The following is an 84,872-nucleotide window of genomic DNA, read 5'->3' on the forward strand; positions in this document are numbered from 1 at the left end:
CAGATCGAGCTGTTCACCAAGCCCGACGAGTACCCGACCGATGTCTACGTGCTGCCCAAGCACCTGGACGAGAAGGTCGCCCGGCTCCACCTCGACTCCCTCGGCGTCAAGCTGACCACGCTCCGCCAGGAGCAGGCCGACTACATCGGCGTCAAGGTCGAGGGCCCGTACAAGGCGGACCACTACCGCTACTGACGGCGATTCAGGTCGGACGGCCGGTGCGGCGGTCGCATTTCGCATCCCCGCCGCACCGCGACGGGCCGGTCAGGACCGGCCCGTCGGTTTTCGGCCCCAGCCCGGCGCTTCGCTCCCTTGCTTCGGGCGCGTACGTGGGCGTTGGCTGATCACCATGGAATACACGCAGCTTGGACGTACAGGACTCAAGGTCAGCCGACTCGTGCTGGGCACCATGAACTTCGGGCCGCAGACCGAGGAGGCCGACAGCCACGCCATCATGGACGCCGCACTGGACGCCGGCGTCAACTTCATGGACACCGCCAACGTCTACGGCCAGAGCGCGGGCAAGGGGCGCACCGAGGAGATCCTCGGGGCCTGGTTCGCACAGGGCGGCGGGCGGCGTGAGAAGACCGTGCTCGCCACCAAGGTGTACGGCGACATGCTGCCCGACGGCGCCCCCGACTGGCCGAACTACGGCCGGCTCTCGGCCCTCCATATCCGCCGGGCCGTGGAGGCCTCACTGAAGCGGTTGCAGACGGACCACATCGACATCTACCAGTTTCACCACGTCGACCGGCTCACGCCTTTCGACGAGATCTGGCAGGCCGTCGACGTCCTCGTCCAGCAGGGCAAGATCCTTTACGCCGGTTCCTCCAATTTCCCGGGCTACAAGATCGCGCAGGCCAACGAGACCGCGGCGCGGCGCGGCTCCACGCTCGGCCTGGTCAGCGAGCAGTGCCTGTACAACCTCGCCGAGCGGCGGGCGGAGATGGACGTGATTCCGGCCGCGCAGGAGTACGGGGTCGGGGTCATCGCCTGGTCCCCGCTGTACGGCGGCATGCTCGGCGGCGTACTCAAGAAGGAGCACAAGGGCGGGCGCAGGACCGGGGGTCACGGCGCGCGCCTGCTCAACGACCCGGCCGTACGCGCGCGGGTGCAGTCGTACGAGGACCTTCTCGACAAGCACGGCATCGAGCCGGGCGAGGCCGCGCTGGCCTGGCTGCTGACCCGCCCCGGGATCACCGGCCCGATCGTCGGGCCGCGTACTCGGGAGCAGCTCGACTCCGCGCTGCGGGCCATCGACCTCGACCTGCCGGAGGACGTACGGGTCGGCCTCGACGAGATCTTCCCGGGCCCGGGTCCCTCGCCGGAGGCGTTCGCCTGGTGATCCGGCCGGCCGCCGCGATCGCGTCGTGCGGGGGCGGCGGCCACCCGCCCCGACGAGGATTTTCGGGTAACCCGTAACCCGGCGAACGGCCGGCTGTTGGTAGCGGTGGGGGGCCCGCTGTCCGAGTGCGGTCCCCCGTGCCGAGGGCGCCCCGACACGTCGGGTCGCGGCTGGACAGCGGGAGGTCGGGAAGCCGTGGCGGAATCCGCGTGCAGGGGGTTTACGTCCGGGGGCAGGCACGCCGGGCCGACCGCGGGGAAGGGCGCTGTGGGCGGGGCGCCGGCGCGGGCGCGTACCGCGCAGGAGAGCGCGCCGAAGCGTCAGCCGGCGCGTGAGTCCGCGGCGCGCACCTACGCGCGCGCCCTTCCCGTCGTACCGGTCCGGGCCCGGGGGCTCACCATCGAGGGCGCCGACGGCCGCCGCTACCTGGACTGCGTCTCGGGCGCGGGCGCACTCGCCCTGGGACACAACCACCCAGTCGTGCTGGAGGCCATCCGCAAAGTCCTCGACTCCGGTGCTCCTTTGCAGGTCATGGACCTCACCACCCCCGTCGAGGACGCCTTCGTCACCGAGTTGCTGCACACCCTGCCGCCCGGATTCGCCGACCACGCGCGCGTGCGGTTCTGCGGTCCGTCCGGCACGGACCCGGTCGCCACCGCCGTCGGACTGGTCCGCGCCGCCACCGGGCGGGACCGGGTGATCACCTTCACCGGTACCCACCACCGGGCGACCGCCGAGGCGTTCGCGGGCCCCGGCGACGCCTGCGACACCCGCGGCGCGCGCCTGCCCTACCCGCAGGACCGGCACTGCCCGTTCGGCGTCGGGGGAGAACGCGGGGCCGAACTCGCCGCCCACTGGGCGGAGTCCGTGCTCGACGACCGCCGCTCGGGGGAGCAGTCGCCCGCCGGGATGATCCTCGAACCGGTCCACTGCGAAGGAGGGGTGCTTCCCGCGCCGGACGCCTGGATGCGGCGCATGCGCCGGAGCACGGCGGAACGCTCCGTTCTGCTGATCGCCGACGAGACCGAGACGGGCGTCGGGCGGACCGGTGCCTTCTGGGCGGTCGAACACAGCGGTGTCATGCCCGACGTGCTGGTCCTGTCCAAGGCGATCGGCGGCAGCCTGCCGCTGGCCGCGGTGGTGCACCGCGACGACCTGCACACGGGGGAGCCAGGCGCCCGCACCTTCCGCGGCAACCAACTCGCCCTGGCCGCGGGCGCGGCGACCCTCGCCCACGTACGCGAGCACCGCCTCTCCGAGCACGCCGCCGTACTGGGGAGCCGGATGCTGACCCGACTGCGGGGCCTGGCCGAGGAGTTCCGGTGCGTCGGTGACGTGCGGGGGCGGGGCCTGATGCTCGGCGTCGAACTGGTCGCACCGGACGGTGCGCGTGAGATCCCGTCCAACGGCGCGGACACAGGCCCCGCGTCGGGCACCGCCGCCGAAGCCGCCGCCGCCGTCCAGCGGGAGTGCCTGCGCCGCGGGCTGATCGTGGACCTCGCGGGCCCGTCCGGAAACGTCGTACGCCTACTGCCACCGCTGATCGTCACCGAGGAGCAGACGTCGGCGGTCCTGGAGCGCCTCGCCGACGCGGTGGCGGCGGTGGACCGAAGCCATGGCGACCACGCCCCACCGCACGGGGCGCGCGCCGCGCGCTGAGATCCGCCGCCCAGGCCACAGCACGTCACGAGGGACCCGCCTTGCACACCACCCCCACACCCCGACCGACAACCACCGCGATCACCGGATCACCTTCGGCCACCCCTGCAGCTCCGGCACCGCCGTCGGCCGCTGCCGCCCATCCGGGCTCGGTTCCGGTTGCCGCCGCGCGTCCGGGCTCGTTCTCGGCTGCCGCTGCCAATCCGAGCTTGGGCCCGGATGCCGCCGCCCATCCGGGCTCGGTTCCGGCCGCCGCTGCCTGTCCGGGGCCCGTTCCGGCCGCCGCCGACCCCGTGCCCGTAACGGCCCTCGCCACCCTCCCCGCGACCGCGCCCCCGCTCACCGCCGATGCCCTGGACCACGCTGACCCGTACACCGGGGCCCAGGCGGCGACCGTGGAGAACCTGCTGCGCTGCTGGGCGCGCGAGACCGACGCGACCGCCCCCGGCAGCGGTGTCCTCCATGTGCCGCTTCCGGCCAGCGGCACTGCCCTGGCCGTTCCCGTCCATTACTGGTCGCCGACGGGGCGGCACCGATTCGGCCTCCCGCGCCTGGCCGGCGCCCTCGCCTCGGCGCCACCTGCCGACGCCGTCACGGTCGCCGCGCTGCTCGTACGGGAGACGGCCGGCGACCCGGGCCCCGACGGGGCCGACCTCGTGGCGCGTGTCGCCGACTCCGTCCGCCGTACCGCCGTCTTCCTCCGCGACCGCCGGGAGGACCGCCCCTCCGACGGCCCCGACGGCGGTCCCGACCTCTTCCTCGCCGCCGAGCAGGCGCTGCTCCTCGGGCATCCACTGCACCCCACACCCAAGAGCCGAGAAGGGCTCACGGAGGCGGAGGCACAGCGGTACTCACCCGAAGTGCGCGGCTCCTTCCCCCTGCACTGGGTGGCGGTCGCCCCCTCCGTCCTCGCCACCGACTCGGCCTGGACCGAGCGAGGTCGCCCGGTCACCGCGCCCCGGCTCACCGCACGCCTCGCCGGGGACGGGCCGGCGCCGCCGGACGGCTACGCGCTCCTTCCCCTGCATCCCTGGCAGTACCGCGCGGTAGTGCACCGGCCGGAGACCGCGGCCCTGCTGGACGCGGGACTGCTCAGGGACCTCGGCGCGCGGGGCGCCCCCTGGCATGCCACCTCCTCCCTGCGAACCGTTTACCGAACCGGCGCCCCCGCCATGCTCAAGCTCTCGCTGGCCCTGCACATCACCAACTCCCGCCGGGAGAACCTCCGCAAGGAACTCCACCGCGGAGTCGAGGTCCACCGCCTGCTGCGCACCGGGGTGTCCCGCCAGTGGCAGGCCGTCCATCCGGACTTCGACATCGTCCGGGACCCGGCCTGGCTCGCCGTCGACGGACCGGACGGGGAGCCGGTGCGAGGGCTCGACGTCGTCATCCGGCACAACCCCTTCCGGCCCACGGACGACGTCTCCTGCGTCGCCGGTCTCGTCGCGCCCCGGCCGTACGGGCAGGCGGACGACTCCGGCCAACCCACCGCCCGCGTCCCGCGCTCCCGGCTGGCCGAGGTCGTCACCCGACTCGCCGGGCGGACCGGCCGCCTACGCCAAGCCGTCGCCGCCGAGTGGTTCCTGCGCTACCTCCATCACGTCGTACGCCCCGTCCTGTGGCTGGACGCCCACGCCGGGATCGCCCTGGAGGCGCATCAGCAGAACACGCTCCTCCTGCTGGACACCGACGGCTGGCCCGCCGGCGGCCGCTACCGCGACAACCAGGGCTACTACTTCCGCGAGTCCCGGCGAGCGGAACTCGACGCCCGGTTGCCCGGCATCGGCGGGCACAGTGACACGTTCGTCTCCGACGAGGTCACCGACGAGCGATTCGCCTACTACCTCGCCATCAACAACGTGTTCGGCCTCATCGGCGCCTTCGGTTCCCAGCACCTCGCCGACGAACGGCTGCTGCTCGCGGCCTTCCGCCGTTTCCTGCGCGATCTCGCGTCGGGCCCCGCCCCGCTGCACAGCCCGCTGCCCGCACAGCTCCTCGACTCGCCCGTGCTGCGCTGCAAGGCCAACCTGCTGACCCGGCTGCGCGGCCTGGACGAACTCGTCGGCCCGGTGGACACCCAGTCCGCCTACGTCACCATCGCCAACCCGCTGCGCGCCTGAGCACACCGCCGGACCCTTCACCGGCCCCCCGGCCCCTTTCCCCGACCCTCCTTCCGCCTCCCGAAAGAGCGACACCGTGGCTTCCACCGATGCGAGCGCCGACGACACCCTTGACCTGCACCTCCCCGAGGAGTTCGTCGCCCTCTTCGGGCAGGGGAAACAGGGGGACGACCCAGCCGGGCCGGAGACGAGGCGGGCCGGCGACGACCTGCTCGACCGTGTCGCCGACTGGGGTCCGGCCGTCACCCCCGCGGGCGTGTTCCACCTGGTGCCCGTCCGTGCCGACCGGGACGTCCCGATCATCACCCGCTGGATGAACGACCCCGCCGTCGCCGCGTTCTGGGAACTGACCGGACCGCAGAGCGTGACCGAGGAGCACGTACGGGCACAGCTCACCGGTGACGGGCGCAGCGTCCCATGCGTCGGCATGCTGGACGGGGTGCCGATGAGCTACTGGGAGGTCTACCGGGCCGACCTCGACCCGCTGGCCCGGCACTGTCCCGTCCGGCCGCACGACACCGGTCTCCACCTCCTGATCGGCGATGGCACCGACCGCGGGCACGGCATCGGGACCACACTGATCAGGACCGTCACCGACCTCGTGCTCGCCAGGCGGCCCGCCTGCACGCGTGTGCTCGCCGAACCCGACGTCCGCAACACGGCCTCCGTCGCCGCGTTCCTCGGCGCCGGGTTCCGGTTCGCCGCCGAGGTCGATCTGCCCGCCAAGCGGGCCGCCCTCATGATCCGAGACCGGACGCCGCGCGAGCTGCCGTAGCGTCGTGTGACCCAGTCCCCGACGGCCTGATCCGACGGCCTGCCCCGACGGCCTGCCCCGACGGCCTGCCCCGACGGCCTGCCCCGACGGCCTGATCAGTGCCGCCCCCACTCGCCGACCGGCGCCCCCACCGCCCAGGAGCCCACCCTTGCCCCGGCCCTCCCCGCAATCCCTCCCGCCCCTGCCGTCCCTCGCTCACGCCTCGCCCGTCCGTTTGTCAGTGCCGGGCCGTAGGGTGGTCGCGCTATGACGAAGCCCTCACTCCCCGAACTCCTGCACGCCGCCGTCACCGCCGTCGGCGGCACGGAGCGTCCCGGCCAGGTGGCCATGGCCGAAGCCGTCGAGGAAGCCATCGACGGCGGCTCCCATCTGCTGGTCCAGGCCGGCACCGGCACCGGCAAGTCGCTGGGGTACCTGGTGCCCGCGCTGGCGCACGGGGAGCGGGTCGTCGTGGCGACCGCGACCCTGGCCCTGCAGCGCCAGCTGGTGGAGCGTGACCTGCCGCGGACGGTCGACGCGCTCCATCCGCAGCTGCGTCGCCGGCCGGAGTTCGCGATGCTCAAGGGCAGGTCGAACTACCTGTGCCTGCACCGGCTCCACGAGGGAGTCCCGCAGGACGAGGAAGAGGGCCTCTTCGACCAGTTCGAGGCCGCCGCCCCCACCAGCAAGCTGGGCCAGGACCTGCTGCGGATGCGTGACTGGGCGGACGAGACCGAGACCGGTGACCGCGACGACCTCACGCCGGGCGTCTCCGACCGTGCCTGGTCGCAGGTGTCGGTTTCCTCCCGCGAGTGCCTGGGCGCCTCGAAGTGCGCGTACGGAGCCGAGTGCTTCGCCGAGATGGCCCGGGAGCGCGCCAAGCTCTCCGAGGTCGTCGTCACCAATCACGCCCTTCTCGCCATCGACGCCATCGAGGGCGCTCCGGTCCTGCCGCAGCACGAGGTGCTGATCGTCGACGAGGCGCACGAGCTGGTCTCCCGGGTCACCGGGGTCGCCACCGGCGAACTCACCCCCGGCCAGGTCAACCGGGCGGTGCGGCGGGCCGCGAAGCTCGTCAACGAGAAGGCCGCCGACCAGCTCCAGACCGCGGCCGAGGGCTTCGAGCGGCTGATGGAGCTGGCGCTGCCGGGACGCCTGGAGGAGGTCCCGGAGGATCTCGGCTACGCACTCATGGCACTGCGCGACGCCTGCCGTACGGTCATCTCCGCCATCGGCGCGACCCGCGACAAGTCGGTGCAGGACGAGGACGCCGTCCGCAAGCAGGCGCTGGCCTCCGTGGAGTCCGTGCACGACGTGGCGGAGCGGATCACGAACGGCTCCGAGTGGGACGTCGTCTGGTACGAGCGACACGAGCCCCGCGGCGGAGCCGCATATCGGCACAGTGGCGCCTCACTGCGGGTCGCTCCCATGTCCGTCGCGGGCCTGCTGCGCGAGAAGCTCTTCACGGACCGCTCGGTCGTCCTGACCTCCGCGACCCTCAAGCTGGGCGGCGACTTCAACGGCGTCGGGGCCTCCCTGGGCCTCGCCCCCGAGGGCACCGAGGGCGACGACGTGCCCCAGTGGAAGGGCGTCGACGTGGGATCGCCGTTCGACTACCGCAAGCAGGGCATCCTGTACGTCGCCAAGCATCTTGCGCGCCCCGCGCGGGACGGCGACCGCGGCGACATGCTCGACGAGCTCACGGAGCTGATCCAGGCGGCCGGCGGCCGCACGCTGGGGCTGTTCTCCTCGATGCGGGCGGCCCAGCTGGCCGCCGAGGAACTGCGCTCCCGCATCCCGGAGTACCCGATCCTGCTCCAGGGCGAGGAAACGCTCGGCGAGCTGATCAAGAACTTCGCCGCCGACCCGAGGACCTGCCTCTTCGGCACGCTGTCGCTCTGGCAGGGCGTCGACGTCCCCGGGCCGAGCTGCCAGCTGGTCGTCATGGACAAGATCCCGTTCCCGCGCCCGGACGACCCTCTGATGAGCGCCCGCCAGAAGGCGGTGGAGGAGGCCGGCGGCAATGGCTTCATGGCGGTCGCCGCCACGCACGCCGCGCTACTGATGGCCCAGGGCGCGGGGCGCCTCGTACGGGCGTCGGGCGACCGCGGCGTGGTCGCCGTACTGGACCAGCGACTGGCGACGGCCCGGTACGGGAGCTATCTGAAGGCGTCACTGCCCGACTTCTGGTTCACCACTGACCGCAACCAGGTCCGCAAGTCGCTGGCCGCGATCGACGCGAAGGCGCGGCAGACGGAAGAGACGGAAACGGAAGAGACGGAAGGCGACTGACCCCGGGGTAGGTTCCCGCGGTCGTCGGGCTGGGTGCAACGCCGGACACCGACGCCGGACGCCCGGCCCGGCACAGCGCGGGGCCCCGGAACCGGCGCAGAGGTTCCGGGGCCCGGTCGGGTCGGCGGGTCGCTGTCGTGGCGTACCCGCCCGCCGTGGCGCTCAGACGCGGCGCAGTACGGCCACCACCTTGCCGAGGATGGTGGCGTCGTCACCGGGGATCGGCTCGTACGCCGAGTTGTGCGGGAGGAGCCAGACGTGGCCGTCCTCGCGCTTGAAGCGCTTGACGGTGGCCTCGCCCTCGAGCATCGCGGCCACGATGTCGCCGTTCTCGGCGACCGGCTGGCGGCGGACCGTGACCCAGTCGCCGTCGCAGATGGCGGCCTCGATCATCGAGTCGCCGACGACCTTCAGGACGAACAGCTCGCCGTCACCGACCAGCTGCCGCGGCAGGGGGAAGACGTCCTCGACGGACTCCTCGGCGAGGATCGGGCCACCGGCGGCGATGCGCCCGACGAGCGGGACGTACGACGCGGCCGGCTTGCCCGCGGTGTCCGTGGGCTGCACGGAGGCGGCCTGGTCGGAGCCGCGCACCTCATAGGCGCGCGGACGGTGCGGGTCGCGGCGCAGGAAGCCCTTGCGCTCCAGTGCCATCAGCTGGTGCGCGACGGAGGAGGTGCTGGAGAGGCCGACGGCCTGGCCGATCTCCCGCATCGACGGCGGGTAGCCGCGCCGTTGCACCGAGTCGCGGATGACCTCGATCACCCGGCGTTGGCGGTCGGTGAGTCCCGAGCTGTCGGCCCGGATGCCAGGAGGTCGGCCTGGCAGGGAGCGCTTGTGCCCCTCGGGATTCGTGGCGTCGCTCATCGCGTGCACCGGCTCAGGTCGGCCCTGGGGGCGGTCCTGGGCAGTGATGGTGGCACTGTCGGCGGTGGTGGTCACGTCGGCCCCTCTCGATGGTCTCCCTGCTGCACAACGGTAGTAGCTTTCGAAAGGTTGCGCCAAACACACGTTCGAGTGAAAAATCGCGAATCGCTCGCCCGGATCGTGCTTCTGGGTGTATGGCTAACGCGGCGCCTGGCGGACAAAAGGGCCCATTGCTGTACTCTTCACCGCCGTGGTGACAACCTCGGGGAGGTCGCTCCAGTCTGCCATCCGACATCCCGTTCGATGGCGCGGGTCCCCTCATCTGTGCGGTAGTCCCACGCCCCCTCCTCGCGGTGCCCACGGTATCTCCGCATGCGCCCGGGGGATACGGCCGTGCGCACGCGCGTCCGCCGCGCCACCTCGGTCGTACGACGCCTGCACGTACCGGAGCGACACGCGTGCAGGGCGTGTATGTATGAGCCAATCCCCACATCTAGTGGTTGGATTGCGGTAGCAGCCCACAAGTTGTGGTCCCCCGGGTCTTCGAGTCCGCTGCGATCGCCTATGCTGGGGGCTGCTTCGAGGGGCCTGAAGGGCCTTTCGAGGCTATTGAGTCTGCTGTGAGGAGGGTTCGGAGTTCATGCACTGCCCCTTCTGCAGGCACCCCGACAGCCGCGTCGTCGACAGTCGTACGACCGACGACGGCACGTCGATCCGCAGGCGCCGCCAGTGCCCTGACTGCTCCCGTCGTTTCACGACCGTGGAGACGTGCTCGCTCATGGTGGTGAAGCGGTCCGGGGTCACCGAACCGTTCAGCCGTACCAAGATCATCAACGGTGTGCGCAAGGCCTGCCAGGGCCGGCCCGTCACCGAGGACGCGCTCGCCCAGCTCGGCCAGCGGGTCGAGGAGGCGGTGCGGGCCACCGGAAGCGCCGAGCTGACCACCCACGACGTGGGGCTGGCCATACTCGGCCCGCTGCAGGAACTCGACCTCGTCGCCTATCTGCGATTCGCCTCCGTCTACCGGGCGTTCGACTCGCTCGAGGACTTCGAGGCCGCGATCGCGGAGCTCAGGGAGGCGACGGGGCGTCCCGGCGGAGACGGCGACGATGCCGGCGCGGGGAGCCAGGAGAACGACCGCGGGTCCACGGGGGCGGCACAGGTCCCCGAGCCCGCAGGCGCCGCCGACTGACCGGCGGGCCGGACCCGGACTTCGGCGCCCGGGCCCGGCCGGACGGCGGCGAGTGACAAAGACCTGTTGCGGGCGGTGCGAGAGATGCCCGCAACACAAGACAGAACACCGTGCCACGGGAACAATCGGGGCACTTCAGGGCGTTTTCGCCCGTACAGGGAGGCGGCATGACAGAGACGGCGAGCGGTCCGGCACGGAGTTCCCGCGCCAAGGGCACCAAGGCGGGCAAGGGACTCCGCGTCGAGCGCGTCCACACCACTCCCGGCGTCCACCCCTACGACGAGGTGGCCTGGGAGCGTCGTGACGTCGTCATGACCAACTGGCGCGACGGCTCGGTCAACTTCGAGCAGCGTGGCGTCGAGTTCCCCGAGTTCTGGTCGGTGAACGCGGTCAACATCGTCACCAGCAAGTACTTCCGGGGTGCCGTCGGCACCCCGCAGCGTGAAGTGAGCCTGAAGCAGCTCATCGACCGCATCGTGAAGACGTACCGGAAGGCCGGCGAGGACCACAAGTACTTCGCCTCGCCCGCCGACGCCGAGATCTTCGAGCACGAGCTGGCCTACGCCCTCCTGCACCAGGTCTTCAGCTTCAACAGCCCGGTCTGGTTCAACGTCGGCACGCCCCAGCCGCAGCAGGTCTCCGCCTGCTTCATCCTGTCCGTCGACGACTCCATGGAGTCGATCCTCGACTGGTACAAGGAAGAGGGCATGATCTTCAAGGGCGGCTCGGGCGCCGGCCTGAACCTGTCCCGGATCCGCTCCTCCAAGGAACTGCTCTCCTCCGGCGGCAACGCCTCCGGCCCGGTCTCCTTCATGCGCGGCGCCGACGCCTCCGCCGGCACCATCAAGTCGGGCGGCGCCACCCGCCGCGCCGCCAAGATGGTCATCCTCGACGTCGACCACCCCGACATCGAGGACTTCATCCAGACCAAGGTCTCGGAGGAGGAGAAGATCCGCGCCCTGCGCGACGCGGGCTTCGACATGGACCTGGGCGGCGACGACATCACGTCCGTCCAGTACCAGAACGCCAACAACTCGGTCCGCGTGAACGACACGTTCATGAAGGCCGTCCAGGACGGCGGCAAGTTCGGCCTGACGTCCCGCATGACCGGTGAGGTCATCGAGGAGGTCGAGGCCAAGGCGCTGTTCCGCAAGATGGCCGAGGCCGCGTGGGCGTGCGCCGACCCGGGCATCCAGTACGACGACACCATCAACCACTGGCACACCTGCCCGGAGTCCGGCCGGATCAACGGCTCGAACCCCTGCAGCGAGTACATGCACCTGGACAACACGTCCTGCAACCTCGCCTCGCTGAACCTGATGAAGTTCCTGAAGGACGACGGCAAGGGCAACCAGTCCTTCGACGCCGAGCGCTTCGCCAAGGTCGTCGAGCTCGTCATCACCGCGATGGACATCTCCATCTGCTTCGCGGACTTCCCGACCCAGAAGATCGGCGAGAACACCCGCGCCTTCCGCCAGCTCGGCATCGGCTACGCCAACCTCGGCGCCCTGCTGATGGCGACCGGCCACGCCTACGACTCCGACGGCGGCCGCGCCCTGGCCGGCGCCATCACCTCCCTGATGACCGGCACGTCGTACCGGCGCTCCGCCGAACTCGCCGCGATCGTCGGCCCCTACGACGGCTACGCCCGCAACGCGCAGCCGCACCTTCGGGTCATGAAGCAGCACTCCGACGAGAACGCCAAGGCCGTCCGCATGGACGACCTGGACACGCCGGTCTGGGCCGCCGCCACCGAGGCCTGGCAGGACGTGCTGCGCCTCGGCGAGAAGAACGGCTTCCGCAACTCCCAGGCGTCCGTCATCGCCCCGACCGGCACCATCGGTCTCGCGATGTCCTGCGACACCACCGGCCTCGAGCCCGACCTCGCCCTGGTCAAGTTCAAGAAGCTGGTCGGCGGCGGCTCGATGCAGATCGTCAACGGCACCGTCCCGCAGGCCCTGCGCCGCCTGGGTTACCAGGAGGAGCAGATCGAGGCCATCGTCGCCCACATCGCCGAGCACGGCAATGTGATCGACGCCCCCGGCCTCAAGCACGAGCACTACGAGGTCTTCGACTGCGCCATGGGCGAGCGCTCCATCTCCGCGATGGGCCACGTCCGCATGATGGCCGCGATCCAGCCGTGGATCTCCGGCGCCCTCTCCAAGACGGTCAACCTGCCGGAGTCGGCGACCGTCGAGGACGTCGAGGAGGTCTACTTCGAGGCGTGGAAGATGGGCGTCAAGGCGCTCGCCATCTACCGCGACAACTGCAAGGTCGGCCAGCCCCTCTCCGCCAAGACCAAGGAGAAGGAGAAGGCGGAGGTCACCGAGAAGGCCGAGGCGACCATCCGCGAGACGGTCGAGAAGGTCGTCGAGTACCGTCCGGTCCGCAAGCGCCTCCCGAAGGGTCGTCCCGGCATCACCACCTCCTTCACGGTCGGCGGCGCCGAGGGCTACATGACGGCCAACTCCTACCCGGACGACGGTCTCGGCGAGGTCTTCCTGAAGATGTCCAAGCAGGGCTCGACCCTCGCGGGCATGATGGACGCCTTCTCCATCGCGGTCTCCGTCGGCCTCCAGTACGGCGTGCCGCTGGAGACGTACGTCTCGAAGTTCACCAACATGCGCTTCGAGCCGGCCGGTATGACGGACGACCCGGACGTGCGGATGGCGCAGTCGATCGTCGACTACATCTTCCGCCGCCTGGCGCTGGACTTCCTGCCCTTCGAGACGCGCTCCGCGCTCGGCATCCACTCCGCCGAAGAGCGTCAGCGTCACCTGGAGACGGGTTCGTACGAGCCGTCCGACGACGAGCTGGACGTCGAGGGCCTGGCCCAGTCGGCGCCGCGCGCCCAGGAACTGAAGGCCGTCGCCACGCCGAAGGCCGAGGTCGAGGCGGCCACGCCCGCTCCGCAGCAGGCGCACACCAGCGCCGAGCTGGTGGAGATGCAGCTGGGCATCCAGGCCGACGCACCGCTGTGCTTCTCCTGCGGCACGAAGATGCAGCGCGCCGGTTCCTGCTACATCTGCGAGGGCTGCGGCTCGACCAGCGGTTGCAGCTGACACGTAGGTCCACATGAGTAAGGGGCGCCCGCCAATGGCGGGCGCCCCTTACTCACGTACGGGCCCCTACTCGACGCGCGAGGTCAGGGGCGGCGGGCCCTCCCCATCACGCGTGCGAACGTCGCGGGATCGCCCTCGAAGCCGTGCACCCCGGCCCGGAACTCCCAGGCCCCCGTCTCGTCCCGGACGAACTCCGCGACCGTCGCCGCGGTCGCGTCCAGCACACCGCTGAAGTCGTCCGTGGCGAGGTCGGTGTAGCCCTCCCTGATACGCAGGCCCGGGCCGGACACGTCGGCGAAGGTCCGGTCCTCGGTGCGCTGCTGGATCGCGACGCCCACCACCACGCGCGTGTACCGGGCGTCGAGCCGCTCCAGCTCCAGCATCATGACCTCGTCGAAACCGAAGCCCTTGCCGTCTTGGCTGTCCCGGTTGAGATAGATGGTGCCGTCGGGGGAGCGGCTGTCGAAGTGCACCACGTAGGAGGGGTCGCCGTACGGATCCGCCGCCGTGTAGGTCCCCGCGACGACGTCCAGGTCGGCGGGCGGTTCACCCGCCGGACTCGGGTCCCACCGCAGCGCGACCTCGACCTTGCCGATTCCCTTGCTGAGGCCGTTCACGAACTTCCCCTTCCCAGGTCCCCCGCCCTGCCCGGCCACCTCAAGTGCCGAGCGGTGACGGCCGGTTGTCCATCCTGCCACGCACAGCGAGGCTATTGCGGGCAAGCGGTCCTCCGGAGAGTGACCGGTGCCACGTTCCCTGGCCTTACCATGGCGCGGTGCTGGTCAAGTGGATTCGCTGCACCGTGGTGGACCGCCGCGGTTTCGAGCGGGGGCAGCGAAAGTGGGCGGGGCTTCCGGGGGAGCCGGGTTTTCGGGGGCAGGGGGGTGGCTGGAGCCGGGGACGGCAGGACGTGGCGCACGTCTTCGCCTTCTGGGAGAGCCGTGCCTTCTACGACTCCTTCATGGCCCGCTCGCACGACCGGCTCGCCGCTGCCCAGGCGGGTACCTTCAAGGACGCCCAGGTCAGGCTGTTCGACTACCGGTTCGATGTGAAGACCGGGTTCGAACCGCGCTTCACGGACGCCGACCTGCTGCGGGTGGCGCTCTGCCGTGTCCACGAGGAGCGGGCCGAGCACTATGTCCTCATGCAGGAGAAGGTCTGGAACCCCGCGATGGCCGGCTCGCCCGGCATGGTCCGCGGGCTGTTCGGAGAGGCGCCGGGGAACGAGTACCTGGTGCTGTCCATGTGGCGGTCGGCCGCCGAGCACGGCAAGTACCGCACCGAGCGGGTGGAGCGGCTCGCGCTGCGCGCCCAGACCGAGGCCGACATCGCGGCCCTGACGGGGGACATCGTGCAACTGGAACCCACGTGGACGGTTTGAGATCCGGACCGACTCCCCCGGTGCCGACGTACGCCGACCGGGATGTGGGGACTGTGTGACGTACGCCGTATGGGGCCCGTTGGAGTGCTTGCTTCGGCCCGTCCCGATCTAGGGTTCTGGCATGGCACGACCACGGCGCATCGTTCTTGTCCGGCACGGCGAGTCGACGGGCAACGTCGATGACTCCGTGTACGAGCGCGAACCCGACCACGCGCTGGCCCTCACCGCGCAGGGCCGGGCGCAGGCCGAGGAGACGGGCAAGGGGCTGCGCGAGGTGTTCGGCGGCGAGCGGGTCAGTGTGTACGTCTCCCCGTACCGCCGGACGCACGAGACGCTGCGCGCCTTCAACCTCGACCCGGGACTCATACGGATACGGGAGGAGCCGCGGCTCCGCGAGCAGGACTGGGGCAACTGGCAGGACCGGGACGACGTGCGTCTGCAGAAGGCCTACCGGGACGCCTACGGCCACTTCTTCTACCGCTTCGCCCAGGGCGAGTCCGGAGCCGACGTGTACGACCGGGTCGGCGGCTTCCTGGAGAGCCTGTTCCGCAGCTTCGAGGACCCCGATCATCCGCCGAACGTGCTCCTGGTGACCCACGGTCTGGCCATGCGGCTGTTCTGCATGCGGTGGTTCCACTGGACGGTCGCGGAATTCGAGTCGCTGTCGAATCCCGGGAACGGCGAGATGCGGATGCTCGTTCTCGGTGAGGACGGCAAGTACACCCTTGACCGCCCCTTCGAACGCTGGCGAGATCCGGAACCGTACGGGATCACCGGATAGAGTGGCAGTGCGATGACCGCTCATTCATCTCCAGACGGGCGCCTGGACCGGGCCCTGTCCAGCCTGCGCGGACTGTCGGTGGGGGACGCGCTGGGCTCACAGTTCTTCGTGCCCGCGAACTACCCACTGCTGAAACTCCGCGAGCTGCCCCCCGGCACCTGGCAGTGGACGGACGACACGGAAATGGCCTGCTCCGTGGTCTCCGTCCTGGCCACGCACCACCGCATCGACCAGGACGCGCTGGCGCTCTCCTTCGCCCGGCACCACGATTTCGACCGCGGCTACGGCCCCGCGGTCAACCGCCTCCTGCGACTGGTCCGGGAAGGCGGCGACTGGCGCGAACTCGCCGCCGCGCTGTTCAACGGCCAGGGGTCCTGGGGCAACGGCGCCGCCATGCGTATCGCGCCGCTGGGCGCCTGGTACGCGGACGACCCCGAGCAGGCGACCCATCAGGCAGAGATCTCGGCCTACCCCACGCACCAGCACCGCGAGGCGGTGGTCGGCGCCATGGCGGTCGCCGCGGCCGCCGCACTGGCCGCGGACCCCGCCGGCCCGCCCGCCCCGCACGCGCTCCTCGACGGGGTCGTCGCCCTGGTACCGAAGAGCGCGGTCGGCGCCGGACTCCGCCGCGCCCGGGACATGCTCGACTACGGCGACGCGGCCACGGTCGCGGCGGTGCTGGGCTGCGGCAGACGTACGACCGCCCACGACACGGTTCCCTTCGCCCTCTGGTCCGCGGCACGCGCCCTCGGCGACTACGAGCGCGCTTTCTGGACGACCGCCCAGGTCGGCGGGGACGTGGACACGACCTGCGCCATCGTGGGCGGAGTGGTCGCCGCCGGCAAGGCGGGAGCGCCGCCGGCCGAGTGGGCCGGGCGGGTCGAGGCGCTGCCCGGGTGGATGGTGACGTCGGCCCAGCCGGCCTGAGACGGGCGGCCGGCACAGGGGTGACGGAATCCGCTTCAACTCTCCGTGTGTGCCGGGAACTCTCCGTGACCGGCCGTCCGTTGTCGTGACATCCGCTGTGCGAGGCATGAGCCCCGCACAGCCCGGAGTGTCACGAGGGGGTGGGTCATGGAGGTATGGCTGTTGCCGGTCTCCGCGCTGCTGTCCCTCGTGCTGCTCGCCCGGTCGAGCGCACCGTCAGCCGATTCCCGGCCCGGCCGAGCCGGACAGGGCCTCCAGATCGCTCTTGCGCACCCGGACCACCAGCCACGCCGTGGCCAGGGCGAGTACGGCCATGGCGGCAGCCGGAATGAAGGCCGCAGAGATGCCCTGCGCCAGCACTTCGTGCCCCCACGGCGCCGGCAGCCGGTGCGTCTGGGCGAACTCCGCCTTCTGTTCCGCGGAGCCGTTGGTGAGGAAGTCCGCCCCCTGCTTCTCCGCCTCGTCCTTGGTCGCCGTGCCGAACACCGTCGTCAGGATCGCGAGGCCGATCGATCCGCCCACCTGCTGCATCGCGTTGAGCAGGCCGGACGCCGCGCCCGCCTCGTGCTGGGCGACCCCGGAGACCGCGGTCAGCGTCAGCGTCACGAAGTTCAGGCCCATGCCGAACCCGAAGATCAGCATCGGTCCGAGGACTCCGCCGACGTAGGAGCTGTCGGAGCTGATGAGGGCCTGCCAGCCGAGCCCGACCGCGGCGAGTGCAGAGCCCACGACCATGAACGGCTTCGGGCCGAACACGGGCAGGAACCGCTGCGACAGCCCCGCCCCGAGCGCGATCACCACCGTGACCGGGAGGAAGGCCAGACCGGCCTGGATGGGGGTGTAGCCCAGCACGTTCTGAACGAACAGCACGATGTAGAAGAACATGCCGAACATCGCCGCGGCCAGGCTCAGCATGATCACGTACGTGCCGGCGCGGTTGCGGTCGGCGAACATCCTCAGCGGGGTGATCGGCTCCTTGGCCCGCGACTCGATGAACGCGAAGGACAGCAGCAGGACCACCGCGGCCGCGAAGGAACCGATGGTCAGGTCGTCCCGCCAGCCCTCGTCCGCGGCCCGGATGAAGCCGTAGACGAGAGACGCCATGCCCGCCGTCGAGGTCACCGCCCCGGCGATGTCGAAGCGTCCCGAGTGCCGCTCGGACTCGCTGATGTACAGCGGGGTGAGCACGGCGATCAGTACACCGATCGGCACGTTGACGAAGAGCACCCAGCGCCAGTCGAGCCACTCGGTGAGCATGCCGCCCGCCAGCAGGCCTATGGCGCCGCCGCCCGCGGACACGGCCGCGAAGACGCCGAAGGCCCGGTTGCGTTCCGGTCCTTCGGGGAAGGTGGTGGTTATGAGGGCCAGCGACGTTGGCGACGCGATGGCCCCTCCCACACCTTGCAGGACACGCGCCGCCAGCAGTTGCCAGGGTTCCTGGGCGAAGCCACCGAGCAGCGAGGCGAAGGTGAACAGCAGGATGCCGGTCATGAAGACCCGGCGACGGCCGAGGATGTCACCGGCTCGGCCGCCGAGCAGGAGCAGACCGCCGAAGGTGAGCGTGTAGGCGCTGACGACCCAGGTGAGGTCGGTGGTGCTGAAGCTGAGCGCTTCTTGAATGTGCGGGAGAGCGATGTTCACAATCGTCGCGTCGAGTACCACCATGAGTTGGCAGGCCGCGATGACCGTGAGCGCGATGCCGGGACGCCCCTCCCGGCGGGCCGCTCCCGGCTTCTGGTCTTTGATCAGGGAAGAGGTTGTCACTATGTGTCCCCCACGACTGACTTAGTGAACGCTTGCGTTCACTGTTGCTTCAACGTTAGTAACTCCCCGACAGTGAACGCAAGCGTTCACTTGTTGTGCCGCCGTGCGCGTCGTCCCCCGTTGTGTCCGCGCGGCAGCTCCCTGACCCCGAAAACCACTTTCCCCGCTCCTGGAGACCCTCGACATGGTTGCTTCGCACTGGGCGGCCGCCTCCGCCCGGACGCCCTCCCGCAGGCGTGGCGCGGTTCTCGAACGCGCGATCCTCGACGCCGCGCTGGACCAGCTCGGCACCGTCGGATGGAACGGCCTGACGATGGAGGGTGTGGCCGCCGGAGCCCAGACCGGCAAGGCTGCGGTCTATCGCCGCTGGCCGTCCAAGGAGGACCTCGTCGCGGACGCGCTCAGGTCCGGGCTGCCGCGTTTCGACACGGTGCCCGACCTCGGGAGCGTGCGCGAGGACCTCCTGGCGCTGTGCCGGAGGGCGCGCGACGCGATGTTCTCCCGCCCTGGTTTTGCCTTGCGATCGGTGATTCACGAATGCGACAGCATGCAGGCGGAGCGTTTCCACGCGGTGATCCTCAAGGGGGTGGTCGAGCCGACTCTCATGATGCTCCGCGAGGTCATCAGCCGCGGAATAGAGCGGGGAGAGGTCCGGAGCGACGCGGCGAACGGATACGTCTTCGATGCCATCCCGGCAATGATGATGTACCGCTCGAAGATTTGTGGAAGTGAATGGACGGACCAGGAGATCGAGGAAATGATCGACCAGCTGATGGTTCCGCTGCTGCGGCCCGACGGCGTCTGACTCCCGGCCGCACGCGCTCTGGTCCCGTTTGGGGAACCGGGGTGTCGCCGGAGGTTCGGGGCGGCGTAGGCTAATCACGCCATGCCGTACGAACCACCTACTCACACCGTCGAGCGCTCTCTCCGCGCCACGACCGGAGCGAAGATCATTGCCGGTGTCGACGAGGTGGGGCGCGGTGCGTGGGCCGGGCCGGTCACCGTCTGCGCCGCGATCACCGGACTGCGTCGGCCCCCGGCCGGCCTCACCGACTCCAAGCTGCTCACCATCAAGCGACGCACGGAACTCGCCGCGGAGCTGCGGACCTGGGTGACCTCCTACACCCTGGGGCACGCCTCTCCGGAGGAGATCGACGCACTGGGGATGACCGCGGCGCTGCGACTCGCGGCGGTGCGCGCCCTGGAGACCCTGCCGATCCGCCCCGACGCCGTCATCCTCGACGGCAAGCACGACTACCTCGGGACGCCTTGGAAGGTCCGTACGGTGATCAAGGGCGACCAGTCCTGCGTGGCCGTCGCGGCCGCATCGGTGCTCGCCAAGGTCCAGCGCGACAAAATGATGGCCGAACTGGGTATCGACCATGCAGACTTCGGTTTCGCGGACAACGCCGGGTATCCGTCGCCCGTGCACAAGGCCGCACTGGAGGAACGGGGACCCACCCCGCACCACCGGTTGTCGTGGGCGTATCTTGATGCGCTGCCCCAGTGGCGGCACCTCAAGAAGGTCCGCAGTTGGGTGGACGGAAGCGTTCCGGAAATCGAGGGCCAGCTCGGATTCGATTTCTGACGGTTCCGCTCGCAGGCATGTGCCACCCGCCGACGCGAGCCGCACCAACGTTTGATAAATATCAGCTCATGCCTCTCATTCCCGAGGAGCCTCAGATTCACGAGCAGGCCCAGGGTCCCCGCGCCACTCCGGCCAGCGGCCGTACCGCGCCGACCCCTCGCCCCGTACCCGGCCCCCGCCCTGCGGCTCCGCCGCGCCCCGGCCGTCCCGGTCCCGTGCGGCCGGCGCCGCCGGCGCAACGCGCGTCGCGTGACACGGCCGCGACCGAACCCGGCCCGTCGGGTCCGGCTGCTCCGGCAGCCGCCCCGGCCGCCCCGGCCGCCCCGCAGATCCAGTTGATCCCGGCCTCTCCCGAAGGCGCGCTCGACGCCGCCGAGGAGGCCGTGGACCTGCTGCTGGACTCGGGTCGCGCCCCCGGTGACGTGCTGGTGATCACCACCGGCGAACCACACCCGTGGGCCGCCCACGAACTGTCCTTCGGCGATGCCGCCTACTGGGCTCAGCACGACGCGGGCGACGACGTCTTCTACGCGGACGCCGCCGTCGCGGATCGTGCCGCGCCGAGGGCCGTGGTCGTGGTCGCGCTCAGTGGCGGCCCCGAAGCCGCCGCTGTCACCGCCCTGTCCGTGGCCCATTCCCGGGCCGGCGCTCTGCTGATCGTCTGCGGTGACCCGCAGCGGATCAACTCGGTGCTGGGCGCGGGCGTCTGAGCCAGTTCCGCCGTGCGCGGCGGACGCCGGTGTGACACGGGGGCCGCCGAGTCGGCCCCCGTACGGTGGCGGCTTGGGCGTGCCCGGGCGGGCTACGTCCGCTGGGCGACGTACGGGTGTCGCCAGGTGCTCTCACAGACCTGGACGTCGCGCAGCGACCCCGGTTCGGACGGCGCCCGTGGCGCTCAGCGAGCCGCCGCGCGGCGCAGCACGTCCGACGCCACGCCGCCGGTGCGCGGTGGCGGTGGCGACGTCTCCGACGTGGCGAACGGCTCCGGCGCGGACGCCGCGTTGGGCCGGCGCCCCCCACGGCCCTCGCCGAGGACCTGCCAGCCGTCACGGGTCAGCGTGATGTACGCGCCGCAGCGCAGCCCGTGCAACGTGCACGCGTCCCGCAGCCCCCACATCCACGCGCCGTCCTCCTCCGTCCAACGCGCATCGCCCTCGCGGCAGTAGAGCAGCACAGCGGTGCGCACCGGAGTGCGGCGCCGCAGGTCGTGCGGGATGACCCGGCGAAGCTGGGCGAGCAGCGCGTTGCGGAACATCCATCCGTCGGCCAGGGTCCGTTGGCTGGTGAACGAGGCGCTCGCACGCAGTCGTTCGTCCGGATCGAGCACGGCCACGATCGCGGTCGCCGGCCTGGGGCGGTGCCGCGAGTGCAGTCCGCCGACGATCTCCCGTGGATTGCGCAGCAGCGGGATCCCGGCGGCGGCCCACTCCGCCGGTTCGAGCATGCGAGTGGCGGAAGCGGCGGACGGCGACAATGAAGCCGCCGAGGACGGAGCGAATCCGAAGGTCACGTTCCTCCCTTCGGCTGCGCGCCCGCACTGCGGGCGGGGTCGGATTCGGGGGAGCGCGCACCGCAGTGAAGCCCTGCCGGATCACGGACGAGCCGTGCGGGGAGCGGACTTCAATTCTTCCTGTCGAACTTGGTTGCGGCAACGAGCAATTGGGACCGACGACCGTTATCGGATGATGCGCGTCCTATATCCCTACCCAGAGCGCACCCGGGTGACGCACGGGGCGCCCCACCCGCAGCCGCGCGGAGCTTGGGTCCGACGACGTGCGCCGCGGCGGGCGATCAGCCTTGCACGGCCAGGACCAGTGGCAACACCCCCCGGGCGCCGGCGCGGCGGAGCAGCCGGGCCGCCACCGCGAGGGTCCAGCCGGTCTCGGTGCGGTCGTCCACGAGCAGAACCGGACCCTCAAGTCCGGTGAGCGTGGTGGCGAGGGCGGACGGCACCGTCAGCGTGCCGTCGAGTGCCTTGAGTCGCTGCGCGCTGTTGCTGCGGGACGCCCTGGGCGCCTCGCCCGTGTACTCGACCGAACCGAGCAGCGGCAGCCGGCCGACCTCGGCGATGCGCGCGCCGAGAGAGTGGATCAGCTGGGGCCGGGTGCGCGAGGCGATGGTCACCACCCCGACGGGACGTGGCCGGCCGTCGGCCGCGCCCGAGGCCCAGCCGCCGGGCCCCTTCGCCCAGTCGACGAGCACGGCGACGACGGCTTTCGCGACATCGTCCGGCACGGGGCCGTCCGGAGCCTGGGCCGAGAGCATCGGTCGCAACCGGTTGCCCCAGCCGATGTCGGACAGCCGGCCCAACGCCCGGCCAGGCTCGGCCTGTTCCCCGGCCGGAATGCGCCCCTTCAGTTCGACGCCGATGGCCGGAAGCCCGGTCGGCCACATGCGGCGGGGCTCCACTTCGACGCCGGCCCGGCCCAGATCGACCCGCGCGGCGTCGAGGGCGTCGGTGGAGGTGTCCGCGGTGAAGCGCGGGCCCGCACAATTGTCGCAGTGGCCGCAGGGCTTGGCCCCCTCGTCGTCCAGCTGGCGTTGCAGGAACTCCATCCGGCAGTCCGTCGTCGAGGCGTAGTCGCGCATCGCCTGCTGCTCGGCCTTCCGCTGCCGCGCGACCCAGTCGTACCGCTCCGCGTCGTACGTCCACGGCTGCCCGGTCGCGATCCAGCCGCCCTTGACGCGCTTGACCGCGCCGTCCACGTCGAGGACCTTGAGCATGGTCTCCAGGCGGGAGCGGCGCAGCTCCACGAGGGGCTCCAGAGCGGGCAGGGACAGGGGACGCTCCGCGCCCGCGAGGATGTCGAGCGTGCGGCGCACCAAGTCCTCCGACGGGAAGGCCAGCGAGGCGAAGTACTCCCAGATCGCCTCGTCCTCCTTCCCCGGCAGAAGGAGCACCTCGGCATGCTCGACACCGCGTCCGGCACGGCCGACCTGCTGGTAGTACGCGATGGGAGAGGAGGGCGAACCCAGGTGCACCACGAAACCGAGGTCGGGCTTGTCGAATCCCATGCCGAGCGCCGAAGTGGCGACCAGTGCCTTGACCCGGTTGGCGAGCAGGTCGTCCTCGGCCTGCTGCCGGTCCGCGTTCTCGGTCTTGCCGGTGTAGGAGGCGACGGTGTGGCCGCGCTGCCGCAGGAAGGCGGTGACCTCCTCGGCGGCGGCCACGGTGAGCGTGTAGATGATCCCGGAGCCCGGGAGCCGGTGGAGGTGGTCGGCGAGCCAGGCCAACCGGTGCGCGGCGTCGGACAGCCGCAGCACGCCCAGGCTGAGGCTCTCCCGGTCCAGCGGGCCGCGCAGCACCAGCGCGTCCGACGCACCGCCGGTGCCGAGCTGCTCCGCCACGTCGGCGGTCACGCGCGCGTTGGCGGTGGCCGTGGTCGCCAGGACGGGCACACCAGGTGGGAGATCGGCGAGCATCGTGCGCAGCCGCCGGTAGTCCGGGCGGAAGTCGTGACCCCAGTCGGAGATGCAGTGGGCCTCGTCCACCACGAGCAGCCCGGTCGCGGCGGAGAGCTTGGGCAGGACCTGATCGCGGAAGTCCGGGTTGTTGAGCCGCTCGGGACTCACCAGCAGTACGTCGACCTCGCCCGCGGCGATCTCGTCCTGGACCGCGTCCCACTCCTCGGTGTTGGAGGAGTTGATGGTCCGGGCGCGGATGCCGGCCCGTGCGGCGGCCTCGACCTGGTTGCGCATCAGCGCGAGCAGCGGGGAGACGATCACCGTGGGCCCGGCTCCCCGGTCACGGAGCAGCGCGGTCGCCACGAAGTAGACCGCGGACTTGCCCCATCCCGTGCGCTGGACGACCAGGGCCCGGCGCCGGTCGGCGACCAGCGCCTCGATCGCCCGCCACTGGTCCTCCCGCAGCCGGGCCGCGCCGGAGGCGTCCCCGACGAGGCGGGCGAGGACCGTGTCGGCGGCTGTCCGGAGATCCGCGTTGCTCGTGTGCTCCATGCGTTCCATACAACAGGACGGGACTGACAGCCGGGCGGTGGGGCGGGACGGCGCGGTCGCCGGGCGCCGCCAGGTGACGTGTTCCTGATGGGAGTTATCCACAGGGCAAAGCGGAACTTCTCCATCCGCGAGATCGTCGGGCCATGACGAACCACAGCGAAACGACTGGATCCTCAGAGAACGGCGACATCCCGGGCCCCGTGAAGCCCGGCCGGACGGCCCGCACCCGGTACGACGGCCCCGGCGACGAGCACCAGGTCACCCTGCGCACCCCCGCCGAGTTGGCCGACGCCCTGCCGTACCTGCTCGGGTACCGCCCCGAGGACAGCATCGTCCTGGTCGCCCTGCGCGACAGGGACGGGCGGGGCCGTTTCGGCGGCCGGGCCCGGCTCGGCATTCCCGCGAACGCGGACGACTGGACAGGCGCCGCCGGACAGCTGGTCCACGGCCTGGTGACCGGCAGCGAGCGCCGAGGCGTGAGGCCCGAGCAGATGGTCGCCTACCTCTGCCAGGAACCGGCGCAGGGCGAGACCGGCCGGGAGGTGATGGAGCGGCTGCGGCCGCTGGCCCAGAAGCTGCGCGTCGAGTGCGGTGCCCTCGACGTACCGGTCGTCGAGGCGCTGTGCATCTCGGCGGGCCGCTTCTGGTCGTACTGCTGCGACGAGGAAGCCTGCTGCCCGGCGGAGGGGGTGCCCATGGGGCTGCCGGGCACGTCCGTGCTGGCCGCGGCGGCCACCTACGCCGGTATCCAGGTACGCGGTTCGCTGAGCGAGCTGCGGGCCAGGTTGCTGCCCCGGGAGAACGCCGCGGCCCTCGAACAGGAGGCGGCCCTGGACGCGGCCGCCGTGACAGTGGTCTCCAGGATCCTCGATGAAGCCGGGCGTTCGGACGTGGCCGAGGAGACGCTGGATCTGGCGCGGCGGGTCATGCGACGCCTCACCGACGCCCCGCCCGTGTCCGGCATGCCCGCCGAGGATCTGCGCGACGACCAACTGCTCGGGCACGACGAGGCGGCGGCCCTGATCCTCGGCCTCCAGGACCGTACGACCCGTGACCGTGCGGCGGAGTGGATGGAGGGTGACGAGGCGGGACCCGCGTTGCGTCTCTGGCGGGCCCTGGCCCGTCGCTGCGTCCGCTCCTACGGCGAACACGCGGCCGCGCCCCTCACGCTCGCGGGATGGGTCGCATGGTCCGCCGGTGATGAACTGGAGGCCCGGGAGGCTCTGGCCATGGCACTCGGCGCAGATCCCGACTACCTCTTCGCCCGGCTCCTGCACCAGGCGTGCAACGAGGGCCTCGATCCCGAGTCGGTCCGCCGCTGCCTGCGAGCGGAGCGCGGGGGCCGTGGAGGCAGGGGAGACGGCGCCGCGGACGGGGGAGAGCAGCCCGGCGGGCCCGCGAAACGCCGGCCGGACGAGCCCTCGTCCGCTCCGCAGGCGCCGCCCGGCCGCCGGCGCCGCACGCGCTCCGCCGTCCCGGCCGATGGGGTCCGTCGCCGTGCGAGGGCGCAGGGCCGTGAGCCGGGCGGGAGGATCGGGCGTCCCCGCACTCCGGCGGGTGGCGAACGCCCGGGCGGCGCACGGACGGTCCGAACGCGGTCGCGCGCCTCGGGGACAGAGGCCACGGGCCGGAAGGCGACCTGCGCGGAAGGGGCAAGTGCGGGAGAGCACGGGACTGAAGGGGGCGAAGACCGAGCCTGAAAGCGGGGTCCCTCGGGTCAGAGGTGACTGCCGGGGAAAGGCCGGACGTCGGTCAGCGACGGGGCGCCATACGGCACCGAGCTCTGCTGCTTTCTGCCGTCGTGGCCGGTCGGCAGGTACCGGAGGACAGGGGTGGGGGAGGCGGTCCGCGGCCCCGCACGCTCATCTGCCGGGCATCCCCGCCGCAAGCGTGACCCGAAGGACACCCGCTCCGTTCACCTGAGTGGCGGAACGCCCGAACCGGTCGGGTCACCGCACCGCAGCCGTCCGGTCGGACCCCACACGGCGCCGTTCCGCCAGAGGCGCACCGAGCGAAGAGGAAGCCCTCCCATGCACCAGCCGACCCCGCCCTTCGCCGCCCCGGACACCTCTGCCGCCGGACGGAGGACCACGCTGCCGCCCCTTGCCGTCTCCTTGGCGCATGCCGGGAAGCGCGGCTCGGGGCAGGGACAGAACCTCGGCCCGCCGACGGTCCGCCCCCGGCCGGGGGCGCCCCTCTCGTCGGCGTGGTCGGGTGCGGAGCCGGTGACTCCTCGGAGTGCGCCGTCCGCGACGCCGCCCCACAGATCCGGGGACCTGCCGCCCGCTCACAGGACCATGATCGGCGTGGCCCTCCCCGGCCTCGTGATCTCCACGGAACAGGGGCAGCTGACCGGCCTGGGGCTGGAGGGGTTCTACCGCGCGGGCCGACGCCTGCTCTCCCGGTGCCGCCTTCGCGTGGCCGGGCGTGAGCCCCTCCCGTCGCAGGCCCGGATGGCAAGCGCCCACCGTGCCCGGTTCGTGGGGACGATTCGGACGTCGTCCGCGCCTGGGCCGGACCCGGACGTCATGATCGAGCGGACCCGGGACGCCGACGGTACGGAGCGGATCACGCTGCGCAGTTGGGCAGCCCACCCACTGCGGCTGCCGGTCGAGGTGGCCCTCGGCACGGACCTGGCCGACCTGGGATCGATCGCCGCCGGCCGCGCGGGCCCCGCCCTGTCGGCCAGTGTCCACGACTCCGGCCTGCGGTGGTCCGGCGCCGCGGGCAGTGCGTCGGTCACGGCCGTCCCGCCGCCCGCCGACGCACTGGCCTCCGCCGGACTGCTGCGGTGGGAGTTGCTGCTGCCTCCGGGCGGCAGCACGAGCCTCGAACTGCGTGTACGACCGGACGGCGCGGGCCCGCTCCGGGCGGTGGGCCGCACGGCGGCCGACCCGCTGGCCTCCGCGCACGCCACCGGCGACGACCCCGCAGTCCCCGCCCTCCTGAAGACCAGCATCGAGGACCTCAGAGCCCTGCTGCTGCGCGATCCCGCGCATCCCGCCGACGTCCATCTCGCGGCGGGCGTCCCCTGGCGCTGCGGCCTGGCCCCCGCCGAGGCTCTCGCCGCCGCCCGGATGACACTTCCTCTCGGCACCCGGCTGGCCGCCGGTACGCTGCGCGCCCTCGCCCGCACCCAGCACCGCGGCCCCGGTCCGCGGTCCGGCCTGATCCCCGGACCCAGACGTGACACCGGTCCGCACCTGCCGCCGGGCTGCACCGGCACCGAGGCGACCCTGCTCTTTCCCGTGCTCCTCGCGGAAGCCCGCCGCTGGGGGCTTCGCGAACACGAGACGCAGGAGCTGATGCCGACGGTCGAGCGGTGTCTGGCCTGGCTGCGCACCACCGCCGGAGACGGAACGTACGTACCCGATCCGCACCCGGACGGCCCCGTCCGATGCGAGACCCAGGCTCACGCCCACCGCGCCGCGCTGCTCGGCGCCGAGCTGCTCGATGACTTCGGCAGGCCGGGCGGTGACGGACTGCGGCAGTGGGCCCGGCGGCTGCGGACGGCGTTCCAGCGGGACTTCTGGATCGACGACCGGGCAGGCGGACGGCCCGCGGCGGCACGGGCCCCGGACGGACGCCTCGTGCCGCACCTGAGCGCGGCAGCGGCTCACCTCCTCGACACCGGGCTGCTCGGTGGGGGCGCCCCGGCTCCGGGCCTGCTCGACCCGGCGCAGACCGGTCGACTCGCCCGGCTGCTGGGCAATCCGGCCATGGACTCGGGCTGGGGTCTGCGCGGACTGGCGGAGAAGGAAGCGGGATACAACCCGTTCGGACATCGCGCCGGGGCGGTACGGGTCCAGGAGACGGCGATCGCGGTGGCGGGTCTGGCCGCTGCCGGTCACGAGAAGGAGGCGGGCTCGCTGCTGCGCGGCGTAGTGGCCGCGGCGGGCACCTTCGGCCACCGCCTGCCGGAGATGTACGCGGGCGAGCAACACACCGACGCGGGCGCGCCCCTGCCGCACCCGGCGGCCTGCCGTCCCGCCGCCACCGCGGCTGCCGCCGGGGTGCTGCTGCTGACCACGCTCGCGGGCATCCGCCCCGACGCCCCGGCCAAGACCGTCACCCTGCGTCCCGTACGCGACGCGCCTCTGGGGGAGCTCGGACTCACGGGGCTGCGGGTCGCCGGAGCGCCGTTCTCGGTCCGGGTCAGCCGACTCGGTCTGGCCATGGTCGAAGAGGCCGCCGACGGGCTGCAACTAGGAGCCTGACCTGGCAGTACGTGGCCTCGCACGGCATCCGGGGAACGGACGGTGAGACGCGGGCCCCAGCGAAGTGGACCAGCCGACGAAGCGGTGACGAAGGGAGTGTTTATCGTCAGGAAGACGACTATGATCGCCGCATGCCCTACGACCCGTCAGCCTTTCCGCCCTTCGCCGTCACTGTGGACCTGGTCGTGCTGACCGTTCGCCGCCACTCCCTGTGCGCGCTGGCGGTGCGCAGGGGCGAGCCGCCGTTTCAGGGTCGCTGGGCCCTGCCCGGCGGTTTCGTACGGGCCGACGAGGATCTGGCGCAGGCGGCGGCGCGGGAGCTGGCCGAGGAGACGGGACTGTGCGTCCACGATCCGGTCGCACCCACCCAGGACAACGGTGCCCACCTTGAGCAGCTCGCGACGTACGGCGATCCCGAGCGCGACCCCCGGATGCGCGTGGTCAGCGTCGCCCATCTCGCGCTCGCTCCCGACCTGCCCGCACCAAGAGCGGGCGGCGACGCCAGCAACGCGCGCTGGGCGCCGGTCGAGGAACTGCTGGAGCAGGCTGGTTACGGCCATGACGGCGAGCCGGTGGCGCCGCTCGCCTTCGACCACGCCCAGATCCTGGCGGACGGGGTGGAGCGAGCCCGCTCCAAGATCGAGTACTCGTCGCTGGCCACCGCGTTCTGTCCGCCCGAGTTCACCGTCGGCGAGCTGCGGCGCGTCTACGAGGCGGTGTGGAGCGTGGCGCTCGACCCGCGCAACTTCCACCGCAAGGTGACGGGCACGCCGGGCTTCCTCGTCCCCACCGGCGGCACGACCACCCGCCAGGGCGGCCGTCCCGCTCAGCTCTTCCGGGCCGGCGGCGCGACTCTCCTCAACCCCCCGATGCTGCGCCCCGAGGTGTGACGGCGAGCCCGGGCAGGACCCCGGAGCGAACGGCGAACAAGGGATCGAGGGGGCCCGTCACCTCGTGTCCGGCAGGCCTTGACATGCCGGAAAATCCGGATATGGCACGCTATCTTGCTACGGGTGATCCAGGCCTTCGGACTGACCAGCAATCCCCGCAAGGAGCTTCCGCCCGCCGTCGACGACGTCTCCTTCGAGGCGCGCGCGGGCCACGTCACCGCACTGCTCGGAGCAGCGGGCGCCGGCAAGACGACGGCGCTCAGACTCATGCTCGAACTCCAGCACGGCCGTGGTCTCACCTACTTCAGAGGCCGGCCCCTGCACCGCATCGCCCACCCCTCACGCGAGGTCGGAGTCTTGCTGGGAGATGTGCCGGGGCACCCGGCCCGCACGGTTCGCGGTCATCTCCGCATGCTGTGCGCGGCGGCCGGGGTTCCCGTCCGGCGGGCCGACGAAGTCCTGGAGTCGGCCGAACTCGTGGGCCTGCGCGGCGAGCGCCTCGGCACCCTTTCCCGCGGTATGGACCGACGCCTCGGACTGGCCTGTGCTTTGCTTCCCGATCCGCACACCCTGGTGCTCGACGACCCCGCGGGAGCGCTGTCCGCGCATGAGGCCCGTCGCCTCCACGACACGCTGCGTGCCCATGCCGCCCAGGGCGGCACCGTCCTGTTCAGTACGGCGGATCCCAAGGAGGCCGCGCGTACCGCCGATCACGTCGTCACGCTCGAAAAGGGCAGAGTCGTCGCCGATCAGGAGGTGGCGGACTTCTCCCGTACCCGCCTGCGCCCCCGCGTCGCGGTCCGCAGCCCGCACGCCGCCCGACTCGCCGCCCTGCTGACCAAAGAGGCGCGCGCGGCCCGCCGTTCCGTCGAGGTCGTACGCGAAGGCGGCAACCGCCTCGCGGTGTACGGCAGTACGTGTGCCGACATCGGTGAAACCGCATTCCGTCACGGGATCCTCGTACACCAACTGGCCGACGAGATCGGTGACATGGGCCCCGGGGCGGGCGTGGTGCCCGCGGCCCGGCAGCAGGGTGCCGAAGACAGCCGGGCGTCCGACAAGGGGAACCCGACCGCCCCTCGCCTGACCCTCGCCGACCCGCCGCCCCCGGCCGCGACCGCGACCGCCTCCGGCGGAGCCGGCCCGAACCGCTCCCGCTCCCCCTCAGACGACGACAGCTCGCAGCCCGGGGGACCACAACCGTCCCCCGCCGGGCCCGCAGACGCTCGTACTCCCGACGACGGACCCGTGGCTGACGGTGCTGCTGCGTCAGATGGTGCGCCCGTGCCTGGGCATGGTTCTGCTCCGGACGCTGCCCCTGTGACCAGAGACGCCTCTGCTTCCGGGGACGCCCCCGCGCCCGGAGCCACACCCGCGCCCGCGCTCCGGAGCGCGCCCGCACCGCCCGGCGACGCTCCCAGCCCCGCCAGCCCCGCCAGCCCCTCCGGGGCCGACTCCGCCCACATCCCACCCGCCCTCGCCGCCCCCCGGCGCACACCGCGCCCGTACACCGCCCTCACCCCCGCCGCAGCGGACACCCGGAAGGCGGCGTCCTCGCTTCCGCCTCCCATCTCCGTCCGCTCCGCCCCCAGCCCCCTCAGCCCACTCCGCTACGAACTCCGCCGTGCGGTCGGCATCAGCACCGGGTTCGTCACCGGCGCCGTCGTACTCGTCGTGTCCGCCGTCACCGCCGTGGTCCTGGCGCGCGTCGGGCATACCCCGCAGCCACGTCTCCTGGCCGCGTGGCCACGGGAACTGCCGCTGCCGCCCGCGGCGCTCGGGGCGGGGCTGCTCGGTGCGCTCTCCTTCGGTGACGAGTTCCGTCATCCCGCTTTGGCGGCGGACCGCGGCACCGTGCCCCGCCGTATGGGGCTGCTGGCCGCCAAACTCCTCGTATCCGCGGCCACCGCGCTGGTGCTGGCCGCCCTGACGGTCGGTTGCGACGCCGAAGTGCTTCATCTGTTCTACGGACAGGAGGTCGCGAGGGTTCCCGCCGACTGGCCCGCGCTGACCGCTGGTTGGCTCGGGCTCGTCGTCGGATGCGCCTGGTCCGGTGTGCTTGCCGCGGGCGTCTTCCGCTCCACCACGGCCGGGCTCGCCGCGGTGGTCGCCGTCCCCGTCCTCGTCGTACCGCTCGTACAAAGGGTCTGGGCGGGCCCGTCCGTGCGGACCGCCGCCGGTTTCCCGATGAGGGTGCGCGAGGTCCTCCTGACGCAGTGGCCGTTCGGTGGTGAGCGGTATCTGGCCGAGGTGCTGCGCATGATCGTCCAACCCGTCGGCAGCGCGCTGACGTTGTCGCTGACCGCTCTGCTCTGCGCATACCTGCTCATGACCCTGCGCAGCAGGGCCCGATGACCTCCGCCTCACCCTTCCGTTCCGACCGTGTGCGCAACTCCCCGGGGAAAGCCCATTTCTTTCCGATAAGGCGTCAATTGCGACGGGGTGAGCGATCACCCTTTCGTGTGCTTTTCACCAAAGACCTCAAGGGAGTTGAGGACGGCGCCGACAAAGGATGCGTGAGTACCCTTGCGCACACCATGATGACCGCCGCCCGCTCCGCCGACTCCGGCCTCGCGAACCCGGGCGAACTCGACCGCTACCCCTACGCCGAGGCGCCCGCCGTCGACCGCGTCGGGGTGCCTGCCTGGGAAGGGGTGGAGCCCGAGCTGGGCCGCGTGGGTCGGCGCACCGCGGGCAGCCGTGGCCGCGGACTGCACGGGCAACTCGTCCAGCAGCTGGGCCAGATGATCGTTTCGGGCGACCTGGGCGCCGACCGCCCGCTGGTGCCCGAGGAGATCGGCCAGCGTTTCGAGGTGTCCCGCACCGTCGTCCGTGAGTCCCTCCGCGTCCTGGAAGCCAAGGGGCTGGTCAGCGCCCGCCCGAATGTCGGCACGCGCGTGCGTCCCGTCAGCGACTGGAACCTCCTCGACCCGGACATCATCGAATGGCGTGCGTTCGGGCCGCAGCGCGACGACCAGCGCCGCGAGCTCAGCGAACTGCGCTGGACGATCGAGCCCCTCGCCGCGCGCCTCGCCGCCGGGCACGGGCGTGAGGACGTCCAGCAGCGTCTGTCCGACATGGTCGGGATCATGGGTCACGCCATGGGGCAGGGTGACGCGCTCACCTTCTCGCGCGCCGACGCCGAGTTCCACTCGCTGCTCATCCAGATCGGCGGCAACCGCATGCTGGATCACCTCTCCGGGATCGTCTCCGCCGCCCTCCACGTCTCCGGCGGCCCGGTCACGGGCTGTGACCGGCCGAACGACGTCTCGCTGGCGCAGCACGGCAGGATCGTCGACGCCCTCGCCACGGGGGACGGCGCGGCGGCCGAGGCCGCCATGCGCCAACTTCTGACCGTCCACCCCGAGGTGGAACGTGTGGTGCCCGCCCCGCGCGAGCACTGACCACGTTCCGCCGCAACGGCGCGGGCCGGGCACGCCAGACCCCTCCTATGGCAGTGATCGGCCGGTTCGCCGGCACCGGACCCCGCGGAATCCCTGTGATTCCGCGGGGTCCGACGGTGTGATGAGAGGCTGAGCCTCCCGGTGCGGTCAGGTTGTACTCACTGGTGACCTTGTTTATCCGTGTCTGGCCGATTTTGAACGCTTACGGGGTGTGACTCGGGCCACGCGGATTGAGCGTAACGCTCGTGGGAACAACGCGATGACCTAAGAGGTGACAGCCGCGGAGGGAATACGGACGCCGTTCATGGCGCTGTGCATCTCCCCGGCACACCCGCGCCGTCGGCCCACTCCCAAGCCGGCGGTCGGCTCCTGTCCATCATGGATGGGGCCGGAAGCCGTTTTCCAACGTTCCGAGAGGTTGTTCGTGTCGGCCAGCACATCCCGTACGCTCCCGCCGGAGATCGCCGAGTCCGTCTCTGTCATGGCGCTCATTGAGCGGGGAAAGGCTGAGGGGCAGATCGCCGGCGACGACGTGCGTCGGGCCTTCGAAGCTGACCAGATTCCGGCCACTCAGTGGAAGAACGTACTGCGCAGCCTCAACCAGATCCTCGAGGAAGAGGGTGTGACGCTGATGGTCAGTGCCGCAGAGCCCAAGCGCACCCGTAAGAGCGTCGCAGCGAAGAGTCCCGCCAAGCGCACCGCCACCAAGGCGGTAGCGGCGAAGACGGTGACCAGCAGGAAGGCCACCGACCCCGCCGCCCCGGCGGCGCCCGCCACCGACCCCGCCGTCGAGGAAGAGGCGCCCGCCAAGAAGGCGGCGGCCAAGAAGACGACCGCCAAGAAGGCGGCAGCGAAGAAGACGACCGTCAAGAAGACGGCGGCCAAGAAGACCACCGCCAAGAAGGAAGACGGCGAGCTTCTCGAGGACGAGGCGGTCGAGGAGCCGAAGGCCGCGACGGAGGAGCCCGAGGGCACCGAGAACGCGGGTTTCGTACTGTCCGACGACGACGAGGACGACGCTCCGGCCCAGCAGGTCGCCGCGGCCGGCGCCACCGCCGACCCGGTCAAGGACTACCTCAAGCAGATCGGCAAGGTCCCCCTGCTCAACGCCGAGCAGGAGGTCGAACTCGCCAAGCGCATCGAGGCGGGTCTGTTCGCCGAGGACAAGCTGGCGAACTCCGACAAGCTCGCGCCCAAGCTCAAGCGTGAGCTGGAGATCATCGCCGAGGACGGCCGCCGCGCCAAGAACCACCTCCTGGAGGCCAACCTCCGCCTGGTGGTCTCCCTGGCCAAGCGCTACACCGGCCGCGGCATGCTCTTCCTGGACCTCATCCAGGAGGGCAACCTCGGTCTGATCCGCGCGGTGGAGAAGTTCGACTACACCAAGGGCTACAAGTTCTCCACGTACGCCACCTGGTGGATCCGTCAGGCGATCACCCGCGCGATGGCCGACCAGGCCCGCACCATCCGTATTCCGGTGCACATGGTCGAGGTCATCAACAAGCTCGCGCGCGTGCAGCGCCAGATGCTCCAGGACCTGGGCCGCGAGCCCACCCCGGAGGAGCTGGCCAAGGAACTCGACATGACCCCGGAGAAGGTCATCGAGGTCCAGAAGTACGGTCGCGAGCCCATCTCGCTGCACACCCCGCTGGGCGAGGACGGCGACAGCGAGTTCGGTGACCTCATCGAGGACTCCGAAGCGGTCGTTCCGGCCGACGCGGTCAGCTTCACGCTCCTGCAGGAGCAGCTGCACTCCGTCCTCGACACCCTGTCCGAGCGCGAGGCGGGCGTCGTCTCCATGCGTTTCGGTCTCACCGACGGTCAGCCGAAGACCCTCGACGAGATCGGCAAGGTGTACGGCGTCACGCGTGAGCGCATCCGCCAGATCGAGTCGAAGACCATGTCGAAGCTGCGTCACCCGTCGCGCTCCCAGGTGCTGCGCGACTACCTCGACTAGGTCGCGGTCGTTCGAGCGGTCGTACGAGCGACAGGGCCCGGTTCCACCAGGTGGGGAATCGGGCCTTCGCGTTGACCAGCGGGTGCGCGGTGCGGCGGGCTGGATCACTCTGGGTGTTCCATCACCATCTCGGAGTGAGGAGCCTGCATGCGTCGCCTCTTTGCCCGGGCACTGGCCCGGCCGCTGGTCCTGGCGGCCGCGGCGACCGCGATACCGCTGGTGTCCGTTGCCCCCGCGTCCGCCGACAGCATCGTCGTCGGAGGCTTTCCGGTCGAAGTGTCCGACAGTCCGTGGACCGTCGCCCTGTCCAGCCGTGACCGGTTCGGAGGTACGCGGGCGGGACAGTTCTGCGGGGGAGTGGCCGTCGGCCGCACCACCGTGCTCACGGCGGCCCACTGCCTGGGCGAGGAGGTTCTCGGGTCGCCGCCCGAGCAGGTGCGCGACCTACGGGTCATCGCCGGCCGTACCGACCTGCTCTCGGACCGGGGGCAGGAGATTCCCGTCCGCGACGTCTGGGTGAACCCGGCGCACGACGACGTCAGCAACGCCGGTGACTTCGCGGTGCTCACGCTTTCCGGAGCCCTTCCCGCCGGCTCGGTCATAGGGATGGCGGGGCAGGGCGACCCCGCGTACGGACCCGAGACGGGAGCGCTCGTCTACGGATGGGGCGACACCTCGGGCGCCGGGGACTACGCGAACGGCCTGCGGGCGGCACGCGTGCGCGTACTCCCGGACGCGCTCTGTGAGCGGGCGTACCCGGGAAGCGACGATGGGCGGTATCTCGCCGACAGCATGCTCTGTGCCGGGGAGAACGCAGGTGGCCGCGATGCCTGCCAGGGGGACAGCGGAGGACCGCTGGTCGCCCAGGGGAGGCTCATCGGGCTCGTGTCCTGGGGGAGCGGCTGCGGGCGTCCGGGCAGTCCCGGGGTCTACACGCGCGTCTCCGCCGTTCTGCGGACGCTGGGATGGGACTCCGCCTCGCGGCAGCGCGAGGGCGTCTGACGGCCTCTGAGAGCTTGCCGGGTACGAGCACGGGCGGCCGCCTCCGGATGTCGGGGGCGGCCGCCCGTTCCTCGGCCTGTGCCGGGCTGGCTCGTCGTCGGGCGCGTAGCGTCAGCGCTCTTCCTCCGGGGAAGATTCCGGAACGGCCGTCAGCCGCTCCGTCTCGTCCTGTATCTCAGCGGCGATCTTCTTGAGTTCCGGCTCGAACTTGCGCCCATGGTGGGCGCAGAAGAGCAGTTCTCCGCCGCTCAGCAGGACGACGCGCAGGTATGCCTGGGCGCCGCAGCGGTCGCAGCGATCAGCGGCCGTCAGCGGGCTTGCGGAAGTCAGAACAGTAGTCACGTCGCCTCTTCTCTAGCTCGACGAGCTGTCGTACCAGGGTCAACATCCAACCAGCCCCAAAACGTTCCCGCTCGTGGCTTTTCCTCGAAAAAACTTTCCGAGGGGCAGGCTGTTGCCGGTTGGCGGCGAATGTGCCGTATTGCGTGTCTCTGTGTCGTACGGGTTCGCGCAGTCGGTCAGTGTCAGTCCCGCCGGCTGGGTTGCCGGTTTGTTCATGAGGACGTGCCCGGAGCCTAAATGGTTCATGCCTCGAAGGGAACGTGATGTGTACTTCACCCCATCGAGGGATCGAACAGGTATGCGACGCTGGACTAGGGTGTGTCCTCGACGAGGGTGGCGTTACAACGGCTCTACCAGGCCTCGGTACCCTCTGACCGGTGAACCGAGCCGCGCCCTTACCCAGCGGGGCCCCATCTGAAATTCAGCGAGGAGCGAACCGCGTGACCGCCGAGACATCCGTGCCGTCCACTGCGCTGCTGGCAGGAGCAGACCGGGACGGATCCAACTACACCGCGCGGCACCTGCTCGTCCTCGAGGGGCTCGAGGCCGTACGCAAGCGTCCGGGCATGTACATCGGATCGACCGACAGCCGTGGCCTGATGCACTGCCTGTGGGAGATCATCGACAACTCCGTCGACGAAGCCCTCGGCGGTTACTGCGACCACATCGAGGTGATCCTCCACGACGACGCGTCGGTGGAGGTCCGGGACAACGGCCGGGGCATCCCGGTCGACGTCGAGCCCAAGACCGGCCTGTCCGGCGTCGAGGTCGTCATGACCAAGTTGCACGCCGGCGGCAAGTTCGGCGGCGGCTCGTACGCGGCCTCCGGCGGTCTGCACGGCGTCGGCGCCTCCGTGGTGAACGCCCTGTCCGCCCGGCTGGACATCGAGGTGGACCGCAGCGGGCACACCAACGCCATCAGCTTCCGGCGCGGCGTTCCCGGCGCGTTCACCGGGACGGGCCCGGACGCCAAGTTCGAGGCCGGGAGCGGGCTGCGCAAGGCCAAGAAGATCCCCAAGAGCCGCACCGGGACGCGTGTGCGGTACTGGGCCGACCGGCAGATCTTCCTCAAGGACGCCAAGCTCTCCCTGGACAACCTGCACCAGCGGGCCCGCCAGACCGCGTTCCTGGTGCCCGGACTGACCATCGTCGTCCGTGACGAGTTCGGCCTCGGCGACGGCGGCAGCAAGGGTGAGGAGTCCTTCCGCTTCGACGGCGGCATCAGTGAGTTCTGCGAGTTCCTGGCCAGTGACAGGCCCGTCTGCGACGTCCTCCGCTTCAGCGGGAACGGCAGCTTCAAGGAGACGGTCCCCGTGCTCGACGAGCACGGCCAGATGACGCCCACCGAGGTCACCCGCGACCTCGGCGTCGACGTCGCGATGCGCTGGGGGACCGGTTACGACACCACCCTCAAGTCGTTCGTCAACATCATCGCCACGCCCAAGGGCGGCACCCACGTCGCGGGCTTCGAACAAGCGGTGGCCAAGACGATGAACGAGGTGCTGCGGACCAAGAAGATGCTGCGCGTCGCCGAGGACGACATCGTCAAGGACGACGCCCTGGAGGGCCTCACGGCGGTCGTGACGGTCCGCCTCGCCGAGCCGCAGTTCGAGGGCCAGACCAAGGAGGTCCTCGGCACCTCGGCAGCCCGGCGGATCGTGAACAACGTCATCACCAAGGAACTCAAGGCGTTCCTGACCTCCACCAAGCGCGATGCCGCCCAGCAGGCCCGGGTGATCATGGAGAAGGCCGTCGCGGCGGCCCGTACCCGCATCGCCGCCCGTCAGCACAAGGACGCCCAGCGCCGCAAGACGGCTCTGGAGTCCTCCTCGCTGCCCGCGAAGCTCGCCGACTGCCGCAGCGACGACGTGGACCGCAGCGAGCTGTTCATCGTCGAGGGCGACTCCGCACTGGGCACGGCGAAGCTTGCCCGGAACTCCGAGTTCCAGGCGCTGCTGCCGATCCGCGGCAAGATCCTCAACGTCCAGAAGTCGTCCGTGACCGACATGCTGAAGAACGCCGAGTGCGGCGCGATCATCCAGGTCATAGGAGCCGGATCGGGCCGCACCTTCGACATCGACGCGGCTCGCTACGGCAAGATCATCATGATGACCGACGCCGATGTGGACGGCTCCCACATCCGCACCCTGCTGCTGACCCTGTTCCACCGCTACATGCGGCCCATGGTGGAGGCGGGCCGGGTCTTCGCCGCGGTGCCGCCGCTGCACCGCATCGAGCTCGTCCAGCCCAAGAAGGGCCAGGACAAGTACATCTACACGTACTCGGACCGCGAGCTGCGCGACACGCTCATGGAGCTCCAGAGCAAGAACATCCGGTACAAGGACTCCATCCAGCGCTACAAGGGTCTGGGTGAGATGGACGCCGACCAGCTGGCGGAGACGACCATGGACCCGCGGCGGCGCACCCTGCGCCGCATCAACCTCACCGATCTGGACTCCGCCGAGCAGGTCTTCGACCTGCTGATGGGCAACGACGTCGCTCCCCGCAAGGAGTTCATCTCCAGTTCGGCGGCGACGCTCGACCGGTCGCGCATCGACGCGTAACGGTCCGTAACCGTACGTAGCCTTCGAGCCGGACCCGGGGTCGACAACCCCGGGCCCGGTGAGGCTCAAGGACCGGGGTCGGACTGCGTTACGCGTACGGGAAAGGGCTCGTGCGGCACCCCGGACACAGTCACCTGATGGGGTGAAGTGCGAGGGGAAGAAGAGCCGGGGATCTACCCGTTCTGTCCATCCTTGGGCATGCAGCCAAGCAACGATCGCCTCAGCGGTGCCTGGGGTGGTCCCGAAAGCGCGGTCGACCACCGCGACGCCCCGGACGGCGCCTCCGCCGACGCGTCTCCGAGCCCGGGATACGACGACCCGTGGTACGACGCCCTCGCCTCCGGCTGGGGTGAGTCGGTCGGCACGGGGGTACCGGAGCCCGCGCTCCCCTCGGCGCGCCGGGAACCGGCGGGAGAGCCGCCCCGGGGCGCGGCCGACGTGTACCTGGAGGTCCAGCGCAGCGCGGCCTTCCAGGAGGTGCGCAGCCGGTACCGGAGGTTCGTGGTGCCGGCGGTAGCCGCCTTCCTCGTGTGGTACGTCGCCTATGTGGTGGCCGCCACGACGGCGCCCACGCTGATGGCCCGGCCGGTGGCCGGAGCGTTGAACGTGGCGATGGTCGCCGGACTCGGGCAGTTCCTCACCACGTTCCTTCTCACCTGGGCGTACGCCCGGCACGCCCGGCTGCGCAGGGACCGGGCCGCGCTCGAACTGCGCTGGGACACCCAGGAACTGACGCGCGGAGTGCGAGGCGGTGCGTCGTGAGGGGCGACCACCAGACGCTGGCACTGCTGCTGTTCAGCACATTCGTCGCCGTCACCCTGGCGATCACCACGTGGGTGAGCCGCAAGAGGCAGGGCTCGGCGGAGGAGTTCTACGCGGGCGGCCGCCTGTTCTCCCCGATGGAGAATGGTTTCGCCATCGCCGGCGACTACATGTCGGCCGCTTCCTTCCTCGGCATCTCGGGGCTCATCGCGCTCTACGGCTACGACGGCATGCTGTACTCGGTGGGCTTTCTGGTCGCCTGGCTCGTCGTGCTGTTCCTCGTCGCCGAACTGGTGCGCAACTGCGGAAGGTTCACCCTCGCCGACGTCCTGGCGGCACGGATGCGGGAGCGACCGGTGCGGATCGCGGCGGGAACCTCGTCGGTCACCGTGTCCGTGATGTACCTGGTGGCGCAGATGGTGGGCGCGGGCAGTCTGGTCGCACTGCTGCTCGGCGGTACGACCGAGGCGGCACGGACCTGGACGGTCATCGGCGTCGGCGCCCTCATGGTGATCTACGTGTCGCTGGGAGGGATGCGGGCCACCACCTGGGTCCAGATCGTGAAGGCCGTGCTGCTGCTCGGCGGCACCGTGGCGCTGACCGCGCTCGTCCTGGTGCGCTTCCACGGCGACTTCGACCGGCTGCTGCGCACGGCGGCCGAACGCAGCGGTCACGGCGAGGCGTTCCTGGCGCCCGGGCTGGCGTACGGCGGGGACTGGACCTCGCGCTTCGACTTCATCAGTCTGGGGCTCGCTCTGGTGCTGGGCACGGCCGGGCTGCCGCACATCCTGTCCCGCTTCTACACCGTGCCCACCGCCCGGGCGGCGAGGCGGTCCGTCGTCTGGGCCATCGGCCTCATCGGCGGCTTCTACCTGATGACGATCGTGCTCGGGTTCGGCGCCGCCGCCCTGGTCGGTCCCGGTGCCGTACGAGCGTCGAACGCCGCCGGGAACACGGCGGTCCCGCTGCTCGCCCTCGACCTGGGCGGCGGCGCGGGGTCCACCGGGGGAACGGTCCTGTTCGCGGTCGTCGCCGCCGTCGCGTTCGCCACCATCCTCGCGGTGGTCGCCGGTATCACCCTGGCCTCCTCGGCGTCCGTGGCCCACGACCTGTACGCGTCCCTGCGGCGCCGCGACGCGAAGCCGCGCAGTGAGGTCGCCGTGGCGCGTGTCGCCGCCGTCGGAATCGGCGCCGTGGCGATCGCTCTCGGCCTGCTAGCCCGCGACCTCAACGTCGCGTTCCTGGTGGGCCTGGCCTTCGCCGTCGCCGCGTCCGCCAATCTGCCGGTGCTGCTCTACTCGCTGTTCTGGCGCGGCTTCACCACGCGCGGTGCCATGTGGGCCGTGTACGGCGGCCTTGTCCCCTCCGTGGTGCTCGTGCTGCTGTCCCCGGTGGTGTCGGGCAGCCCGCAGGCGCTGTTCCCGGGCGTCGACTTCCAGTACTTCCCACTGCAGAACCCCGGCCTGGTGTCGATTCCGCTGGGCTTCGTCGCGGGCTGGCTCGGCACGGTCACCTCGCGGGAGGTCCCGGACGAGGCCAAGCACGCCGAGACGGAGGTGCGGTCGCTGACCGGGGCGGGGGCCGTGTAGGAGGCGGCGGCGCGATCGGCCCGACGCCTCTCAGGGGCGGGTCGCCCACTCGTAGCGGTGCTCCGGACGGCCGGCGTCGCCGTACTTGAGGGTCAGCCTGGCCCGTCCCGTGCGCTCCAGGAGCTTCAGATAGCGCTGAGCGGTCTGGCGGCTCACCCCGGTCCGTTCGGCGATCTCCTGGGCGGAGAGCGCACTGTCGGCCTTCATCAGGCACTGGCGTACGAGCTCGGCGGTGGTGGGGGAGTGCCCCTTGGGCAGCCCCGGCTCCGACGGTGCCGACAGGGCGCCGAAGATGCGGTCGACCTCCGCCTGCTCCGCCTCACCACCGCCGTCGAGAGTGCGCCGCAGCTCCGCGTACGCCTCGAGCTTGGCGCGCAGCCCCGCGAACGCGAACGGCTTGACCAGGTACTGCAGCGCCCCCTGACGCATCGCCGCCTGGACGGTCGTCACGTCCCGGGCCGCCGTCACCATGATCACGTCGGTCTGGTGGCCGCGCCGCCGCATCTCCTGGACGACCTCCAGGCCGGTCCGGTCGGGCAGGTAGTGGTCCAGCAGGATCAGGTCCAGGCGGGGCAGCGTCTCCACCCTGTGCAGCGCCTCCAGCGCGCTGTGCGCCTCGCCGGCGACATGGAAGCCCGGAACCTTCTCGACATAGGCGGCGTTGACCCGCGCGACCCGCGTGTCGTCGTCCACCACCAGGACCTCGATCATCGGGACTCCTCCTCGGCAGTGGTGTTCACGGGGGCGGTGAGGGTGGGGGTGGGGGCGGTGAGGGCCGGGGTGGTGAGGTCGGGGGCCAGGTCCGGTTCGGCCAGTGCCTCGGGCAGGACGACGACGAACTCCGCGCCCCCGCCGTGCGCCTCACGGACGGTGGCGCTGCCGCCCTGCCGCTCGGCGAGCCTGCGTACCAGCGACAGCCCGATGCCGCGCTGGCGGTGCGCCGGCGGCTCCTTGGTGGACCATCCCGCCGTGAACACCAGCTCACGGTGTTCCGCGGGAATCCCGGGCCCCGTGTCACGCACCCGGAGCGTGGCGGCACGTCCCCGCGCACGCAATTCGACCTCCACGCGCGCGTGCGGCTCGCCCGCGACGGCGTCGAGTGCGTTGTCGACCAGGTTGCCGACGACCGTGACGAGCCCTCCGGGGTCGACCAGACGATCGGGCAGTCGCGTCCGGTCGGACACCCACAGCACGACTCCGCGTTCGGCCGCGACGGTCGCCTTGCCGACCAGCAGGGCGGCGAGGAGGGGGTCCTGGATCCGCTCGGTGATCTGCTCCGCGGTGACCCGGTGGTCGCCGACCACCTCGCCGACGAACTCCACGGCGTCGTCGTACATCTCCAGTTCGAGCAGACCCAGCAGGGTGTGCATACGGTTGGCGTGCTCGTGATCCTGCGCGCGCAGGGCGTCGATGAGGCCGCGTGTCGAGTCCAGTTCCCGTCCGAGCTGCTCCAGCTCCGTGCGGTCGCGCAAGGTGGCGACGGCTCCGCCGTCGTCGGTGGGCATCCGGTTGGCGACCAGGACCCGCTGGCCGCGCACGGTCAGCAGGTCGGTGCCGGTCACCCGGCCGGCCAGGACGTCGGCCGTACGCCCCGCACCGAGCGCCTCGTCGGGGGAGCAGCCGACGGCCTCGCCACCGATGCCCAGCAGGCGTTGCGCCTCGTCGTTGAGCAATCGCACCCTGCCGCCGCGGTCCAGGGCGACGACACCCTCCCGGATGCCGTGCAGCATCGCCTCGCGCTCCGCGAGCAGCCCCGCGATGTCCGAGAAGGCCAGGTCACGGGTCTGCCGCTGGACCCGGCGCGAGATGAGCCAGGCGGCCAGCGCGCCCACGGCCAGCGCACCGCCGGCGTACGCGAACAGCCCCGGGATGGCGTGGATCAGCCGGGCCCGGACGCTGTCGTACGCGATGCCGACCGAGACCGCGCCGACGATGTCGCCGTCGCCGTCACGCAGCGGCACCTTGCCGCGCGCGGACCGTCCCAGGGTGCCGTCGTCGATCTCCATGATCTCGCGGCCCGCCAGGGCCTGCCCGGGGTCGGTCGAGACGACGTCGCCGATCCGGTCCGGATCGGTGTGCGACCATCGCACGCCCCGCCGGTCCATCACGACGACGTACTCCGCCTTGGTGGCCTTCCGGATCCGCTCCGTTTCCCGCTGCACCGGGCCGTTCGGCGCCGGCCGGGTGGTCCGCAGGTCCCGTACGACCTGCGGCTGCTGCGCGGTGGTCTGCGCGATCGCGAGAGCACGGCGCATCGCCTGGTCGTCCAGCTGGTCACCGAGCGGCGCCAGGAACAGCCCGGTCGCGAGTACGGCGACTCCCGCGGCGATCGCCAGCTGCATCAGCAGCACCTGCGAGAACACCCGCCGCGGCAGGCCGAGGCGCAGGCGGCGTACGGGGGGAGTGGGGCTCATACCCATGACGGTACGTGGGAGCCGGCGGCATGCCGTACGGGGTGTGGCGCGGATCTCCCGGGCGCTCCGGAGCGAGTGACTCGGCCGGGCCTCGCCGTCCCGCGCTTGTGTCGTTGACCCAGGGGGCCTGCGCCGTTCCCCGGGCGCCCGCGCCGCTCTCCCGGCTCCCACGCCGTTCCCCGAGCCGTCGCCGCCACCGCGGGGCCGGCCCCGCTCGCCCTCGGGGCCGGAACGTCAGCTCGCGAGCGCCGCCGTCACCGACAGTTCGCGCACCGCGGTGACCTCCATCCGCGCCGGCGAGCCCAGCACCGAGGCCCCGCAGCTCTCCGGACGCGGCGGCGCCGACGCGCCCTGCGTGACGGTGACCCGCCAGTGCCGGCCGTCGGCGTGGGCCAGGGTCACCTCCCAGCGCGGTGCGGCACCGTCCGTCCGTACGACGTCGAGAGCCTGGGCCGCGTCCTCGTCCACGGCGGCGCGCACGGCCAGCTCGGCTGCCTGGCCGGGGCGCTCCCACGCGCAGTTCCCACGGCAGCGCTCGACGACGATCCTCCCCCGCGCCGCACCGTGCAGGATCTCCTTGACGGTGTGCGCCTGGACCCGGCCGTACGCGTATCCGTGGGGCAGCACGAGCACTGTCGGCGAGAAACGGTGACCGCCCAGATGGGTGACCTCCCACACGCCCTCGGCCCCGGACGCCGCGAGCTCGGCCGCCAGCGGCCTGCCGAGGAGCGCGCAACACCGGTCGCGCTTGCCGTTGGTGCAGACGAGAGCGAGCGGGGCGCCCGGGTGGGGGGCGCCTTCGAGGGCCGAGTCGAAGACGCGGCGATCGCCCCTGCCGAGCGCGGCGAAATCAAGGGTGAGCAGCCGGCGGGGGTCGGTGAGCCTTGTGGTGTGCAACCACACGTTCCCCGGCACCGTGTGGGCCGCGTACACCCGGCGCTCGGCGGGGGCGCCACGGTTCGCGTCCGCGTGGCGCCCGGGTCTGCGGATGAGCGCGATGCGCACGCCCGTGCCCTTCACCGCCGCCTCCAGGGCGCGCCCCAGGGCGGGATCCAGGTGGCTCGAAGTGAGCGCCTTTGCGCCCCACGGGCCGGGCTGTTCGAGCAGCAACCAGGTCCTCGCGACGGGTGCGGTGCCCGAAACGGGCTCGTCGAGGTTCCGGGAGACGGTTGAGCACGTACTCACAGAGGTGAGCCTAACCTGACTTGAGCCGTGGTGACTTCCAGCCGCGCCTGAACGCTACTCCGGCAGTGGCTGGGGCGGCCTCGGACCCGAGTAGAGCCCACTCGGACGCATGCGCAGGGGGCGCTCCCCGTACTCCTCCAGCGCGTGCGCGATCCAGCCCGCCGTACGGGCCACGGCGAAGATGGTCTCGGCTGCGGTGGGAGGCATGCCGCAGGACGCGGTGAGCACGGCGAGCGCCAGGTCGACGTTGGCGTTCAGCGGGGTGTGGCGGGCCGCGGTGGCCTGGATGTCACGGGCCGCCGCGAGCGCGGGCGCCGCCCGGGGGATGTCGTCCAGGAGCGCGAAGAGGGCACGCGCGCGTGGATCCTCGCCGGGGTAGAGCCGGTGGCCGAGTCCCGGGATGCGGCGCCCGGCCCGCAGTTCCTCCGCCACCACCGGCGCCGCGCTGCCCTGGTCGAGCACCTCCAGCAGCAGCCGGTGGGCGAGGCCGCCGGCCGCGCCGTGCAACGGGCCCTCGATCACGCCGAGCCCGGCGGACACGGCCGCGTAGGCGTGCGCCCGGGCCGACGCGGCGACACGTACGGCGAGCGTGGAGGCCGCCAGGTCGTGGTCGACGAGCAGGGAGAGCGCCGTGTCGAGGGCGTGCAGCGCCGCCTCGTCGGCGGGCCGTCCGCTGAGCCGCGTCCACAGGCGATGGGCGAGGGGGCCCTGGTCGTGCCCGGTGTGCAATACGGGTGGCAGCGCGGCGACGAGGGTGGGGATGAGGATGCGCGCGGTGCCCAGCACGGCGTCCTCGGACAGGTCGAAGCGGAGTGGGTCCGCGGCCGCGGCGGCGATGGCCGCGACGCGCAGCCGGTCGGTGGGTCCGGCGTGCTCGGGCAGGGCGTCGACGGCCCGGCGGGCGGCGGCCGCGGATGCCTCGGGCGCGGTGAAGGCGATGCCGGGGCGCAACCGCCCGGTCCAGAGCCACTCGGCCACCTCTTCGTAGCTGTGGCGCGCGGCGAGTTCGACCGCGTCGACGCCCCGGTAGTAGAACCGGTCGCTCTCGATGAGTGTGATGCGGGTGCGCACGGCCAACTCCTGGCCGGAGGCCGCGGGGGCGCCGCTGTCGCGCCGGTTGCGCCGGGCGAGCGCCCGCACCTCCTTCGCGTCGAAGGTGCTGCCCCGGCCGCCGGGCGTGCGTCGGCTGCCGAGCTGGCCGCGGCTGACGTACGCGTACACGGTCTCGGGTTTCACGCCGAGCAGTTCGGCCGCCTCCTTGGTGGTCAGGCGCCGCTCACCGGCGGCGGGGTGCTCGGGCTCTTGATCGCGCATGGGGGTCACCGTATCGATCGTGACGGTTGCCTTGTGTAGATATTGATTCAATCAATATTGACAGAAGTTGAGTCAACTATAGACAGTGAATTCAAGACCAAGGAGGTAATCATGTCCGTCAACAGAACCGCAGCCACCGCAACGCTCGTCGACGTGCCGCGAGGGCTCGCGGGTGTCGTGGTGGCCGACACCGAGGTCGGTGACGTGCGGGGGCTCGAGGGCTTCTACCACTACCGCCAGTACTCGGCCGTCGAGCTCGCCCAGAGCCGTGGCTTCGAGGACGTCTGGCACCTCCTGGTCCACGGCGAACTGCCGGACGCCGGGCGCGGTGCCGCCTTCGCCGCCGAGACCGCGGCCATGCGTCGGCTCCCCGACGCGGTACGCACGGCACTGCCCGCCGTCGCCGCGGCCGGTGGACGGTCCGGTCCGCTCGCCGGGATGCGCACGGCCCTGTCGCTGCTCGGTGCGGCCCGGGGCTTCAAACCCGTGTACGACCTGTCGGCCGACGAGCGCCGCCAGGACACCCTCGTGGCCACCGCGGCCGTGCCGACGCTGCTCACCGCGCTGCACCGGTTGGGGCGGGGACTCGAACCCGTGGAGCCTCGCGAGGATCTGTCGTACGCCGCCAACTACCTCTACATGCTGACCGGTACGGAGCCGGACGAGCGGCGGACGCGGGCGATCGAGCAGTACCTGATCTCCACCGTTGATCACGGCTTCAACGCGTCAACCTTCACCGCGCGGGTCATCGCCTCGACGGGTGCGGACGTTGCCGCCTGCCTGGCCGGGGCGGTGTCGGCATTGTCCGGCCCGCTGCACGGCGGGGCGCCCAGCCGGGCGCTGGACACCCTGGACGCGATCGGCACTCCCGACCGGGTCGACTCCTGGATCCGTGAGCGGGTGCTCGCCGGTGACCGCATCATGGGGTTCGGCCACGCGGTCTACCGCACGGAGGACCCGCGCTCCCGGATGCTCCGAGAGGTGGCGCAGCGGTTCGGCGGTCCGCGCGTGGAGTTCGCCGTCGAGGTGGAGCGGCAGGTCGAGGCGATCCTCGCGGAGCTGAAGCCGGGTCGCGAGCTCCACACCAACGTCGAGTTCTACGCGGGCGTGGTCATGGAGTTGTGCGGTCTGCCGCGCGAGATGTTCACACCGACGTTCGCGGCGGCGCGGGTGGTGGGCTGGAGCGCGAACATCCTGGAGCAGGCGCGGGATTCGAAGATCATCCGGCCGACGGCGCGGTATGTGGGGCCGGGGGCGCCGGTCGGGGTGCCCGCGGCGGGCTGAGGAACGCGTGCGGCCTGGTGCCGTTCTGGCGCCAGGCCTCATCGGTGGGGCCGTCGAGCGGGACGGGGTGCCGAGGGCTCGACGGACGGCTGGTCCGGCGCGGTGGACGGTTGCGTGCGGCCGGGAGGGCATGACGGGATACGGGGCGGGTGGACGCGTGCCCGCGGGAGATCAGGCGTCGGGAATGTCCGCCTTGGCGCGGATCAGGGTCTCCCTGCTGATGACCACGATGCGTTCATAGCCCGCACGGGAGGCATCGGCGGGGAGTTCGCGCTCCAGGGTCTCGGTGGCCTCGGTGCCGATGACGGCGAAATTACCGTCGCTCAGCTCGAAGAGGTCCGGACAACTGGCTCCCGAGGTACTGCCGCGCGAGCTTGGAGGCACACCGATGCGGCGCACGATTTTCAAGGGGTACCGGTCCTTACAGGTTGGGCACTGTGCTAGGGAGCACGTTACTGGGATCGGTGGGGCCGGTGTGACTGCATGGCCGAAAGACACTCGTGAGAAGCAGTTCTCTCTTGAGATTGACCTGCGCCCCCAGAGCGTCAGACGGATGGGGGCGTGCCCACGACCCACCACTCGTCCGTGTCGGCCTCGTCCAGATCCTTGATGAGCCCGTCCACCATGCCGCCCACGCGTGACTCGGTGGATGTCGCCTTGAGCGACGCCCGCTGCTCCTTCGAGGCCTCCCAGTACTCCCGCATCAGTGGGGTCTGGAAGAGCTCGCGCAAGCGCCCGAACAACTCCTCCTGGTCCAGGAGGCCCGCTTCGTAGAGGTGGTAGAGGTTGACGTACCACGCGTTCGCGTAGAAGAACTGGCGTCGCTTCTGCGCCGGGATGCCTTTGTCGTACGTGTCGATGACCTCGGCCAGGGAGGGGTCGTCGATCGCCCTGGCCAGCAACTCCCAGTGCATGCGCTGCTGTTGCTGCAGCGACTCGCGCCGGATCGCCAGCTCCTCCAGCTCCAGCTGTCGCTCGTACAGACGGGCCTTCTCCAGCCCTCGCCGGCGCGCGGCCAGCGTCACCCCCGTGGCGAGCAGCATGCCGGCCGCGGCGGAGCCGAACCTCCCCGTGATGTTCTTCCGTGTGACCATGTCAACCCCCGAATCAGGCGACCGCCCGCCGGTCGTCGAGTGCGGGTCGGCTGACGGGGACCGGCGAGCGATGTGGTGGCGCTGCCGCCTCCAGAGTGCCGAGCGGCGCTGACCGGCGGGGAGGCGGAGAGGCGGCGCACGGAGGGAAGCGAGGGTCGCACAGTCCGGCGCCATGCAAAACGTCTGCCCAGCAAGTGCTGCTAACAATCGTTCACTCCGCGGGCACTCCGCCGGCTCGTATCCTGAGCAGGCAGTTCCGTACGTGGGTGTACGCCCCGCCGCGGGCCGGCGTACGCGTGAGTGAGAGAGAGGTCGCACGGTGGGGCATCGCCCGACTCCGCAGCAGATCCCGGTCGTCGTACTCGCCGGATTCCTCGGCTCCGGAAAGACCACACTCCTCAACCACCTCCTCCACCGCAGCGGAGGCAGCCGTATCGGTGCCATCGTCAACGACTTCGGCTCGATCGAGATCGACGCGATGGCCGTGGCCGGCGCACTCGGCGACTCCACCGTGTCACTCGGCAACGGCTGTCTGTGCTGTGCCGTCGACGCGAGCGAACTGGACGGGTACCTGGAGCGGCTCGCCCGCCCCGGCGCGGACATCGACGTCATCGTCATCGAGGCCAGCGGTCTCGCCGAGCCACAGGAACTCGTGCGCATGCTCCTCGCCAGCGAGCAGCCCGGGGTCGTCTACGGCGGGCTCGTCGAGGTCGTCGACGCCGCGGAGTTCGACGGCACGCGCGTCAAGCACCCGGAGATCGACCGGCACCTGGCGCTGGCGGACCTGGTCGTGGTCAACAAGACCGACCGGGCCCCGGACGCCGAGCGTGTGCTCACCCTCGTCCGATCGCTCAGCGACCGCGCCGCCGTCGTGCCCGCGAGCTACGGCCGTATCGACCCCGAGTTCCTCTACGACTGCCGACCGAGCGAGGAGCGCGTGGGGCAGCTGTCCTTCGACGACCTGCACGACCACACCGGGGGCGGCGCACACGCCGAGCATCTGCACGCCGCCTACGACACCCTGTCGTTCGTCTCCGACCTCCCGCTCGACCCGCGCCGGCTCATGAGGTTCCTCGACAGCCGGCCGGAGGGCCTGTACCGGATCAAGGGGTACGTCGACTTCGGCCCGTACGACACGCGGAACCGGTACGCCGTCCACGCCGTGGGGCGCTTCCTGCGCTTCTACCCGGAGCCCTGGGCGCCCGCCGACGCCCGCCGCACCCAGCTCGTGCTCATCGGCTCCGGCATCGACGCGCCGGCCCTCGGCGAAGAACTCGACGCGTGCCGCAGGGAGGCCGGCGCCCCACTGGCCGACGAGCACGGAATGTGGGGCGTCCTGCGCTACGTACCGGACCCCGACGGCGAGGAACCGGACGCCGAGGAACCGGGCGGCGATGCCGAGGAGCCGGGCGGCGAGGAACCGCCGCCCGGCTCCCGGGACAGGCCCTAGGCCGGTCCCGCCACCACCGACACCGTCTTCGGCAGCGACACGCCCGAGCCGTCGCGGCGCGGGTCGATGTCCGGGAGCTGGGCGGGGGCGCCGTTCTTCTGCGCGGCGAGCGCCGGGGTGGCGCCCACCCAGGCGAAGGCCAGGCAGTCCTCGCCCTTCAGGAACCGCTGGCAGCGCACGCCACCCGTGGCGCGGCCCTTGCGCGGATACTGGTCGAACGGCGTGAGCTTGGCCGTGGTCTGCACGGAGTCGTCGAGCGTGCCGCGCGAACCCGCGACGGTGAACACCACCGCCTCCGCGGCCGGGTCCACCGCGGTGAAGGAGATGACCTTGGCGCCGTCGGCGAGCTTGACGCCCGCCACACCGCCCGCCGGACGGCCCTGCGGGCGGACCTGCGAGGCCTGGTAGCGCAGCAGCTGCGCGTCGTCCGTGACGAAGACCAGGTCCTCGTCGCCGGTGCGCAGCTCGGCGCCGCCGACGATCCGGTCGCCCTCCTTGAGGGCGATGACCTCCAACTCGTCCTTGTTGGACGGGTAGTCGGGCACCACACGCTTGACGACACCCTGCTCCGTGCCGAGCGCCAGGCCGGGCGACGACTCGTCCAGCGTGGTCAGACAGACGACCGTCTCGTCGTCCTCCAGGGTCACGAATTCCGCCAGCGGCGCGCCACCCGAGAGGTTCGGCGTCGGCATGGGGTCGGGGAGCTGGGGCAGGTCCACGACGTTCACCCGCAGCAGGCGCCCGGCCGATGTCACCACGCCCACCTCGCCGCGGGCCGTGGCCGGCACCGCCGAGACGATCAGGTCGTGCTTGACGCGCTTGGCGCCGGCCTCCGTGACGAGCGGCTCGTCGTTCGCGGTGCGGGCCAGCAGGCCCGTGGAGGACAGCAGTACCCGGCACGGGTCGTCCGCCACCTGGAGCGGAACCGCGGCGACCGGGGCGCCGGACGACTCCAGCAGCATCGTACGGCGGTCGGTGCCGAACTTCTTGGCCACCGCGGCCAGTTCGGCCGAGACCAGCTTGCGCAGCTCCGCGTCCGAGTCGAGGATCCGGGTCAGCTCCTCGATCTCCGCGTTCAGCCGCTCCTTCTCCGACTCCAGCTCGATGCGGTCGTACTTGGTGAGCCGGCGCAGCGGCGTGTCCAGGATGTACTGGGTCTGGACGTCGCTGAGCGAGAAGTGCTCGATCAGGCGCTGCTTGGCCTGTGCGGAGTTCTCGCTGGAGCGGATGAGGCGGATGACCTCGTCGATGTCGACCAGGGCGGTGAGCAGGCCCTCGACCAGGTGCAGACGGTCGCGCTTCTTGCTGCGGCGGAACTCGCTGCGGCGCCGTACGACGTTGAAGCGGTGGTCGAGGTAGACCTCCAGCAACTCCTTGAGGCCCAGTGTGAGCGGCTGGCCGTCCACCAGGGCGACGTTGTTGATGCCGAAGGACTCCTCCATCGGCGTCAGCTTGTAGAGCTGTTCCAGGACGGCCTCGGGCACGAAGCCGTTCTTGATCTCGATGACCAGGCGCAGCCCGTGCTCGCGGTCGGTGAGGTCCTTGACGTCGGCGATGCCCTGGAGCTTCTTCGAGCCGACCAGGTCCTTGATCTTGGCGATCACCTTCTCCGGGCCGACCGCGAAGGGCAGCTCGGTGACGACGAGACCCTTGCGGCGGGCGGTCACGGTGTCCACGGCGACCGTCGCGCGGATCTTGAACGTGCCGCGGCCCGTCTCATAGGCGTCGCGGATGCCGGGCAGGCCGACGATCCGGCCGCCGGTGGGCAGGTCGGGGCCCGGAACGTGCTTCATCAGGGCTTCGAGGTCTGCGTTCGGGTACCGGATCAGGTGCCGGGCGGCCGCGATCACCTCGCGCAGATTGTGCGGCGGCATGTTCGTGGCCATGCCGACCGCGATGCCGGAGGCGCCGTTGACCAGCAGGTTCGGGAAGGCGGCGGGCAGCGCCACCGGCTCCTGCTCCTGGCCGTCGTAGTTGGGGCCGAAGTCGACGGTGTCCTCGTCGATGGACTCCGTCATCAGGCTGGTGGCCTCGGCCATCCGGCACTCGGTGTACCGCATGGCGGCCGGGGGGTCGTCGTTGCCCAGGGAGCCGAAGTTGCCGTGGCCGTCCACCAGGGGCACGCGCATCGAGAACGGCTGGGCCATGCGCACCAGGGCGTCGTAGATCGACGCGTCGCCGTGCGGGTGCAGCTTGCCCATGACCTCGCCGACGACACGGGCGCACTTCACGTAGCTGCGCTCGGGCCGCAGGCCCATCTCGTTCATCTGGTAGACGATGCGGCGGTGCACCGGCTTGAGGCCGTCGCGGGCGTCCGGCAGTGCACGGGAGTAGATGACCGAGTACGCGTACTCGAGGAAGGAGCCCTGCATCTCGTCGACGACGTCGATGTCGAGGATCTTCTCCTCGTACGAGTCGTCGGGCGGCGGGGTCTTCGTGCTACGGCGGGCCATCGCTGCCGGCTCCTTGCTGAAGCGTGAACGGTGATCTGACGCGGTCCATTGTGGACTGCGGCACTGACAGCGACCGACCAGGACCCGTCACGGGCTGCCCGGCCCGGCGCTGCCCGCAGGGTACGCCCTCGTCCCGCTGGCTCGTCCCGGTCGGGTCGCTCGGGCCGCCAACCCCGTTCTCGCTCTCGGCGTACGAGGTCCGGGAACTCCACCGGTGTCCCGCACGCTTGCATACAGTGGCAGGATCGGTGGAATTCCGCAGTTCCGCCCAATGATCCACCAAGTGTTTCCACCAAGAATTTCGCGATCGAAGGGACGTACATGCCCATGGGTCACACGGCCACAGCCCAGGCAGGCTCCGGCGGCCTGACAGCGACCGAGCACCGCCTGGCCAACGGCCTGCGCGTGGTGCTCTCCGAGGACCACCTGACCCCGGTCGCGGCGGTGTGCCTCTGGTACGACGTCGGCTCGCGCCACGAAGTCAAGGGACGTACCGGCCTGGCTCACCTTTTCGAGCACCTCATGTTCCAGGGCTCCGCCCAGGTCAAGGGCAACGGCCACTTCGAGCTGGTGCAGGGCGCCGGCGGCTCGCTCAACGGCACCACCAGCTTCGAGCGCACCAACTACTTCGAGACCATGCCCGCCCACCAGCTGGAGCTCGCCCTCTGGCTGGAGGCCGACCGCATGGGCTCCCTGCTGTCCGCGCTGGACGACGAGTCGATGGAGAACCAGCGGGACGTCGTCAAGAACGAGCGCCGCCAGCGCTACGACAACGTGCCCTACGGCACGGCCTTCGAGAAGCTGACCGCCCTCGCCTACCCGGAGGGACACCCCTACCACCACACGCCGATCGGCTCCATGGCCGACCTGGACGCGGCGACGCTGGAGGACGCGCGCGCGTTCTTCCGCACCTACTACGCGCCGAACAACGCGGTGCTCTCGGTCGTCGGCGACATCGACCCCGAGCAGACGCTCGCCTGGATCGAGAAGTACTTCGGCTCCATCGCCTCGCACGACGGCAAGCAGGCCCCTCGGGACGGCTCGCTGCCCGACGTCATGGGCGGGCAGCTGCGCGAGGTGGTCGAGGAGGAGGTTCCGGCCCGCGCCCTGATGGCGGCCTACCGTCTGCCGGAGGACGGCACGCGCGCGTGCGACGCGGCCGACCTGGCCCTCACCGTCCTGGGCGGCGGTGAGTCGTCCCGCCTGTACAACCGACTGGTACGGCGCGACCGCACGGCCGTCGCCGCCGGATTCGGCCTGCTGCGGCTCGCCGGAGCACCCTCCCTGGGGTGGCTGGACGTGAAGACGTCCGGTGACTTCGAGGTGCCGGTCATCGAGGCCGCCATCGACGAGGAGCTCACCCGGTTCGCCGAGGAGGGCCCCACGGCCGAGGAGATGGAGCGCGCCCAGGCCCAGTTGGAGCGCGAGTGGCTGGACCGCCTGGGCACGGTCGCGGGCCGCGCCGACGAACTGTGCCGGTACGCCGTCCTGTTCGGCGACCCGCAGCTCGCCCTCACCGCCGTGCAGCGCGTGCTCGAGGTGACGGCCGAGGAGGTCCAGGCGGTCGCCAAGGCCCGCCTGCGCCCCGACAACCGCGCGGTGCTCGTCTACGAGCCGACCGCCCCCGCAGACGAGACCGCCGCCGACGTGAACGCCACCGACGAGAACGAGGAGGCGGCCAAGTGACCGAGCTCGCCACCATGGAATTCCACGCCCAGCCGCAGGCCGGCGAGCCCAAGCCGTGGGCGTTCCCGGCCCCCGAGCGCGGCAGCCTCGACAACGGCCTCACCGTGCTGCGCTGCCATCGCCCCGGCCAGCAGGTCGTCGCCGTGGAGGTGCTCCTCGACGCGCCCCTGGACGCCGAGCCGGCCGGCCTCGACGGTGTCGCCACGATCATGGCGCGCGCCTTCTCCGAGGGCACCGACAAGCACTCCGCCGAGGATTTCGCCGCCGAGCTCGAGCGCTGCGGTGCCACCCTCGACGCACACGCCGACCACCCCGGCGTCCGGCTGAGCCTGGAGGTGCCGGCCTCACGCCTCGCCAAGGCCCTGGGTCTGGTCGCCGACGCGCTCAGGGCACCCGCGTTCGCGGACAGCGAGGTCGAACGGCTGGTCCGCAACCGGCTCGACGAGATCCCGCACGAGCTGGCCAACCCGTCGCGTCGCGCGGCCAAGGAACTCTCCAAGGAGCTGTTCCCGGCCGGGACGCGTATGTCGCGCCCGCGCCAGGGCACCGAGGAGACGGTCGCGAGCATCGACTCGCCGGCCGTACGCGCCTTCTACGAGAAGCACGTCCGACCCGCCACCGCCACCGCCGTGGTCGTCGGCGACCTCACCGACGTCGACCTCGACGCGCTGCTCGGCGAGACACTGGGCGCGTGGACCGGCTCCGTGGCCGAGGCGCGTCCCGTACCCCCGGTGAACGCCGACGACACCGGCCGGGTCGTCATCGTGGACCGGCCCGGTGCCGTCCAGACGCAGCTGCTGATCGGCCGCACCGGCGCCGACCGGCACGACCGCGTGTGGCCCGCGCAGGTGCTCGGCACCTACTGCCTCGGCGGGACCCTCACCTCGCGCCTGGACCGGGTCCTGCGCGAGGAGAAGGGTTACACCTACGGCGTACGGGCGTTCGGGCAGGTCATGCGCTCCGCGCCCGACGGCACGGGCGCCGCGATGCTCGCCATCAGCGGCTCCGTGGACACCCCCAACACCGGCCCCGCCCTGGAGGACCTGTGGACGGTGCTGCGCAAGCTCGCCGCGGAAGGTCTCACCGACGCCGAGCGTGACGTGGCCGTGCAGAACCTGGTGGGCGTGGCGCCGCTGAAGTACGAGACGGCGGCCGCCGTCGCGAGCACGCTGGCCGACCAGGTCGAGCAGCACCTGCCCGACGACTACCAGGCCACGCTCTACCGCCAACTCGCCGCCACGGGCACCGTGGAGGCCACGGCGGCGGTCGTGAACGCCTTCCCGGTGGACCGTCTGGTGACGGTCCTCGTCGGCGACGCGGCGCAGATCAAGGAGCCCGTCGAGGCCCTCGGCATCGGTGAAGTCACCGTGGTGGCGGCCGAGTAGCGGCACACGCGCGCGGTGGCCCTGGTGACCGGAGTGTCACCAGGGCCGCCATTTGTCCGAATTGAGGGAGAGGCTGCCCGTCTGCCCTGTGGCGTGCGCTACAAAAAGCTTGTTGCGTTTGAGGATTGAACACAGCCGCGTTTAGCGTCATCCGGGCTGTTCGTCAGGCAGTGCGCCGCACCCGCGGCACCGGACAGTCATCGCCGAGTCCCCGTACGGCGCGAGCCAGGGGAGCCGGGGACCCATCGCAGTCCCTGGGGTGAATCGGACGCCCGCGCGCGCAGCGAGGGGGTCCGTAGGAGACCTTCCACCTCCGAACCCGTCAGCTAACCCGGTAGGCGAGAGGGAAGGAAAGGACCAGCCTCTACATGGCGTTCACGCGCGCCACCGGGAAGCACCGTCGTCCCAGCCGGGTGCACCGCACCACCGCCCGCGCGGCGGGTGTCGCGGCCCTCGCCACCACCGGCGTCGTCGGCACCCTCGCGGCTCCGGCGCTCGCCGCCGAGCCCCAAGCGGAGCAGAGCGGACTCACCCCGGTCATCACCATCGGCGACTCCATAGCCGACGAGATCGACGCCCAGGCCACCGCGCAGGAGCAGGCGGCCCTGGACGCCGCCGCCCGTGAGGCGGCCCAGGAGGCCGCGCGCGAGCGGGCGGCCGAGGCGGCCAAGGAGGCGCGCGAGGCCAAGGAGCGCGCCGCGCGCGAGGCGGAGCGCGAGCGCCTCAACACCTTCGTGTCGCCGATCACCGCCTCCTACGTCTCCACCGCCTACCAAGCCGGCAGCTCGCTGTGGTCCTCCGGCAGCCACACCGGCATCGACTTCCACGCCTCCAGCGGCACGTCCGTGCACGCGGTCGGCGTCGGCACCGTCGTCGAGGCCGGCTGGGGCGGGGCGTACGGCAACCAGGTCGTGATCAAGATGCACGACGGCACGTACACCCAGTACGGCCACCTGTCGTCCGTCGGTGTCTCGGTCGGCCAGGCGGTCGTCCCGGGGCAGCAGATCGGCCTGTCCGGCGCCACCGGCAACGTCACCGGACCGCACCTGCACTTCGAGGCCCGTACCAGCCCCGAGTACGGCTCGGACATGGATCCCGTCGCCTACCTCCGCTCCCACGGCGTGAACGTCTGACGACGGACGGTACGACATCCGAAAGCCCCGGCTCTCCGAGCCGGGGCTTTCGGATTTCTTTCCCTCGGTGGAAGCGTCGTTGACCAAAAAATATCCATGAAATCCGCCCTGCCGTCGGAATATGCGCTTGATTGGCCTAGAGTCACTGAGCACACGTCAATCGTCGACGTTTCACGGGGATTAAGGCGGAGGTCGGGCATGCGTATTCCGGCGCACTCGGTGTGCACGGCGATCCGGGACGACATCGTCACCGGCGTCCACGGACGCGGCAGTCGGCTCACCGAGGAACTCCTGGCCCGCCGCTACGGCGTCTCCCGCGTCCCCGTCCGTGAGGCCCTGCGCACGCTGGAGGCCGAAGGCTTCGTGGTGACGCGGCGGCACGCGGGCGCGTGCGTCGCGGAACCCACCGAGCAGGAGGCCGCCGACCTGCTGGAGACGCGCACGCTCCTCGAACCCCTCGGCGCCTCCCGGGCCGCCCGGCGCCGCACCGAGGCCCACCTCAAGGTGTTGCGCGGGCTGGTCAGGCTGGGGCAGGAACGCGCCAGGCAGGGCGGCAGCGAGGATCTGCGCTCACTGGACGGATGGTTCCACGAGACCCTCGCCCAGGCCGCCGGCAGCCCTTCGCTGACGGCCTTGCTGACCCAGCTGCGCCACAAGATCGCCTGGATGTACGTCGCGGAGGCGCCGGCCGGACCCGTGGAGTGCTGGGCGGAGCACGGCGCGATCGTCGACGCGGTGGCCCGGGGCGACGGCGAGCGCGCGCGGGCGCTCATGACGCTGCACACCGAGCGGTCGACGTCGGCGCACAGGCTGCGATTCGCCTCCGGGGGCGAGCGGACGGAGCGTGTGAGGAAATCGCAACGTCCCGTAAACATGCCGAGCCTGCGGCATTAACACGGGCGCCGTATACAAAGGGAGAGTAATTCGGGGGCTATTTCTTGCTGCCCATAAAAGCGGGGCAAGCGGAAAGAGAAAGCAAGAGGCCCGCCCGGTGGTCCGGGCGGGCCTTTCGGTGTTGCCGTTGCTCAGACGGTCTCGGGGAGTTCCTCGAGCCCCTCGGAGACCAGCTTCGCCAGCCGGTCCAGGGCGGCGTCCGCGCCCTCGGCGTCGGCGGCGAGGACGATCTCCTCGCCGCCCTGGGCGCCGAGGCCGAGGACGGCCAGCATGGAGGCCGCGTTGACGGGGGACCCGTCGGCCTTGGCGATCGTCACCGGGACGCCTGTGGCCGTGGCGGCTCGGACGAAGATGGAGGCGGGGCGGGCGTGGAGACCCTCGGCCCAGCCGACGTTGACGCGGCGCTCAGCCATGTGATGCTGCCCTTCAGGTTTTCAGGGGTTTCAGGTTGTCTAGACCAGTCTTGTCTAGACCAGTTTCCCACATCGTGAAGCTTGCGAGGACGGCCGCTGCCGTCCCGTGTGGTCGTCGGACCGCGGCCTCGGCCCGACCTTCCGTCCTCCACAGACTGCCTCGCGCCGTTGTCGTACGCGAGCCGTACTCTGGGGCCCATGCAGACCTCGTCGGACCGGCACGAGTACCCCGCCCACTGGGAGGCCGACGTGGTGCTGCGCGACGGCGGCACCGCGCGCGTCCGCCCCATCACCGTTGATGACGCCGAGCGCCTGGTCAGCTTCTACGAGCAGGTCTCCGACGAGTCGAAGTACTACCGCTTCTTCGCGCCGTACCCTCGCCTGTCCGCCAAGGACGTCCACCGCTTCACGCACCACGACTTTGTGGACCGGGTGGGACTCGCGGCCACGATCGGCGGCGAGTTCATCGCCACCGTACGCTACGACCGGATCGGCGCCGGTGGAACACCCGCCTCCGCTCCGGCCGACGAGGCCGAGGTCGCCTTCCTCGTCCAGGACGCCCACCAGGGCCGCGGCGTCGCCTCCGCACTGCTGGAGCACATCGCCGCCGTCGCCCGTGAGCGCGGCATCCGCCGCTTCGCCGCCGAGGTGCTGCCCGCCAACACCAAGATGATCAAGGTGTTCATGGACGCCGGGTACACCCAGAAGCGGAGTTTCGAGGACGGCGTGGTCCGCCTGGAGTTCGATCTCGAACCCACCGACCGCTCGCTCGCCGTGCAGTACGCGCGCGAGCACCGCGCGGAGGCGCGTTCGGTCCAGCGGCTGTTGCAGCCCGGCTCGGTGGCGGTCATCGGCACCGGCCGCACACCGGGAGGCGTCGGCCGCAGCATCCTCGGCAACATCCGGGACGCGGGCTACACCGGCCGGCTGTACGCCGTGAACAAGGCCTTCCCCGAGGCGCAGAAGGAGCTCGACGGGGTGCCCGCCCACCGCTCGGTGCGCGAGATCGACGGGCCCGTCGACCTCGCCGTCGTCACCGTGCCCGCCGAACACGTCCCCGAGGTCGTCACCGAGTGCGGCGAGCACGGTGTGCAGGGCCTCGTGGTGATCTCCGCCGGGTATGCCGACAGCGGCCCCGACGGACGCGAGCGACAGCGCGCCCTCGTGCGGCACGCGCGCACGTACGGCATGCGGATCATCGGACCCAACGCCTTCGGGATCATCAACTCATCCCCCCAGGTGCGGCTCAACGCCTCCCTCGCCCCCGAGATGCCGCGCCCCGGCCGGATCGGGCTGTTCGCCCAGTCCGGCGCCATCGGCATCGCCCTGCTGTCCCGGCTGCACCGGCGCGGCGGCGGGGTCACCGGCGTCACGGGCGTGTCGACCTTCGTCTCCTCCGGCAACCGGGCCGACGTCTCCGGCAACGACGTACTCCAGTACTGGTACGACGACCCGGAGACCGACGTCGCGCTGATGTACCTGGAGTCCATCGGCAACCCGCGCAAGTTCACCCGCCTGGCCCGGCGGACGGCGGCCGTCAAGCCGTTGGTCGTGGTCCAGGGCGCCCGGCACGGCGGCGTGGCACCACAGGGGCATGCGGTACGAGCGACGCGGCTGCCCCACGCGACGGTCTCCGCGCTGCTGAGGCAGGCCGGCGTGATCCGCGTCGACACGATCACCGACCTGGTCGACGCGGGGCTGCTCCTAGCCCGCCAGCCGTTGCCCGCCGGTCCGAGGGTGGCGATCCTGGGGAACTCCGAATCACTGGGCCTTTTGACTTACGACGCCTGCCTCTCCGAGGGGCTGCGGCCGCACTCGCCCCTGGACCTGACGACGGCGGCCTCGGCGGACGACTTCCACGCGGCGCTCTCCCGCGCCCTGGCCGACGACATGTGTGACGCGGTGGTGGTGACGGCCATCCCGACGGTGGGGGAGGGGTCGGCCGGTGACGCGGCGCTGGCGGCGGCCCTGCGGTCGGCGGCGGCCGCGGAGCCCGGCAAGCCGGTCCTGGTGGTCCACGTGGAACTGGGCGGCCTCGCGGAAGCCCTGTCCGCGGCGGCGAGCACGGCGCCGCAGGCCACCGCGAGCACGGCGGCCCAGGCCACCGCGAGCACGGCGCCCCAGGCGGCCTCGAGTACCCCTGCGGCGCCCCGCTCCGCGGCCCCGGCACAGCGGCTGCCCTCCGTCGAGGCTCCGGAAGGGGCCCACCTCATCCCCGCCTACCCCGCCGCCGAGCGAGCCGTCCGCGCCCTCGCCCAGGCCGTCGCATACGCCCAGTGGCGACGCGACGCCACCGACCCCGGGAAGGTGCCGGAGTACGAGGACATCGACGAGAAGGGCGCCGCCGGACTGATAGCCGGGCACCTCGCGCGCGGGCAGGGGCTCACCCTCGGCACGCAGGAGACCTGCGACCTGCTCGGCAGGTACGGCATCCACGTCCACCGCGCCCTGCCCGCCCCCACCCCCGACGACGCCGTCGCCGCCGCGCGGACCATCGGCTACCCGGTCGCCCTCAAGGCCACCGCCCCGCACCTGCGCCACCGCGCCGATCTGGGCGGCGTACGCCTGGATCTCGCGGACGAGGAACAACTGCGTCGGGCGTACGCCGAGTTGACCGAGCTGTTCGGGAAGCCCCAGGAACTGCGCCCGGTGGTGCAGGGCATGGCACCGCGCGGCGTCGACACGGTCGTGCGGGCGGTCATCGACCCGGCGGCCGGCGCCGTGCTCTCCTTCGGGCTCGCCGGGGCCGCCACCCAGCTGCTCGGCGACATGGCGCACCGGCTGATCCCGGTCACCGCCCGGGAGGCCACCTCGCTCATCCGCTCGATCCGCACGGCACCCCTCCTCTTCGGCTGGCGCGGTTCGGCCCCGGTCGACAGCTCCGCCCTGGAGGAGTTGCTGCTGCGGGTCTCCCGGCTGGTCGACGACCACCCGGAGGTCGTCGCGGTCACCCTGGAACCGGTCGTCGTCGCCCCGCGCGGCCTGAGCGTCCTCAGCGCCTCCGTCCGCCTCGCACCTCCTCCTGCCAGGGACGACCTCGGCCCGCGGACCCTGCCGGCGTACTGACCGCCCACGGCCGGGGCCGGGTACCTGCACGAGCGTGCCTCGCAGTCGGTGCGCCCCCGTAGGATGGACGGCATGGCCAAGACCAGTACGACGACCCAGGGGCTGCGAGCGGCGATCGAGCGCAGCGGCTACTACCCGGCCCTCGTGGCCGAGGCGGTGGAGGCCGCCGTGGGCGGCGAGCCCGTCAGGTCGTACCTGGTCCACCAGGAGACGACGTTCGACCAGAACGAGGTGCGCCGGCACGTGACCGTGCTCGTGCTCACCGGCAACCGCTTCATCGTCAGCCACACCGACGAGCAGGCCGCCGACGACACCTCTCCGACGCCGTACGCCACGACCTCCACGGAGTCCGTCAAGCTCGGCCGGATCTCGTCCATCGTCGTCAGCCGCGTGGTCGCCAACCCGGAGCAGTACAAGCCGGGCACGCTGCCCCGCGAGATCGTGCTGACCATCGGCTGGGGCGCCGTCTCCCGCATCGACCTGGAGCCGGCCGCCTGCGGCGACCCCAACTGCGAGGCCGACCACGGCTACACGGGCAGTTCGACGGCCGACGACCTCAGCCTGCGCGTCAGCGAGGCCGGGGACGGCCCCGAGACGGTGCGCCAGGCGCTCGTCTTCGCCCAGGCCCTCTCCGAGGCGACCGCGGATTCCGCCCGCTGATGGTGCAGCCCGCCGCCTGGGACACCGACCCGGAGCCCCTCCCCGTCGACTCCGCCCCCGTACCCGAGTACGGCACGGGCTCGCTCGCCGACCTGCTGCCCACCCTGGCCGCCGGCCTCGGCGTCCCCGGCATGACCGCGGGCATCACAGAGCTGACCCCCGCCGACCGGAACTGCGTGTTCCTGATCGACGGCCTCGGGTGGGAGCAGCTGCGGGCGCACCCGGAGGACGCCCCCTTCCTCAGCTCGCTGCTGGGCAGCTCACGCGGGGGCACCGGTCGCCCGATCACCGCCGGCTACCCGGCGACCACCGCGACTTCCCTCGCCTCCGTCGGCACCGGCCTGCCACCCGGCGCCCACGGCCTGCCCGGCTACACCGTGCGCGATCCCGCCACCGGCGCGCTGATGAACCAGCTGCGCTGGCAGCCGTGGACGGCACCGGGCCCGTGGCAGCCGTACCCCACCGTCTTCCAGCTCGCCCACGAGGCGGGCGTGCGCGCCGCCCAGGTCTCCTCCCCGACCTTCGCGAACACCCCGCTGACCAAGGTCGCGCTCAGCGGCGGCACCTTCCACGGACGGCTGTCCGGCGAGGACCGGATGGACTGCGCCGCCGAACAACTGGCCGGCGCCGACCGCGCCCTGATCTACACCTACTACGCCGAGGTCGACGGCGCCGGCCACCGCTTCGGCGTCGACTCCGACACCTGGCGCGGCCAGCTCGGGCACGTCGACCGGCTCGTCCAGCGCCTCGCCGAGCAGCTGCCGCCGCGCAGCGCCCTGTACGTCACCGCCGACCACGGCATGGTCGACGTGCCCTTCGACGAGGACCACCGCATCGACTTCGACGACGACTGGGAGCTGAAGGCGGGCGTCGCCCTCCTCGGCGGCGAGGGCCGCGCCCGGCACGTCTACGCCGTCCCCGGCGCGGCGAACGACGTGCTGACCTGCTGGCGCGAGGTGCTCGGCGAGCAGTTCTGGGTGGCGTCGCGGGACGAGGCGGTCGCGGCGGGCTGGTTCGGCCCCCGCATCGACGACCGGGTGTACGACCGCATCGGCGACGTGATCGCCGCCGCGCGGGACGACGTCCTGCTCATCGCCTCCGAACGGGAGCCGAAGGAGTCGGCGATGGTCGGCAACCACGGGTCGATGACCCCTGCCGAACAACTCGTCCCCCTGCTCGAAGTACGCTCCTGAAGCCCTGGCCCCCGCCCCGCCCCCGGCCCCCGTCCCGCCGCCGCTGCCGAAAGGTGCTCAACCCCTCATGCCCGAGCTGGTCTTCTTCTCCGGAACGATGGACTGCGGGAAGTCGACTCTGGCTCTCCAGATCGAGCACAACCGCTCGGCGCGCGGCCTGGCCGGCATGATCTTCACCCGCGACGACCGCGCGGGCGAGGGCAAGCTCTCCTCCCGCCTCGGCCTGGTCACCGACGCGGTGGAGGTCGAGGACGGACGGGACCTGTACGCCTACGTCGTCGACCACCTCTCGCAGGGCGGACGCGCGGACTACGTGATCGCGGACGAGGCGCAGTTCCTCGCGCCGGACCAGATCGACCAGCTCGCGCGCGTGGTCGACGATCTCGGCATGGACGTGTACGCCTTCGGCATCACCACCGACTTCCGTTCCAAGCTGTTCCCCGGCTCCCAGCGCCTCGTCGAACTCGCCGACCGCGTCGAGGTGCTCCAGGTCGAGGCCCTGTGCTGGTGCGGCGCCCGCGCCACGCACAACGCCCGCACCGTGGGCGGCGTCATGGTCGTCGAGGGCGCCCAGGTGGTCATCGGCGACGTGGCCCAGTCCCCCGACGAGATCGGCTACGAGGTGTTGTGCCGACGGCACCACCGGCGCCGTACGACCGCCGCGACGGCCCGTGCGGCGGCGCTGTCACCGGACGTGTTGCCGGTGTCACCCGCCTGAGCGACTCCGGGGCCCCGCGGCCGGGCCCCGTCGGCTTTCCAGCAGTGAGAACCGCGCCCCTTCCGGGTCCGCCACCATCGCGGACCGGCCGCGGGCGGTGTCCTGGGCCGGTTTGAGTACGTGCCCGCCGAGATCGGCGAGGTGCTCCAGGGACTCCTCCGCGTCGGCCACCTCGAAGTACGTCACCCAGTGCGGCCCCCGGTCACGGGGCAGGGCGTTGCCGACGCCGTGGATGCCGGCGACGGGGCGGCCTTCGAGGCACAGGGTCACGTAGTCGAAGTCGGCGGAGACCTCCGGCACCAGTTCGAAGCCGAACACCGTCTCGTAGAACTTGGCGACGCTCGCCGACTCGTAGGTCATCAGCTCGTTCCACGCCGGTGTGCCGGGCACGTCCGTGACGGCCGTGCCGAGGTGCGCCGCCGCCTGCCAGATGCCGAAGACGGCGCCCGACGGGTCGGAGCCGATGGCCAGACGGCCGGCCTCGCCCGCGTCCAGCGGGCCCACGCCGATCGTGCCACCGCACATACGTACCGTTTCGGCCGTCCGGTTGACGTCGTCGGAGGCGAAGTAGGGCGTCCAGGCGATGGGCAGATGCCGGTCCGGGGGCAGTTGGCCGATACCCGCCACCTCGCGCCCGTCGATCAGGGCCCGCGCGTACGGGCCCAACTGCTGCGGGCCGGGCTGGAACTCCCAGCCGAACAGCGCGCCGTAGAACTCCTGGGTCGTGGCCGGTCCGTGCACCATGAGACTCACCCAGCAGGGTGTGCCGGGCGTGCGCCGGGCGTTCGTCTCGCCGTTCCGGCCGGCCGACCCCCGTGCGTCGGTCATCGTCACTCTCTTCTCGGCCCTCCGCGGGCCGTGCGTCCGCTTCCGCCTGACGGATTCCGCTGACGGACCTTCGCGCCGATGCCGGCACCGGATCCGGTGCCGCGCGTTTCGGGCGCGCCCGTGGGGCAGCCCGGGGCTGTACGGGTAGTACAGCATGTGCCCGAACCCGTACGCCTCGTGATCGGTACTGTCCGGCGGGCAGAGTAGCCCGACATCGACGCGGCGGCCACTCGGTACGCCAGGATGGGACCATGAACGCCACCATCTCCGCATCCCGACTCGTGACCGAACTGGCGGACGCGAACCCCCCGGTCCTGCTCGACGTCCGCTGGCAGCTGAGCACGGCAAGGGCGGCCGGCGCTCCGCCGTTCGACGGCCGGGCCGAGTATGTCGCCGGGCACCTTCCCGGTGCGGTCTTCGTCGACCTGGACAGGGAACTCGCCTCCGCGCCCGGAGAAGGCGGCAGGCATCCGCTGCCCGACGTGGCGGTGTTCGGCGCGGCGATGCGCCGCGCGGGCGTGTCGTCCGGTCGGCCGGTCGTCGTGTACGACGGCGGCCAGGGGTGGGCGGCGGCCCGCGCCTGGTGGCTGCTGCGCTGGACGGGTCACCCGAACGTGCGGGTGCTGGACGGCGGGTTGCCGGCCTGGGAGGCGCCGCTGTCGGCTGACGTCCCCGCGCCCGCGGAGGGCGACTTCACTCCGGAGCCGGGCGCGGTGGGGCTGCTGGACGCCGACGGGGCCGCCGCGCTGGCCCGCTCCGGGGTGCTGCTCGACGCCCGCGCGGGGGAGCGGTACCGGGGCGAGGTCGAGCCGATCGATCCGGTCGGTGGTCACATCCCGGGCGCCGTGTCCGCGCCGACGACGGACAACGTGGCGCCGGACGGCAGGTTCCTGCCCGCGGAGGAACTGCGCGCCCGCTTCAAGACGTTGGGCGCGACGGCGGACGATGAGGTGGGTGTGTACTGCGGCTCGGGCGTGTCGGGCGCCCACGAGGTGCTGGCGCTGGCGGTGGCGGGCATCCCGGCGGCGCTGTACGTGGGCTCGTGGTCGGAGTGGTCGTCGGATCCGGGCCGGCCGGTCGCCGTGGGGCCGGACCCGCAGTAGGCCTGACGAGGGGAGTGTGGGGCCGGGTCCCGAGCAGGTGGGGTCGGCCCCGAGCAGGCGGGGTCGGCCCCGAGCAGAGCCGGCGAGGGCCTGGTGGGGCAGGTCGGCCCGGGGCAGGGGCGACGAAGCCGCAGTGAGGCCCCGCTCGTCGAAGACCGCCTACTCCTGCTTCTTCCGCCGCGTCCCGAACACGATCTCGTCCCAGCTCGGCACCGCCGCCCGGCGGCCCGGGCGGACGCCGTCGGCCTCGGCCTGGCGGTCAGTGGAACCTGTGAGGCGGTCGCGGTGGCTGGCCACGGAGCGCGGCATGAGCACGTCGGCATAGGCGGAACCGGCCGACGCCGCAGATGCCGGGGGCTCCTCCACCTCGGGCTCCTCGACCGGCTCCTCCGTCGGTTCCGGAGCGCGCTCGGGCACCACCAGGTCGCCCCGGAAGCTCGGTACCGCCTCCAGCAGACTGGTGAGGGAGTCGCGTTCGCGTTCGGCCGAGGCGGTGGCCGCGGTCGCGGTCTCCTCGGCCGGCTCGGACGGCGCCGGAGGCAGGCTCGGCCGTTCCCGCTGCTCCCGGTCGAGAGTGCGGTCCAGTGGCCGGTCGCGCGGCAGCCGTGCGATGCGCGGGACGAACGGGAAGCTGGGCTCGGGCGCGGCGAGGTCGTCGGACTCGCCGATCAGCGCGCGCGCCTCCGAGTCGACGGCCTGGACGAGCCGCCGGGGCGGGTCGTACGTCCAGCTCGCCGAGTGCGGCTCGCCCGCGACCAGGTAGACCAGGAGAACTTCCCAGGTGCCGTCGTCGCGGCGCCAGGAGTCCCACTGGACGGTGTCCTTGTCGGCGCCGCGCAGCAGCAGCCGCTCCTGGACGGCCTCGCCGAGGGGCGGCCCGGAGTTCTCGCCGGGACGGCGGACGGGGGTCTTGCGGGCCCGCTCCGCCATGAAGGCGCGCTCGGCCAGCACGGGCCCCTCGAAGCGCCGTACGCGGTCGACGGGGATGCCGGCCATCTGCGCGACCTCTTCCGCGGTCGCGCCGGCACGTATACGCGCCTGGATGTCGCGTGGGCGGAGATGACTCTCCACCTCGATCTCGATCTGGCCGAGGCGGGGACGGTCGCCGCGAACGGCGGCCCGGAGCCGCTCGTCGATCGGAAGCGTGTACTCCGTGCTGTCCGCAGCCTTCAGCACCAGCCGTGTGCCGTCATTCGAGACGGCCACGACACGCAGTTCGGGCATGGGGACCTCCCGGGTGGTGCCTGCCGACGTCACGTGCGTCGCTGCTTCCGCTCTGTCGAGTGTGGCCTGCCCGGGTGCAGCCTGCCACAACCTTGCCGAGTTGCCCGGCGTGTCGGGCGCGGGCCCTGAATCGCCGTTATGGCACGGTTACCTATTCGCCACGCTAAGTGACCAACTCTGTCACCGTGTGCAACTAGCCCCCTCCCGGCGGTCCTTCGAGATCCTGAACCCCCTGTCGGGAGACCGGACCCAGGGCTCGCAACAGTACTCCATTCGGGCCACGTGCGTGGATTGGCGCGCCGCCCGACTTCCGTCAAGGGTGGCACTCGGCCGCCCCCGGCACGATTCCCGCGATCTTGGACGTGGTGTACTTCACGGAATCACCAGAAACGGAACTAATGGTTTCGTCCGCACGTCCCTTTCTCGTGCAGTTGATCGATCACGTACGGGAAAGACAGGCAAGGTCCGGGGATGCGTGAAAAGCCCGATGAGGCAGGCCAGACGGATGCGCGTACGGAGGTGAAGTCCAAGCGGATCGACCTGAGCGTGCCCCAGGTCGCAGGCAGTGCCCTCGCGGCGGTGGTGGCCGCCAAACTCGCCTCCTCTTTCGGCGTGTACGGCACGATCCTCGGGGCCGGTCTGATCAGTGTCATCGCCACGTGCGGAGGCTCGGTCCTCCAGCACTTCTTCAAGCGCACCGGCGAGCAGATGAGAGTGAAGCGCACTGTCGGCACCGTGCGGGCCGGCGGGCCGGCCGCGCCGGTTCCGGGCGAGTTCACCGAGGGCGCCGTCTACCGTGCGCGGACCACTGGCTGGAAGCGCCCGGTGGTCGCGGCGGCCCTCGTCTTCGGCGTCACCATGGCCGGGATCACCACGTACGAACTCGCCTCCGGCGAGAGCCTGAGCGGCGACCACAGCACCACTGTCGGCAGCGCCTTCACCGGCCACGGCAAGTCCGCGTCGAATCCGGGGGAGTCGGGCGATTCCGGTGGATCCAAGGACTCCCAGGACGATCAGAACAACCAGGACAAAGAGAACAACCAGGACTCCGGTGGCTCGGAGGGCTCCGGCTCCGGCGGCGACACCCCGGCGGCCACCCCGTCCGGCACCCCGGGCGAAACCGGCGACGGCACGTCGTCGGGCGGCACCTCCACCGAGGACGGCGGTACGGCGTCCAGCCCGACGCCCACCCCGGACGCCACCGGAACCGACGGCTCCGGCGATGCCGCGAGCCCGGCCCCCGACGCCTCGGCTACGGCCCCAGAACCCGGCGCAAGTAGTCGTTCCGGAACAGACGATCAGGGTCAAGACGGTCCCGCAGCTCCGTGAACTCGCCGAAGCGCGGATACACCCGCGAGAGGTACTCGGCGTCCCGAGTGTGGATCTTGCCCCAGTGCGGCCGCCCCTCGTGCGCCGTGAAGATGCGCTCGGCGGCGGTGAAGTACGCCTGGTAGGGCGTGCCCCGGAACATGTGGACGGCGATGTACGCGGTGTCGCGGCCCGATGCCGTGGACAGCGTGATGTCGTCGGCCGGAGCCGTACGCACCTCGACCGGGAAGCTGATCCGGAGCCGTGACCGGTCGACCAGCGTCCTCAGTTCGCGCAGTGTCTCCACGACGGCCTCGCGCGGAACGGCGTACTCCATCTCCACGAAGCGCACCCGGCGCGGAGATGTGAAGACCTTGTAGGGGGTGTCCGTGTACGTCCGCGCGGACAGTGCCTTGCTGGAGACCCGGGCGATCGCGGGAACGGTGGCGGGCACCGCGCGGCCGACCCAGTTGGCCGCCTGGAAGACGCCGTTGGACAGGAACTCGTCCTCGAACCAGCCCTGGAGCCGCCCCACCGGCTGCTCGGGGCCGGCGCTGCGGTTGTTGCGCTTGGTGTTGGTGCTGCCGGTGTGCGGGAACCAGTAGAACTCGAAGTGCTCGTTCTCGGTCCACAGTTCGTCGAAGTCGGCGAGGACACGATCGAACGGCATCGGTTCCTCGCGGGCCGTGAGCAGGAAGATCGGCTCCACGGCGAAGGTGATCGCGGTGACGACGCCCAGCGCGCCCAGGCCGATCCGGGCGGCGGCGAACACCTCGGCATTCTCCCGCTCGGAACAGGTCAGCACCGAGCCGTCCGCCGTGACCAGTTCCAGGCCCCGGATCTGGGCGGCGATCGAGGCCGAGTCGCGGCCCGTGCCGTGGGTGCCGGTACTGGTGGCCCCGGAGACGGTCTGGTCCATGATGTCGCCCATGTTCGTCAGCGACAGGCCCTCCCGCGCGAGGGCCAGGTTGAGCCTCTTGAGCGGTGTGCCGGCCTCGACCGTGACCGTCATGGCGTCGCGATCGATACCGCGGATGCCGGTCAACAGTTGAGGGCGTATCAACACACCGTCCGTCGCGGCTATGGACGTGAAGGAGTGCCCGGTGCCGACGGCCTTGACCCGCAGGCCGTCCTCGGCCGCCCGGCGAACGGCCTCGGCCAGTTCGTCGACGGAGGCGGGAGTGACCTCCCGCGCGGGGCGCGCGGAGACGTTGCCGCCCCAGTTACGCCATGTGCCGTTCTTCCCGCTCGCCATCCCGCTCGCCGTGCGTGTGCTGCTCAACGGTCCCTCCCCGACGCGGATCCGGCCGCTTGAGCCGGCGGTACCCGAGGAAACCGACCGCGACCGCGACGGCCCCGGCCACCGCCGGAACCCAGTACCCCGCGCGCGCCCCGGAGGCGTCGATCACCCAGCCGCCCGCGGAGGAGCCGAGCGCGACCCCGACCGCGAGGCCGGTGCTCACCCAGGTCATGCCTTCGGTGAGCTGCGTGCGTGGTACGTGCTCTTCGATGAGGGACATCGTCGTGATCATCGTCGGAGCGATGGACAGACCCGCAACGAACAGCGCCGCGGCCAGAAACAGCAGGTTTCCGACCAGTAGGAGGGGGATCATACTCACGGCCATCGCACAGACGCCCAGCAGCCAACGCCGTTCCGGCGGCCCCGGGAAGCGCATCAGCCCGAAGATCATGGCCGCCGTGCAGGAACCCGCCGCGTACAGGGCGAGTACCAGGCTGGCGGCGGCCTTGTGCCCCTCCTCCTCGGCAAAGGCCACGGTGACCACGTCGACTGCCCCGAAGATCGTCCCCGTCGCCGCGAACGTGACGACCAGGACCTGAAGCCCCCGGGAGCGCAGCGGGGTACCGCCGCCCTTGTGTTCGCGCGGATGCGGCTCCGGTTCGGTGGCGCGCTGTGCGGTCAGCCAGAAGACGCCCGTGGCCAGGAAGCAGGCTGCGAGCAGCGGCCCGGCCTCCGGGAACCAGGCCGTGGACAGGCCGATGGAGATGATCGGCCCGAAGATGAAGCAGATCTCGTCCACCACGGACTCGAAGGAGTACGCGGTGTGCAACCGCGGGGTCCCCCGGTACAGGGCCGCCCAGCGCGCCCGGACCATCGCGCCGAGGCTCGGCACGCAGCCGATGCCGACGCAGGCGACGAACAGCACCCAGTCCGGCCATCCGTAGTGCGCGGCCGGCAGCAGTACGGCCGCCGCGGTGAGCGACACGAGGGTCGCCGGGCGCAGCACCCGTCGCTGGCCGTACCGGTCCACCAGACGGGAGACCTGCGGTCCGGCCACGGCGGCGGCGAGCGCGATGGTGGCGGACAGGGCCCCGGCCAGTCCGTACCGCCCGGTGAGCTGCGAGATCATCGTCACCACGCCGATGCCCATCATCGACAGCGGCATCCGGCCGAGGAAGCCCGCGGTCGAGAAGGCCTTGGTGCCGGGGGCGGCGAACAGGGCGCGGTAGGGGCTGGGCAACGAGGTCTCCGGGAACGGCTCAGTAGCAGCTCAGAAGTGGCTTAGTAAGGTGCGAACGCAGTCGATACAGATTACTCGCCCGACCGCCCGGAAACAGCCCCGTGGACCTGGCGAAACGCACGGTCGGCACCCGCCGTTTTCCCGCTGTCAGTGCCGGGTGGCAGGATCGAGACATGCCAGACGTGCTCGATGCCAGCCCCTACGACGCCCTGCTCCTGCTCTCGTTCGGCGGCCCGGAGGGCCCGGACGACGTGGTCCCGTTCCTGGAGAACGTGACACGCGGGCGCGGCATCCCCAAGGAACGCCTCAAGGAAGTCGGTCAGCACTACTTCCTCTTCGGCGGGGTCAGCCCCATCAACGACCAGAACCGCGCCCTGCTGGACGCCCTGAGCAAGGACTTCGCCGAGCACGGCCTGGACCTGCCGGTCTACTGGGGCAACCGCAACTGGGCGCCGTACCTGACGGACACCCTGCGCGAGATGGTCCGCGACGGCCGCCGCCGCATCCTCGTCCTGGCCACCAGCGCCTACGCCTCGTACTCGGGCTGCCGGCAGTACCGAGAGAACCTCGCGGACGCGCTCGCCGCCCTGGATGCGGAGGGACTGGAGCTGCCGGAGATCGACAAGCTCCGGCACTACTTCAACCACCCGGGCTTCGTCGAGCCCATGGTCGACGGGGTCGTCCGGTCCCTGGCCGAGCTGCCCGAGGAGGTCCGGGACGGCGCGCACATCGCTTTCTCGACCCACTCGATCCCTACCTCCGCCGCGGACACCTCCGGCCCGGTCGAGGAGCACGGTGACGGCGGGGCGTACGTACGCCAGCACCTGGACGTGGCGCAGGTGATCGCCGACGCCGTCCGCGAGCGCACCGGCGTCGACCACCCCTGGCAGCTCGTCTACCAGTCCCGGTCCGGCGCCCCGCACATCCCGTGGCTGGAGCCCGACATCTGCGACCACCTGGAGGAGCGCCACGCGGCCGGCGCCCCCGCCGTGGTGATGGCCCCCATCGGCTTCGTCTCCGACCACATGGAGGTCCTGTACGACCTCGACACCGAGGCCACGGCCAAGGCGGCGGAGCTGGGACTTCCGGTACGCCGTTCCGCCACCGTCGGCGCCGACCCGCGGTTCGCCGCCGCGGTCCGAAACCTCGTCCTGGAGCGGGCCGCCGACGAGCGCGGGCAGGAGACAGCGCCGTGTGCCCTCGGCGCGCTCGGCGCGAGCCACAACCTGTGCCCGGTCGGCTGCTGCCCCGCCCGAGCCCCCCGTCCCGCCGCCGCGGGCGCCGACAGCCCCTACGCGTGAGGAGCCCCGTGACCGACGTGACGCCCGACCCCCTCCATGCCGAGCTGCTGAAGATCGCCCAGGAGGCCGCCCACCGCGCGGGCGAGCTGCTGCGCGACGGCCGTCCGGCCGACCTCGCGGTCGCCGCCACCAAGTCCAGCCCGATCGACGTGGTCACCGAGATGGACATCGCGGCGGAGAAGCTGATCACCGGCCTGATCGCCGACCGCCGCCCCGACGACGGGTTCCTCGGCGAGGAGGGCTCCGCCACCGAGGGCACGAGCGGCATCCGCTGGGTCATCGACCCGCTCGACGGCACGGTCAACTACCTGTACGGACTGCCCACCTGGGCGGTCTCCGTCGCCGCCGAGCGGGACGGCGAGAGGGTGGCCGGGGTGGTCGTGGCCCCGATGCGGGGCGAGGCGTATCACGCGGTACTGGGCGGTGGTGCCTGGGCGACGGGCGCCTGGGACGGCGAACGCAGGCTGGCCTGCCGCTCCGCGGCGCCGCTCGACCAGGCCCTGGTCTCCACCGGCTTCAACTACGTCGCCGACGTCCGCGCCGAACAGGCCGAGATCGCGCGGCGGCTCATTCCGCTGGTGCGCGACATCCGGCGCGGCGGCTCGGCCGCGATCGACCTGTGCGACGTGGCCGCGGGGCGCCTCGACGGCTACTACGAGCGCGGTCTGCACCCCTGGGACCTCGCGGCGGGCGACCTGATCGCCCGAGAGGCGGGCGCGGTGACCGGTGGACGCCCCGGTGAGCGCCCGTCCGGCGACCTGACGATCGCGGCCACCCCGGACGTCTTCGAACCCCTCCAGCGGCTCCTGGTGGACTTCGGCGCGTAGGCCTCCGGCGGTTCGGCGGACGGCGTCGGTCAGCCCCGGACGGCGTGCGCCGCTCCGGGCCCACGCCGTCCCGCGGGGCACACCCGGCCCCGCGGCAGACGGTCCCGCGCGCTGCCACCCGCGACCGCACCGGCACGGCGGCCGACCGCGACGATCGGCCCGACGCGGGCACCGGCCCCGCGCGGTGCGGCGGCAGACGGCTCCGCGCGCTGCCACCCGCGACCGCACCGGCACGGCGGCCGACCGCGACGATCGGCCCGACGCGGGCACCGGCCCCGCGCGGCGCCCTCGCGGCCGGCTCAGGGCGCGGCGGTCGAGCCCGACTGCGGGCCGGCATGGGCCCCGGTCCGGCGCCTCTGGGGCCGGCACCTCGTGCACGGGCGCCGAACTGCTCGCCCAGCGCCTCGACCTGATCGCCGCCCGGCTCAGCGTGGTCACGGCCCGTAGCTGCCCCGCCGGGCCACCCGGCACCGGCGCAGACGGCCCTGCGGGTCGCCCCGTGGCCCCCACAGGCGTGGCGGCCGACCCCGATCGTCGGCCCGACGTCGTCACCCGGCTCGGTACGCCGCCCCGGCGCCGACCGGCCCCGGTGCTCACGCCCCGGCCCGATGGACCGCCGGACGGCAACCCGCACGACAAGGCCCCGGCGCTGGATCCCGCCGGGGCCTCGTCGTTCACGGGCCGATCAGACGCCGGTCGCGCCGACCTCCACACCGTGCTCGGCAGCGAGACGGCGCAGGTCGTCGAGCTCTCCCAGCTCCACCTCGACGAGGAACTCGTCCCCCTCGTCGCGGGCCCGGGACAGGTCGGACTCGGTCGTCTTTATGCGCTGCAGAAGTCCTGCGGTGAAAGCGTCCATGCTGCGCCCCCTCGTCCTGGGTCGTGGGTCGGTGGCACGGGGGTGTGCCGTTCGGAAGGGACGATCACGTCTCCGGTGGAGTGCCCAGCGCAGCCCTGCCGGGCGGCGACGGTGCCGGACACCCACGCCCGCTCTGCGGAAGCGGACCGCGGCGTACCGCGCGGTAACGCGGTACAGGCAGAGCGTGATCGCGGGATGTAAAGCCGTCCTCCCCCCGCTCCCTTTCGCGGAAACCTCAACCGCGCGAGAAAATCTCGCATTCCCGAGCCCGCCACCCGCCCCGGCCGTCCCCTCCGGCGCAGGCCGCCCGGGGTTCGTCACCGGCCCCTCACCCGTCTTACAGCCGACTTATGGCCGAAAAGGGCAGGATGGAGGCAACACACCCACCAGCCCCCTGCCCTCGTGCGCCGAGAAGCGCTACGCGGGTGGACACAGGAAGGACAAGCGACGTGCGCGTACTCGTCGTCGAGGACGAGCAACTGCTCGCCGATGCGGTGGCCACCGGACTGCGCCGGGAGGCCATGGCCGTCGACGTCGTGTACGACGGTGCGGCCGCCCTGGAGCGCATCGGCGTCAACGACTACGACGTGGTCGTCCTCGACCGCGACCTCCCGCTCGTGCACGGCGACGACGTGTGCCGCAAGATCGTCGAGCTGGGCATGCCCACGCGCGTGCTGATGCTCACGGCCTCCGGCGACGTCAGCGACCGGGTCGAGGGCCTGGAGATCGGCGCCGACGACTATCTGCCCAAGCCCTTCGCGTTCAGCGAGCTCATCGCGCGCGTGCGCGCCCTGGGCCGGCGTACCAGCGTGCCCCTGCCGCCCGTCCTGGAGCGGGCCGGCATCAAGCTCGACCCGAACCGCCGCGAGGTCTTCCGGGACGGCCAGGAGGTGCAGCTCGCGCCCAAGGAGTTCGCCGTGCTGGAGGTGCTCATGCGCAGCGAGGGCGCGGTCGTCTCCGCGGAGCAACTGCTGGAGAAGGCCTGGGACGAGAACACCGACCCGTTCACCAACGTCGTGCGCGTGACCGTGATGACCCTGCGCCGCAAGCTGGGCGAGCCGCCCGTCATCGTCACCGTCCCCGGCTCCGGCTACCGGATCTGATCGACCGTGGCGACGACACCCGCGCCCCCCGGGGCCCCTCCGAAGCCCACCTGGGACCCGCGCTCGGCCACCCCGCTGCCGTGGCTGCGGCCCACCATCCGGATAAGGCTCACGCTGCTGTACGGCGGCATGTTCCTGATCGCCGGCATCCTGCTGCTGTCGATCATCTACCTGCTGGCCGCCGAGGCGGTACGCACCGGCAACCAGCCGCTCTACAAGATCGTCGACTTCCAGGACCTCCAGGTCGCGAGCAACGACTGTCCGGGGGTCACCAACGGCAACCTGTCGCTGTCGCAGTTCAACGCCGCGATCAGCGACTGCATCGACCACCAGCGCCAGGTCGCGCTGGACCAGCTGCTCAGCCGCTCGCTGCTGGCCCTGCTCGGCCTCGCCGTGATCGCCTTCGCCTTCGGCTACGCCATGGCCGGACGCGTCCTGTCGCCGCTGGGCCGGATCACCCGCACCGCGCGCGCGGTGGCGGGCTCCGACCTCTCCCGGCGGATCGAGCTGGACGGCCCGGACGACGAGCTGAAGGAGCTGGCGGACACCTTCGACGACATGCTGGAGCGGCTGCAACGGGCCTTCACCGCCCAGCAGCGCTTCGTCGGCAACGCCTCCCACGAGTTGCGCACGCCGCTGGCGATCAACCGCACCCTCCTGGAAGTGCACCTGTCCGATCCGAACGCCCCGGTGGAGCTCCAGCAGCTCGGCAAGACACTGCTGGCGACCAACGAACGCAGCGAGCAGCTCGTCGAAGGTCTGCTGCTGCTCGCCCGCAGCGACAACCAGATCGTCGAGCGCAAGCCGGTGGACCTCGCCGAGGTGGCCGGCCAGGCCATCGACCAGGTGCGCGTCGAGGCGGACACCAATGGCGTGGCGATCCGCGGCACACGCGAGCCCGCCGTGGTCCAGGGCAACGGCGTCCTGCTGGAGCGGATCGCCCTGAACCTCGTGCAGAACGCCGTGCGCTACAACGCGGCCGGACAGGGCTGGGTGGAGGTCACCACCGCGGTCGAGAACGGCCAGGCGGTCCTGGTGGTCACCAACACGGGCCCGGTCGTGCCGGCGTACGAGATCGACAACCTCTTCGAGCCGTTCCGGCGGCTGCGCACCGAGCGCACGGGCAGCGACAAGGGAGTCGGCCTCGGCCTGTCCATCGCGCGGTCGGTCGCCCGGGCGCACGGCGGGCACATCTACGCAGAGCCGCGCGAGGGCGGAGGGCTCGTGATGCGGGTGACGCTGCCGGTCTGAGATCATGACCCCGACATCTCACCGAGACCCGAGGATGTTCGCTTTGAGCGGAATTTCCAGGCCACCGGCCCTGGAGTCGCCTGTGTGATCGATCACAGCGGAGGCTTTCCCGCCATCAACTCTCCGTGATCATGCACCCTGTCGGAAAGCCGGGAAAATCCTGGTTTTCAGGGGTCCTGATCACGGGAAGTACACGGTGAGACGCCTTTGAAGTGCGGCATTCGGACCGTGTACGGTCCCCATCGCCATCCAAGCCGATCACTTATGAGGGGTCCGGTTGGGTGTCGATTGAGTAACAGACCTTGATGTGAGGCAAAATCTCCGCCTCGGGTCGGGCACAAGTCCGGCCTCTCACGCGTTACGTGCGCTGGAGACACCCGCAGACACCCAGAGGGGGAGAGCGACCATGGCAACCGATTACGACACTCCACGCAAGACCGACGACGATGTCGACTCGGACAGCCTCGAAGAGCTGAAGGCGAGGCGGAACGACAAGTCCGCCTCGGCCGTCGACGTCGACGAGTTCGAGGCCGCGGAAGGCCTCGAACTTCCCGGCGCCGACCTCTCGAACGAGGAACTGGCCGTCCGTGTACTTCCGAAGCAGCAGGACGAGTTCACCTGCATGAGCTGCTTCCTGGTGCACCACCGCAGCCAGCTGGCCCGGGAGAAGAACGGCCAGCCGATCTGCCGCGACTGCGACTGAGGCGGGGTCGGCCGTGACTGGCTCGACCCCTCCCTGGAAGCGCCGCTTCTCCAGGCGGGAAGCGGACCAAGGACCGTCCGACGGTCCCTATGGCGCGCGTGACGACGAGCGGGGCCCGACCGATACGGGGACGGCCTCGCTCGAATCAGTGGTCGACCGGGGTGACCTCCCGGCGACCGCCAAGACGTCGGCACCCGCTGCCCGGCGACGGGCAGCGGCGTTCCGGCACAAGGCCGGACAGGGGATCCGCAACGGCGGTCAGCGCGCCAGGGCCGCCCTGGCGCACCTCGCCGACCGGATCATCGACCTGGCGCCGCGCGTGCCCGTACGGGACCTGGCGACGCTCCGCAGGCAGTTCCCCGATCTCGGACCCGAGGAGCTCGCCGACCGGCTGGTGGCAGGCGCCGCCAAGGGCACCGCGACCGTCGGAGCGGGGATCGGCGCGGCCGCGATGATGCCCGTACCGCCCGCGATGCCCGCGGAACTGGCCGCCGAGATCACCGGCGTCGCGGCGATCGAACTCAAGATGATCGCCGAACTCCACGAGGTCTACGGCGTACGACCGCCCGGCGGCCTCGCGCAGCGCAGCACCGCGTATCTGAACTCCTGGTCGGACGAGCGCGGCGTCGACGTGTCCAAGCCGTCGACTCTCGGTTCGGCCATGAACAGCCACATGAAGCGCCAGCTCCGTCAGCAGATCATGAAGCGGATGGTGCGTGACCTGCCGAACCTGATGCCGTTCATGGTGGGCGCGGCCGTGGGCGCCGTCATGAACCGCCGCGACACCAGAAAGGTGGCCGCCAGAATCCGGGCGGACCTGCGCAAGAAGCAGGTGCCGTGGAGCGCCCTCGGCGACCTCCCGGCGCTGGAGGGACCGCGGGACGCGCTGGACATGGGCGCCCTCACGAAGGGACTCGGCCCGAAAGGGCTCGGCCGCCGCCCCGGAGGGGACGGCGGGCACTGACCCCGCTGGGTGCTACGCCGCAGCCTTCGCCGCCGTCAGGGCCTCCACCAGCCGCTCCGGCTCGCGGGTGGACAGGTACAGGTACGGAGTCGGGTCCTGCGGATCCGTGACCATCACGCGCACGGCCCTCGGGATGTAGGCGCGCAGCAGCAGGAAGGCACGGGTGTCGGCCTTGTAGGTGCGCCAGGCGCGGGCCTCCTCCGGATCGAGGATCTCCGCCTCGCCCAGGGCCGAGACCGGCACCTTCGCCTCGCCCGCGATCAGCGAGCCGCCCACGACACGGATGCGGACCGCGCCGTACGAACTGGCGGCCACCGCCGCCACCGCCGTCCCGCCGGCCAGGCCGCCCAGCATCGGCAGCGTGCCGAAGGGCAGCAGGATCAGGGCGAACGAAAGCCCCACCAGGAAGGAGACCAGCCACCAGGAGCGCGGCGCGGTGAGGCGTTCTTCGTACGGGGCGGTGGAGAGCTGCATGAACCAAGCTTGGCACGGTATCGGTGTTCGGCCGACGCGCGGGTAAGGTCTGCGCCTGTGAGTGGTACTTCCCCAGGTCTCCAGCCCCCCGCCGACGCCGTGAAACCCGTACGGCACCCCGACGCGCCCGCCCCCGGCGAACTGCTCGGCGCGCACTACGGCCAGTGTTTCGGCTGCGGTGGCGACCAGCCCCACGGACTCCACCTCCAGGCGCGGGCGGGTGAAGGCGTGTCGATCACCGCCGAGTTCACCGTGCAGCCCGCCCACCAGGGCGCCCCCGGCCTGGCGCACGGCGGCGTGCTGGCAACCGCCCTGGACGAGACCCTCGGTTCGCTGAACTGGCTGCTGCGCACGATCGCGGTGACCGGACGGCTGGAGACGGACTTCCTGCGGCCCGTGCCCGTCGACACGACGCTGTATCTGGAGGCCGAGGTGACCGCCGTGGCCGGCCGGAAGATCTACTCCACCGCCACCGGGCGGATCGGCGGCCCCGACGGGCCCGTGGCCGTCCGCGCCGACGCGCTGTTCATCGAGGTCAAGATCGATCACTTCGTCGACCACGGCCGCGAGGAGGAGATCCGCGCCGCCATGGACGACCCGGACCAGGTCCGCCGCACGCGCGCCTTCGAGGTGAACCCGTGAGCCGGGAGCCGAGGCCGGAACTCGACGTCCTGATCCGCCGCGTCGACCCCGACGTACCGCTTCCGACGTACGCGCAGCCCGGCGACGCGGGCGCCGACCTGCGCACCACCGTCGACTGCGAACTGAAGCCCGGCGAACGCGCCGTACTGCCCACGGGCGTGTCTGTGGCGCTCCCGGAGGGGTACGCGGCCTTCGTGCACCCACGTTCCGGGCTGGCCGCCCGCTGCGGTGTCGCCCTCGTGAATGCCCCGGGGACGATTGATGCCGGGTACCGTGGGGAGATCAAGGTGATCGTGGTGAATCTCGACCCGCGCGAGAGCGTGCGGTTCGAGCGCTTCGACCGGATTGCCCAACTGGTCGTCCAGCAGGTCGAGAGGGTCCGCTTCCGTCAGGTCGCGGAGCTTCCCGACTCGGCGCGGGCCGGAGGGGGCTTCGGGTCCACCGGCGGCCACGCCGGGACGGACCGTGCAAGCGGCACAAGCGGTCAGGTCGCCGAGGGCGGCCCGACGGGTGGGAATCGATACGCTTCGGTCGTATCCGACCGGGAAGGACAGTGACGTGTTCGGACGTCGCAAGAAGAGGGATGCCGCCGAGGACGCGGCCGGCGAGACCGAGCAGGTCGTCGACAGCGTCGACACCGAGGCGGACGAAGAGCCCGAGCGCGTGCGGCTCGAGCCCGAACCGCGGCCCGACGGGCCCTGGGACAGCACCGAGGTCCGCGACCCGGCAGAGGGCCGGGTGGACCTGGGCGGCCTGTTCGTACCCGGAGTCGACGGCATGGAACTGCGCGTGGAGGTCGCGGGCGACGCGATCGTCGCCGCGACCGTCGTGCTGCGCGACAGCGCCATCCAGCTGCAGGGTTTCGCGGCGCCCAAGCGCGAGGGCATCTGGGGCGAGGTGCGCGAGGAGATCGGCTCCGGCATCACCCAGCAAGGGGGCATCGTCGACGAGGTCGAGGGCCCGCTGGGCTGGGAGCTGCGCGCCCAGGTCCCGGTGCAGCTGCCGGACGGCACGGGCGGCTTCCAGGTCGTACGGTTCGTCGGTGTGGACGGCCCCCGCTGGTTCCTGCGCGGAGTGATCTCTGGCCAGGGCGCGGTGCAGCCGCAGGCCGCCGGTCTGCTGGAGCAGATCTTCCGGGACACGGTCGTGGTTCGCGGCGACGGCCCGATGGCCCCCCGCGACCCGATCGTCCTCAAGCTGCCGAACGACGCGCAGATGGTCCCCGAGGGCGTCCAGCAGGAGGAGGGCTCCCGCTTCGCCGGCGGTATGGGCCAGCTCCAGCGCGGACCGGAGATCACCGAGGTCCGGTAGGCAAAGTCTCCGTACGGTTTTCCGTACGCGCGTGAGCGTCCGCACGCGCGCGTGAAGGGCCGCGCCCCGCTCGGGGCGCGGCCCTTCCGCCGTCCCGGGCATGCCCAGGACGGCGGAAGGGCCTGCCGGACGGGCCGGGGAGCCGGGGAGCCACTCACGTCCGACGATCCGGGCCGGACCGTTGAACGGCACAGGGTCCGCTCGCGATACCGGCGCCCGATCTCCGGCGGGGGAGGGCACACGAGCCAGGTGGTCACCGGGACCATGGTGCGCGTCGAGGGCGCGCGAAAGTCGTACGGCCACGGCGCCGCCGCCGTACACGCCCTGCGCGGCGTCTCCTTCGAGGTGCCGCGTGGCGAGCTGGTCGACCTCAAGGGTGGTCCGGGTCCGGGAAGACGACGCTGCTCAACCTCGTCGGCGGTCTCGACGTACCCGACGCCGGACGGGTCGAGGTCGACGGCCGCGACCTGGCGGAGCTGGACGAGGACGGGCTGCTCGCCCTGCGCCGGGACCGCGTCGGCTTCGTCTTCCAGTCCTTCGGGCTCCTCCCGATCCTCACGGCCGCCGAGAACGCGGGCGTACCGATGCGGCTGCGCCGGACCGCACCGCGCGAGCGCGAGGCGCGCGTCGAGCTGCTGCTCTCCATGGTCGGCCTCGCCGACCACGCCGCCCAGCGGCCCGGCGAGCTGTCCGGCGGCCAGCAGCTGGGGGTGCCCCCAGGCCGTTCAGGCACTGGGGGAGGGTCGCCATCGCCCGCGCCCGCGCCCGCACCCTCGCCCTCGCCAACAGCCCCGCCCTGCTCGTGGCCGACGAGCCCACCGGTCGGTTGGACGCGGAGACCGGCCACGCCGTGATGGAGACCGGCCACGCCGTGATGGAGACCGGCCACGCCGTGATGGAGTTGCTGCGGGCGGTCGTACGCGGTGAGCGGGTCACCGCCCTGGCCGCCACCCACGACGCCACGCTGCTGGACCTCGCCGACCGGGTGCTGGAGCTGCGGGACGGGGAGATGGCCGAGGCGTGACGGCCGCGGACGTCAGAGTTCCGTCAAAGAGCACCCCCAGCCCGTACCCCACCCCGATTTGTCGGGATTGCTCGCCGTAAGGTCGACGCTGCGCAATCAGCGTTGACCGGAAGACAATGAGGCCATGGGACGCGGCAAGCTTCGGATCTACCTCGGCGCGGCGCCGGGCGTCGGCAAGACGTACGCCATGCTGTCCGAGGCGCACCGCCGCACGGAGCGGGGCACCGACTGCGTCGTGGCCTTCGTGGAGCACCACGACAGGTCGCGCACCGAGGTGCTGCTGCACGGCCTGGAGCAGGTGCCGCGCCGGGAGCTGGAGCACCGCGGCGCGGTCTTCACGGAGCTGGACCTCGACGCGGTGCTGGCCCGGGCCCCCCGGGTGGCCCTGGTGGACGAGCTGGCCCACACCAACGTCCCCGGTGCCCGCAACGCCAAGCGGTGGCAGGACGTCGAGGAGCTGCTGGCCGCCGGGATCGACGTGGTCTCGACCGTCAACATCCAGCACCTGGAATCACTCGGCGACGTCGTCGAGTCGATCACCGGGGTGAGACAGCAGGAGACCGTGCCGGACGAGGTGGTGCGGCGCGCGGACCAGATCGAACTGGTCGACATGTCACCGCAGGCACTGCGCCGGCGCATGGCCCACGGCAACATCTACCAGCCGGACAAGGTCGACGCGGCCCTGTCCAACTACTTCCGCCCCGGCAACCTCACCGCTCTGCGCGAGCTGGCCCTGCTGTGGGTGGCGGACCGGGTCGACGAGTACCTGCAGCAGTACCGCAGCGAACACCGCGTGTCGAAGATCTGGGGCTCGCGCGAGCGCATCGTGGTCGGCCTGACCGGCGGCCCCGAGGGCAGGACGCTGATACGGCGGGCCGCGCGCCTCGCGGAGAAGGGCGCCGGCGGCGAGGTACTGGCCGTGTACATAGCCCGCAGCGACGGGCTGACCTCGGCCTCCCCGAAGGAACTGGCGGTGCAGCGCACCCTGGTGGAGGACCTCGGCGGAACCTTCCACCACGTGCTCGGCGAGGACATACCGGCCGCCCTGCTCGACTTCGCGCGCGGCGTCAACGCCACCCAGATCATCCTCGGCTCCTCGCGCCGCAAGGCCTGGCAGTACGTCTTCGGCCCCGGCGTAGGCGCCACCGTCGCCCGCGAGTCCGGCCCCGACCTGGACGTCCACATCGTGACCCACGAGGAGGTCGCCAAGGGCCGCGGACTGCCGGTGGCCAGGGGGGCGCGGCTCGGCCGCTCCCGGATCGCGTGGGGCTGGCTCGCGGGCCTCGGCGGGCCGGTGCTGCTGACACTGCTGCTGAACGCCGTTCACCTCGGACTCGCCAACGACGTCCTGCTCTACCTGGCGCTGACCGTGGCCGCCGCCCTGCTGGGCGGGCTGTACCCGGCGCTCGCCTCGGCGGCGGTCGGTTCCCTCCTGCTGAACTGGTTCTTCACGCCCCCGGTCCACCGGATCACCATCGCCGATCCCAGGAACATGCTCGCGCTGGCCATATTCGTGGGCGTCGCGCTCTCCGTGGCCTCGGTCGTCGACGTCGCGGCCCGCCGCACCCACCAGGCCGCCCGGCTGCGCGCCGAGTCCGAGATCCTCTCCTTCCTCGCGGGCAACGTGCTGCGCGGCGAGACCAGCCTGGAGGCCCTCCTGGAACGGGTCCGCGAGACCTTCGCAATGGAGTCGGCCGCCCTGCTGGAGCGGGAGGGCGACGTCGCGCCCTGGACCTGCGCCGGCCGGGCCGGGGCGGGACCGCCGGTCGAACGCCCCGAGGACGCGGACGTGGACATGCCGGTCGGAGACCACATGGCCCTCGCGCTGACCGGCCGTGTCCTGCCCGCCGAGGACCGCCGGGTGCTGGCCGCCTTCGCCGCCCAGGCCGCCGTCGTCCTGGACCGGCGGCGCCTGCGTGAGGAGGCCGACCGGGCCCGCGCGCTCGCCGAGGGCAACCGCATCCGCACGGCGCTGCTCGCCGCCGTCAGCCACGACCTCCGTACCCCGCTCGCCGGGATCAAGGCGGCGGTCACGAGCCTGCGGTCCGACGACGTGGCGTGGTCCGAGGAGGACGAGGCGGAACTCCTGGAGGGCATCGAGGAGGGCGCCGACCGCCTCGACCACCTCGTCGGCAATCTGCTCGACATGTCCCGCCTCCAGACCGGTACGGTCACGCCGCTGATCCGCGAGATCGACGTCGACGAGGTGGTGCCGATGGTGCTGGGCGGGGTGCCCGAGGGGAGCGCCGAACTGGAGATCCCCGAGACGCTGCCCATGGTCGCCGTCGACGCCGGGCTCCTGGAGCGGTCGATGGCCAACCTGGTGGAGAACGCCGTCAAGTACAGCCCCGTCGGTCGCACCGTCCTGGTCGCCGCCAGCGCCCTCGCGGACCGCGTCGAGGTGCGGGTCGTCGACCGGGGGCCGGGGGTGCCGGACGAGGCCAAGGACCGGATCTTCGAGCCCTTCCAGCGCTACGGCGACGCCCCGCGCGGCGCCGGTGTGGGGCTCGGCCTGGCCGTGGCCCGTGGCTTCGCCGAGGCGATGGGCGGCACCCTGAACGCCGAGGACACCCCCGGCGGCGGGCTCACCATGGTGCTCACCCTCCGCGCGGCGGGAACGCCCACCGGAACCCCCCACCTCACGACAGCGGAAAGGCAGGCCGCCCGATGACCCGGGTGCTCGTGATCGACGACGAACCGCAGATCGTGCGTGCCCTCGTGATCAACCTCAAGGCCCGGCACTACGAGGTCGACGCCGCCCACGACGGTGCCACCGCCCTCCAGCTCGCCGCGGCCCGCCACCCCGACGTCGTGGTGCTGGACCTAGGCCTGCCCGACATGGACGGCGTCGAGGTGATCAGAGGGCTGCGCGGCTGGACCCGGGTGCCGATCCTGGTGCTGTCCGCCCGGCACTCCTCCGACGAGAAGGTCGAGGCGCTAGACGCGGGCGCCGACGACTACGTCACCAAGCCCTTCGGCATGGACGAACTGCTGGCCCGGCTGCGCGCCGCCGTCCGCCGGGCCGAACCGGTCCCGGGCGGCGAGGACGACGTGGTCGTGGACACCGCGGAGTTCACCGTCGACCTGGCCGCGAAGAAGGTGAACCGGGACGGGAAGGACGTACGGCTCACCCCCACCGAGTGGCATCTGCTGGAGGTGCTGGTGCGCAACACCGGACGCCTGGTCAGCCAGAAGCAGCTGCTGCAGGAGGTGTGGGGGCCGTCGTACGGGACGGAGACGAACTACCTTCGGGTCTACATGGCGCAGCTGCGCCGCAAGCTGGAGGCGGACCCGGCACACCCGCGGCACTTCATCACGGAGCCCGGCATGGGATACCGCTTCGAGAAGTGAGCCTCGCGATACCGGCCCGGAGAGGGTGTCTGGCTGTCGGGGTGCCCCGGTACGCTTCAGATATGAGTGCTGCTCCGCGTTCCGACAAGCCGGCGGGCCGGTTCCGGCGCATGTTCGACCGGCTCTCCTCGTCGCAGGAGGACCTGGAGTCCGAGGAACTGCGCGAGGACGCCGACACCGCCGGCTGTACCCGTATCTGCGACTGTCAGGACCGGCAGATCGTGTCGGTTACTGGTACCTTGCGCACGGTCACCCTGCGACCGCGTGCGGGCGTCCCGGCCCTGGAGGCCGAGCTGTTCGACGGTTCCGCCGCCCTGGACGTGGTGTGGCTGGGCAGACGCTCCATCGTGGGCATAGAGCCGGGGCGCAAGCTCATCGCATCGGGCCGGATCTCGATGAGCCGGGGCCGCCGGGTGCTCTTCAACCCGAAATACGAACTGAGACCCCTCGGACGGGAGTAGCCGGTGACGTCGCTCGACAAGCCGACCGAAGACACCCAAGACACGGAAGCCGACGACGCCCGGGCGGTGACGGAGGCCGCGCTGTTCGAGGCGTTCGGCGGCGTGCGGGGCATGGTCGAGACGGTGCTGCCGGGCCTGCTCTTCGTCACCATCTTCACCCTCAACAACGACCTGCACATGTCCGCGATCGCGGCGCTCGCCGTGTCGCTGGTGCTGGTCGTGGTCCGGCTGGCGATGAAGGACACCGTCAAGCACGCGTTCAGCGGGGTCTTCGGCGTCGCCTTCGGCGTGGTCTTCGCGATGATGACCGACAACGCCAAGAACTTCTATCTGCCGGGCATGCTCTACACCCTGGGCCTGGCAATGGCGTACATCGTCACCTCGCTGGCCGGGGTGCCGCTGATCGGCCTGATCCTCGGCCCGGTCTTCAAGGAGAACCTCTCCTGGCGCACCCGCAACCCGGGCCGCAAGAAGGCGTACACCAAGGCCAGCTACGCCTGGGGCCTGATCCTGCTCGGCAAGAGCGCCATCCTCTTCCCGCTGTACTGGTGGGCGGACACCGAGCAGCTCGGCTGGGTCCTGGTCACCCTGAAGATCCCGCCGTTCCTGCTCGCCGTGTGGCTGACCTGGGTGTTCCTGGCGAAGGCGCCGGCCCCCATCGACGTGTTCGCGGAGATGGAGGCGGCGGAGAAGGCCGAGGAGGAGAGGGCGGAGCGCGAGAAGGCCGAGCGCGAGGCCCGGGAGGGCGTAACCGTGGAGTCCGCCGCGGACTCCGCACACAGCGGCAGGCACCGCAAGGACTGACGGCGTACGACGGCAAGGACTGACGGCGTACGACGGTGGGGGGGGCCGGGGGGGGCGGGGGGGCCCCCCCCCGGAGGCCCGGGGGAATTAACAAAA

The 84,872-nt window shown here is 71.6% G+C and carries 69 protein-coding genes, 1 pseudogene and 1 riboswitch; of the genes and pseudogenes, 50 read left to right on the forward strand and 20 right to left on the reverse strand.

What is annotated here, in order from left to right; all coding sequences use genetic code 11:
- The 6 genes from ACFW48_RS21530 to ACFW48_RS21555 all read left to right on the forward strand — a co-directional run.
- Window positions 1–195: adenosylhomocysteinase (locus tag ACFW48_RS21530; protein WP_386316866.1), on the forward strand; the 195-nt coding region annotated here is incomplete at its 5' end.
- A 154-nt stretch (window positions 196–349) separates the two neighbouring features.
- The gene (locus ACFW48_RS21535; RefSeq protein ID WP_386316868.1) at window positions 350–1,345 is read left to right on the forward strand and encodes an aldo/keto reductase; all 996 of its coding nucleotides are present in this window, start codon (window positions 350–352) and stop codon (window positions 1,343–1,345) included.
- Window positions 1,346–1,612: 267 nt separating this feature from the next.
- A complete protein-coding gene (locus ACFW48_RS21540; protein WP_386316869.1) occupies window positions 1,613–3,004 on the forward strand; it encodes an aminotransferase class III-fold pyridoxal phosphate-dependent enzyme in 1,392 nt (463 codons plus the stop codon).
- A 293-nt stretch (window positions 3,005–3,297) separates the two neighbouring features.
- Window positions 3,298–5,124, forward strand: a complete 1,827-nt coding sequence (locus ACFW48_RS21545; protein ID WP_386316871.1) for an IucA/IucC family protein — start codon at window positions 3,298–3,300, stop codon at window positions 5,122–5,124.
- A gap of 76 nt (window positions 5,125–5,200) precedes the next feature.
- On the forward strand, window positions 5,201–5,899 hold the full coding sequence (locus tag ACFW48_RS21550) for a GNAT family N-acetyltransferase (protein WP_386316873.1): 699 nt from the start codon (window positions 5,201–5,203) through the stop codon (window positions 5,897–5,899).
- Window positions 5,900–6,145: 246 nt separating this feature from the next.
- The gene (locus ACFW48_RS21555; protein ID WP_386316875.1) at window positions 6,146–8,170 is read left to right on the forward strand and encodes an ATP-dependent DNA helicase; all 2,025 of its coding nucleotides are present in this window, start codon (window positions 6,146–6,148) and stop codon (window positions 8,168–8,170) included.
- A 162-nt stretch (window positions 8,171–8,332) separates the two neighbouring features.
- On the opposite strand, the gene lexA is transcribed toward ACFW48_RS21555, so the two are convergent.
- Window positions 8,333–9,112: a transcriptional repressor LexA gene (gene lexA / locus ACFW48_RS21560; protein ID WP_121749622.1), complete on the reverse strand. Its 780-nt coding sequence runs from the start codon at window positions 9,110–9,112 to the stop codon at window positions 8,333–8,335.
- Between the two features lie 565 nt (window positions 9,113–9,677).
- Here lexA and nrdR point away from each other — a divergent pair.
- Together nrdR and ACFW48_RS21570 are read left to right on the forward strand one after the other, a co-directional pair.
- Window positions 9,678–10,229 carry a transcriptional regulator NrdR gene (gene nrdR, locus ACFW48_RS21565; protein WP_361731598.1) on the forward strand — a complete coding sequence of 184 codons (552 nt, stop codon included), beginning with the start codon at window positions 9,678–9,680 and terminating at the stop codon, window positions 10,227–10,229.
- A gap of 167 nt (window positions 10,230–10,396) precedes the next feature.
- On the forward strand, window positions 10,397–13,291 hold the full coding sequence (locus ACFW48_RS21570) for a vitamin B12-dependent ribonucleotide reductase (RefSeq protein ID WP_386316878.1): 2,895 nt from the start codon (window positions 10,397–10,399) through the stop codon (window positions 13,289–13,291).
- Between the two features lie 83 nt (window positions 13,292–13,374).
- On the opposite strand, the gene ACFW48_RS21575 is transcribed toward ACFW48_RS21570, so the two are convergent.
- Window positions 13,375–13,908 carry a TerD family protein gene (locus ACFW48_RS21575; protein ID WP_386316880.1) on the reverse strand — a complete coding sequence of 178 codons (534 nt, stop codon included), beginning with the start codon at window positions 13,906–13,908 and terminating at the stop codon, window positions 13,375–13,377.
- Between the two features lie 158 nt (window positions 13,909–14,066).
- Between ACFW48_RS21575 and ACFW48_RS21580 the strand changes: the two genes are divergently transcribed.
- The 3 genes from ACFW48_RS21580 to ACFW48_RS21590 all read left to right on the forward strand — a co-directional run bounded on the left by ACFW48_RS21580 (window position 14,067) and on the right by ACFW48_RS21590 (window position 16,380).
- Complete coding sequence (locus ACFW48_RS21580) at window positions 14,067–14,672, forward strand: YdbC family protein (RefSeq protein WP_386316882.1); 606 nt, start codon at window positions 14,067–14,069, stop codon at window positions 14,670–14,672.
- A gap of 121 nt (window positions 14,673–14,793) precedes the next feature.
- Window positions 14,794–15,453 carry a histidine phosphatase family protein gene (locus ACFW48_RS21585; RefSeq protein ID WP_345636528.1) on the forward strand — a complete coding sequence of 220 codons (660 nt, stop codon included), beginning with the start codon at window positions 14,794–14,796 and terminating at the stop codon, window positions 15,451–15,453.
- A 12-nt stretch (window positions 15,454–15,465) separates the two neighbouring features.
- Window positions 15,466–16,380 carry an ADP-ribosylglycohydrolase family protein gene (locus ACFW48_RS21590; RefSeq protein WP_386316884.1) on the forward strand — a complete coding sequence of 305 codons (915 nt, stop codon included), beginning with the start codon at window positions 15,466–15,468 and terminating at the stop codon, window positions 16,378–16,380.
- A 216-nt stretch (window positions 16,381–16,596) separates the two neighbouring features.
- Here ACFW48_RS21590 and ACFW48_RS21595 read toward each other — a convergent pair whose 3' ends face one another.
- Complete coding sequence (locus ACFW48_RS21595) at window positions 16,597–18,144, reverse strand: MFS transporter (protein ID WP_386316886.1); 1,548 nt, start codon at window positions 18,142–18,144, stop codon at window positions 16,597–16,599.
- A 184-nt stretch (window positions 18,145–18,328) separates the two neighbouring features.
- On the opposite strand from ACFW48_RS21595, the gene ACFW48_RS21600 reads away from it, so the two are divergent.
- The 3 genes from ACFW48_RS21600 to ACFW48_RS21610 all read left to right on the forward strand — a co-directional run bounded on the left by ACFW48_RS21600 (window position 18,329) and on the right by ACFW48_RS21610 (window position 20,442).
- Window positions 18,329–18,949: a TetR/AcrR family transcriptional regulator gene (locus ACFW48_RS21600; protein WP_386316888.1), complete on the forward strand. Its 621-nt coding sequence runs from the start codon at window positions 18,329–18,331 to the stop codon at window positions 18,947–18,949.
- An 81-nt stretch (window positions 18,950–19,030) separates the two neighbouring features.
- Window positions 19,031–19,732 (forward strand): ribonuclease HII, encoded by a 702-nt coding sequence (locus tag ACFW48_RS21605; protein WP_345636522.1) that lies wholly within the window; start codon window positions 19,031–19,033, stop codon window positions 19,730–19,732.
- A 68-nt stretch (window positions 19,733–19,800) separates the two neighbouring features.
- Entirely contained in the window at window positions 19,801–20,442 is a 642-nt protein-coding gene (locus tag ACFW48_RS21610) for a hypothetical protein (protein WP_386316890.1), read from the forward strand.
- Window positions 20,443–20,627: 185 nt separating this feature from the next.
- Here ACFW48_RS21610 and ACFW48_RS21615 read toward each other — a convergent pair whose 3' ends face one another.
- Together ACFW48_RS21615 and ACFW48_RS21620 are read right to left on the reverse strand one after the other, a co-directional pair.
- The gene (locus ACFW48_RS21615) at window positions 20,628–21,242 is read right to left on the reverse strand and encodes a hypothetical protein (protein WP_386316892.1); all 615 of its coding nucleotides are present in this window, start codon (window positions 21,240–21,242) and stop codon (window positions 20,628–20,630) included.
- A 281-nt stretch (window positions 21,243–21,523) separates the two neighbouring features.
- The gene (locus ACFW48_RS21620) at window positions 21,524–23,689 is read right to left on the reverse strand and encodes a RecQ family ATP-dependent DNA helicase (RefSeq protein WP_386316894.1); all 2,166 of its coding nucleotides are present in this window, start codon (window positions 23,687–23,689) and stop codon (window positions 21,524–21,526) included.
- Window positions 23,690–23,832: 143 nt separating this feature from the next.
- Between ACFW48_RS21620 and ACFW48_RS21625 the strand changes: the two genes are divergently transcribed.
- The 7 genes from ACFW48_RS21625 to ACFW48_RS21655 all read left to right on the forward strand — a co-directional run bounded on the left by ACFW48_RS21625 (window position 23,833) and on the right by ACFW48_RS21655 (window position 35,159).
- Entirely contained in the window at window positions 23,833–25,389 is a 1,557-nt protein-coding gene (locus ACFW48_RS21625; RefSeq protein ID WP_386316896.1) for a DUF4192 domain-containing protein, read from the forward strand.
- A 597-nt stretch (window positions 25,390–25,986) separates the two neighbouring features.
- A complete protein-coding gene (locus ACFW48_RS21630) occupies window positions 25,987–27,906 on the forward strand; it encodes a glycogen debranching N-terminal domain-containing protein (RefSeq protein ID WP_386316898.1) in 1,920 nt (639 codons plus the stop codon).
- Window positions 27,907–28,037: 131 nt separating this feature from the next.
- Window positions 28,038–28,796: an NUDIX domain-containing protein gene (locus ACFW48_RS21635; RefSeq protein ID WP_375919975.1), complete on the forward strand. Its 759-nt coding sequence runs from the start codon at window positions 28,038–28,040 to the stop codon at window positions 28,794–28,796.
- A gap of 123 nt (window positions 28,797–28,919) precedes the next feature.
- Window positions 28,920–31,151, forward strand: coding sequence for an ATP-binding cassette domain-containing protein (locus ACFW48_RS21640; RefSeq protein ID WP_386316900.1), 2,232 nt, complete (start codon window positions 28,920–28,922; stop codon window positions 31,149–31,151).
- Between the two features lie 161 nt (window positions 31,152–31,312).
- Entirely contained in the window at window positions 31,313–32,200 is an 888-nt protein-coding gene (whiH, locus tag ACFW48_RS21645; RefSeq protein ID WP_386316902.1) for a sporulation transcriptional regulator WhiH, read from the forward strand.
- Between the two features lie 424 nt (window positions 32,201–32,624).
- On the forward strand, window positions 32,625–34,157 hold the full coding sequence (locus ACFW48_RS21650; protein ID WP_386316904.1) for an RNA polymerase sigma factor: 1,533 nt from the start codon (window positions 32,625–32,627) through the stop codon (window positions 34,155–34,157).
- Window positions 34,158–34,304: 147 nt separating this feature from the next.
- Complete coding sequence (locus tag ACFW48_RS21655; protein ID WP_386316906.1) at window positions 34,305–35,159, forward strand: S1 family peptidase; 855 nt, start codon at window positions 34,305–34,307, stop codon at window positions 35,157–35,159.
- Window positions 35,160–35,270: 111 nt separating this feature from the next.
- On the opposite strand, the gene ACFW48_RS21660 is transcribed toward ACFW48_RS21655, so the two are convergent.
- Entirely contained in the window at window positions 35,271–35,501 is a 231-nt protein-coding gene (locus tag ACFW48_RS21660; protein ID WP_055419847.1) for a hypothetical protein, read from the reverse strand.
- 440 nt (window positions 35,502–35,941) lie between these two features.
- Between ACFW48_RS21660 and ACFW48_RS21665 the strand changes: the two genes are divergently transcribed.
- The 3 genes from ACFW48_RS21665 (at window position 35,942) to ACFW48_RS21675 (ending at window position 40,416) form a co-directional block, all read left to right on the forward strand.
- Complete coding sequence (locus ACFW48_RS21665) at window positions 35,942–38,065, forward strand: type IIA DNA topoisomerase subunit B (protein WP_386316908.1); 2,124 nt, start codon at window positions 35,942–35,944, stop codon at window positions 38,063–38,065.
- 198 nt (window positions 38,066–38,263) lie between these two features.
- Window positions 38,264–38,827 carry a DUF485 domain-containing protein gene (locus ACFW48_RS21670; RefSeq protein WP_386316910.1) on the forward strand — a complete coding sequence of 188 codons (564 nt, stop codon included), beginning with the start codon at window positions 38,264–38,266 and terminating at the stop codon, window positions 38,825–38,827.
- Entirely contained in the window at window positions 38,824–40,416 is a 1,593-nt protein-coding gene (locus ACFW48_RS21675; RefSeq protein WP_386316912.1) for a cation acetate symporter, read from the forward strand. The genes ACFW48_RS21670 and ACFW48_RS21675 overlap by 4 nt, the downstream gene beginning before the upstream one ends.
- Window positions 40,417–40,446: 30 nt before the next feature.
- Here the strand turns inward: ACFW48_RS21675 and ACFW48_RS21680 are convergent, their stop codons facing one another.
- The 4 genes from ACFW48_RS21680 to ACFW48_RS21695 form a co-directional block, all read right to left on the reverse strand.
- Entirely contained in the window at window positions 40,447–41,127 is a 681-nt protein-coding gene (locus ACFW48_RS21680; protein WP_386316914.1) for a response regulator, read from the reverse strand.
- The gene (locus ACFW48_RS21685; protein WP_386316916.1) at window positions 41,124–42,830 is read right to left on the reverse strand and encodes an ATP-binding protein; all 1,707 of its coding nucleotides are present in this window, start codon (window positions 42,828–42,830) and stop codon (window positions 41,124–41,126) included. Before ACFW48_RS21685 ends, ACFW48_RS21680 begins: the two co-directional genes overlap by 4 nt.
- A gap of 234 nt (window positions 42,831–43,064) precedes the next feature.
- Window positions 43,065–44,015, reverse strand: a complete 951-nt coding sequence (locus tag ACFW48_RS21690; protein WP_386316917.1) for a sucrase ferredoxin — start codon at window positions 44,013–44,015, stop codon at window positions 43,065–43,067.
- Window positions 44,016–44,069: 54 nt separating this feature from the next.
- Window positions 44,070–45,329: a citrate synthase gene (locus tag ACFW48_RS21695; protein WP_386316919.1), complete on the reverse strand. Its 1,260-nt coding sequence runs from the start codon at window positions 45,327–45,329 to the stop codon at window positions 44,070–44,072.
- Between the two features lie 111 nt (window positions 45,330–45,440).
- On the opposite strand from ACFW48_RS21695, the gene ACFW48_RS21700 reads away from it, so the two are divergent.
- Entirely contained in the window at window positions 45,441–46,613 is a 1,173-nt protein-coding gene (locus tag ACFW48_RS21700; protein ID WP_386316921.1) for a citrate synthase/methylcitrate synthase, read from the forward strand.
- 171 nt (window positions 46,614–46,784) lie between these two features.
- On the opposite strand, the gene ACFW48_RS21705 is transcribed toward ACFW48_RS21700, so the two are convergent.
- Together ACFW48_RS21705 and ACFW48_RS21710 are read right to left on the reverse strand one after the other, a co-directional pair.
- Window positions 46,785–47,021: a hypothetical protein gene (locus ACFW48_RS21705; RefSeq protein ID WP_121749648.1), complete on the reverse strand. Its 237-nt coding sequence runs from the start codon at window positions 47,019–47,021 to the stop codon at window positions 46,785–46,787.
- Between the two features lie 137 nt (window positions 47,022–47,158).
- Complete coding sequence (locus tag ACFW48_RS21710; protein ID WP_386316923.1) at window positions 47,159–47,707, reverse strand: DUF6082 family protein; 549 nt, start codon at window positions 47,705–47,707, stop codon at window positions 47,159–47,161.
- A 319-nt stretch (window positions 47,708–48,026) separates the two neighbouring features.
- On the opposite strand from ACFW48_RS21710, the gene ACFW48_RS21715 reads away from it, so the two are divergent.
- Entirely contained in the window at window positions 48,027–49,157 is a 1,131-nt protein-coding gene (locus ACFW48_RS21715) for a CobW family GTP-binding protein (protein ID WP_386316925.1), read from the forward strand.
- Here the strand turns inward: ACFW48_RS21715 and ACFW48_RS21720 are convergent.
- Window positions 49,154–51,610 (reverse strand): DNA topoisomerase (ATP-hydrolyzing) subunit A, encoded by a 2,457-nt coding sequence (locus ACFW48_RS21720; protein ID WP_386316927.1) that lies wholly within the window; start codon window positions 51,608–51,610, stop codon window positions 49,154–49,156. The genes ACFW48_RS21715 and ACFW48_RS21720 overlap by 4 nt on opposite strands.
- 321 nt (window positions 51,611–51,931) lie before the next feature.
- Here ACFW48_RS21720 and ACFW48_RS21725 point away from each other — a divergent pair, with 321 nt between their 5' ends.
- From ACFW48_RS21725 to ACFW48_RS21740, 4 genes are all read left to right on the forward strand, one after another.
- On the forward strand, window positions 51,932–53,296 hold the full coding sequence (locus ACFW48_RS21725) for a M16 family metallopeptidase (RefSeq protein WP_386316929.1): 1,365 nt from the start codon (window positions 51,932–51,934) through the stop codon (window positions 53,294–53,296).
- On the forward strand, window positions 53,293–54,681 hold the full coding sequence (locus ACFW48_RS21730; RefSeq protein WP_386316930.1) for a M16 family metallopeptidase: 1,389 nt from the start codon (window positions 53,293–53,295) through the stop codon (window positions 54,679–54,681). The genes ACFW48_RS21725 and ACFW48_RS21730 overlap by 4 nt, the downstream gene beginning before the upstream one ends.
- Window positions 54,682–54,872: 191 nt before the next feature.
- A riboswitch (cyclic di-AMP (ydaO/yuaA leader) is annotated at window positions 54,873–55,037 on the forward strand.
- Window positions 55,038–55,049: 12 nt separating this feature from the next.
- Complete coding sequence (locus tag ACFW48_RS21735) at window positions 55,050–55,814, forward strand: M23 family metallopeptidase (protein ID WP_386316932.1); 765 nt, start codon at window positions 55,050–55,052, stop codon at window positions 55,812–55,814.
- A 198-nt stretch (window positions 55,815–56,012) separates the two neighbouring features.
- Window positions 56,013–56,708: a GntR family transcriptional regulator gene (locus ACFW48_RS21740; RefSeq protein WP_386316934.1), complete on the forward strand. Its 696-nt coding sequence runs from the start codon at window positions 56,013–56,015 to the stop codon at window positions 56,706–56,708.
- A 131-nt stretch (window positions 56,709–56,839) separates the two neighbouring features.
- Here the strand turns inward: ACFW48_RS21740 and ACFW48_RS21745 are convergent, their stop codons facing one another.
- Window positions 56,840–57,121, reverse strand: a complete 282-nt coding sequence (locus tag ACFW48_RS21745; RefSeq protein WP_055419832.1) for an HPr family phosphocarrier protein — start codon at window positions 57,119–57,121, stop codon at window positions 56,840–56,842.
- A gap of 198 nt (window positions 57,122–57,319) precedes the next feature.
- On the opposite strand from ACFW48_RS21745, the gene ACFW48_RS21750 reads away from it, so the two are divergent.
- The 4 genes from ACFW48_RS21750 (at window position 57,320) to ACFW48_RS21765 (ending at window position 62,758) form a co-directional block, all read left to right on the forward strand.
- On the forward strand, window positions 57,320–60,187 hold the full coding sequence (locus ACFW48_RS21750; protein ID WP_386316936.1) for a GNAT family N-acetyltransferase: 2,868 nt from the start codon (window positions 57,320–57,322) through the stop codon (window positions 60,185–60,187).
- A gap of 63 nt (window positions 60,188–60,250) precedes the next feature.
- Window positions 60,251–60,847: a DUF5998 family protein gene (locus ACFW48_RS21755; RefSeq protein ID WP_386317340.1), complete on the forward strand. Its 597-nt coding sequence runs from the start codon at window positions 60,251–60,253 to the stop codon at window positions 60,845–60,847.
- Window positions 60,847–62,040: an alkaline phosphatase family protein gene (locus tag ACFW48_RS21760; RefSeq protein WP_386316938.1), complete on the forward strand. Its 1,194-nt coding sequence runs from the start codon at window positions 60,847–60,849 to the stop codon at window positions 62,038–62,040. The genes ACFW48_RS21755 and ACFW48_RS21760 overlap by 1 nt, the downstream gene beginning before the upstream one ends.
- A gap of 67 nt (window positions 62,041–62,107) precedes the next feature.
- On the forward strand, window positions 62,108–62,758 hold the full coding sequence (locus tag ACFW48_RS21765) for a thymidine kinase (RefSeq protein WP_386316940.1): 651 nt from the start codon (window positions 62,108–62,110) through the stop codon (window positions 62,756–62,758).
- On the opposite strand, the gene ACFW48_RS21770 is transcribed toward ACFW48_RS21765, so the two are convergent.
- Window positions 62,747–63,586: a VOC family protein gene (locus ACFW48_RS21770; protein WP_386316942.1), complete on the reverse strand. Its 840-nt coding sequence runs from the start codon at window positions 63,584–63,586 to the stop codon at window positions 62,747–62,749. The genes ACFW48_RS21765 and ACFW48_RS21770 overlap by 12 nt on opposite strands.
- A gap of 251 nt (window positions 63,587–63,837) precedes the next feature.
- On the opposite strand from ACFW48_RS21770, the gene ACFW48_RS21775 reads away from it, so the two are divergent.
- A complete protein-coding gene (locus ACFW48_RS21775; protein WP_386316944.1) occupies window positions 63,838–64,689 on the forward strand; it encodes a sulfurtransferase in 852 nt (283 codons plus the stop codon).
- Between the two features lie 159 nt (window positions 64,690–64,848).
- On the opposite strand, the gene sepH is transcribed toward ACFW48_RS21775, so the two are convergent.
- Window positions 64,849–65,913, reverse strand: coding sequence for a septation protein SepH (gene sepH, locus ACFW48_RS21780; RefSeq protein ID WP_386316945.1), 1,065 nt, complete (start codon window positions 65,911–65,913; stop codon window positions 64,849–64,851).
- A gap of 471 nt (window positions 65,914–66,384) precedes the next feature.
- Between sepH and ACFW48_RS21785 the strand changes: the two genes are divergently transcribed.
- Window positions 66,385–67,242, forward strand: a complete 858-nt coding sequence (locus ACFW48_RS21785) for a hypothetical protein (protein WP_386316947.1) — start codon at window positions 66,385–66,387, stop codon at window positions 67,240–67,242.
- Here the strand turns inward: ACFW48_RS21785 and ACFW48_RS21790 are convergent.
- Window positions 67,166–68,476, reverse strand: coding sequence for a D-arabinono-1,4-lactone oxidase (locus ACFW48_RS21790; protein WP_386317342.1), 1,311 nt, complete (start codon window positions 68,474–68,476; stop codon window positions 67,166–67,168). The two genes, ACFW48_RS21785 and ACFW48_RS21790, sit on opposite strands and share 77 nt — an antisense overlap.
- Complete coding sequence (locus ACFW48_RS21795; RefSeq protein WP_386316949.1) at window positions 68,445–69,701, reverse strand: MFS transporter; 1,257 nt, start codon at window positions 69,699–69,701, stop codon at window positions 68,445–68,447. The genes ACFW48_RS21790 and ACFW48_RS21795 overlap by 32 nt, the downstream gene beginning before the upstream one ends.
- A 173-nt stretch (window positions 69,702–69,874) precedes the next feature.
- Between ACFW48_RS21795 and ACFW48_RS21800 the strand changes: the two genes are divergently transcribed.
- On the forward strand, window positions 69,875–71,002 hold the full coding sequence (locus ACFW48_RS21800; protein ID WP_386316951.1) for a ferrochelatase: 1,128 nt from the start codon (window positions 69,875–69,877) through the stop codon (window positions 71,000–71,002).
- Window positions 71,003–71,010: 8 nt separating this feature from the next.
- Window positions 71,011–71,829, forward strand: coding sequence for an inositol monophosphatase family protein (locus ACFW48_RS21805; RefSeq protein WP_386316953.1), 819 nt, complete (start codon window positions 71,011–71,013; stop codon window positions 71,827–71,829).
- A gap of 685 nt (window positions 71,830–72,514) precedes the next feature.
- Here the strand turns inward: ACFW48_RS21805 and ACFW48_RS21810 are convergent.
- Window positions 72,515–72,688 carry a hypothetical protein gene (locus ACFW48_RS21810; RefSeq protein WP_167392522.1) on the reverse strand — a complete coding sequence of 58 codons (174 nt, stop codon included), beginning with the start codon at window positions 72,686–72,688 and terminating at the stop codon, window positions 72,515–72,517.
- Between the two features lie 449 nt (window positions 72,689–73,137).
- Between ACFW48_RS21810 and ACFW48_RS21815 the strand changes: the two genes are divergently transcribed.
- The 4 genes from ACFW48_RS21815 (at window position 73,138) to ACFW48_RS21830 (ending at window position 76,709) form a co-directional block, all read left to right on the forward strand.
- Window positions 73,138–73,791: a response regulator transcription factor gene (locus ACFW48_RS21815; RefSeq protein ID WP_031134731.1), complete on the forward strand. Its 654-nt coding sequence runs from the start codon at window positions 73,138–73,140 to the stop codon at window positions 73,789–73,791.
- A gap of 6 nt (window positions 73,792–73,797) precedes the next feature.
- Window positions 73,798–75,042 (forward strand): sensor histidine kinase, encoded by a 1,245-nt coding sequence (locus ACFW48_RS21820; RefSeq protein ID WP_386316956.1) that lies wholly within the window; start codon window positions 73,798–73,800, stop codon window positions 75,040–75,042.
- 406 nt (window positions 75,043–75,448) lie between these two features.
- On the forward strand, window positions 75,449–75,745 hold the full coding sequence (locus tag ACFW48_RS21825; RefSeq protein WP_003993510.1) for a DUF4193 domain-containing protein: 297 nt from the start codon (window positions 75,449–75,451) through the stop codon (window positions 75,743–75,745).
- Between the two features lie 13 nt (window positions 75,746–75,758).
- Complete coding sequence (locus ACFW48_RS21830) at window positions 75,759–76,709, forward strand: hypothetical protein (protein ID WP_386316958.1); 951 nt, start codon at window positions 75,759–75,761, stop codon at window positions 76,707–76,709.
- 12 nt (window positions 76,710–76,721) lie between these two features.
- Here the strand turns inward: ACFW48_RS21830 and ACFW48_RS21835 are convergent, their stop codons facing one another.
- Entirely contained in the window at window positions 76,722–77,183 is a 462-nt protein-coding gene (locus ACFW48_RS21835; RefSeq protein WP_386316960.1) for a DUF3093 domain-containing protein, read from the reverse strand.
- A 57-nt stretch (window positions 77,184–77,240) separates the two neighbouring features.
- Between ACFW48_RS21835 and ACFW48_RS21840 the strand changes: the two genes are divergently transcribed.
- The 8 genes and pseudogenes from ACFW48_RS21840 to ACFW48_RS21875 all read left to right on the forward strand — a co-directional run bounded on the left by ACFW48_RS21840 (window position 77,241) and on the right by ACFW48_RS21875 (window position 84,776).
- Complete coding sequence (locus tag ACFW48_RS21840) at window positions 77,241–77,825, forward strand: PaaI family thioesterase (protein WP_386316962.1); 585 nt, start codon at window positions 77,241–77,243, stop codon at window positions 77,823–77,825.
- Window positions 77,822–78,382 carry a dUTP diphosphatase gene (gene dut, locus ACFW48_RS21845; RefSeq protein WP_386316964.1) on the forward strand — a complete coding sequence of 187 codons (561 nt, stop codon included), beginning with the start codon at window positions 77,822–77,824 and terminating at the stop codon, window positions 78,380–78,382. Before ACFW48_RS21840 ends, dut begins: the two co-directional genes overlap by 4 nt.
- Before the next feature lies 1 nt (window position 78,383).
- Entirely contained in the window at window positions 78,384–79,136 is a 753-nt protein-coding gene (locus tag ACFW48_RS21850) for a DUF3710 domain-containing protein (protein ID WP_386316966.1), read from the forward strand.
- Between the two features lie 264 nt (window positions 79,137–79,400).
- Window positions 79,401–80,160, forward strand: a pseudogene (locus ACFW48_RS21855) (ABC transporter ATP-binding protein).
- A gap of 124 nt (window positions 80,161–80,284) precedes the next feature.
- On the forward strand, window positions 80,285–82,831 hold the full coding sequence (locus tag ACFW48_RS21860) for an ATP-binding protein (protein WP_386316968.1): 2,547 nt from the start codon (window positions 80,285–80,287) through the stop codon (window positions 82,829–82,831).
- The gene (locus tag ACFW48_RS21865) at window positions 82,828–83,511 is read left to right on the forward strand and encodes a response regulator (RefSeq protein ID WP_386316970.1); all 684 of its coding nucleotides are present in this window, start codon (window positions 82,828–82,830) and stop codon (window positions 83,509–83,511) included. The genes ACFW48_RS21860 and ACFW48_RS21865 overlap by 4 nt, the downstream gene beginning before the upstream one ends.
- A 62-nt stretch (window positions 83,512–83,573) precedes the next feature.
- Window positions 83,574–83,972: an OB-fold nucleic acid binding domain-containing protein gene (locus ACFW48_RS21870; RefSeq protein ID WP_386316972.1), complete on the forward strand. Its 399-nt coding sequence runs from the start codon at window positions 83,574–83,576 to the stop codon at window positions 83,970–83,972.
- 3 nt (window positions 83,973–83,975) lie between these two features.
- Complete coding sequence (locus ACFW48_RS21875) at window positions 83,976–84,776, forward strand: DUF3159 domain-containing protein (protein WP_386316973.1); 801 nt, start codon at window positions 83,976–83,978, stop codon at window positions 84,774–84,776.
- Window positions 84,777–84,872: the final 96 nt, after the last annotated feature.

The organism is Streptomyces sp. NPDC058812, from assembly GCF_042744565.1.
Lineage (GTDB): Bacteria > Actinomycetota > Actinomycetes > Streptomycetales > Streptomycetaceae > Streptomyces > Streptomyces thinghirensis.

Excerpts from the sequence above, each read along its gene's own strand:
- ACFW48_RS21600 (WP_386316888.1), top strand. The coding sequence starts at position 18,329 with ATGGTTGCTTCGCACTGGGCGGCCGCCTCCGCCCGGACGCCCTCCCGC.
- ACFW48_RS21720 (WP_386316927.1), bottom strand. The coding sequence starts at position 51,610 with ATGGCCCGCCGTAGCACGAAGACCCCGCCGCCCGACGACTCGTACGAG.
- ACFW48_RS21810 (WP_167392522.1), bottom strand. The coding sequence starts at position 72,688 with ATGGACGCTTTCACCGCAGGACTTCTGCAGCGCATAAAGACGACCGAG.
- ACFW48_RS21825 (WP_003993510.1), top strand. The coding sequence starts at position 75,449 with ATGGCAACCGATTACGACACTCCACGCAAGACCGACGACGATGTCGAC.
- ACFW48_RS21695 (WP_386316919.1), bottom strand. The coding sequence starts at position 45,329 with ATGCGCGATCAAGAGCCCGAGCACCCCGCCGCCGGTGAGCGGCGCCTG.
- ACFW48_RS21710 (WP_386316923.1), bottom strand. The coding sequence starts at position 47,707 with ATGGTCACACGGAAGAACATCACGGGGAGGTTCGGCTCCGCCGCGGCC.
- ACFW48_RS21785 (WP_386316947.1), top strand. The coding sequence starts at position 66,385 with ATGCGTGAAAAGCCCGATGAGGCAGGCCAGACGGATGCGCGTACGGAG.
- ACFW48_RS21625 (WP_386316896.1), top strand. The coding sequence starts at position 23,833 with ATGACGAACCACAGCGAAACGACTGGATCCTCAGAGAACGGCGACATC.
- ACFW48_RS21570 (WP_386316878.1), top strand. The coding sequence starts at position 10,397 with ATGACAGAGACGGCGAGCGGTCCGGCACGGAGTTCCCGCGCCAAGGGC.
- ACFW48_RS21655 (WP_386316906.1), top strand. The coding sequence starts at position 34,305 with ATGCGTCGCCTCTTTGCCCGGGCACTGGCCCGGCCGCTGGTCCTGGCG.
- ACFW48_RS21860 (WP_386316968.1), top strand. The coding sequence starts at position 80,285 with ATGGGACGCGGCAAGCTTCGGATCTACCTCGGCGCGGCGCCGGGCGTC.
- ACFW48_RS21790 (WP_386317342.1), bottom strand. The coding sequence starts at position 68,476 with ATGGCGAGCGGGAAGAACGGCACATGGCGTAACTGGGGCGGCAACGTC.
- ACFW48_RS21630 (WP_386316898.1), top strand. The coding sequence starts at position 25,987 with ATGATCGGCGTGGCCCTCCCCGGCCTCGTGATCTCCACGGAACAGGGG.
- ACFW48_RS21765 (WP_386316940.1), top strand. The coding sequence starts at position 62,108 with ATGCCCGAGCTGGTCTTCTTCTCCGGAACGATGGACTGCGGGAAGTCG.
- ACFW48_RS21870 (WP_386316972.1), top strand. The coding sequence starts at position 83,574 with ATGAGTGCTGCTCCGCGTTCCGACAAGCCGGCGGGCCGGTTCCGGCGC.
- ACFW48_RS21745 (WP_055419832.1), bottom strand. The coding sequence starts at position 57,121 with ATGGCTGAGCGCCGCGTCAACGTCGGCTGGGCCGAGGGTCTCCACGCC.
- ACFW48_RS21760 (WP_386316938.1), top strand. The coding sequence starts at position 60,847 with ATGGTGCAGCCCGCCGCCTGGGACACCGACCCGGAGCCCCTCCCCGTC.
- ACFW48_RS21755 (WP_386317340.1), top strand. The coding sequence starts at position 60,251 with ATGGACGGCATGGCCAAGACCAGTACGACGACCCAGGGGCTGCGAGCG.
- ACFW48_RS21740 (WP_386316934.1), top strand. The coding sequence starts at position 56,013 with ATGCGTATTCCGGCGCACTCGGTGTGCACGGCGATCCGGGACGACATC.
- ACFW48_RS21620 (WP_386316894.1), bottom strand. The coding sequence starts at position 23,689 with ATGGAGCACACGAGCAACGCGGATCTCCGGACAGCCGCCGACACGGTC.
- ACFW48_RS21750 (WP_386316936.1), top strand. The coding sequence starts at position 57,320 with ATGCAGACCTCGTCGGACCGGCACGAGTACCCCGCCCACTGGGAGGCC.
- ACFW48_RS21680 (WP_386316914.1), bottom strand. The coding sequence starts at position 41,127 with ATGATCGAGGTCCTGGTGGTGGACGACGACACGCGGGTCGCGCGGGTC.
- nrdR (WP_361731598.1), top strand. The coding sequence starts at position 9,678 with ATGCACTGCCCCTTCTGCAGGCACCCCGACAGCCGCGTCGTCGACAGT.
- ACFW48_RS21685 (WP_386316916.1), bottom strand. The coding sequence starts at position 42,830 with ATGAGCCCCACTCCCCCCGTACGCCGCCTGCGCCTCGGCCTGCCGCGG.
- ACFW48_RS21635 (WP_375919975.1), top strand. The coding sequence starts at position 28,038 with ATGCCCTACGACCCGTCAGCCTTTCCGCCCTTCGCCGTCACTGTGGAC.
- ACFW48_RS21590 (WP_386316884.1), top strand. The coding sequence starts at position 15,466 with ATGACCGCTCATTCATCTCCAGACGGGCGCCTGGACCGGGCCCTGTCC.
- ACFW48_RS21670 (WP_386316910.1), top strand. The coding sequence starts at position 38,264 with ATGCAGCCAAGCAACGATCGCCTCAGCGGTGCCTGGGGTGGTCCCGAA.
- ACFW48_RS21585 (WP_345636528.1), top strand. The coding sequence starts at position 14,794 with ATGGCACGACCACGGCGCATCGTTCTTGTCCGGCACGGCGAGTCGACG.
- ACFW48_RS21835 (WP_386316960.1), bottom strand. The coding sequence starts at position 77,183 with ATGCAGCTCTCCACCGCCCCGTACGAAGAACGCCTCACCGCGCCGCGC.
- sepH (WP_386316945.1), bottom strand. The coding sequence starts at position 65,913 with ATGCCCGAACTGCGTGTCGTGGCCGTCTCGAATGACGGCACACGGCTG.
- ACFW48_RS21725 (WP_386316929.1), top strand. The coding sequence starts at position 51,932 with ATGCCCATGGGTCACACGGCCACAGCCCAGGCAGGCTCCGGCGGCCTG.
- ACFW48_RS21775 (WP_386316944.1), top strand. The coding sequence starts at position 63,838 with ATGAACGCCACCATCTCCGCATCCCGACTCGTGACCGAACTGGCGGAC.
- ACFW48_RS21770 (WP_386316942.1), bottom strand. The coding sequence starts at position 63,586 with ATGACCGACGCACGGGGGTCGGCCGGCCGGAACGGCGAGACGAACGCC.
- ACFW48_RS21735 (WP_386316932.1), top strand. The coding sequence starts at position 55,050 with ATGGCGTTCACGCGCGCCACCGGGAAGCACCGTCGTCCCAGCCGGGTG.
- ACFW48_RS21865 (WP_386316970.1), top strand. The coding sequence starts at position 82,828 with ATGACCCGGGTGCTCGTGATCGACGACGAACCGCAGATCGTGCGTGCC.
- ACFW48_RS21800 (WP_386316951.1), top strand. The coding sequence starts at position 69,875 with ATGCCAGACGTGCTCGATGCCAGCCCCTACGACGCCCTGCTCCTGCTC.
- ACFW48_RS21555 (WP_386316875.1), top strand. The coding sequence starts at position 6,146 with ATGACGAAGCCCTCACTCCCCGAACTCCTGCACGCCGCCGTCACCGCC.
- ACFW48_RS21535 (WP_386316868.1), top strand. The coding sequence starts at position 350 with ATGGAATACACGCAGCTTGGACGTACAGGACTCAAGGTCAGCCGACTC.
- ACFW48_RS21610 (WP_386316890.1), top strand. The coding sequence starts at position 19,801 with ATGCCTCTCATTCCCGAGGAGCCTCAGATTCACGAGCAGGCCCAGGGT.
- ACFW48_RS21700 (WP_386316921.1), top strand. The coding sequence starts at position 45,441 with ATGTCCGTCAACAGAACCGCAGCCACCGCAACGCTCGTCGACGTGCCG.
- ACFW48_RS21605 (WP_345636522.1), top strand. The coding sequence starts at position 19,031 with ATGCCGTACGAACCACCTACTCACACCGTCGAGCGCTCTCTCCGCGCC.